General features: G+C 66.7%; 104 protein-coding genes, 2 tRNA genes, 2 pseudogenes and 1 riboswitch (1 of these 109 running past the window's edge). Of the genes and pseudogenes, 41 read left to right on the top strand and 67 right to left on the bottom strand.

The window, feature by feature from the left end; genetic code table 11:
* Both ABH920_RS12770 and ABH920_RS12775 read left to right on the top strand, forming a co-directional pair.
* Positions 1-3,268, top strand: the 3' portion of a protein-coding gene (locus ABH920_RS12770) for a DUF6531 domain-containing protein (RefSeq protein ID WP_370349141.1). The gene continues 1,265 nt to the left of window position 1, outside the view; only the last 3,268 of its 4,533 coding nucleotides appear in the window; the start codon falls outside the window, past its left edge; the stop codon is at positions 3,266-3,268.
* 55 nt (positions 3,269-3,323) lie between these two features.
* Positions 3,324-4,109, top strand: coding sequence for a hypothetical protein (locus ABH920_RS12775; protein ID WP_370349142.1), 786 nt, complete (start codon positions 3,324-3,326; stop codon positions 4,107-4,109).
* A gap of 250 nt (positions 4,110-4,359) precedes the next feature.
* On the opposite strand, the gene ABH920_RS12780 is transcribed toward ABH920_RS12775, so the two are convergent.
* The 3 genes from ABH920_RS12780 to ABH920_RS12790 all read right to left on the bottom strand — a co-directional run bounded on the left by ABH920_RS12780 (position 4,360) and on the right by ABH920_RS12790 (position 5,457).
* Positions 4,360-4,444: transfer RNA gene (locus ABH920_RS12780), tRNA-Ser, on the bottom strand.
* Positions 4,445-4,480: 36 nt separating this feature from the next.
* Positions 4,481-4,993, bottom strand: coding sequence for a tRNA adenosine(34) deaminase TadA (gene tadA / locus ABH920_RS12785; protein WP_370349143.1), 513 nt, complete (start codon positions 4,991-4,993; stop codon positions 4,481-4,483).
* A gap of 278 nt (positions 4,994-5,271) precedes the next feature.
* Positions 5,272-5,457 carry a hypothetical protein gene (locus ABH920_RS12790; RefSeq protein ID WP_370349144.1) on the bottom strand — a complete coding sequence of 62 codons (186 nt, stop codon included), beginning with the start codon at positions 5,455-5,457 and terminating at the stop codon, positions 5,272-5,274.
* Between the two features lie 153 nt (positions 5,458-5,610).
* Between ABH920_RS12790 and upp the strand changes: the two genes are divergently transcribed.
* A complete protein-coding gene (gene upp / locus ABH920_RS12795; protein WP_370349501.1) occupies positions 5,611-6,255 on the top strand; it encodes a uracil phosphoribosyltransferase in 645 nt (214 codons plus the stop codon).
* A gap of 109 nt (positions 6,256-6,364) precedes the next feature.
* On the opposite strand, the gene ABH920_RS12800 is transcribed toward upp, so the two are convergent.
* The 3 genes from ABH920_RS12800 to ABH920_RS12810 are packed head-to-tail and all read right to left on the bottom strand — an operon-like array spanning position 6,365 to position 9,263.
* A complete protein-coding gene (locus ABH920_RS12800; RefSeq protein ID WP_370349145.1) occupies positions 6,365-7,753 on the bottom strand; it encodes an NAD(P)(+) transhydrogenase (Re/Si-specific) subunit beta in 1,389 nt (462 codons plus the stop codon).
* Positions 7,750-8,148, bottom strand: a complete 399-nt coding sequence (locus ABH920_RS12805) for an NAD(P) transhydrogenase subunit alpha (RefSeq protein WP_370349146.1) — start codon at positions 8,146-8,148, stop codon at positions 7,750-7,752. Before ABH920_RS12805 ends, ABH920_RS12800 begins: the two co-directional genes overlap by 4 nt.
* On the bottom strand, positions 8,145-9,263 hold the full coding sequence (locus tag ABH920_RS12810) for an NAD(P) transhydrogenase subunit alpha (protein WP_370349147.1): 1,119 nt from the start codon (positions 9,261-9,263) through the stop codon (positions 8,145-8,147). The genes ABH920_RS12805 and ABH920_RS12810 overlap by 4 nt, the downstream gene beginning before the upstream one ends.
* Before the next feature lie 224 nt (positions 9,264-9,487).
* On the opposite strand from ABH920_RS12810, the gene ABH920_RS12815 reads away from it, so the two are divergent.
* From ABH920_RS12815 to ABH920_RS12835, 5 genes are all read left to right on the top strand, one after another.
* The gene (locus ABH920_RS12815) at positions 9,488-9,652 is read left to right on the top strand and encodes a hypothetical protein (protein WP_344665575.1); all 165 of its coding nucleotides are present in this window, start codon (positions 9,488-9,490) and stop codon (positions 9,650-9,652) included.
* 23 nt (positions 9,653-9,675) lie between these two features.
* Positions 9,676-10,467: a PH domain-containing protein gene (locus ABH920_RS12820; protein ID WP_370349148.1), complete on the top strand. Its 792-nt coding sequence runs from the start codon at positions 9,676-9,678 to the stop codon at positions 10,465-10,467.
* A gap of 213 nt (positions 10,468-10,680) precedes the next feature.
* Positions 10,681-10,881, top strand: a riboswitch (cyclic di-AMP (ydaO/yuaA leader).
* A 17-nt stretch (positions 10,882-10,898) separates the two neighbouring features.
* Positions 10,899-12,029: an NlpC/P60 family protein gene (locus tag ABH920_RS12825; protein WP_370349149.1), complete on the top strand. Its 1,131-nt coding sequence runs from the start codon at positions 10,899-10,901 to the stop codon at positions 12,027-12,029.
* Between the two features lie 420 nt (positions 12,030-12,449).
* Positions 12,450-12,575, top strand: a complete 126-nt coding sequence (locus tag ABH920_RS12830) for a DLW-39 family protein (protein ID WP_015797105.1) — start codon at positions 12,450-12,452, stop codon at positions 12,573-12,575.
* Between the two features lie 80 nt (positions 12,576-12,655).
* Positions 12,656-12,728: transfer RNA gene (locus tag ABH920_RS12835), tRNA-Ala, on the top strand.
* Positions 12,729-12,819: 91 nt separating this feature from the next.
* Here the strand turns inward: ABH920_RS12835 and ABH920_RS12840 are convergent.
* The 12 genes from ABH920_RS12840 to ABH920_RS12895 form a co-directional block, all read right to left on the bottom strand.
* Positions 12,820-14,046 (bottom strand): tyrosine-type recombinase/integrase, encoded by a 1,227-nt coding sequence (locus ABH920_RS12840; RefSeq protein ID WP_370349150.1) that lies wholly within the window; start codon positions 14,044-14,046, stop codon positions 12,820-12,822.
* The gene (locus tag ABH920_RS12845) at positions 14,046-14,255 is read right to left on the bottom strand and encodes an excisionase family DNA-binding protein (protein WP_370349151.1); all 210 of its coding nucleotides are present in this window, start codon (positions 14,253-14,255) and stop codon (positions 14,046-14,048) included. Before ABH920_RS12845 ends, ABH920_RS12840 begins: the two co-directional genes overlap by 1 nt.
* On the bottom strand, positions 14,252-15,709 hold the full coding sequence (locus ABH920_RS12850) for a replication initiator (RefSeq protein ID WP_370349502.1): 1,458 nt from the start codon (positions 15,707-15,709) through the stop codon (positions 14,252-14,254). The genes ABH920_RS12845 and ABH920_RS12850 overlap by 4 nt, the downstream gene beginning before the upstream one ends.
* Positions 15,710-15,733: 24 nt before the next feature.
* On the bottom strand, positions 15,734-15,886 hold the full coding sequence (locus ABH920_RS12855) for a hypothetical protein (RefSeq protein WP_370349152.1): 153 nt from the start codon (positions 15,884-15,886) through the stop codon (positions 15,734-15,736).
* Complete coding sequence (locus ABH920_RS12860; protein WP_370349153.1) at positions 15,883-17,382, bottom strand: FtsK/SpoIIIE domain-containing protein; 1,500 nt, start codon at positions 17,380-17,382, stop codon at positions 15,883-15,885. The genes ABH920_RS12855 and ABH920_RS12860 overlap by 4 nt, the downstream gene beginning before the upstream one ends.
* Complete coding sequence (locus tag ABH920_RS12865; RefSeq protein WP_370349154.1) at positions 17,382-17,657, bottom strand: hypothetical protein; 276 nt, start codon at positions 17,655-17,657, stop codon at positions 17,382-17,384. The genes ABH920_RS12860 and ABH920_RS12865 overlap by 1 nt, the downstream gene beginning before the upstream one ends.
* Positions 17,658-17,769: 112 nt before the next feature.
* Entirely contained in the window at positions 17,770-18,189 is a 420-nt protein-coding gene (locus ABH920_RS12870) for a plasmid replication, integration and excision activator (RefSeq protein ID WP_370349155.1), read from the bottom strand.
* Positions 18,190-18,348: 159 nt separating this feature from the next.
* Entirely contained in the window at positions 18,349-18,621 is a 273-nt protein-coding gene (locus ABH920_RS12875; protein ID WP_370349156.1) for a multiprotein-bridging factor 1 family protein, read from the bottom strand.
* 42 nt (positions 18,622-18,663) lie between these two features.
* The gene (locus ABH920_RS12880; protein ID WP_370349157.1) at positions 18,664-19,392 is read right to left on the bottom strand and encodes a GntR family transcriptional regulator; all 729 of its coding nucleotides are present in this window, start codon (positions 19,390-19,392) and stop codon (positions 18,664-18,666) included.
* A gap of 84 nt (positions 19,393-19,476) precedes the next feature.
* The gene (locus ABH920_RS12885; RefSeq protein WP_370349158.1) at positions 19,477-20,061 is read right to left on the bottom strand and encodes a helix-turn-helix transcriptional regulator; all 585 of its coding nucleotides are present in this window, start codon (positions 20,059-20,061) and stop codon (positions 19,477-19,479) included.
* Positions 20,062-20,331: 270 nt separating this feature from the next.
* Positions 20,332-20,613 carry a hypothetical protein gene (locus ABH920_RS12890; protein WP_370349159.1) on the bottom strand — a complete coding sequence of 94 codons (282 nt, stop codon included), beginning with the start codon at positions 20,611-20,613 and terminating at the stop codon, positions 20,332-20,334.
* A gap of 32 nt (positions 20,614-20,645) precedes the next feature.
* Entirely contained in the window at positions 20,646-20,858 is a 213-nt protein-coding gene (locus ABH920_RS12895; RefSeq protein WP_370349160.1) for a hypothetical protein, read from the bottom strand.
* Between the two features lie 92 nt (positions 20,859-20,950).
* Between ABH920_RS12895 and ABH920_RS12900 the strand changes: the two genes are divergently transcribed.
* Positions 20,951-22,174 (top strand): helix-turn-helix domain-containing protein, encoded by a 1,224-nt coding sequence (locus tag ABH920_RS12900; RefSeq protein ID WP_370349161.1) that lies wholly within the window; start codon positions 20,951-20,953, stop codon positions 22,172-22,174.
* 30 nt (positions 22,175-22,204) lie between these two features.
* A complete protein-coding gene (locus ABH920_RS12905) occupies positions 22,205-22,693 on the top strand; it encodes an NUDIX domain-containing protein (RefSeq protein ID WP_370349162.1) in 489 nt (162 codons plus the stop codon).
* Positions 22,694-23,998: 1,305 nt separating this feature from the next.
* On the opposite strand, the gene ABH920_RS12910 is transcribed toward ABH920_RS12905, so the two are convergent.
* The 5 genes and pseudogenes from ABH920_RS12910 to ABH920_RS12930 form a co-directional block, all read right to left on the bottom strand.
* On the bottom strand, positions 23,999-25,393 hold the full coding sequence (locus ABH920_RS12910; RefSeq protein WP_370349163.1) for a tyrosine-type recombinase/integrase: 1,395 nt from the start codon (positions 25,391-25,393) through the stop codon (positions 23,999-24,001).
* A gap of 74 nt (positions 25,394-25,467) precedes the next feature.
* Complete coding sequence (locus ABH920_RS12915; protein ID WP_370349164.1) at positions 25,468-25,773, bottom strand: helix-turn-helix transcriptional regulator; 306 nt, start codon at positions 25,771-25,773, stop codon at positions 25,468-25,470.
* Positions 25,774-25,854: 81 nt separating this feature from the next.
* Positions 25,855-26,094, bottom strand: coding sequence for a helix-turn-helix domain-containing protein (locus tag ABH920_RS12920; RefSeq protein WP_370349165.1), 240 nt, complete (start codon positions 26,092-26,094; stop codon positions 25,855-25,857).
* Between the two features lie 167 nt (positions 26,095-26,261).
* On the bottom strand, positions 26,262-26,900 hold the full coding sequence (locus ABH920_RS12925) for a class I SAM-dependent methyltransferase (protein WP_370349166.1): 639 nt from the start codon (positions 26,898-26,900) through the stop codon (positions 26,262-26,264).
* Positions 26,901-28,027: 1,127 nt separating this feature from the next.
* Positions 28,028-28,219, bottom strand: a pseudogene (locus ABH920_RS12930) (cold-shock protein); the annotation flags it as partial.
* Between the two features lie 470 nt (positions 28,220-28,689).
* Here ABH920_RS12930 and ABH920_RS12935 point away from each other — a divergent pair.
* The 10 genes from ABH920_RS12935 to ABH920_RS12980 all read left to right on the top strand — a co-directional run bounded on the left by ABH920_RS12935 (position 28,690) and on the right by ABH920_RS12980 (position 40,442).
* Positions 28,690-29,511 carry a hypothetical protein gene (locus ABH920_RS12935; RefSeq protein WP_370349167.1) on the top strand — a complete coding sequence of 274 codons (822 nt, stop codon included), beginning with the start codon at positions 28,690-28,692 and terminating at the stop codon, positions 29,509-29,511.
* 69 nt (positions 29,512-29,580) lie between these two features.
* Positions 29,581-30,060 carry a pilin gene (locus tag ABH920_RS12940; protein ID WP_370349168.1) on the top strand — a complete coding sequence of 160 codons (480 nt, stop codon included), beginning with the start codon at positions 29,581-29,583 and terminating at the stop codon, positions 30,058-30,060.
* Positions 30,057-31,730 (top strand): hypothetical protein, encoded by a 1,674-nt coding sequence (locus ABH920_RS12945; protein ID WP_370349169.1) that lies wholly within the window; start codon positions 30,057-30,059, stop codon positions 31,728-31,730. The genes ABH920_RS12940 and ABH920_RS12945 overlap by 4 nt, the downstream gene beginning before the upstream one ends.
* 6 nt (positions 31,731-31,736) lie before the next feature.
* Positions 31,737-32,618, top strand: a complete 882-nt coding sequence (locus tag ABH920_RS12950; protein ID WP_370349170.1) for a PrgI family protein — start codon at positions 31,737-31,739, stop codon at positions 32,616-32,618.
* 2 nt (positions 32,619-32,620) lie between these two features.
* Complete coding sequence (locus ABH920_RS12955; RefSeq protein ID WP_370349171.1) at positions 32,621-34,408, top strand: VirB4 family type IV secretion system protein; 1,788 nt, start codon at positions 32,621-32,623, stop codon at positions 34,406-34,408.
* Complete coding sequence (locus ABH920_RS12960) at positions 34,405-36,783, top strand: type IV secretory system conjugative DNA transfer family protein (protein ID WP_370349172.1); 2,379 nt, start codon at positions 34,405-34,407, stop codon at positions 36,781-36,783. Before ABH920_RS12955 ends, ABH920_RS12960 begins: the two co-directional genes overlap by 4 nt.
* Positions 36,780-37,643 (top strand): replication-relaxation family protein, encoded by an 864-nt coding sequence (locus ABH920_RS12965; RefSeq protein ID WP_370349173.1) that lies wholly within the window; start codon positions 36,780-36,782, stop codon positions 37,641-37,643. The genes ABH920_RS12960 and ABH920_RS12965 overlap by 4 nt, the downstream gene beginning before the upstream one ends.
* A gap of 61 nt (positions 37,644-37,704) precedes the next feature.
* A complete protein-coding gene (locus ABH920_RS12970) occupies positions 37,705-38,247 on the top strand; it encodes a C40 family peptidase (protein ID WP_370349174.1) in 543 nt (180 codons plus the stop codon).
* Between the two features lie 699 nt (positions 38,248-38,946).
* The gene (locus ABH920_RS12975) at positions 38,947-39,504 is read left to right on the top strand and encodes a hypothetical protein (protein WP_370349175.1); all 558 of its coding nucleotides are present in this window, start codon (positions 38,947-38,949) and stop codon (positions 39,502-39,504) included.
* A gap of 50 nt (positions 39,505-39,554) precedes the next feature.
* The gene (locus ABH920_RS12980; RefSeq protein WP_370349176.1) at positions 39,555-40,442 is read left to right on the top strand and encodes a hypothetical protein; all 888 of its coding nucleotides are present in this window, start codon (positions 39,555-39,557) and stop codon (positions 40,440-40,442) included.
* On the opposite strand, the gene ABH920_RS12985 is transcribed toward ABH920_RS12980, so the two are convergent.
* The 4 genes from ABH920_RS12985 to ABH920_RS13000 form a co-directional block, all read right to left on the bottom strand.
* Positions 40,439-41,044, bottom strand: coding sequence for a helix-turn-helix transcriptional regulator (locus ABH920_RS12985; RefSeq protein WP_370349177.1), 606 nt, complete (start codon positions 41,042-41,044; stop codon positions 40,439-40,441). The two genes, ABH920_RS12980 and ABH920_RS12985, sit on opposite strands and share 4 nt — an antisense overlap.
* 129 nt (positions 41,045-41,173) lie before the next feature.
* Complete coding sequence (locus ABH920_RS12990; protein ID WP_370349178.1) at positions 41,174-41,740, bottom strand: helix-turn-helix domain-containing protein; 567 nt, start codon at positions 41,738-41,740, stop codon at positions 41,174-41,176.
* Entirely contained in the window at positions 41,740-42,222 is a 483-nt protein-coding gene (locus ABH920_RS12995) for an ATP-binding protein (protein ID WP_370349179.1), read from the bottom strand. The genes ABH920_RS12990 and ABH920_RS12995 overlap by 1 nt, the downstream gene beginning before the upstream one ends.
* 3 nt (positions 42,223-42,225) lie before the next feature.
* Entirely contained in the window at positions 42,226-42,627 is a 402-nt protein-coding gene (locus ABH920_RS13000; protein WP_370349180.1) for a hypothetical protein, read from the bottom strand.
* Positions 42,628-43,272: 645 nt separating this feature from the next.
* On the opposite strand from ABH920_RS13000, the gene ABH920_RS13005 reads away from it, so the two are divergent.
* The 10 genes from ABH920_RS13005 to ABH920_RS13050 all read left to right on the top strand — a co-directional run bounded on the left by ABH920_RS13005 (position 43,273) and on the right by ABH920_RS13050 (position 51,569).
* The gene (locus ABH920_RS13005) at positions 43,273-44,256 is read left to right on the top strand and encodes a hypothetical protein (protein WP_370349181.1); all 984 of its coding nucleotides are present in this window, start codon (positions 43,273-43,275) and stop codon (positions 44,254-44,256) included.
* The gene (locus ABH920_RS13010; protein WP_370349182.1) at positions 44,253-44,801 is read left to right on the top strand and encodes a GNAT family N-acetyltransferase; all 549 of its coding nucleotides are present in this window, start codon (positions 44,253-44,255) and stop codon (positions 44,799-44,801) included. Before ABH920_RS13005 ends, ABH920_RS13010 begins: the two co-directional genes overlap by 4 nt.
* Before the next feature lie 452 nt (positions 44,802-45,253).
* On the top strand, positions 45,254-46,756 hold the full coding sequence (locus tag ABH920_RS13015; RefSeq protein ID WP_370349183.1) for a radical SAM protein: 1,503 nt from the start codon (positions 45,254-45,256) through the stop codon (positions 46,754-46,756).
* Complete coding sequence (locus ABH920_RS13020; protein ID WP_370349503.1) at positions 46,746-47,441, top strand: hypothetical protein; 696 nt, start codon at positions 46,746-46,748, stop codon at positions 47,439-47,441. Before ABH920_RS13015 ends, ABH920_RS13020 begins: the two co-directional genes overlap by 11 nt.
* Positions 47,438-48,286, top strand: a complete 849-nt coding sequence (locus ABH920_RS13025; RefSeq protein ID WP_370349184.1) for a hypothetical protein — start codon at positions 47,438-47,440, stop codon at positions 48,284-48,286. The genes ABH920_RS13020 and ABH920_RS13025 overlap by 4 nt, the downstream gene beginning before the upstream one ends.
* A 42-nt stretch (positions 48,287-48,328) precedes the next feature.
* On the top strand, positions 48,329-49,138 hold the full coding sequence (locus ABH920_RS13030) for a PfkB family carbohydrate kinase (protein WP_370349185.1): 810 nt from the start codon (positions 48,329-48,331) through the stop codon (positions 49,136-49,138).
* 30 nt (positions 49,139-49,168) lie between these two features.
* Entirely contained in the window at positions 49,169-50,113 is a 945-nt protein-coding gene (locus ABH920_RS13035; protein ID WP_370349186.1) for a nucleoside 2-deoxyribosyltransferase, read from the top strand.
* Positions 50,110-50,607 carry a hypothetical protein gene (locus ABH920_RS13040; RefSeq protein WP_370349187.1) on the top strand — a complete coding sequence of 166 codons (498 nt, stop codon included), beginning with the start codon at positions 50,110-50,112 and terminating at the stop codon, positions 50,605-50,607. The genes ABH920_RS13035 and ABH920_RS13040 overlap by 4 nt, the downstream gene beginning before the upstream one ends.
* Before the next feature lie 88 nt (positions 50,608-50,695).
* Positions 50,696-51,001 (top strand): MazG-like family protein, encoded by a 306-nt coding sequence (locus ABH920_RS13045; RefSeq protein ID WP_370349189.1) that lies wholly within the window; start codon positions 50,696-50,698, stop codon positions 50,999-51,001.
* Positions 51,002-51,155: 154 nt separating this feature from the next.
* Entirely contained in the window at positions 51,156-51,569 is a 414-nt protein-coding gene (locus ABH920_RS13050) for a hypothetical protein (RefSeq protein WP_370349190.1), read from the top strand.
* On the opposite strand, the pseudogene ABH920_RS13055 reads toward ABH920_RS13050, so the two are convergent.
* The 16 genes and pseudogenes from ABH920_RS13055 to ABH920_RS13130 form a co-directional block, all read right to left on the bottom strand.
* Positions 51,519-51,626: pseudogene (locus ABH920_RS13055) on the bottom strand (IS5/IS1182 family transposase); the annotation flags it as partial. The gene ABH920_RS13050 and the pseudogene ABH920_RS13055 overlap by 51 nt on opposite strands.
* A 107-nt stretch (positions 51,627-51,733) precedes the next feature.
* Positions 51,734-52,024 (bottom strand): hypothetical protein, encoded by a 291-nt coding sequence (locus tag ABH920_RS13060; RefSeq protein WP_370349517.1) that lies wholly within the window; start codon positions 52,022-52,024, stop codon positions 51,734-51,736.
* A 250-nt stretch (positions 52,025-52,274) separates the two neighbouring features.
* A complete protein-coding gene (locus ABH920_RS13065; RefSeq protein ID WP_370349191.1) occupies positions 52,275-53,156 on the bottom strand; it encodes a helix-turn-helix domain-containing protein in 882 nt (293 codons plus the stop codon).
* A 133-nt stretch (positions 53,157-53,289) separates the two neighbouring features.
* Positions 53,290-56,016 carry a BTAD domain-containing putative transcriptional regulator gene (locus ABH920_RS13070; RefSeq protein ID WP_370349192.1) on the bottom strand — a complete coding sequence of 909 codons (2,727 nt, stop codon included), beginning with the start codon at positions 56,014-56,016 and terminating at the stop codon, positions 53,290-53,292.
* Positions 56,013-56,441: a pilus assembly protein TadG-related protein gene (locus ABH920_RS13075; protein ID WP_370349193.1), complete on the bottom strand. Its 429-nt coding sequence runs from the start codon at positions 56,439-56,441 to the stop codon at positions 56,013-56,015. The genes ABH920_RS13070 and ABH920_RS13075 overlap by 4 nt, the downstream gene beginning before the upstream one ends.
* Positions 56,438-56,824, bottom strand: a complete 387-nt coding sequence (locus ABH920_RS13080; RefSeq protein WP_370349194.1) for a TadE/TadG family type IV pilus assembly protein — start codon at positions 56,822-56,824, stop codon at positions 56,438-56,440. Before ABH920_RS13080 ends, ABH920_RS13075 begins: the two co-directional genes overlap by 4 nt.
* Positions 56,825-56,858: 34 nt before the next feature.
* Positions 56,859-57,200: a TadE/TadG family type IV pilus assembly protein gene (locus ABH920_RS13085; RefSeq protein WP_370349195.1), complete on the bottom strand. Its 342-nt coding sequence runs from the start codon at positions 57,198-57,200 to the stop codon at positions 56,859-56,861.
* Positions 57,201-57,241: 41 nt separating this feature from the next.
* Positions 57,242-57,445 (bottom strand): hypothetical protein, encoded by a 204-nt coding sequence (locus ABH920_RS13090; RefSeq protein WP_370349196.1) that lies wholly within the window; start codon positions 57,443-57,445, stop codon positions 57,242-57,244.
* 19 nt (positions 57,446-57,464) lie between these two features.
* Positions 57,465-58,325: a type II secretion system F family protein gene (locus ABH920_RS13095; RefSeq protein WP_370349197.1), complete on the bottom strand. Its 861-nt coding sequence runs from the start codon at positions 58,323-58,325 to the stop codon at positions 57,465-57,467.
* Positions 58,316-59,191, bottom strand: coding sequence for a type II secretion system F family protein (locus ABH920_RS13100; protein WP_370349198.1), 876 nt, complete (start codon positions 59,189-59,191; stop codon positions 58,316-58,318). The genes ABH920_RS13095 and ABH920_RS13100 overlap by 10 nt, the downstream gene beginning before the upstream one ends.
* Positions 59,188-60,483: a CpaF family protein gene (locus tag ABH920_RS13105; RefSeq protein WP_370349199.1), complete on the bottom strand. Its 1,296-nt coding sequence runs from the start codon at positions 60,481-60,483 to the stop codon at positions 59,188-59,190. The genes ABH920_RS13100 and ABH920_RS13105 overlap by 4 nt, the downstream gene beginning before the upstream one ends.
* The gene (locus ABH920_RS13110) at positions 60,480-61,178 is read right to left on the bottom strand and encodes an SAF domain-containing protein (RefSeq protein WP_370349200.1); all 699 of its coding nucleotides are present in this window, start codon (positions 61,176-61,178) and stop codon (positions 60,480-60,482) included. Before ABH920_RS13110 ends, ABH920_RS13105 begins: the two co-directional genes overlap by 4 nt.
* A 39-nt stretch (positions 61,179-61,217) precedes the next feature.
* Entirely contained in the window at positions 61,218-61,706 is a 489-nt protein-coding gene (locus ABH920_RS13115) for a hypothetical protein (RefSeq protein ID WP_370349201.1), read from the bottom strand.
* Positions 61,707-62,047: 341 nt separating this feature from the next.
* Positions 62,048-62,638 carry a hypothetical protein gene (locus tag ABH920_RS13120; RefSeq protein WP_370349202.1) on the bottom strand — a complete coding sequence of 197 codons (591 nt, stop codon included), beginning with the start codon at positions 62,636-62,638 and terminating at the stop codon, positions 62,048-62,050.
* A 95-nt stretch (positions 62,639-62,733) separates the two neighbouring features.
* Positions 62,734-63,534: a GntR family transcriptional regulator gene (locus ABH920_RS13125; protein WP_370349203.1), complete on the bottom strand. Its 801-nt coding sequence runs from the start codon at positions 63,532-63,534 to the stop codon at positions 62,734-62,736.
* Positions 63,535-63,669: 135 nt separating this feature from the next.
* The gene (locus ABH920_RS13130; RefSeq protein ID WP_370349204.1) at positions 63,670-63,945 is read right to left on the bottom strand and encodes a DUF6879 family protein; all 276 of its coding nucleotides are present in this window, start codon (positions 63,943-63,945) and stop codon (positions 63,670-63,672) included.
* 219 nt (positions 63,946-64,164) lie between these two features.
* On the opposite strand from ABH920_RS13130, the gene ABH920_RS13135 reads away from it, so the two are divergent.
* From ABH920_RS13135 to ABH920_RS13145, 3 genes are all read left to right on the top strand, one after another.
* Positions 64,165-65,331, top strand: a complete 1,167-nt coding sequence (locus ABH920_RS13135; RefSeq protein ID WP_370349205.1) for an ABC-three component system protein — start codon at positions 64,165-64,167, stop codon at positions 65,329-65,331.
* Positions 65,328-65,825 carry an ABC-three component system middle component 2 gene (locus ABH920_RS13140; RefSeq protein ID WP_370349206.1) on the top strand — a complete coding sequence of 166 codons (498 nt, stop codon included), beginning with the start codon at positions 65,328-65,330 and terminating at the stop codon, positions 65,823-65,825. Before ABH920_RS13135 ends, ABH920_RS13140 begins: the two co-directional genes overlap by 4 nt.
* 65 nt (positions 65,826-65,890) lie before the next feature.
* Entirely contained in the window at positions 65,891-67,618 is a 1,728-nt protein-coding gene (locus ABH920_RS13145) for a hypothetical protein (protein WP_370349207.1), read from the top strand.
* Between the two features lie 165 nt (positions 67,619-67,783).
* Here ABH920_RS13145 and ABH920_RS13150 read toward each other — a convergent pair whose 3' ends face one another.
* The 5 genes from ABH920_RS13150 to ABH920_RS13170 form a co-directional block, all read right to left on the bottom strand.
* The gene (locus ABH920_RS13150; RefSeq protein WP_370349208.1) at positions 67,784-69,235 is read right to left on the bottom strand and encodes a hypothetical protein; all 1,452 of its coding nucleotides are present in this window, start codon (positions 69,233-69,235) and stop codon (positions 67,784-67,786) included.
* A gap of 13 nt (positions 69,236-69,248) precedes the next feature.
* Complete coding sequence (locus tag ABH920_RS13155) at positions 69,249-71,348, bottom strand: ATP-binding protein (RefSeq protein ID WP_370349209.1); 2,100 nt, start codon at positions 71,346-71,348, stop codon at positions 69,249-69,251.
* Between the two features lie 88 nt (positions 71,349-71,436).
* Positions 71,437-72,456 (bottom strand): DNA adenine methylase, encoded by a 1,020-nt coding sequence (locus tag ABH920_RS13160; protein WP_370349210.1) that lies wholly within the window; start codon positions 72,454-72,456, stop codon positions 71,437-71,439.
* A gap of 939 nt (positions 72,457-73,395) precedes the next feature.
* The gene (locus ABH920_RS13165) at positions 73,396-75,498 is read right to left on the bottom strand and encodes a tetratricopeptide repeat protein (protein WP_370349211.1); all 2,103 of its coding nucleotides are present in this window, start codon (positions 75,496-75,498) and stop codon (positions 73,396-73,398) included.
* A gap of 245 nt (positions 75,499-75,743) precedes the next feature.
* The gene (locus ABH920_RS13170; RefSeq protein WP_370349212.1) at positions 75,744-76,391 is read right to left on the bottom strand and encodes a hypothetical protein; all 648 of its coding nucleotides are present in this window, start codon (positions 76,389-76,391) and stop codon (positions 75,744-75,746) included.
* Between the two features lie 130 nt (positions 76,392-76,521).
* Here ABH920_RS13170 and ABH920_RS13175 point away from each other — a divergent pair, with 130 nt between their 5' ends.
* Together ABH920_RS13175 and ABH920_RS13180 are read left to right on the top strand one after the other, a co-directional pair.
* Complete coding sequence (locus ABH920_RS13175; protein WP_370349213.1) at positions 76,522-77,865, top strand: polymorphic toxin type 30 domain-containing protein; 1,344 nt, start codon at positions 76,522-76,524, stop codon at positions 77,863-77,865.
* A gap of 18 nt (positions 77,866-77,883) precedes the next feature.
* Positions 77,884-78,231, top strand: coding sequence for a hypothetical protein (locus ABH920_RS13180; RefSeq protein WP_370349214.1), 348 nt, complete (start codon positions 77,884-77,886; stop codon positions 78,229-78,231).
* 456 nt (positions 78,232-78,687) lie between these two features.
* Here ABH920_RS13180 and ABH920_RS13185 read toward each other — a convergent pair whose 3' ends face one another.
* Both ABH920_RS13185 and ABH920_RS13190 read right to left on the bottom strand, forming a co-directional pair.
* Positions 78,688-79,209 (bottom strand): hypothetical protein, encoded by a 522-nt coding sequence (locus ABH920_RS13185; protein ID WP_370349215.1) that lies wholly within the window; start codon positions 79,207-79,209, stop codon positions 78,688-78,690.
* Positions 79,210-79,214: 5 nt separating this feature from the next.
* On the bottom strand, positions 79,215-83,780 hold the full coding sequence (locus ABH920_RS13190) for an RHS repeat-associated core domain-containing protein (protein WP_370349216.1): 4,566 nt from the start codon (positions 83,778-83,780) through the stop codon (positions 79,215-79,217).
* A gap of 1,173 nt (positions 83,781-84,953) precedes the next feature.
* On the opposite strand from ABH920_RS13190, the gene ABH920_RS13195 reads away from it, so the two are divergent.
* Positions 84,954-85,640 carry a hypothetical protein gene (locus ABH920_RS13195; protein WP_370349217.1) on the top strand — a complete coding sequence of 229 codons (687 nt, stop codon included), beginning with the start codon at positions 84,954-84,956 and terminating at the stop codon, positions 85,638-85,640.
* Between the two features lie 36 nt (positions 85,641-85,676).
* Positions 85,677-86,345: a hypothetical protein gene (locus ABH920_RS13200; RefSeq protein ID WP_370349218.1), complete on the top strand. Its 669-nt coding sequence runs from the start codon at positions 85,677-85,679 to the stop codon at positions 86,343-86,345.
* A 58-nt stretch (positions 86,346-86,403) separates the two neighbouring features.
* On the opposite strand, the gene ABH920_RS13205 is transcribed toward ABH920_RS13200, so the two are convergent.
* Positions 86,404-87,489 (bottom strand): CU044_5270 family protein, encoded by a 1,086-nt coding sequence (locus ABH920_RS13205; protein ID WP_370349219.1) that lies wholly within the window; start codon positions 87,487-87,489, stop codon positions 86,404-86,406.
* Positions 87,486-88,055, bottom strand: coding sequence for an RNA polymerase sigma factor (locus ABH920_RS13210; RefSeq protein ID WP_370349220.1), 570 nt, complete (start codon positions 88,053-88,055; stop codon positions 87,486-87,488). Before ABH920_RS13210 ends, ABH920_RS13205 begins: the two co-directional genes overlap by 4 nt.
* Positions 88,056-88,507: 452 nt before the next feature.
* Here ABH920_RS13210 and ABH920_RS13215 point away from each other — a divergent pair, with 452 nt between their 5' ends.
* Entirely contained in the window at positions 88,508-93,040 is a 4,533-nt protein-coding gene (locus tag ABH920_RS13215) for a DUF6531 domain-containing protein (protein ID WP_370349221.1), read from the top strand.
* Positions 93,010-93,657, top strand: coding sequence for a hypothetical protein (locus ABH920_RS13220; RefSeq protein WP_370349222.1), 648 nt, complete (start codon positions 93,010-93,012; stop codon positions 93,655-93,657). The genes ABH920_RS13215 and ABH920_RS13220 overlap by 31 nt, the downstream gene beginning before the upstream one ends.
* A 157-nt stretch (positions 93,658-93,814) precedes the next feature.
* On the opposite strand, the gene ABH920_RS13225 is transcribed toward ABH920_RS13220, so the two are convergent.
* Positions 93,815-95,704, bottom strand: a complete 1,890-nt coding sequence (locus ABH920_RS13225) for a hypothetical protein (protein ID WP_370349223.1) — start codon at positions 95,702-95,704, stop codon at positions 93,815-93,817.
* Positions 95,705-95,934: 230 nt separating this feature from the next.
* Here ABH920_RS13225 and ABH920_RS13230 point away from each other — a divergent pair, with 230 nt between their 5' ends.
* Positions 95,935-96,657, top strand: coding sequence for a GntR family transcriptional regulator (locus tag ABH920_RS13230; RefSeq protein WP_370349224.1), 723 nt, complete (start codon positions 95,935-95,937; stop codon positions 96,655-96,657).
* A gap of 90 nt (positions 96,658-96,747) precedes the next feature.
* Here ABH920_RS13230 and ABH920_RS13235 read toward each other — a convergent pair whose 3' ends face one another.
* From ABH920_RS13235 to ABH920_RS13245, 3 genes are all read right to left on the bottom strand, one after another.
* On the bottom strand, positions 96,748-97,722 hold the full coding sequence (locus ABH920_RS13235; protein ID WP_370349225.1) for a hypothetical protein: 975 nt from the start codon (positions 97,720-97,722) through the stop codon (positions 96,748-96,750).
* A gap of 89 nt (positions 97,723-97,811) precedes the next feature.
* A complete protein-coding gene (locus tag ABH920_RS13240) occupies positions 97,812-98,999 on the bottom strand; it encodes an FAD-dependent oxidoreductase (protein ID WP_370349226.1) in 1,188 nt (395 codons plus the stop codon).
* Positions 98,996-99,691 (bottom strand): TetR/AcrR family transcriptional regulator, encoded by a 696-nt coding sequence (locus ABH920_RS13245; RefSeq protein ID WP_370349227.1) that lies wholly within the window; start codon positions 99,689-99,691, stop codon positions 98,996-98,998. Before ABH920_RS13245 ends, ABH920_RS13240 begins: the two co-directional genes overlap by 4 nt.
* Before the next feature lie 117 nt (positions 99,692-99,808).
* Between ABH920_RS13245 and ABH920_RS13250 the strand changes: the two genes are divergently transcribed.
* Positions 99,809-101,329 (top strand): MDR family MFS transporter, encoded by a 1,521-nt coding sequence (locus ABH920_RS13250; RefSeq protein WP_370349228.1) that lies wholly within the window; start codon positions 99,809-99,811, stop codon positions 101,327-101,329.
* 64 nt (positions 101,330-101,393) lie between these two features.
* On the opposite strand, the gene ABH920_RS13255 is transcribed toward ABH920_RS13250, so the two are convergent.
* The 11 genes from ABH920_RS13255 to ABH920_RS13305 form a co-directional block, all read right to left on the bottom strand.
* A complete protein-coding gene (locus tag ABH920_RS13255) occupies positions 101,394-102,686 on the bottom strand; it encodes a hypothetical protein (protein WP_370349229.1) in 1,293 nt (430 codons plus the stop codon).
* A 230-nt stretch (positions 102,687-102,916) separates the two neighbouring features.
* Positions 102,917-104,128, bottom strand: a complete 1,212-nt coding sequence (locus ABH920_RS13260; RefSeq protein WP_370349230.1) for a glycosyltransferase — start codon at positions 104,126-104,128, stop codon at positions 102,917-102,919.
* Positions 104,129-104,242: 114 nt separating this feature from the next.
* Positions 104,243-104,608: a hypothetical protein gene (locus ABH920_RS13265; RefSeq protein ID WP_370349231.1), complete on the bottom strand. Its 366-nt coding sequence runs from the start codon at positions 104,606-104,608 to the stop codon at positions 104,243-104,245.
* Positions 104,601-106,280, bottom strand: a complete 1,680-nt coding sequence (locus ABH920_RS13270; RefSeq protein ID WP_370349232.1) for a hypothetical protein — start codon at positions 106,278-106,280, stop codon at positions 104,601-104,603. Before ABH920_RS13270 ends, ABH920_RS13265 begins: the two co-directional genes overlap by 8 nt.
* A gap of 3 nt (positions 106,281-106,283) precedes the next feature.
* Positions 106,284-111,230 carry a hypothetical protein gene (locus ABH920_RS13275; protein ID WP_370349233.1) on the bottom strand — a complete coding sequence of 1,649 codons (4,947 nt, stop codon included), beginning with the start codon at positions 111,228-111,230 and terminating at the stop codon, positions 106,284-106,286.
* A 14-nt stretch (positions 111,231-111,244) separates the two neighbouring features.
* Positions 111,245-111,535 carry a hypothetical protein gene (locus ABH920_RS13280; protein ID WP_370349234.1) on the bottom strand — a complete coding sequence of 97 codons (291 nt, stop codon included), beginning with the start codon at positions 111,533-111,535 and terminating at the stop codon, positions 111,245-111,247.
* Complete coding sequence (locus ABH920_RS13285) at positions 111,532-111,999, bottom strand: YbaB/EbfC family nucleoid-associated protein (protein WP_370349235.1); 468 nt, start codon at positions 111,997-111,999, stop codon at positions 111,532-111,534. The genes ABH920_RS13280 and ABH920_RS13285 overlap by 4 nt, the downstream gene beginning before the upstream one ends.
* A 137-nt stretch (positions 112,000-112,136) precedes the next feature.
* A complete protein-coding gene (locus ABH920_RS13290) occupies positions 112,137-113,978 on the bottom strand; it encodes a hypothetical protein (protein ID WP_370349236.1) in 1,842 nt (613 codons plus the stop codon).
* Positions 113,975-114,463 carry a hypothetical protein gene (locus ABH920_RS13295; RefSeq protein WP_370349237.1) on the bottom strand — a complete coding sequence of 163 codons (489 nt, stop codon included), beginning with the start codon at positions 114,461-114,463 and terminating at the stop codon, positions 113,975-113,977. Before ABH920_RS13295 ends, ABH920_RS13290 begins: the two co-directional genes overlap by 4 nt.
* Positions 114,464-114,513: 50 nt before the next feature.
* The gene (locus tag ABH920_RS13300; RefSeq protein ID WP_194908022.1) at positions 114,514-114,816 is read right to left on the bottom strand and encodes a WXG100 family type VII secretion target; all 303 of its coding nucleotides are present in this window, start codon (positions 114,814-114,816) and stop codon (positions 114,514-114,516) included.
* Positions 114,817-114,897: 81 nt separating this feature from the next.
* Positions 114,898-115,230: a WXG100 family type VII secretion target gene (locus ABH920_RS13305; protein ID WP_370349238.1), complete on the bottom strand. Its 333-nt coding sequence runs from the start codon at positions 115,228-115,230 to the stop codon at positions 114,898-114,900.
* Between the last annotated feature and the right edge of the window lie 113 nt (positions 115,231-115,343).

Below are 115,343 nucleotides of genomic sequence, written 5' to 3' on the forward strand. Positions count from 1 at the left end.
CGAGATTCGCATCACCGACTCTTCGCTGGGCCATACCTACCACTATCCACTGGCGCACCATCGCGATGAGCAAGGCGAGATCAGAGACCTGACGGCGATTTCGGATCGCAATGGCAATCGTGTAGTGATCGCCAGGGACCAGAGCGGTACCCCGCAGGCCGTGACGTACGCCGATTACCGCGTCGCGGTCGACACAGTCGTCACAGGTGTGGGGAGCCGGATCACTGGTCTGCGCCTGCTCGGCGATGACCACGGAACGGGTGCGTCCCGCGACAGTATTGTGGGCGGCTCGCCCGGATCGACTGTCGTCCGGGCTTTCGACTACGACGTTCAAGGCCGGCTGACCGGTGTTGTCGACTCATCGGGCCTTCCGTTCCGCTACGAGTACAGCGGCGAGGACCGGATCACGGCCTGGACCGATCGGGTCGGGAACCGTTACGCCTACGAATACGACGCCCTGGGCCGCGTTGTGCGGACCGTCGGCGACGGCGGGTATCTGTCCGGCAGCTTCTCTTTTGACAGCGCAGCGCGGACCACTGTCTTCACCGACTCCTTCGGTGCGACCACGACCTATCACTATGACGAGTTCGGCCATGTCACGACGGTGATCGATGCTCTGGGCCACATCTCAAGTACCGAGTACGACCGCCACGGCCAGTTGCTCTCCACCACCGACCAGCTCGGTGCCGTGACGCGGCTGGAACGGGACGAACAGGGCCGGCCGGTCCGAGTGCTGCTGCCGGAGGATGGCGTCATCGACGTCGAATACGGCAGCCTGGGCCTTGCGACCCGTGTCGTCGGAGCCGATCGCGCCGTATGGCAGTACTCGTACGACGCGCGTGGCAACCTGATCGGGGTCTTGGATCCGACCGGGGCGGCCAGCCGCCACGAGTACGACGACGCAGGGCGGCTCATCGCGAGCGTGGATGCCGCGGGTGCCGTACTGCGCATGACCGTGGATGCCGCCGGCCTGCCCACTGTCCTCACTGGCGCCGACGGCCACGACACCCGAATCACCCGGGACGCGTTCGGCCGCGCAGTCGAGATAGCCGAACCGCTCGGCGTCCGTACCACGATGGTCTGGGACGTCGAGGGCCGAATGCTGGAGCGGCGCTGGGCCGACGGCAGCACCGAGCAGTGGTCCTACGACGCCGAAGGCAACCTGCGGCAGCATCGGGACGAGGCCGGCGGCGTCACGTCCAGCGAATACGGTGTCTTCGGTCTGTTGACCGCACGAACCACCCCGGACGGCGCGCGGCATGTCTTCTCCTATGACACTGAACTGCGCCTGGTCGGCGTCACCAACCCGGCCGGCGCGGTGTGGTCCTACCGCTTCGACGCTGCCGGCAGGCTGGTCGGCGAGCGCGACTTCAACAGCCGCGCGCTCAACTACGTCCTGGACCCGGCGGGTCGGCTGGCCGAGCGCCGGGTGGCCGGCGGCCCGGCCGTCGCCTTCGAGCGTGACCCGCTGGGCCGGGCTATGGTCCGGCGCTCTGGCGATGCGGTCACGACCTTCGCCTATGACGCGGTCGGACGCATTCTGAGCGCCGAGGGTCCCGGCTCTCGCCTGGACTACACGCGTGACGCTGTTGGTCGGATCCTCACCGAGACCGTCAATGGTCAAACATTGGTCAATGAGTACGATGCGCGAGGACTGCGAGTGGGCCGCGTCAGCCCGAGTGGCGTCGTTTCACGATGGGGCTTCGACGCATCCGGACACGTGACCTCGCTGCGCGGCAGCGCCGCGGCGCTGTCCTTCGTCTACGACGAGGCCGGCCGGGAAATCTCCCGGGGTCTCGGCGCCGACGCGGTGCTTTGCCAGTCGTACGACGTCACCGGCCGGGTCGTCGGCCAGCAGATCTGGGCTGGTATGACGTCGACCGGTGGGATCCGACCGGAGTCCCGGCGGGTCCAGGAACGCGCATACCGGTACCGGGCCGACGGCGCGGTGACTGCGATCACCGACCTCCTACGGGGAGACCGGGCCTTCGAGCTCGACCCGCTTGGCCGGGTGACCGCAGTCGACGGCGCGTCGTGGCACGAGGCGTATCAGTATGACGCGTACGGGAACCTCCTACAGTCCGAGGTGCCCGGCGACTCCTCCACGAACGGCGGCCGGGCCGGGACCGGCACGCTGATCAAGCGAGCCGGACGGACGACCTACGAGTATGACGACCAAGACCGGATCGTGCGGTGCTCACGCCGTACGTTGTCCGGCCAGGTGAAGCGCTGGAGCTACACGTGGGATCCGCAGGACCGTCTCGTGGAGGTCGCCACGCCGGACGGCGGCCGCTGGACCTACGACCACGATCCGCTGGGCCGCCGGATCGCCAAGCACCGCTTCGCCCCGGGCGGCGAGCGCGTCACCAGCGTTTGGTTCAGTTGGGACGGCACCCGGCTCGCTGAGCAGTCCGAGGTCGACGAGCACGGCCGCACCACCACTGTGACCTGGGACTACGAGCCGGGAACGGATCGGGTCGCCGGCCAGACCCGCCGAACCTGGGCCACCGACGCCCCGAGCGACGAGATCGACTCCGAGTTCCACGCCATCGTCACCGACCTGGTCGGCACGCCACAGGAATTGGTGGACGCCACCGGGGCGGTGGCGTGGCGGCAGATCGCGAGTGTGTGGGGCCAGGCAGTTACGGCACCGGGCTCGCGTACCGATTGCCCGCTGCGCTTCCCCGGCCAGTACCACGACCCGGAGACGGGGTGGAACTACAACTTCTTCCGGTACTACGACGCCGAGAACGCCCGGTACACGAGCCCAGACCCATTGGGCTTGGACGCGGCGCCGAACCACCACGGTTATGTGCGCAACCCGCTGGGCTGGAGCGACCCGCTCGGTCTGATCAGCTGTGACAAGGCCCGCGAGGCGTTCCAGAAGGCGCAGGACAGGGTCAACGACAAAGGCACCGCGCAGCGCAAGGCAGGCCCGCCGCCGAAGGGCTACCACGGGCACCTCCCGAAGGACGTCGAGGACGACATCCTGCGGAACCCCGACGCCGTTTACGCCTCCACCGGGACCGGGGACCGCGTCATCGTTCGGCAGGGTGACGACATCGTGGTACTGGACGGCAAGGGCGCCACCAGAGGACACATCCAGACCAGCTATGGACCGCGAGGGCCGTTGAACGATTCCGGCGCCAAGGCGTACCCAGGTAGCCTGCCAACCGATCCGGGCAAGCCGATCACCCACGACATGATCGTCAACGGGGGAATCCCGGACGGAGACGGTGGCTTCTTGGCACCGGCCGTCCAGGTGTAGCCATGGGAGCCGTCCACCTGTCCAGAATCACCGCCGGATCAGCAAGGATGGCTTCATGACCACCACGGATCCGATCGAGCTCGCCCCGGGGACATTCGCCCGTGTCGTCCCGGGCGAGCCTTTCGCCACGCAGCCGGCCTTGCGCCTGGACAGCCTGGCCATATACCTGCCGGCTGGGGATGATCAGCCCTCTGAGGCTCGACTAGCTGCGACGACCGGCAGTAGCGAGTGGCTTTGGAACGCCGCCGAATACTGGAGGTTCGACCGTGCCTCCTCGGAGTTGGTGCAGATCATTGCGGCTTTGCCCGCGGACAACACTCCAGGACCGGATCCTGAAGCCTGGGCGGAGGCGCCGACTGCCACCGGGACCATCGCGCTCGCCGTACCCGGGGACTTCGCCCGACCGGAAGGAACCACCCGCTGGATCGACCCGGCGGGGACCACGCTGATCCTCAGATACGAGCCGCTGGAGCCGACGCCTCGTTCGCCGGACCGACGACGCGTCCGTCTGGCCGAGGACTGCTTCCTGCTCATCGAGGACAATCGGGTGGCAGGCTGGCAGCTGGAACGTCCGGCCAGATTCATCACCGGGGACTCAGGCGGCGCACCGCTGCCAGGCACCGAGGTGGAGGCAGCACTCGGTGGGCTGTTCAGCGCCCTGATCACGTTCACCGACGACGCCCGGCTCGACGCCCTGGACAATGGCGACCTCACGGTGCGTGAAGAGCTGCGGGACCTGGACAAGCGGCTAGAGCCGTACTGTGCACGCCACGACTCCCGCGCACTCGAGATGCGAAGGCTGACCCGCCAGGTCCTGGAGGATTTTGGACCGCGGTCGTAGGTGCTCGCAGCGGTACACGTTGCGGCCCTACCCCGGCCAGCCTGTCCGCCTGCTGAGGTGTAAGCGATGTACATCTCGGAAAAGCGTGTGAGGTTGCGCTAGGACCCCAGGCCAGAGGTCTGTCCCGGCTGCATCTGAGGCGGCCGGTTGCATTCCTGGTTGCATTCCGATGGGGCCTGGATCCCCATGGATGGTCGGAATAGAACAGCCCCTGCTCTGCGTCACCGCAGCTCAGGGGCTGTCTTAGAAGCGGTGACGGTGGGATTTGAACCCACGGAGGCTTGCACCTCACACGCTTTCGAGGCGTGCTCCTTAGGCCGCTCGGACACGTCACCGTGGAACACCTTACCGGATGTCCGCCGGTGCTCCGGTCACTTTTGGCGGCGGCCTTCGAAGAAGCGGTCGAGTGCGTCTGCGCACTCCTGATCGAGGACTCCGGTGACCACTTCCGGGTTGTGGTTGAGGCGCGGGTCGCGGAGGACGTCGTACAGCGACCCCGCTGCGCCGGCCTTCGGGTCCCAGGCGCCGAAGACGACGCGGGTGAGGCGGGACAGCACGATCGCGCCCGCGCACATCGTGCATGGTTCGAGGGTGACCACGAGCGTGCAGTCCGTCAGCCGCCAGCTGGCTGGGCTCGCGGCCGGGTCGCTATGCGTTGCGCGCTCGTGGAGGGTGTGCGCCGCCGCGCGGATGGCGACGATCTCCGCGTGCCCGGTGGGGTCCCCTTCGGCTTCCCGCGTGTTGCGGCCGGTGGCGATGACGGTGCCGGTGGGGTCGAGGATGACCGCGCCGATGGGGACGTCGCCGGTGGCTTCGGCCGCGGTTGCCTCGGCCAGGGCCAGGCGCATCCAGGGTTCGTAGCGGCGCTGCGTGGGCGTCGTCATGGGTTCAGTCTGGCCGTTCGCCGGGGTCGTCGGTGGAGTGGGTGCATGGTAGTCGCGTGCATGTCAGCCCTGCATGTCAGCCTGCGTGCCGGCCCTGTCGCGTGTGCGTGTGCGTGTGATCGAAGCCACAGGCGATCAACCTCACAATAAAGCGCCGCCGTCCCCATCTCGGGAACCGGCGGCGCCGCAACCATTCAGCGTCATCGGGCTCAGGACTGCCCAACTGCCCAAGTGGCGTCCTGTAGCGGTACCTCTAGCCGAACCGGCCAGAAAATCCTCTAGTAAAAGAAAGTCCTCAACAGCTGCTGCTGCCTGAGCCGCGCCATCCGGGCCCGCCGCGGCGCCACGCGTTCGCGCAGGCGCTGGGCCTCGGCCAGGTCGGCGAGGAAGTCCTCGCGACGGCGTTTGCGGTCTCGTGCCTCCCGCGCCGGTGCGGGCTGCGGTTGCGGCTGGTCTGCGGGCATCTGCTCGTCACCGCCTTCCCGTAGCGCCGGTCCCCTTTTCCGGAAGCCGGCGGTTTGACCTTTTTGAGAGGTTACCTTGTCACCGTATGTGCTTGTCCAGTGCTTACCGGTGCAGCACCTCGGCTCGTCGGATACCGTTTGCCCATGCCCACCGTGTCCATTCATGTCGTCGACCACCCGCTTGTCGCTCACAAGCTCACCGTGCTGCGGGACGCGCGCACCGACACCCCCACTTTCCGCTCGCTCGCCGACGAGCTGGTGACGCTCCTGGCTTACGAGGCCACCCGCAACGCGCAGGTGGAGCCGACCACGGTGGTCACCCCCGTCGCCGAGGCGCGCGGGGTCACCTTCACCGGTCCGCGGCACCTCGTGGTGCCGGTCCTGCGGGCCGGCCTCGGCATGCTCGACGGCATGGTCCGCCTGCTCCCGACCGCCGAGGTCGGCTTCCTGGGCATGGTCCGGAACGAGGACACGCTGCAGGCCTCCACCTACGCCACCCGGCTGCCGGAGCACCTCGCCGGCCGCCAGTGCTACCTGCTGGACCCGATGCTGGCCACCGGCGGCACGCTCATCGCCGCCATCCGCCTGCTCGCCGACCGCGGCGCCGCCTCGGTCACCGCCGTCTGCCTGCTTGCCGCGCCCGAGGGCGTCGCCGCCGTGCAGGAGGCGCTGGCCGACCTGGACGTGCCCGTGGCGATCGTCACAGCGGCCATCGACGAGCGGCTCAACGAGAACGGCTACATCGTCCCGGGCCTCGGCGACGCCGGAGACCGCCTCTACGGGACCGTCTCGGCCTAGAACCGACCTGAGCGAGAAAACATCTGTGGGGCCGGAGAACCGGCCCCACAGTCGTCTCTGATGCCCGTGCAGACCCTCTGTCCGCACAGGCCCTCTGCCTTCACAGGCATCACTGCGCCTTGAGCGCCGCCAGCACCTTCGCCATGCTCTCCTTCGCGTCCCCGAACAGGAGCGAAGTGTTCTGCGCGTACAGCAGTTCGTTCTCGACTCCCGCGAACCCGGGACGCATCGACCGCTTGCAGAACACCACCTGCTGCGCGAGGTCCACGTCCAGGATCGGCATGCCCGAGATCGGCGAGCCGGTCGGCTGCCGGGCCGCCGGGTTCACCACGTCGTTCGCCCCGATCACCACGGCCACGTCCGCCGAGGCCAGCTCCGAGTTCGCCGCGTCCAGCTCCAGCAGCGACTCATAAGGCACGTTCGCCTCGGCCAGCAGCACGTTCATATGTCCCGGCATCCGTCCCGCGACCGGGTGGATCCCGTACGACACCTGCACCCCGCGCGACGTCAGCAAGTCCGCGACCTCGCGCACCGTGTGCTGCGCCTGCGCCACCGCTAGCCCGTAGCCCGGGACGATGACCACCTTGCGCGCGTACCCCAGCAGGATCGCGACGTCCTCCGGCGACGACGTCCGCACCGGCCGTGCCGCGCCGTCGCCGCTGGTCCCGGCACTGCTGGCGGTAGCCGTGAACGCCCCGAACAGCGTGCCGGTCAGCGGACGTCCCATCGCGGCGGCCATCATCCGGGTCAGCAGCGTCCCGGACGCCCCGACCAGCGTGCCCGCGATCACCAGCAGCGTGTTGCTCAGCACGTAGCCGCTCGCGGCGACCGTCAGACCGGTGAAGGCGTTCAGCAGCGAGATGACGATCGGCACGTCCGCCCCGCCCACCGGCAGCACGAACAGCACGCCGAAGGCCAGCGACAGCAGCGCCAGCAGCACCATCAGCGCGGTGCTCGGCCACGGCACGAGGAACACCGCGAACAGCACGCTCGCCGCCGCGACCCCGATGGTCACCCAGCGCCCGGCCGGCAGCACCACCGGCCGCGTCGTCATCAGCTCCTGCAGCTTGGCGAACGTGATCATCGATCCGGAGAACGAGACCCCGCCGACCAGGATGGTGAACGCGGTCGCCGCCAGATCGGCGGTGGCCGCGTGCTCGATCCCCTTGCCGGGCCGTAGGAACTCCACGGAGGCCACCAGCGCCGCCGCCCCGCCGCCGACGCCGTTGAACAGCGCGACCAGCTGCGGCATCGCGGTCATCCGCACCTGCCGCGCGGTCGGCAGGCCGATCGCGACGCCGACGACGATCGCGCCGATGATCAGACCCAAGTGCTGCAGGTGTGGCGTGGTCAGGGCGACGATCACGGCCAGCGCGGCGCCGCAGGACCCGATCAGCGTCCCCAGGCGTGCGGTGCGCGGCGCCGACAGTCCCTTGAGGGTGAGGATGAAGCAGATCCCTGCGATCAGGTACGCGGTGTCTCTCCAGGCGCTGCTCACTTGCCGCCCTCCCCGGGGGAGGCCGACGAAGCCGAGGGGCTTGAAGGACCCGAGGCAGCGGGAGAGGCCGGCGAGGCGTCCCGACCTCCGCCCCCGCCCCCGGGATCACCGGGAGCCCGCCGCGGTTTCGCGAACATCCCCAGCATCCGGTCGGTCACCGCGAACCCGCCGACCATGTTCACCGTCGCCATCACGATCGCCAGCAGCCCGATCACCAGCTGCAGGTTGTCGGTCGTGGACCCGGTGGCGATGATCGCGCCGACCAGGATCACGCCGTGGACCGCGTTGGCGCCGGACATCAGCGGGGTGTGCAGGATCGAGGAGACCTTGGAGATGACCTCGAAGCCGAGGAAGACGGCCAGCACGAAGACCGTCAACCACGCTGTGGAACTCATCTGAACTCACCCTTCAGCAGCACACAGCAGGCGGCGGCGATCTCGTCGGCGGCGATGTCCTCGGGAGTTGATAAAAGCACTCCGTCCTGGCAGATGGCCAGGATGAAAGCGGACATGTTCGCGCCGTAGAGCCGCGAGGCGTGCGCGGCGAGCTGGCTGGGGACGTTGCGGCCGCCGTGGACCAGCACACCCTGGTGCTGGACGTCCTCGCCGGGGCGCGAGACCTCGCAGTTGCCGCCGTTCGGGTTGTCCGCGGCCAGGTCGACGATCACCGAGCCGGGCCGCATCTTCTCCACCATCTCGGTGGTCACCAGCAGCGGGGCCGGACGGCCGGGGACCGCGGCGGTCGTGATCACGACGTCGGCGGCCGCCACGAACGGAGCCAGGGCTTTGCGTTGCCGGTCCGCCGCGTCGGCGGCCTGCTCGCTGGCGTAGCCGCCGCTGGAGGAGGTCTGACTTTCGATGTCCAGGGTGATCGACTTGGCACCCAGCGAGCGGATCTCCTCGGCCGCGGCGGCGCGCACGTCGTACGCCTCCACCACCGCGCCGAGCCGCTTGGCCGTCGCGATCGCCTGCAGGCCGGCCACGCCGGCGCCGAGGACCACGACCTTGGCCGGCGGCACGGTTCCGGCCGCGGTCATCAACAGCGGGAAGAAGCGGGGGAGCCGTTCGGCGGCGATCAGGGCGGCGCGGTAGCCGGCCACCATCGCCTGGGACGACAGCGCGTCCATCGACTGCGCGCGGGTGATGCGGGGCAGCAGCTCCAGGGCGAAGAAGCTGGCGTGCCGGTCCACCAGGACGCCGGCCGGGCCGCGGCCGTCCTTGGGGGAGGACAGGCCGATCACCGCGGTGCCGGGCTTGAGCTTGGCGGCGGTCTGCTGATCGAGTTGTCCGACAGCGGTTAAGAGATCGATGTTCGCCAGGATTTCTTCCGGGCTCTTCGCGATGATCGCGCCCGCCGCGCGGTAGGCGTCGTCGTCTTCGGCGGCCGCTTGGCCCGCGCCAGATTGGACGTACACACTGTGGCCGGCCGCGATCAGGCGTCCCGCGGACTCGGGAGTGAGCGCCACCCGGCGCTCGAACGGGGCGTTTTCGGTCAAGACACCGATCTGCATGCGATCAACCTAGCCGGGGAATGCTGCGTATGTGTGCCCCCTGACACAGAAGTCCACTGAGTCGTTATCGTCGGCCTTGCGGCTGGACGAGATCAAAACCCTTTGCCCCGGCTAGGCTTTGACACAGTGGGGAAGCTGTTAGGTAGGAGTGAACCGGGAACGCCTCGCATGATGCTGACTCCGGTCGCGCGGCACCTCGACCGTCCAGATGAAGGGGATCTGACGTGAAACTCAAGCCGGCCGTGCAGTGGGGCATCGTGCTCTTCTTGGTCTATTTCGTGGTCCAGAACCCGTCAGGCGCGGGCAACCTGGTCCAGGGTGCGTTGAACTGGGTGGCCAGCGTCGGCAAGACGCTCGGCGACACGTTCCACAACCTGGTCTCAAGCTGATCGACGCGAGACGGTAACCCGACGTGTCCGACTCATCGCCACCGCTGTACGGCCGGATGTTGCTCCGGCCCGAGCTCGAAGACCGCGCCAAACGGTTCCTCGTGCCGGGCGAGCGTCTGGTCATAGCGGTCCGACATCATCTGGCCGCGATCATCATCCCGGTGCTGGTCGCGGTCGCGGCGGCGGTCGCCGCCATGGGTATCGACATCTTCTCCACTCCGGACGCGGGCAAACTGCGGCTCGGGGCGTGGGCGGTCGCCGGTATCGCCTTCCTCTACACAGCCTGGAACGTCGCGGTGTGGAACCAGGACCTGCTGATCGTGACCAACAAGCGGATCCTGCACACCCACGGCGTGATCACCCGGTCCTTCGACGCGCTGCCGTTGGGCAAGGTCAACGACATGCGGGTGGAGCGGGACCTGCTGGGCCGGATCCTCGGCTACGGCCGGTTCAACGCCAAGGCCGTGGGCGACGCCCCGCTGGGCCGCCGCGGTCTGGACTACATATCGCACGTCGAGGAGACCTGGCTGGAAATCAGCAACCTGTTGTATGGCCCGGGCGCGAAGTCCGGTCCCAAGGAACCGCAGGAGGTGCGCCTGGTCGGCGCGGTCCTGCCGGACATGAACGGCGAACCGGTCGAGATCGTCATGCCTCCGGTGTCTGTGAAGAGTCCTGCGGATGACAACAAGGCACACCCCGTGAACGCCGCCATGCTCCCGGTGCGGGTGTTCCATGACAACAAGGGCGAGCGGGCGTTTGAGACGGACGTCACAACGTCGAGCAACAAACGTCGCAGGATTCGCTTTTTCCGCTAACCGGACATCTGTCCCTGCGGCCCAGGTCGCGCCCGAATTCGGCGCGCCTGGGCCTTTGGTTTCGTTTACAGCCGGTACTCGTCCCCGCCCGAAGGGTGGCCGGTATCTAAGCGTTCGCTGAACGAATCATGGACTTGTCGCTTGTTAGGCAGGCTGCCGGTGACTAACGTCCACAGGGCTTCGCCGCTCCCAACGGGCCAGCAGGTTCCGGGCGTCGAGGCACCGCCGAGTCCGCGTACCTTGCGGAGCCGGGGAACCAGGTTCGTGGGTGCGACCCGTGCGGCGACGCGGGGGTGGCGCCAGTGGGGTGAATCGGTCGGCGTGCACTCGCCGTCGTGTGTGCGCGTGCGACCGTAGGGCTACTTCTTCAGTCCGAATCCGTCAGCTAACCCGGTAGGCGGACAAGGAGGAGATGGAGCCCAGAAGCTCGCATGACTGTCAATGCCCGACATCGTCGTCCGCGTGCCCCGAAGTACACCAAGCTCGCGATCGGCGCGGCCGCGGCCGGGACCATGGTCCTGGTGCCCAGCGTCGCCAACGCCGACCCGCAGCCCACCATCGCCCAGGTGAACGACCAGCTGAACAAGCTCTACCAGCAGGCCGCCCACGCCGACGAGGCGTACAACACCGCGCAGGACGCGGAGGCCAAGCTCCAGCAGCAGGTCGACGGCATCAACCGCCAGATCAGCGCCGAGCAGGCGACCATGTCGCAGACCCAGACCCGCCTGGGCAGCCTGGCCGCCGCGCAGTACCGCAGCGGCGGCGTCGACCCCACCCTGCAGCTCCTGATGCAGTCCGACCCCTCCACGATGCTCAACATGTCGGCGACCGTGGGCCGGGTCCAGGCGGACAACGCCGGCACGCTGAGCCTGCTGGCGCAGCAGAAGGCGGACCTGGCGGCCAAGGCCAGGGAGGCGGCGGCCAAGATGGCGCTGCTGGACCAGCAGACCAAGTCCGCCGAGGCGACCAAGAAGGAGTTCGACGGCGACGTGGCCAAGGCCCAGGCGCTGCTGAACTCGCTCCAGGCCCAGCAGCGGGCCGAGCTGAAGGCCGAGCAGGACCGGCAGCAGGCCGCGGCCCTGGCGGCGGCCCAGGCGGCCTCGCAGCACTCGACCACGACGACGACGTCCTCGGGATCGGGATCGGGTTCCGGGTCGGGCACCACCACCAACGGCGGCGGCACCAAGCTGACGATCCCGTCGGTGTCCGGCCGCGCGGCCGCGGCGGTGGCGTTCGCCCAGGCGCAGCTCGGCAAGCCGTACATCTTCGGCGCGACGGGCCCGGGCGGCTACGACTGCTCGGGGCTGACGCAGGCGGCGTGGAAGGCGGCCGGGGTGGAGATCCCGCGAACCGCCACGGCGCAGATGCAGGGGCTCCCGGCGATTCCGGCTTCCTCGGCGCAGCCCGGTGACCTGGTGTTCTTTTATGGGAACAGCAGCTATGTGGACCACGTCGGGATGTACATCGGGAACGGGATGCTGATTCACGCGCCGCATCCGGGTGCCTCGGTGGAAGTTGTGGCCGTGAGCTCCATGCCGCTGGTTTCTTACGCGCGGCCGTAGGGGTTCGGTTTCGAACGTGTGACGGGTGGCTGGTAGTCGGTCTAGTGCCGGCGCCGGCCGGTCGCCACTCGGCCGTCATTTGACTCGTCCCGGGCTGTGTGGGCCCGGGACGTCAGCGGTGCCCGGTCGGCGCCGACCGGTGTCGCGTACTCCTCCCCACGCGACTCCGGCTGGGGCCCGCCGGGCGCCCGCGCGCCGGCATCCGGGCGCCTCCCGGGCGCCCTCAGGAGCGTCAACGCGCCACGCCGTGCCTGGTGGCCGCCCAGAAGCGGCCAGACCCTGGACAGGGCGCGTAGACATCCGTACCCGGGACGAGCGGAACAGCTCCGCATTTTTGCGTAGTACCGCTCACAGCTCCTATTGGGCCCCGCTGCTGTTAAGCTCGGGGGCACAGACGTCTACCAGAAGGGAGGTGGCCACGTGAAGAAACTGCTTCTGCTCGTAGTGGCTGCCATCGGCGGTCTGCTGGTCTACCGGCAGGTCCAGTCCGACAAGTCGGAGCAGGACCTCTGGACCGAGGCGACCGACCCGGTTCCTTCGGCCTGAGAACCGCTCATCCGGCTTCCTCGGCAGCTAGAGCCGGGGCACGGTCCGTCTCCCGGGTTCGGGAGGCGGACCGCTCTGACGGGGCCATGGCGCAATTGGTAGCGCACCTGCTTTGCAAGCAGGGGGTTGCGAGTTCGAGTCTCGTTGGCTCCACTGAACATATTTACGGTTAGAACCCTGGTCGGGCGTTGCGAGCCGGACCAGGGTTCTTCGTGTTACGGGGCCGTTCGGGGCGGTGTGCCCGTCACGTGCCCGATGGGCCGGAATCAGGGTCGGGTCGGTCCGTGCCCGTGTTCGGCCGGTCGGTACTGGCGTCGCGGCGACGGAGCTCGCGGCGTGCGCGTTCGCTCAAGGCGTCGGCGATGGTGTGCTGACGTTCCTCGGTGCTGTGGAGGTAGATCGACGCGGCCCGGTCGCTGTCGTGGCCGAGGCGTTGCTTGAGCTCGGCAAGGGTGGCGCCGGCCTCAGCTGCCCAGTTGTTACTCGTGTGCCGTAGATCATGGAAGTGGATGCTCGGGAGACCGACCGTCGCACGGGCAGCCCGCCACTTGTCACCGAAGTTGCTGCGGCGGAGCGGCTTGCCGGCCGTGGTCGCAAAGACGTAGCCGTCTGATCCGGGGTTGGAGCTCCAGCGGAGGTGTTCCAGCAGGTCAGGCAGGACCACGCTCGGCACGACGACCCGGCGCTTCCCGGCCCGGGACTTGGGCGGTCCGGTCTTGATCTCGCCATTGCTGAGTTCGAGGAGCTGTTCAGTGACCGCGATGACCGCGCCGACGACCTCAGCGTCAGCCGCGTCCGAGGACATGATCAGCTCGACCCGGTTGCGACGAAGGCCAGCCAGTTCGCCCCAGCGGAGACCGCAGAATGCCGCGAGTGTGACGAGGAGGCGATAGCGGAGCCCGACCGCGTCAGCCAGCGCGAAGACCTCTTGGACCTTGAGCACGGGACGCTCCGCTGACGACTCCTGGCCGGCCCCGCGGAGCCGACAGGGGTTGCGGCGGATCATGCCGTCTTCTACGGCGGTGTTGAGCACGGCTTTGAGGAGACGGTATGCCTTTGCCAAGGTCACCTCGGATACGCCAGCGTCCAGGCGATCTTTGCGCCAGCGTCGGACCTGAGCGTCTGTGATCTCCGAGACGGCTTTGCTGCCGAAGGTCGGCGCCAGGTGGCGGCGCAGCAGGTAGTCATAGGTGTTGACCGTGTTCGGACGAAGACCGGGACGCTCCTTGATCCAAGTCTCCGCGTAGGCGGTGAAGCCGACCTGGCCGGCTGTCGGGTCGATCCAGTCGCCGACGAGCATTTCAGCCTCCTTCTTCGTCAGCCAGTCGGCCGCTTCCGTCTTCGTGCGGAAGGTGTTCGGTGCGGGGCGGTCGACGCCATCCGGACCGGGGTAGCGCACTTGGAACCGGCCGGAGGGGAGTTGGCGGATGCGTCCGAAGCGACGACGACGGTTGCCCTTGCTCTCGGCCATTACGCGGCCCTCCTTCGGTTGGTGATCGGTGCGACGGTTCCGGCCTGGATGTAGGCCTCTATGACGGATTCGGGGACGCGGACATGGCGCCCCACGCGGATGTAAGTGATGCGTCGTTCGGCGATGAGGCGGCGGACGAAGCGCGGACCGGTGTTGAGTCGTTCGGCGGCCTGGTCAACTGTGAGGAGCCGGTCCTTGGTGCTGCTCATGCCGACCTCCCCGCGGTTGCCGAAACATCTGCCGAGGGTCTTGGGCCGTTGCGTGCCGTGTCGAGCTGAGCTCGCCAGGAGACGCGTTCGGCGATGCGGTGCATGAGGCGGACTGTCAGCGGCTTGAGACTCGCGTCATCGCGCGAGACGTACTCGAACGAGTAGCGGCCAGTCGCCGGCTTCTGGGGCTCGATGCCGAGGACTTCGGTCACCCAGTTCTTGCGGTCCGTCTTGTGATCGGTGAGCGTCTTCCCGGACCACTTGCGCGAGACGAGGACGCGACGGCCGCCGTAGCCCAGGTGGGTTGGCTTGTGGGCCTTGCCACGGCAGGCCCCGGGATGCAGGCTCGGACGTGCGTTCTTCGGCTGGACGCCGTAGCGCAGCCAGTTCGCGCACGTTGGCGAGCAGGGCTCGTAGCGAAGTGCTTCGACGAGGCGAGAGACGTGCTCTCGCTGATCGTCGGTGGCCGCTTCGTGGCACTGATCGACGTTCTTGGTTAGGTACTTGGCGAGGTAGCCGATTGCGCGGTTCGCGTCCTTGGTGCCAGCGAGGACGCCTTGCGCGTCGAATTGCCTTCCGAAGCGGGCAACGTGCGAAGGCTCGTCGTCCGGGCCGATCTCGTCGAGAGCTTGATCCCAGGTGGGCAGGATCTCGCCGGTCTCCGCATTGACGTAGGCGCCGATGCCTTCGTGCCACTCGGGCAGCTGGTCGACGTAGACCGGCTCATCGGTCGATGGCCACCACACTTGGTGGTAGGTCGCCGCGACGACTTCGCGGAGCTCGGCGCGAGAGATGGTGCCTCGAATCGCCATGTGGAGGTGTGGCGCCAACCGGCGCTGCGGTTCGACGGCCGCGAAGTACTGGACATCGAAGCCGACGAAGCGGCGGAGGTTTTGAACGAAGCGATCGACGAGCCGCGCGAAGTGGATCGCGTCGCGGGCAGCACGTTGGTAGTCGTATGCGCCCGGCTCAACGGGTGTCCCGTCCTTGGTGACGCGGCCGTAGCTGTCGAGCGTGAGCGTCAGGAACATGGACGGACGGAACTTCTTGCCACTCGTCCCTTCGTAGACCTTGCCGATGGTCCGTGCGCTCACGGGCCGCTTCGGCAGCTCCGATGCGTCCTGTCGACGCCGGGTGCTTCGGACACGTCGAGCCGCACGTTCGACACCGAGTCGGCCGCGGATGCCGGTCGCTGCTAACTCTGCGTTGATCTCGGAGATGGCCTCTTCCCACTCGGTCGCCTCCGAGTCGTCCGAGTCGTCGAGGGACTTCTGGGCTTGCGAGCGGAGCTGAACGAGGAGGCGCTGTTCCTCGGTCGCCGGATCGGGAGTGAAGTCAGGTTCCTGCTCCAAGTGCCAGCCGGTCCGGCACTGGTCGATGCGAAGTTGGCGCTTGGCCTCAGCGCACGGCGGGCAAACGCTCGAAAGCGTTGCGCCGCACGGTATGTCTATGATCTCTTCCTCGCCGGTCGCGAGGTCTTAGCGCCGCAGCGGGACGGGCCGGATGCAGACGCCATGCTGGATCGCCGACTCTTCCAGGACCTTGCGGGCCAGCGGCATCCGGGCACGTTCGGCACGGCTTCCCGTGATCCCGGACGGCGTCACTGGCTTGATGAGCTGTTCGGAAGTCACAGCTTGTCGACCTCCATCCCATCGAAGTCGCCAGACCATTGCGCAGGGATCGCGTCTTGAGCCCGTGGCTTGAACCGCTCGACCATGGCGGCGATGTCGCTGTCACCGTGGTAGGTCGCCCGGACTCGGACCGGCTCGCGGACGCCTGCCACGGTCACGAAGCCGACGCCGGCAAGCTCGGGGTCGATCAGGTCGCACGTGGCGCCCCGGTCCCTGGCGCCGTCGCCGAGCACCATGTCCACGTGGGATGCCTCAGTCACCCGGAGACAGATGCGGACCGGGAACAGGTCCCGGAACGGGAGCACGTCCTTGCGCGGGTCTTGCAGCGCGGCGACCACGTGGACCGCCGCCGCGCGGCCCTTGGACAGCAGTCGCGACAGTGCCGAGGCGATGCGCTGACGGATGGATCGGTCAGGGCAGTACGCCGTCAGGTCGGCCATTTCGTCGACGACCACCAGGACCAAGGGCTCATCGGGCGTCGGGATGTGCTGACGTGCGACGCCACGAAGCCGACGCGTCCGAACGTCCATCAGGTCGGCCGCGTCTTCGAGCATGGACGCCATGCCTTCGTACGAGTCCGCCTCGAACCGCTTGAACAGTGGTTCGCCGAAGGCGAGTTCCATCCCGCCTTTCGGGTCCAGGACCCAGGGCGCGACGTAGCCAGCTTGGATCGCCGGCCCAAGCGCACGCAACAGCGCCCAGACGACCGAGCCCTTGCCCGCCTCCGACGCGCCGGCTATCAGAACGTGCGTAGTGAGTCGCAGCGTCCAGGGCTGTCCGTCAGCGCAGACGCCGAGAGGTAGCGCAGACAGGTTCACCGGCATGCGGTCCACCGAGTGTGACTCGTCGTCGGTGTCGATCTGATCCGGCCTGACAGTCGCCGCCAATGGATCCGCGTGCACGAACTCCAGCGCAATCCGACGAGGCTTCACCGTCCTCACGCGACATGACAGCGCTCCGAAGGTGTGCGCCAGCGCCGGAGCCTGGTTCTCCCATTGCTCAGGGACCTGACCCGACACCATGTCGACGATCACGCGATCGACGAACCGAGTGGATCGGACCTGGCGCAGGCTCGGCACGTACTCCAAGTCGCCGTACAGGATGGCCAGGCCGCAGACCGCCATGGTCGCGTGCCAACGCCGTTCGTAGACGAACCACCGCCGCCACGCACTCACGACCGGGAATCGGATCGCGCGCTCAAAACTGGCCCAGTGGAGGACCGCCCACAGGCTCAGCGCCACCAGCACGCCGACCAGGAGCCAGCCGAACGCCGACGACCCGAGCGAGATGCGCAGACATGCGGCCAGGACCAGCAGCCCCGAGAGGATCGGGTGCTTCGCCGCCTTGCGGCCGACCAGACCGAAGAACCCGAAGAAGCGCCGGATCGCGAGCCACCAAACCGGCACCTCGAATACCGGCTCGCGGACGTAGACGCCGCCGACCTTGCGCGTCGCCTTGTCGGCCGAGGAAGCATCCCCGTGCACCGTGCGGAACATCAGGCGCACCGCCCCTCGGTCATCGCCCGCAGGTGCTCGACCTGCGCCCGCGCAGACTTCGCGACTTCCTGCCGTTCGGTGTTGTGCGGCTCCTCGGTCGCCAGCGCCTCGAAGATCTGTGCCTTGCGCTCGTGGAACGCGAGCAGCGCCGACGCCGGAGCGGTGCGCGCGTGGATCAGGTCGGTAGCTTCCTGGACCAGCTGACTGACCTGGGATATTTCGACCCGTGCCGTGATCGGCTCGGGGTTGTGCTGACGATCGCTCGTCGTGGCCATTAGCCTGGACTCCTCTTCTCGGATCGCACCCTGGAGAGACGTCAGGGGAGGCCGGGGCCTAATCCGGCCTCCCCTGTTATGTGGTGGCGCTGTACCTCAGAAGGGCTGTCGGTCAGCCCGCGTTCTTGGACCCGTTCACGGCGGCCGCCGGCTTCCCACCCGCGTTCGGCCCGCGCACCGCGGAGGCGTTGAACGAGTACGCCAACCGACCCTGACCGTTGACGTACGGCCGCACCCGCAGCCCCTCGAACTCCACCGGCCGGAACGGCGTCCCCGCCATCAGGTCCGGCAGCACCGGCTGATGGTCCGCCGCGATCTTGACCTTCACCGACCGGTCCGCCGCCCGCGCCTCGGGGTCCGCGTCGAGCACTTCGACCGCCCAGACCAACACGCCGGACTCCTTGTCCCGAGCCTGCACGGGATGCTCCCGCGTGGACTTGTCGAAGTCCCGCACCGGCTCCACCGCCACGGCGAACGCCCCATGCGGGAACACGTCGCCGAACTGGACCCGGATCGCACCCTGGATCGCCATCTCAGACCTCTCGTTTGCTTGTCGTGCTAAGTCTCATCTACTTAGCCCTACAAGTTTGACTATGCAGGTAACACAGAGGCCTGTCAAGGTGATTGGCTCTAGGCCGTCGACGCCGCTAAAAAGCCCAGGTCAGCGACGCGTAGCTATCGTTGGAATCGATCACGCGCCAAGGTCCGTGCCGGGCGGAGTGCTGGACCCATCGACGACCGACACGCTGCCGTTGAGGATCGCGGCGATGGTTCCAGGCTGCCATCCAAGGGCCTGTTCCATGTGCTCATACGCGGTAGGCGACGCTCCAGCGCGGCCTGAATCGACCCTGGCCACCGTGGACTCGGCCAGCTCCGCGTGCAGCGCAAACTGCCGTAGCGACCAACCCTTGGCCTTGCGTGCGGCGGCAACAGCTTCGCCCAGTCGCTTGAGATCTTCATCCATAACAGCATTCTGCGACGCACGGCGACTGACTGGAAGAAGCGCTCAGGCCAGCGGGTAGGTGTCTTCGAGCTCGTGCCGGTCGCCGGGAAGAACAAGTTCGGCGAGCTGGATTGGGCGGCCGGACGCTTCGAAAGCGGTCACCGTCAGCGCCAGCACGGGAGTCCGCTTCGACGGCAGCGCGAGAAGTTCCGCCTCCTCAGCAGATGGCAGCCGAGCAGCGATGCGTTCGGTGACGTGGTCATACCGGATCTTGTTGCGCGCTTCGACCAGCCGCCGAGGCCCTTCGATGAGCGCATCTTCCGAGCCCAGTCGCGTGCCGTGCGCGAGGTCGAGCGGGTAGTACGACGTGATCAGCTCGTCAGGTTCATCATCACGCACAACTAGGCGACGCCGTCGCAACACCGCCTCGTGCTTCTTGAGGTTCAGCAGAGCCGCGACTGTATCCGGAGCGATGACGTGCCCAACGTCGATCAGTCGGCTCCCGTTGCTCTCGTCTTGCTCTAGGACGCCGCGGCTCGGACGCAAACGTTGATCCGACGTGGCCGGCCGCCCTCGAACGAACCGGCCCTTGCCCTGCTGAGACTCGATCCAGCCATCACGGCCGAGGATCTGTAGAGCCCTGATGACGGTTGTCCGGGACATGTCCCACTCGTTGACCAGTTGTTCTTCGCTGGGCAGCATCGAGCCGGCCGGGTACGTGCCGTTCAGGATCCGCTCTTGCAGTCCCGCGACGACCTGCGCGTACTTCGGTGGCGCCGACTCGAAAGGCATTACTTACCGCCTTAACCCAACACAACTTGACCCATCAACATGACTTGACTCTTTGGGCAGCGTAGCGCCTGATGCGACGTGTTGCTACAACTGGGACGGGTGCCTCGTCGTCGAGTTCGGCTGCCACAGTGCGGGCATGGCGGGGCGTCCGACGCCGTAGGGACGCGGTCTCATGGTTGGTGTATTGATCGGTCGCAGGGCAATCGAGCACCCCAACCTCTGAGCCCACACGACGTGTGCGATGGGTCGCGGGGGCACGCGTACCAACTCCCACCGCTGGATTGAGTCGCGTGTGACGCCGATCAGTTCGCACAGTCTCCCCTGAGACATCCCCAAAGCTTGGCGACGATTTCTCAACGGCGAAGCCAAACAACGTCGATCGAAGATCTCTTGCGTCTCCCCGGGGCGCGGGCGTACCGGACCGTACCGCGCTTCGCCTTCCCAGCCGACGATCACCAGGCGCAGGCCCAGCTCACGACACCAGAGGATCAGGTGCTCCAGGGTCGGCTCGACTGCCCTTGTCTCCCACTCGGAGATAGCCCTCCCTCGGACCGGCAGACCTGCTGACAGCGCATTCTGGGAGATCCCGACTTCCACGCGTGCGTGCCGCAGCCCGCCTATGATTTGGGCGAAGACCCGCTCCGCCGCGTCGTCAATATGCAGCGGCATCGGCGCCCCTACCCCCACTCCCGGATTCCACTTTGTCTAGGTCCTCATCTGCACTGGCCGCAGTCAGGTCTGTCAGCGCGACCCATCGGAGAACACCGATGTCGACTGGGGTCCGCACCAGAGCCACCGGCGTGCAGCAGATGAGCAGTTCCGGGAGGTCTCCCTCGGGGAGCTCGCACTTGCGGGTGGCTGGCAAGACGACCTCGCTCAACATGGGTTCCGTCCTCACCCGCACGACCGTGCCGGGTTCGAAATCCAGGCTCTCGGCGCTCATTGCTCGCCGTCATCGCTAGCCGCGGTGCGGCGACGCGTTCCGCGGTACGGCTTGCGTTCAGTAAGCGCGGCTCGGACGAACGGCCGCACCAGTGACACCGGGGCCGATTCGGGTCGGCGATAGGAAGTTTCCGGTAACGAGAAATCAGCCGGCGGGTAGGCCGTCGAGCTCACTTCCTGAAAGGACTTCGCGCCCGCGTCGTATTCGAGCACGGTGATAGTCATCCCGATAGTGCCGGGGATCAGTCCGCGCTTTCTGTTGGTGGCCCAGATGGCCATTGCACGCATCCCTTCCGCGAGGGGCAGGCCGACTACGCCGCGCGACCGGTCCCCAAGCAGGGGCCGCACGGCTGCTGGTCGGAGATGTCAGCGGTGTCGTCGATGACCTCATGCACGATCGCCAGACGCGAGGTGACGTGCTTCCATCCGCGCCCGCGGCACGAGACGCACGGCAGGTCGATGCTCTCGGCTGTTTCCAGCGGTTCCTCGGTGTGCTCGTGTTCGATACGGGGCACTGACGACATGGTGTGAACGTAAGGTCACTGCTGAACTGGAACCCGGAAAAACCCCCCGGGGTCCGGCGGGGGAGTGCGGTGAGGCTAGGGCTATGCGAGGAATGACTGAGACCCTGAGCATCGGTGAGCGCGTCGCTTGGTATCGGCGGCGCCGTGGCATGTCGCAAGAGGTGTTGGCCGGCCTGGTCGGTCGGACCGCCGATTGGCTCGGACGGGTCGAGAACGGGAAGATCGATCTTGACCGGCTGTCGGTCATCAAGTCCCTGGCCGACGCCCTTGACGTGCAGATGGGCGACCTGTTGGCCGAGCCCTCATTGCTCGACTGGACCCAGGACGGCAAGGGCCGCACGGTATCCGCGCTGCGTGAAGCCCTGATGGACTACCGGCAGCTAACACCGCTGCTGAGCGGGGATGCGAACGGCTTCCGACCTGACCTTGAAGTTCTCAAGCAGGAGGTCGGCGAGGCATGGACGGCATTCCAGGAAGGGCGGTTCGCCCGCGCGGCTCATGTGGTGCCGTCCGTGCTTTCGCTGGCGCAGGCCGCCACGCGTTCGTACAGCGGAGATCAGCAGCTTCAGGCGTACGTGCTGCTCGGCATGGCGTATCAGAGCGCGGCGCAGGTGCTCACGAAGATCGGAGAGACCGAGCTTGCTTGGATCGCCGCTGACCGCGGGCTGACCGCCGCACAGGTGTCCGGTGATCCGATCATCATCGGATCGCTGTTCCGATCCGTGACGCACTGCCTGCTCTCCAACGGACGGTTCGACGCGGCAAAGCAGCTCACTGCGGACGCCGCTGGCTTCCTTCAGCCGCACGTGGCGGAAGCCTCGCCGGAGTTCCTGTCCATCTACGGCACTTTGTTCCTTGCCGGGTCCGTTGCCGCAGCTCGGTCCGACGACCGTGCGACCACCCGGACGTTCCTCGCCGAAGCCGAGGAGTCAGCCCGCCGGCTGGGCCAGGACGCTAACCACATGTGGACGGCGTTCGGTCCGACCAACGTCGCGATTCACCGCGTCGCCACGGCGATGGAGCTCGGCGACGTTCAGCTTGCGCTCGACCAAGGGCCGCAGCTCGACACGTCGCAGATGCCGACCGAGCGTCGTGTCCGGCACGCGCTCGAAGTTGCTCGCGCCTACGCTGCACGGAACCAGGTCGACGAGGCGCTGTCGTTGATACTGGACGCTGAGAGGCTTGCGCCTGAACAGGTTCGGTACCACTACATCCCGCGCCAACTGGTCACTTCGTGGGTTCGGCGCCAGCACGGCAAGCCGAGCCTTGCCCTGTCCGATCTCGCCCAACGGATTCACGTGATCGAGTCACGCTGACCTGTACGTGGCTCGGGCTAGAGTCGACTCATGACCGAGCCGAACCCAGCCGAGTCGTTTGCCAGTGCCCGCGTAGCCTCTGGAGTCCTCTTCTTCGACACCGAGGGCCGCATCCTGCTAGTCAGGCCGTCGTACAAACCCGGTTGGGACCTCCCGGGCGGGTACGTCGAGATCGGCGAGACTCCCGTACAGGGCGCAGTGCGCGAGGTCCAGGAGGAGCTAGGCATCAAGCCGCCCATCGGCGCACTCTTGGTCGCCGACTGGGCGCCAGCCACGGGCGAAGGTGACAAGCTTCTGTTCGTCTTCGACGGCGGGGAACTCGCTCCCGAGTACCGCGACCGCATCGAGCTCGAAGCTGCCGAAATCGCCGGCTACGCCTTCCACGATCCCGAGCTCGTCGACACGCTGCTGATCCCACGCCTCGCACGCCGCGTCAAAGCCGCCATCGAGGCCCGATCGCAGTCCGCCACCCTGTACCTGGAACACGGCGAGACGTACCGCGGCGCATTGCCGAATTGAGCTGTATCAGATCAAGGCGGCGCTACCGCGCCGCCGCCGGCCCGCCGCATCCCGGGCGTGCGGCCTGGCGGCCGGTCCCGGGCGCGGCGGCCGGCTCGGCACGGAGACCGCTTCTGGTCGCTCTTGGTCTGCCCGGCCGACGCTGGACCTGTTGGCGTGCCCCACCCGCGCGACCGCCCTGCGCTCCGCAAGAACGGGGAAGCGTGGTCGCCCTAGTCTGTGGTCACCTTGCTGTCCCCCAGCCGAGCGACCCCGTGCGAGCCGCGTATCCCTCGCCCGCGCGTGGTCGTCCCTCTGGGATACCGCAAATCGTCGATGGTCTTACGTAGGCCGTTCGGGACGCTCTAGACTCGTGGGTTTGTGACCGATCGACGAACAAGCCAATTGCCTGTGCTGCTTATCGCGGCGTTGATATGCGGCTCTATCAGCGCATGCGCGAGCCAAGCCACTGGAAGTTCCGGACCGAAACTTGCACCGCTTGCGCTTCCGAGCAGAAGCGGAGCCCCATTGCCTGTTAGCGACGCAGGTGAACGCTATGAAGCGATAATCACGCCTCACAACGAAGACATCAATGCCATAGGCTCCGCGGTCGAGGCGGGGCAGCCATGGTCAGTGGTACGTGCGCTCGTGGTCAAGGCCTTCCAGGACAACGACGCCGAAGCGAAGAACCTTGCGTCTACTGCCTGGCCGAGCGATGTTACCCCGTTTGTGGATGATCTTGTGCAGGATGATCTAGCCCAGCGGCAACGGTGGAGTGACGCGGCTAACGCTACAAATGAGCATGATTTTGACGCCCTTCTAGAGGCCGCCTACCACAGCCCAGATGGTGGGCAAGGCGCAGCCACACGGATACGCGAGTTGCTTGGGCTGGATGGGCCAGGCAATGCTCCAGCACTCACACCATCGGCAGCGAGTTAGGTATCAAGAAAGGCTGCTGATCGGCTGGTCGGTGAAGATCGATCTTCTCGTGCCCGCTGTGTGCCCGTACGGAGCTGATCTCATGGTCACTGGCGGACACTCACGGGCGCGACCGTGGCGGCGAGAAGGTCAGCGGCCAGCATGCTCGGCCGTTTGATCCCTATGGGCATAGTCAGGGCTTTGCAAGCAGGGGGTTAGGGGTTCGAGTCCCCTTGGCTCCACCCTCGAATGTATTTGTCAATACTCGAACAGCTGGTGACGGCCCTGACCCGCAGGTCAGGGCCGTTTTTCGCGGTCACGGTGTTCGAATGTCGGGTCCCATCGGGACCCGTCCAAGACCAGGGTTTAGCGGTGCTTCTGGTGTATTGGTGGTGGCGTTTTCAGCCTTCAGGCGTCGATATCGAGCTCCGGCTCAGTCCACTCCAGCGCCTCTTCGATGCGCCGTCGAGCGAGGTCTTCCTGACCGTCGATGCACTTGGCGTAGGTGCTGAGCAGCATCTCCACGCTATGGCCGGCCCACTCGGCGACCTGCGGCGCGGCGACGCCCGCATTGAGCCATGTGGACACGCAGGCGTGGCGTAGGTCATATGGGCGCTTGGCCAGCGGTGATTCGTACTGGGCCGGGCTCAGCACGGTGTCACGCGTCCGGGACCACACGTTGGCGAACGTCGCGTAGCGCAGCGGGCCACCGTCGGCGCGGACGAACAGGCGACCATCGCTGGCGGTGCCGAACTCATCAATGTGTGCGCGCAGGTGAAGGACTAGCTCTGGGCAGGCAGGCACAGTGCGGCTCTCGTTCTTCGCGCGGTGCTTGAGTGCCTTGCGTGGGCTTTCCTCGCCTTCGTCTGTCCAGATCGGTGCGGCATAGGGTGCCGCACCAGAGAGGCACAACGTGCCCCACGCGCCCTTTCTCTTCGGAAGGGTGCAGTCCTGAAGCCGCAGGGCGAGAGCTTCGCTGGGACGCAGACCGGCGTAGTACATGGCTGCGAAGAAGCTCACCAAGCGAGGGCCAGTGGTTCCCTGACCACGAACTCCGTTGATAAGTGCGCGGGCCTGAGGCGGATTGACGACGACACGCCGGTCGACCGTTGTGACCTTGCGGGGCGGCGTCGTGTGGATCTTCTCCATGGGATCGGCAGTCAGCCGACCGAGCTCAATGCCGTACTTGATCGCCCCGGACAACCCCTTCATCTTGTTGCGGTAGGTGTCTGGTGCGAACGGCTTGCCTTCGTGGCTGGTCGTGGTGCTGTTGTAGGCAACACGGGCGATCTTGGGATCAGCCAGCGCGGACAAGGGGAGCGAGTGTCTCTCAATCCAGGCGATTGCATCGGCATGGTCGGCACTCGGTTGCCCGGCTGTGCGGGCGGTCTTGTTGAACGCCCAGCTGCTCAGCGCGCGGAAGCTGACGCTGTACTCTGGTGCGCCCTCCTCGCGGTCGACCAAGGCCAGTGTGGTCGTTGCCAACGCGCCGGCGAGGGTTCGCCGCGATCCCGGCTGGAGGGCTGGCCACTTCATGTCCATGAACTCCATTGCGTGCGTATAGAAGCTCACTCCGGTGAGGCGATGGCGCATCTCGGGCTCGGGCAGCCCGGTCTCGTCGTCGAACGGTTCGCCGCGTCGTTGAGCCGCTACGAACTCCGCCCGGCGGCTCTCGGCGAGTGCTTTGACGGCGAAGGTCTGAGGGAAGTCCCTGCCTGCCACACTCCATCTGAGCGTGTAGGTGGTCTTCTTCTTGTTCCTGTTGGTCCTGATGCCCCAGACCCGGACGTCGTGGCTGAGCAAATGGATCTCCTCGCTGTGGTGAGAGGACCGGCCCTCCGGGGTCCGGTAGGGCCGGTCTCGGGGGTCGGGCCGAGCTATCGAGTCGTGTCCTCGCAGGCGGCGATGAACGCCGTCAGAGCGGAACGCCGGATGCGGACGGTTCCGTTGGGCAGGCGAAGGCTCGCCGGCCCCTTGCGATGAGCACGCCAGCGGTAGAAGGTGGCTCGGGCGATGCCGAGTTCTTCGCAGACTTCGATGATGCTGAGGAGTTCGTCGCGCGGCGCCGAACGAGCCCTTACGGCTCGAGACGGAGCCTGCAGGGTCGAGACTTCAGCCGGCGGCAGAAGCTCGGAACCGCGGATTGGCCGGGACTTCTGGGCGGATTCATCGGACGGTGCCATCACGATCCTCCAAATACTTGGCGACTGCCGGGCGGTGGCTGGTGTTGGATTGGCTCCCCAGAGGCTGTCTGCGGAACTGGATCATGCAGACTCGGCCTTGACGGCTGCGGCCTCGAAATCAGCGAGAGCCGTGATCGGAACTCGGATGGCGCCGCCCTTGGTGCCGAAGCGGTATGCCGTGAGCTTCCCGGCGTCGATCGCCCTGTAGACCGTTGCTCGATTGAGCCCGTACATTTCGGCGACCTCGCCGACCGACAAGACGCGCCGACCCACGGCAGATACCTGCGTGTGGGCGACAGAGCTTTCCTGCTCGTTTGTCATCTGCGCTCCTGGATTCTTGGCTGTTGCGATGTACTTCGGCCCTGGTAGCGGTCTGCGAACCAGGGCTCCTCACTGCCGTGGGCAGTTGATGGACGGGTCAGCTCAACCCGAAATCCCGTGTCTCATTTGTCAACTACTTGACACTATGGATGATGGTGACGCTCCAGCTATGCGTCATTGGTGGGCGACACGGCTCGTAGGACGACGATTTCCTCATTTCGAGTGAGCCTGCAACGCATCTGACACTGGCCACGGTCGGGAACGGGCACGACCACCACTTCGAACTCCGATCGGGCGCCGACTTCGCTAAGCAGCTCGGCGAGGTCTCGACAGAAGGGCTGGCGGATCTCCGCTCGAACCACGACGTGCCCGCCTTCGCGCACCAACTGGCGAGCGGCGCCGAGTGCATCCGAGAGGCGCTGCACGACGCCGGCCACCTCCACGCGCCCGTGAACGCCGAGGACTCCAGCGCGCGAGAGGTCTACAAACACCAGCGATGCTCGATGCAACGAGTCGGAACCCACGAGCTGAGGTACGTCAGCCAACTCGCCCACGACGACGGCAGCAAAGCCCGGTCCTCCGTGAACCGTGGCTTGGACAACGGCTTCCCGCGCCTCACGCGCGAGCCTCGAATTGCGCTCGATCCCGATCGCGAGGCGGTCTGCGTGGATCGCTTCGACCAGTGCTCGGCCAGATCCACAGCCGAGATCGACGACGAGTTCGCCTGGCTCCGTGTAGCGGGCGATGGCCAACGCAGCGACGGTGCGTTGAGGTGCCTCGTGTTTCTGGCTGATGGCGAGATTCAACCTGAGTGCCTCGTTTCGGACTGACGATCCGGGAAACTCGTGCTGATCCGGATCTGTGGTTTGTGTCAGTCCCGAAAGCGTGCTTTTCGCTAGCTAGGGGTCGCCGCCGAATGGGTGAATCGTCACGTTAGGGCGTCATGGACGAGCAAAAGGGGGCTGAGCCGTCAGGGGAAACCTGAGCTCGGGGCCGTTTTAGCTTTTTGGCCGGCCAACCTTTCTGCCGCCTGCAGGCTGCCATGGAGCTGAGGCCCCTCGTACGTGATGGCGGTAGTGGTTTCGCGGGCGGAGCCACGGCGAATCAGTAGTTTCTGCTGACAGACTGCGACGAATCCAGAACGACGGCGTCAACGCTCGATTGCAGCTTGAGGGTTCAGCTCCGAGACGACGCCGTCCTGGTACGTCTGAAGCATCTCAATGATCGTCTCCGGCCTCACGAGTAGCGGATTGCGTTGCAGGTAGAGCATCTCGTCGAACGTGAGATTGCGTACGATCGGGACGCCCCTCCGCTTGATGATCAGGAGAGAGCCGACCTGTATGAGTGCCTCGGTCTGATCCTTGATGGATTCCAGGGTTTTTGCCACGGCCTCTGCTTGGATCGCGTTGACATCGGCCTGTGGCTTATCCAGCAAACCCAGCTCGAGCGCTCGTTCTGCGCGACGAAGTCTGTCCTTCACCTCACGCGACGTGATCATCTCTTTGGAGCGGGCCAGCTTGAGTCTTAGCCACGATCCAATGATCGGCCGTCCTGCTGCCTCTTCGACAAAACCGAAGCACTCCAGTAGGCGCTGGACGGCCTCTTCGACTGCGGTCCCGTCTTGGCCTTCGCCGAGATAGATCGACACAGGAAGGAACCGCTGGCCAGCCTCTGTTTCCGTTGCCGCGCCATATTCTCGGGCGGCAAACACGACGGGTCCGCTGACGGATTTCGCCACTGCGTACCTCTGTGCATCCATGAGGTCATCCCACGCCGCAGAACGCGCTTCCTGGCTTTCTTGTTCGGCCCTTTCGGCTGGGGACTCTTCTGATCGCCCGTCACCGGCAGCCGCGGCTCCCCATGATGTTCCTCCTGTCCACGCGTGGTAGCCACTGCCGGGCCCTGCCGTGCGGCTCCCGCCTTCAGTAAGCGGCCGAACCATGTCGGCCTGAGGTCCCTTCGTTCCCTGCGTAATCTCAAACTCGACCCGCTGGCCCTCCTCGAGGGTTCGGTATCCGTCCATCTGGATCGCGCTGTAGTGGAGGTACACATCGCTACCACCATCGACGGCTATGAACCCGTAGCCCTTCTCGGCGTTGAACCACTTAACAGTGCCTTGCGCCACGGCGTTCTCCCAACCCGAACAGCGGAACTACCGCTGCTAGACACCCGTACCGCAAAACACTGTTTCACTCAGGGAGGGACGGCACAACACGGTGAGCTGGCCTATGGACACCTTGAAGAATCTCCGCACCGCAAGAGGACTTGGCAGCTCGATATCTGCTGAGCGACCCGTCCTGGCTGCCAGCGCCAGCTGGGTGAAGTACGCCTGCTTCTGACGAAGTTCGTCCGAGTGAACCATCAACGCATCGATAAATGTGAGGCTGACTGCCCGTGCTCCTCGGCTTTATGTTGCCACCTTGACCGTTGCTTGATGCCCGATAGCGCACTTCTCAGGTGTCCAGCCTTCATCAAAACTACAGGTCAACAGCTATTTCTGACCTGAGGTGGCGAGGCATCGAGCCTAGGCGGTCGCTTGATCAGAGCTTGTGGGCTGACGCGCCCCATGAGCGGCGGAATCAATCCGCCTACCTCATGGAGGTGCCCGTCATGGGCCGCGCTACTAATTTCTGCCCGTCTCCACTCGACCTCGCCGCCGATGCATTCCGCGCACTGTGCGATAGCCCCGCCGCGCCCGTCCTCGACATCACTGATCTCGCCACCGATCTGCCGCCCGGCGTTTTCCCCTTCGATGAGCTTCAGCGGCTGCTGCTCGCTGGCGCTTCGCAGGCGGTGCGTGACGCGGTGTGGGCCGAGGTGGTGCGCAAAGCACGCCGTGACGAGTCCTGGCAGCTCGCCGCAGTCGGCATGGCGCTGCCCGCGATCCGGAGCGTGGCCGGCTCCCTCGCGCGTGGCTTCGACGGCGATGTCGAAGAGCTGGACGCTGAGATCCTCGCCGGGTTCCTGGCTCACCTGGCTGTCGTGGACATCGAGACGCCGGGCATCATCACAAAGATCCGCTGGGCTGCCTACCGTGCCGGCCACGCGGTCGTGGTCAAGCATCGTCGAGCTGCTGAGCGCGAAGAGGAGATCTCAGAGGAGGTTGTCCTCTCTGGCCCGGCGGGTCACCCCGACCTTGTGCTCATGCGCGCCGTGTCTGCGGGCGCCATTTCGGAATCGGATGCCGAACTCATCTCGGCGACGCGGCTCGATGGCCTCGACATGGAGGTCTACGCCGATCAGCTCGGCGTCTCCTACAACGCGGTGAAGATCCGTCGGCAGCGCGCGGAGGCGCGGCTGGTCGCCTTCATCACAGGTGCTCAGCGCCCAAGCGCCCATGATGCACGCGTCCGCGCTATCCGGCCTGGTCAGCGGCCCGTGGTAGGCCGATCGGCTGAACTCCTGGCCGCTGCCTGACCCCTGGACGCAGGTCCGCGCCGCTTTCGGCTCCGACGGCAATCCACCAACGCCCAGGAGATCAGAACCATGACCCGCTTCATTCGCAACGCCGCCGCCCTGTCGGCCGGGGTGCTCGCTGCAGCCGCGATCGGCATGGCGCCAGCCTCGGCCGACGCCACCCAGCCATCGGTCCCAACGACGATCACCATTCCGACCGATGCGACCGAAATCCCGCCGGAGGTCATGCCCTTCTTCAGCCCGACCGGCATGGCTGGCCTGTCGCCAGACGACCCGGCGGCGCCGGTCGCGGTCCTCGCGGACCAGCTGCGGGCGGTCGCGACCTTGCCTCAGGTGATGAACAACGTCCGGGACTGGATCATCGGGCTGTTGTCGGGCCTGGCGACGCTGTTCGTCACCGTCGGTGGCCTGCGCTATCTGATGGCCGGCGGCAACGAGGGCGAGGTGATGAAGGCCAAGGGGGCGCTGAAGTCGGCGGCCTATGGCTACGCCCTCGCCGCGCTCGCGCCGGTCCTGGTCAACATCCTCAAGTCGATGGTCGGCGCGTGACCGATCGGCAGATGCCGCGGTGGGTCGCGGTGCTCTCGTTGGTGGCCTCGGCGGTCGTGTTGGTGGTCTGCACGCTCGTAGGTTCCGCCCGCGCGGACGTCACCGCGAGCGGATCGGCCGTGCCTGCGATCGCTCGCGGCGCTGGGGTTGTTGCAACGGCCCCAGCGCCCGCTCCGCCCCCGGCTCCGTCGCCAGCGCCGGGCATCTACGGCCCGCTGATCGGCGGCGGGTCGATGGCTCCGCCGCCAGCCCCGGGACCTGTCAGCTCCAAGAGCGCGGACCCGTCCTGGTGGGACATCCCGGGCCAGATCGAGAAAGCCATCGATACCTGGCTCGGCAACCTCGTGAAGTCCGCGCTCAACCCGGTGCTCCCGTTCGTCGCGACGTCGCTGCTGTCGAGCCCGAACCTGAGCAGCGGTCGTATCGCGAGTATCTGGACTTCGGTCCTGATCCTCTCGAACACGCTCTACGTGCTCTTCATCCTGGCCGGCGGCATCCTCGTCATGACGCACGGAACTCTTCAGACGCGGCACGAGCTCAAGGAGATCGCGCCCCGGCTGGTCATCGGGATGATCGCCTCGAACGCGTCGCTGTGGCTGATCTGCCAGTCCGTTTCCCTGGGCAACGCGCTCGTCGCGGCACTGATGAGCGGGAACCTCTCGTCCGAGGCCATCGGGTCCAGGCTGACAAGCCTCATCGTCTACAGCATCTTCCTCCCCGGCGGTGCCGGGGAGGTGTTCCTTGTCATCATCGGCGGCGCCATCGCAGTGTTGGGCGTCGCGCTGGTCGTGACGGATCTGGTGCGCGCGACGGTGCTGATGGTACTGACGGCTGGCGCTCCGCTCGCGCTCGCCTGTCATGCCCATCCGCAGACCGAGGGACTGGCCAAGCTGTGGTGGCGGGCCATCCTGGGGTGCCTGGCGACGCAGGTCCTTCAGGCGTTGGTCCTGATCGTCTGCCTCCAGGTCTTCTTCGACCCGCAGGCGGACGACGTTCTTGGCCTCCCGACGCGCGGCGGCCTCACTGACCTGCTGATCTGCCTGGTCATGTTCTTCATGCTGATCAAGATCCCGGTCTGGGCGAGCCGAGTCGTTCTCCAGCGCGGGGCGCTCGGTCAGACCCGGATGACGAGCCTGGCGCGCAACTACCTGCAATATCGGGCTTTCGGCGCGGTCACGAGCCGCTTCGACGTCGGTCGTCGCGGGCCTCGTCCGGGCGGCGGCGCCGGACCGCTCCCGCCTCCGCCGACTTCCTCAGGTGGTCCCGGGCCTGGCCCTCGGCCATGCACGGGGCCGGGACACGGCAAGTTCGGTCCGCTGCCGCCCCTGCCCGGAGAACCGCGGGGCGCGAACTTCTCATCGCAGCCCGCGGCCGGCCCGCGCGAACCCGTAGCCGCCCGCCAGTCCGCCGGCGAGCCAGCCGGCAGCACACGGGCTCAACCGACACCACCTCGGCCTCCCATCAACCCCACAAAACCCTCGCTGCCAAACGCCGCTCGACCGCCCACGCCGCCGCGAGCAGCAGCACATCTCCGGGACAGTCCTGCTGACGCAGTTCCTCAGCCTTCTTCGGGCCCGGTGGCCAAGCGCCTGAAGCCGTCGGTTCCGCCTCGCGCGCCGCGACCCACAAATGCCCACAAACCCCAGCTCAGACCCCTCAGCGAAAGGTGACGCCTCATGTCGGATGCTCCCGCCGGATACGGCGCGGTCCGTATCCCTGCCGACGTCAGTCGCCCGGACCGCGTACTCGGGCCGGCAACGGCCCGTCAGGTCGCGGTGGTCGCCGGCTCCGCGGCAGGGCTCTGGTGCGCATGGCTCGGTGTGCGCGCCTGGGTCTCCCCGCTCGCCTTCCTGATCCCGGCCGTGTTCGTTCTGGTGATCGTCGGCGTTGCCGTCTCCACCGAGCGCGACGGTTTGACCATCGATCGGCTCCTGGCCGCCGCTCTCCGGCAGATGCGGGCACCTCGGCGCCAAGTGATGGCGCCCGAAGGCGTGGTCCCGCCCCCGGCGTTCCTGGCTGAGGCGCTGGGCAAGTCACCGCGTCCGCCGGCGCCGCTGTCGTTGCCCATCGCGGACCTCGACGATGCTGGCGTGATTGACCTTGGCGCGGACGGCGCGGCGTTGATGGCCGCTGCCGGCACGGTCAACTTCGGGCTGCGCACCGCCGACGAGCAAGACGTCCTCCTCGGCGGGTTCGCGCGCTGGCTCAACTCCCTCAGCGGACCGACGCAGATCACGTCTACGAACGCTCCGGCCGACGTGAGCGGCTTCGTTGGAACCCTCCGGGACCAGGCGGCCAGTCTCCCGCACCCTGCACTCGGTCAGGCCGCGCAGGAGCATGCCGAGTTCCTTGACGGTCTCGGCGCGACCCGCGTTCTGCTGACCCGGAGCATCCACCTCGCGATGCGCGAGCCAGGCAGGGCAGCGGCCCAGCGTGCCGTCCGCCGTGCCGAGGACGCCGTCAGCCATCTCGCTGCCTGCGAGATCCGTGTCTCGCCACTCGGCCACGACGCCGCCTCCGCCGATCTCCGCGCACTGCTCGACCCCTCAGGAGCCTGATCATGTCCTCGTTCACCGCAGCCCTCAACGTGCTGCCCATCTGGGCTACCCGACCGCCGGCCCAGACCCGCAACGTCTTGGGCCTCGGCCCGTCGAGCCTCGACGTGGGCACCCACACCCTCAAAGTCGGCGACACGTTCGCCGCGACGTTCGCGGTCGCCGACTACCCGGCCGAGGTCGCCGCGGGCTGGCTCGAACCGCTGCTGAGCTTCCCCGCGCGAATCAGCGTCGCTGTTCACATCGAGCCCGTACCCAGCCCCATCGCCGCGGACCGCCTGCGCAAGCAGCGCGCCCGGCTGGAGTCCGGCCGCCGGCACGCGGCCTCGCGCGGCCACCTCGACGACCCCGCCACCGAGGCTGCCGCTGCTGACGCGCGCGAACTCGCCTACCGCGTCGCGTGCGGCGAGGGAAAGTTGTTCGGCGTCGGGATCTATCTGACGATCCACGCCAACAGCGCCGATGAACTCGCTGAACTCACAGCTCAGGTCCGCTCGCTCGCGGAGGGGATGCTGCTGCGCCTGGTGCCGGCGACGTTCCGGACGGTCCAGGGTTGGTGCTCGACGCTGCCCCTGGGCCTCGATCTGCTGAAGATCCGGCGGACGTTCGACACCGAGGCGCTGGCGACGCTGTTCCCGTTCACGTCCGGCGACCTGCCGCTACCGCAGAACTCGACGTCGGCGGTGCTGCTCGGCGTCAACGCAACCGATTCGGGCTTGGTGATGTGGGACCGCTGGGCGGCGCCGAATCACAACTCGGTGGTCCTGGCCCAGTCCGGGGCCGGCAAGTCCTACCTCGCCAAACTCGACGTCCTCCGCAACCTCTACCAGGGCGTTGAGGTCATGGTCATCGACCCTGAACAGGAGTACGTCCGGCTCGCGCACGCGGTCGGCGGAACGGTCGTCAGCCTCGGGGCACCTGGTGTCCGGATCAATCCCTTCGACCTGCCAGCCACCGGCGACCGCTCCGACGCCATCCGCCGCCGAGCCCTGTTCGGCCACACCGTAGTAGCCGTACTCCTCGGCCGAGACCTAACCGCCGGCCAGCACGCCGCGCTGGACTCGGCGATCCTCAACGCCTACGAGCGAGCAGGGATCACCGCCGATCCCCGGACTCACCGCCAGCCCGCCCCGACCCTGCGAGACGTCGTCGAACTACTCGGCGCCTCCGATGCGCCAGACGCCGCAGCACTCGCAGCAGAGCTGACCCCGCACACCTCCGGATCGTTCTCCGGTCTCTTCGATGGCCCGACCGCGCACGCTGCCGGTGGCCACCTCGCTGTCTTCGCACTGCGCGAGCTCCCCGATGAGCTCAAACCGATCGGCACGCTCCTCACCCTGGACTTGATGTGGCGCCGGGTATCCGACCCGGCGAACCGGCGACGCCGCCTGGTGGTCGTCGACGAAGCCTGGTGGCTGATGAAGGAGCCGGCGGGAGCGCGGTTCCTGTTCCGGATGGCCAAGGCGTCGCGGAAGTGCTGGGCCGGGCTGTCGGTAGTCACGCAGGACGCCGCGGACCTGCTCTCGACCGAACTCGGTATGGCCGTGGTGTCGAACGCCGCGAGCGCGGTGCTGCTGCGTCAGGCCCCGCAGTCCATCGACCAGATCACGCACGCATTCCGGCTCTCAGCAGGCGAGCGTGCGTTCCTGCTCTCTGCCGGCCGTGGCCAAGGCCTGGTCATGCAGGGCAACGCGCGGGCGGCCTTCTCCTCTGTCGCCTCGGCTCGTGAGGACGAACTCTGCACAACCGATCCCGCTCAGCTGGCTCGGCTCGATGAGGAGTGGCGCGCATGAGCGGGCCGAACTCATCCTTCCTCGGCCGGTGGCTGCTGCACCCAACCGAGCTCTTCGCCGGCGCGCTGGCGTCGGCCGAGCAGTTCATCCACGACTGGTGGCTCACTGGTGTCCCCGTCCTGGCCACAGCTTCGTGCTCCACCCTCGCGTGCTGGCACCTCAAGCAGGTGAGGCGTCATCGGGCAGTGACGGCCACCGCGGCGCGGTACGTCGTCCTCAAACTGCCGCCCGAAGTCGAGTCGGGATGCGCCGAGGCGTTCTGGACTCACATTCACGCGCTGCTCCGCCCAAAGTGGCGGCAGGCCCTGGACAGGCAGCCTCATCTCGCCTTCGAGTTCCTGTGGACCAGCGAAGGCCTCAGTCTCGGCATCTGGGTGCCGGCTCCGGTCTCCGCTGGCGTCGTGGCCACCGCCGCTGAGGCCGCGTGGCCGGGCGTCCACACGCAGATCGTCTCGCCGGCTCCGGTCCCGATTGCTGCCGGGGCCTCGATGTGCGGCCGTCTTCGGCTGGCCAAGCCTGCCTACCTGCCGCTGAAGGTCAAGCACACGTCCGATCCGCTCCGTCCGCTGCTGCAAGCCGGCCGAAAGCTGCGGCCCTCGGAAAGTGCGTGCGTCCAGATCCTCGCGCGACCCGCCACCGGCCGGCAGGTACGTCGGCTGCAATTCCAGCTCAACCGGTTCCGCACGCGAACACTTCGCGAGCTGGGCCCGGTAACCCCGTTCAGCACGCTCCTCGAAGAGTGGGCACCGAACGCAAGCCCGCGATCGGGACGGGCTGATCCCGCACACGCCGCAGCACTCCGATCAGCAGTCACGAAGACGATCGGACCGCTGTGGGCGGTGGAGATCCGATACGCCGCAGGCACCGAATCGACCAGGCCCGATGCAGACAAGCGGACCCGCACCATCGCCGAGAGCCTGACCTCTGCATTCGGTGTCTTCGCCGAACGGAACTCTTGGGCCCGTCACCGGCTGGCCGGACCGGCATCCGCGCTCGCGCCGCGCCGGATGGGCCGAGGCGATCTGCTCACCGTCGCCGAGCTGGCGGGCATCGCGCATCTCCCGCTGGACGCCGGCGCCGTCGGCGTACCTCGCGCTGGCGCCCGCTCGATCGCACCGCCTCCGGAGATCCCCGCGCTGTCCTACGGCCACAAAGTCCTCGGCGACGCGGACACCTCGCCGATCCGGCCGGTCGGCGTCGCGGTCCCGGACACCCGCCAGCACTTCCACATCATGGGCGCGACCAACTCCGGCAAGTCGACGCTGATGGCGCGCATGATCCTCGACGATGTGGCAGCCCGCCGGGGCGTGCTCGTCCTGGACCCGAAGGGCGATTTGGTCGGCGACCTACTGGACCGGCTCCCGGTATCGGCGGCTGACCGCCTGGTGCTCATCGATCCGACGGACTCCGGGCCGCGCCCTTGTCTCAACGTCCTGGCGCAGGGCGACCCAGAGCTGACGGTGGACAACCTCGTGGGCATCTTCCGGCGGCTGTTCGCGTCCTCCTGGGGTCCGCGCACCGACGACGTCCTGCGGGCGGCATGTCTGACCTTGCTCGCCACGGCGCGGGACCAGCCGCCGACGCTCGCGGACGTCTCGCAGCTGCTGAGCGACAAGGTCTTCCGCGCCGCGCGGACCGCCGGCCTCGCCGACGGCGGTCACAGGATGCTGGATCACTTCTGGACGGGCTTCGCTGACCTGTCGGTCCAGTCGCAGGCCGCCATCACCGCGCCGCTCCAGAACAAGCTCCGCGCGTTCCTGCTCCGCCGGTTCGTGGCCGACGTCATCGCCCGGCCGCGCTCGACGATCGACCTCGGCCGGGTCCTGGACGGCGGGATCTGCCTGGTCAGACTCCCCAAAGGCGTCGTCGGTGACGACACGATGCGCCTACTCGGCTCGTTCATTCTCGCCGCCGCGTGGCAGGCGACGACCGCTCGCGCGGGCCGTCCGGAGCAGGCACGCCGGGACGCCGCAATCTACCTCGACGAAGCCCACAACTTCCTGAACCTGCCCTACAGCTTGGAGGACATGTTGGCCGAAGCCCGCGCCTACCGGGTCTCGTTCACCCTCGCCCACCAGAACCTCGCCCAGCTCCCGACGGACCTGGCCGACGGCATCTCGGCGAACGCCCGGAACAAGGTCTTCTTCACCTGCTCGCCGCAGGACGCGCGGAGCCTCGCCGCGCACACCGGCCCGCTGCTCGGCGAGCACGATCTGGCCCACCTCGACGCCTTTCAAGCCGCGGCTCGGCTGACGGCGAAGAGCGCGCACGTCCGGGCCTTCACGATGCGGACTCGACCGGCGCCCCCAGCGATCCCTGGGCGTGCTGACGCGATTCGCGCTGCCGTCCACGCTGCTGCGCGGGGCGGCTCGTGACCAGCCGGACGCCGACCCGGCCTTTCTCCGTCGCCACCCGGGCCGGCGACCGGCTAACGGAGCGAGACGCCGAGGTGCTGCGGTTGCTGGCCGAGCACCTGGTGCTCACCGTCGGGCAGCTCGCGGTGGCTCTGTTCCCCGACGCGCGGAAGTGCCGGGGCCGCGTGGCGGTGCTGCGGGCGCTCGGGCTGGTCGAGACCTTCCGACCTCCGCTCCAGCGCGGATCGTCACAGGCTCACTGCGTCGCCACGGCCCGAACCCTCGAACTGCTCACTGCCGATGTCGGCGGCTCTCGGCTACGGCGCCGATCGACGCATGACGCGACTGCCATCGCACTACGCCCGGACCTCGGGCACCTGCGAGGCGTCAACGAGGTGTTCTGCCAGCTACTCGGCCACGCCCGGCAAACTCCCGGGGCTGCACTCGAAACCTGGCGCTCTGAACGTGCCACTGCTCGGGCGCTCGGCACACGACTGCGACCGGACGGCTTCGGCCGGTGGCGGCAGGACGACGCCTGGTGCGAGTTCTTCCTCGAATACGACACCGGCACCGAACCGCACGCCCGGCTCCTCGCCAAGCTCACCGGGTACGCCGACCTCGCGGAGTCCGCGGGCGTCTCGTGTCCGGTCCTGTTCTGGCTGCCGAACGCGCACCGCGAAAGCCACCTTCACCGGCTCCTCGCCGACCACCCGCCATGCGTTCCCGTCGCCACGACGCACGGCGATCCATCCCGGACCCACCCCGCCGGCCCGATCTGGCGCCCGGCGTGGTCGCCCACCGTACGGCTTCCCCTCGTGTCCCTCGGCGCCTCGGCAGCCCGCCGCCTCGATGTCCCGCAGAGCTCGCACATCCTGCTCTAGATCGGAGAACGCCATTTCGACGCTCACGAAGACAGCAGTCGGCTGCTCGACCCTCTTCCTGATGTTCGTCGTCCTCGTCAGCGCCGCTGCGGCCTCCGTCGCCTCGGCCGCCCTCAATCCACTCACCGCCGTATGGAACGAAGCCGCTTCCGCACCGCCTCCCGATCGCCGATTCAGCCCTGACCAGCAAGTCGGCATCATCGCCGCTGCCGAGCAAGAAGCCCCGACCCCGGCCGCTGCCGCCGCGATCGCCTTCGCCTCGCGGCAACTCGGGCTCCCGTACGTCTGGGGCGGCAACGGCCCGGCCAAAGGCGATGCGGGCTACGACTGCTCAGGCCTGACCATGGCGGCCTACGCGAGTGCCGGAATCAATATTCCCCGCACCGCCACAGACCAGTATCGGCGTGGGCCGGCCGTCCCCCTTGCCGCACTGAAGCCTGGAGATCTTGTTTTCTACGGCAATAACGATTTCGCCCATCATGTGGGAATCTTCGTTGGCGCCGGGGTCATTCTCAACGCCCCAAAAACGGGTGCGATGATTCGGCTCGACCCGCTGGCTGCGGGTGACCTCTTCGCCGCGACTCGACCGAGCGCAGACCACTAGGTCGTTGCGGAGTGCGGTCCGGGTACCGCTCCGGGGGCCGTTGCCTGACCCCCTCAAAGCAGAGCCAAGGTGTCATCAAACAGCAGGTCGAAGCTCATTTGATGGCCGGTTCCAAGACCCGACGATCGTCCATCTGACGATCATGACCATCGCCGCCGGAACCTCCGCACGGCCGCGCCCAACCGTCGCCCGACAAGGGCGGAGAAGAGGCAGCCAAGAGAGTGGAAGGCAATCCGAATCGCGTATCTGGTGTCAAATATTGGAGGCGAATAACGCAGACTCCAAACGGGTGAATATTGAACCGTTGCAACTTGCCGCAGGCGAGAATCAGGGCCAGAATATAAACAAGTAGAAATCGCTGCACGACAGTTGATCGGCGATCTCACGAAGAATTCGAGGAATCCCCTCGGATAGGCACCTGGCCTCAAAACCCTGGTGGACGCGGTTGCACCCGCGTCCACCAGGAACAGGACCGCAAGTTCACCCGTCCGACTCTCTAAATCATGACTGGAGTACCCATGGACCCTGCTCCGATTCTCCCGGATCTCCGGACCGCGCGTCGCACGCCACGCGCGACAGGGCCGCTCGCCGTCTCGTAGGCGCGGCCGCTGCGCAGCCGACGCTGCGCGTCCATCTCCCCCTCCGCAGGCACCTGCCCTGGTCAAGGCTGCCTGCGTTCGATCCCGAATGGAGCCACCCATGTCCGTTGCCTTCTGCGCCGCATGGATCAACGAAGTCACCCTCGCACTCCCCATCGACTGGACACGCGACGTTCCCGCCGAGAACGCCGACGGAAACACCATCTACCTCTCCACAAGCTGGACCAGCCCGCACTCAAAGGTCACGCTGACCGCCACGGTGTCCAGCACGGGCCACAGTTCGGCCGACATCTGCTGTAGCGGCTGGAGCGTCGAAGCCGAGAATCTGTCCCCGACCGCCCTCGCGGCAGCAATCGACGCGGCCACCAGGTACGGCACCCAGCCGGACGCCCCAGACCTGAGTGCCGCCTTCGTCGGAGTCTCACTCACCTATCACGACTGGCAGAGCGCGACGTACGCCAACGAACCGGTCGAGATGCGCCGCTGGATCAGCCCCGACGGCAACCGCATGTTCGACTTCATCCGTCGCAGCAAATCCGGGACATCAGTCTTCGTCGTCCACCGCATCAACGCCGGCCATCCAGCCGTCGAGGCAGCGATCACCGCAGACGGGTTCACTCCCGCCGCTGTCCTGCTCAGCCTCGCCATGTCGGACTGAGCGTGCCGTTCTCCTCAACCCCCACCCCTGCGCGAGAAACGGCACTGCACTTGAATCCCCACCGCACCACGTCGGCCGCCGACAGCTGGAACGTCGGCGCTCTCGTCTCGTTGACTCTCCTGACTTCGGCCGTCGCGTCCATCGTCGTCATCGGGTTCCTCGGCTCGTATGGCCCGCTGCGTGACGCCTTCCTCGCGATCCATCAGAGTCCCGCCGCCGCCTCGCGCGACCCGTGGGCCGTCGACGGACTCATCGCGGTCGCCACCGCCGCCGCGATCTGGTTGAAGAACAGGCAGGTAGCGCACATCTACGCGGTCACTGTCGGCGGCGTCGCCACCGCTGCCTCGCTGCTGTTGAACTTCCTGCACGGCTGCGGCGTCATCCGTCCCGGCGGCCAGACCGACGGTCCCCTTCACCCCCTCCTCGTCCTCATCATCACCTCACTCCCCGTCGGCGCGATCGGCTTCGGATCCCACCTCCTGATCGCTTGCGTCCGGAACTTCCGGGCCCGGGTCCCGCATACCGGCGACGAGTCCAGGACGGCCCACATCGAACAGCGGGACCGGAGTGAGGATCCGAAGGCTCTGGGGTTCCGTCCTGCCGACCACGCACCGGACCGCTCTCTACCCAGTTCGCGATTTCGCATCGCCGCACTCGTCCCGGACGGACCACGCGCGTACCGGTCCCCGGACCAGTCCCGTACCGCCGGCATGGCCGAACTAGACCCGGCCCTAGTCGAACTGGGACGCAAAGCCCTGGCAGGACTGGCAGAGGACGGCGTCCCACCCACCCGCGACACCCTCCGCGCACGAATGGGAGTCGGGAACGGCAAGGCATCAGCGGTCTGGACCTACCTGCGTGCTGTCGGAGGACCAGAGCATGCGGACGGGACCTCGGACCGGACCGCACCGATCCACTCGGACGAGCTCGCCCCTTAACCCCGTGCGCGGTACGGGACCGTACCTTGAGGACGGTCCCGTACCGCTACCTGACAAGGATGGCTATCAGGTCGCCATTCTTCGGTCAACGCCCGGATCGTCTCGCGCAACACCAAGTCCTTGGGCCACAGTGCAATGGAGCATCCCAACTTCTGCGCCCAAACGATCTGCGCAACCGATCGCGGAGGAATAACGGACAGCTCCCAATACGAAATCGCTGATCCGCTGACGCCAACAAGCCGACCAAAAGTCTTTTGATTCAGCTTCAAAGCCTGGCGACGACGTTTTAGTGGTCCAGCGAGTCGCCGCAGCTCGAAAGAATCCCCTGTTTCACCCGGAAGCAACCACAGGGGTTCGGGTAACAGCACCTTGCCATCCGGGCCGACGACCACCAGGCACCGATCAAGCCCACCCGACCAGCGCGTCAGGTGCACCAAGGTGGGATCCAACCGCAGGTTCTCCCACTCGGAGATCGTCCCACCACGAACCCCGACCCTGGATGACAGCGCCGTTTGGGAGATCCTGGCATCCCGACGAAGAGCCCTTAGCTCGCCAATAACCTGCATGAAGGCATGCTTCGCCGCTTCATCAACTTGCAGCATCACTAGCAGCCTTGTTCGTGATGCCGGACTCCATCCAGGCCCTCCACATGCAGCACACAAATCCCGCTTGTGTAGAGCCATGATAGAGCACTTAATCGAGAACCCGGAAATTGTTGCCGTTCTCAGTCCTCATTTAGCGCCCTCATGTGGGCTATAGTCCAGCCATCCCGGCAACCTGGAGCCGGGGCGTCGTAGTCGCGGGATGCCGTCGGCGATGGGCCGGAGGTCCAGCGAGTAGCCGAGTTGCCGGGCCCAGACGACGTGCGCGATCGGTCGCGGGGGTACGCGGACCAGTTCCCAACGCTGGATGGAGTCGCGGCTGACGCCGACCAGCTCGCCGAGCTGCCCCTGAGCCATCCCCAACGCCAGGCGGCGGTTCCGCAAGGGGACAGCAAGCTGGCGCCGCTCAAAGGACTCCCACTCCTCGCCGGGCCGCTGGCGCAGCGGACCATTGCGCACTTCCCCGTCCCGGCCAATGACCACCAGCCGGCGGTCGAGCTCGCGGGACCATTGGATCAGATGCCCCAGAGTCGGCTCTACCGCCCCGGTCTCCCATTCGGAGATGGCCCTGCCCCGGACCGGAAGCCCCGCCGACAGCGCGTTCTGGGAGATCCCGACCCCCAGACGTGCAGTCCGCAAACCTTTGATGATCCGCGCGAGGGCTCGTTCCGCACCGGCGTCGATGTGCAGCGCCATCAACGCTTCCAGTCGTCCGTCGTCATGCCGACCTTTCGTTTGGCTCTGAACTGGCGGGAGAGATCGGCGGCCGGGCCCTGGGGTCGGGGTATCGCCGGGACCTCGTCGAATGTGATCTCGGCCCAGACCGACCGGGCCGTAGCGTCGCCGTCCACGCCCCAGGAAGCGGAAAGCATGGCGACGATGGCCAGGCCGCGCCCGGCCTCGTCCTGCTCACCCGGGACACGCAACGCGGGCGTGGAGGGCCCGCCCTGGTCGTCGACGCGCACCACGCAGCGGTTCGCGAACCGAGTCAGCCGTACGACGAACTCCCCTTCAGGCTCGCCGCTGGCGGTGTGTTTGATGGCGTTGCCGGCCAACTCGTCGGCGACCAGCGCCACGGTGTACGCCGCGTCGCAGTCCCCGAGCACCGCGCAGGCGAAGCGACGGACTTCGGCCAGGCACTCGGGCCGGCCGGCGAACTCCTTGTGCCAGATGTCCACGGCTCACCCACCCCCTTTGGGCGGCCGGGTGTTCCACCGGCAGCGGATCAGCGTCTCGGTGTGCTCGGCGACCTGGAGCGCGGCCTTGGCCGGACTACTTCCGGTCTCGTGCATGACCAGGCACGCCAGTGCGGTCTGCAGACCCCGGTGGTAGCCGTGCCACTCACTCTGATCGCGCCGCGCCTCATCCCCGATCTGGAAGTACTCGCCGGCGTCGAAGGTCAACGTCGCCGCTAGCCCGAGGACCGCCAGGTAGCTGCTGGAATGGCCCGCGGCGAGCAGTCGGCGCTGGAACTCCGCCTCTGCCGGCGTCGCAGCGATGCCGAACATCGCCGGCACCCGGCCGACCACCCGGCCGTCTCTGTGCTCGGCCAGAAAGGCCCTGATGTCCTCCAGCCGCCTCATGCCGGACCCGCCAGCTGCGTCGGCACTTCGAAGCCGCACGGCGCGGCTCCAGCCCGAACTGACAGTTCGGGCTTCCTGGCTATGCAGGCGAGGACACAGGCGGGCTCGTCCACGCTGTTGGGCCATGGTTGAACGTGCGCGGGCTCGGTGGCCTCGCGCACCACACGCCGCCGGGAGTTAGCCGCGACAGTGGGCTGTATCTGGGTATCCACGGGTCCCTCGTTACGGAATCGGAGCTGTTCGGGCAGATGTGAGGTGCGCCCGGACCAGTGAACGTCCGACCCGATATCGACGAACAGGAAAACGCGGTTCGTTTGTGGTCTCGGCGAATCGGAAAACTTGACGATTCCTTTACCCAGCAGCAAGCGCTCCTGGTCATCACGGCGATACGTTGCGTACATGTCGGGGAACCGAGCTCTACGCCAGAAGGCGGCTGACCTGGGGTTCACTCATGACGAACTGGCGCGGCGGGTGAACCTTCAAATCCAGGAGCTCACCGGAAAACCGGGAACAGTATCAGAGCGCACCGTCCACAACTGGCTGGCCGGCGCTACTCGGTGGCCCCCTGCCAAAATGCGGTTAGCGTTAGGTGCAGTATTCGGATGTGCCCCTGAACATCTCGGATTCCACCCGCCGGATGGTGTCGTGAAGCGACGCGAGTTCCTCGCCGCCACGGCCAGCACCACCGTGGCCGTTGCCGGACCGACACAGCGACGGATCGGGGTCGGGGACGTCCAACGTCTCCAGACCAAATTTGCCGACGTCATCGCCCGCGACCACCTCCACGGCGGCCGAAAAGGCATCGAGACGGACGCTCTGGCCCTGGCGGAGAAGGCCATGGCACTTCAGCAAGTTGGCAGCGCGAGTCAACGGGTGCGTGGTCTGCTGTACGCCACTGCCGCAGCGTTCACCTCCAGTGCCATGTGGGCTGCGATCGACGGGCGCCGCTTCGACGCCGCCCAAGACCACCACCGGCGCGCCTCCAGCCTCGCGGCGATGTCCGGGGATCCGACTATCGCCTTCCGCATCTGGTCGCACGCCGGCAGCCTGTATCGGCATATGGGCCTCGTCATTGACGCACAGGCTGCCAACGACGTCGCCCGCAGGCTAAGCATCACCCGCTGCGACCCGTTGTTCGCTTCCCTCGGCCATGCCCGGCACGCCGCGATCCTAGGCCTGACTGGCGACGCGAACGCGGTGCGGCGCGCCATTGACCAAGCGCAGGGAGCGCTAGATCAGGCTGACCCGGCCGCCGACCGGCCCACGTGGATCACCAACCACTACGACCAGGCCGAGCTTGACTCACTTGCCTTGGCTGCACACCTTGCCCTCGGCTCGTTCGAAGAAGCCGAGGCCCGTGCTCACCGCAGTCTGGCCGTACTGCGCCCGCACATGAAGCGCAGCAGGGGAATCACCACCGCTCGGTTGGCGAGAGCCCAACTCGGTCAAGGCGACATCGACCAAGCCGTTCACACCGCGATGTCCGTACCGAAAGATCAAGCCGCCCACCCTCGTGTGGCCGGCATGCTTGGCAGCTTCGGCCGGAGTGTGCACGAACTCGCAGGTGCCGACAGCAACGCTCGAACGTGGGACCAGTGGGTCAACGACACCCGGAGGAACAGCACATGAGCACCGGCGACATCGAGCTGCGCCGATTCAACGACTTGGCACCAGCACGTCAGGCGCTGATCGACGTATACGCCGACGTCCGGGCGCCCCTACTTCACCTGCCGAACTACCGCGTCGAGGTATTCGCCGAACGCCTTGACCGCCACGCTCACGAAGCCGGCTGGGAGGCCGTCCTCGGCTACGACAACGGCGAGGCAGTGGGCTACGCCTACGCCAACACCCTGAGCGCCGATGACCGCTGGTGGTCTCGCATGATCGAACCACTGCCCGAGGGGTACACCGCCGTGCCGACGATGGCGGTCAAGGAGATCGGCGTCCGCACACCGTGGCGCGGCATCGGAGTCGCCCGCCGCATCCACGACGAATTGCTCGCATGGCGTTCCGAAGAACGCGCAACCCTGCTGGTCAATCCGCTCGCGGGCGACGGCAAGGTCGAACGGCTCTACGCGACCTGGGGCTACACCGTCTTCAACAGCCAGCAACCTAGCCCGGAATCCCCCAAGCTCGTAGCGATGATCCGACCTCGGACCCTTCAGGCTCTGTGACTTGTCCAGCCCCAACAACTCCCTCAGAAGGAACAGGATGTGTGTACCGCAGTAACCGGCGTTGCGACGGCGATCCGCGAGCAGCTCGAATGGGCACGGAGGTGATAGGGATCAGTTGCATCGACCGCATGGCCGACTCGACATTCGCCAAGGGTTTCGCCGTGCCGACTGAGATCCGAGTGACCGAAGTCCTTCCTGTTAGTGCGCTTCGACTCCCACCCCGGGCGAGGTGATCCAACTACGAATTGCCCCTCGGCCCGAGCGGCTGTTGCGCATCGAGGTCACTGACATGTGGTCGCCAGCGACGACGTGGATGGGCGGGGCTGTTTCTGATCCGCTCGGTCGCAGTCGGCTCGGCCGGCGCCGATCTCCAGAGGCAAGGCGCTATAGGTCCACCTCGAAGACGTCGCGAGACGATAGGAGATGCGACGAAGATGACGAGTACAACGGCTGTGATCCTGGACTGCTTCACCGTCGAGCCCTCCGGCCTGGGCGTTCCGCCCTACCTGTCGAGCTACGTCCGTGACGCCTACTCGGCACTGCGCCGGGCATTGCCCGAGGCGGACGTCCGCTATGTGACGATCGACGACGTCCGCTGGCACCTCAACAGCGGCCAGCCGCATGTTCCCGCGCCGGCCTCGGACCCGCTGACCTACGCTGCTACCGCGAACCGGGAGACGGCGCTGAAGCTGTTGCACGACGCCGCCATAGTCGTGGTGGTTGGTGGGGACAAGGTGCCCTCGGTGCATCTACACGCGGTCAATGGCTCCCTGCCGGAGATCGCCAGGGCATTGGCCTGTACCCGCGGCAAGACGATGCTGTTGGGGCCGCTATCGGCCTACGCCGTCTCCGAGCCGGCCGAGTTCGCCGGACTCTTCGATGCGGTCCACACTCACACCCTGACCTCGGAGACTTTGGATCGCAGCACGTTCGCCGCAGCCGACTATGCAGCGCAGCGGGCTGACCGTGAATCCTATGTAGGCCTGGTCGAGCAGCTGAGCTGGGAACCGATCGCCGAGATCGAGCTCTACCGCGGCTGCACCCGCCGCCGCTTCTGCGACTTCTGCAACGAGCCGGTCAAGGCTGCGAACGTCGCCTTCCGCACCGTCGAGGATGTCCTTCACGAGATCGGACTCCTGGCGCGTGCCGGGGTGCGCAATTTCCGTCTGGGAATGCAGACCTGCTTCTTCTCCTACCAGAACCGGGATGAGAAACAGATCGAGGCTCTGCTGGCCGGAGTCCGTGAAACCGTTCCGGACCTGGAAGTACTCCACATCGACAATGCCGACCCGCTCGCCGTTGCTTCGCCAGCCGGCGGTCGGATCGCGACGCTGGTCGCGAAGTACTGCACCGAGGGCAACTGCGCCCCGATGGGCATCGAGTCCTTCGACCCGGACGTCATCGAGCGCAACACCCTGACCTGTACGGGGGAGATCCTGCTGCGGGCTGTGGAGAACGTGAATACCGCTGGCGCCGCACGAGGGCCCGGTGGGCTGCCCATGCTGCTTCCTGGCCTGAACCTCATCTACGGACTGCCGGGGGAGACTCACGGCACCCATCTGGCGAACCTGACGTGGCTCAGCAGAATTCTGGCGGCCGGGCTGATGTGTCACCGCACCAACGTCCGCCAGGCCCGCGCCTATCCCGGCACCCCGCTGGCCGCGCTTGGCGAAATGGAGCCACCGCCGTCGGCGGCGCACTTCAACACCTGGAAGGCGGACCTGGACGCGGTTTGGGACCTGCCGATGAAGCAGCGCGTCTACCCGACCGGGCTGGAAGTTCCGGGACTCCACGCCTTCTTCGTCAACGACGCTGGCACGTGGTTCCGTCGGCTCGGCTCCTACTCCATCCAGATCGTCGAGCCAGGCAGTACCGTCGCTCTCTACACGAAGGCGGACCTGCAAGTGACCGGGCACGCACCGCGGTGGGTCTACGGTGAACGCCATGGGCTGTGACAGCACCCTGCGCCTGTTGCGAGCCGAGCGCGCACGCCTCAATGGCCTGAAGCACGTAGGCGTGTTGGTTCCGTGGGCGAACACGATCGTAGAGACCGAACTGCCGCGGCTGGCCGCCGATCGCCTGGTATTCCACTATGCCCGCCTGGTCCCGGCAGGTAGATCGACAGCGCTGGACGAAACGTTCCTCGACGGCCTGCGCGGGGCCGTCCCAGACGCGTTGTCGTCCCTTTCCCGAATCCAGCTGGCTGGCGCGCTGCTGGCTTGCACGTCGGCCGGGTTCACCGCCGAGGACTCCACAGCTGGCACGACGTCCGCGTTCGCGGCGATCTTGCAGGCCCTCCAGCGGCTGAAGGTTCGCCGCATTGCGCTAGCAGCGCCGTATCCGCACGCCACTGCCGTCACCGAAGCCGCGGCGTTCGCCTCCGCCGGAATCACCGTCACCGGCCTGGCCAGCCTTGGCCAAGCCGACGACTACGATCAGATTGCCGCAGGTACCAGCAGGGCTCTCATCGACCGCCTCAGCGCCACAGAGCTTGCGGATGCCTCTGCGCTGGTGCTGTCCTGCACCAACTGGCCCACCCTTGACCTGGTAGCCGACCTGGAGTTCACGCTCGGGATGCCGGTGATCTCGTCCAACCTGGCCCTCGCGATCACCGCCTGCACGATTGGAGACCAGCCGTGACCGTCAAGCCGAAACAGCCGCGCAAACGGGTCGCGAAGCCGACGGCGTTCAGCCCGAAGTTCGCTGACAGTCTCTTTGACCGGGTAAGCCGGATCGCTTCGCTGCCTCAGGTCAAGCAGGCAGTAGAAGCCAACCACGACGCCAATCGTTGGTGGCCGCTGACGATCACGGACCCGAGGATGCGGATGCTGGCCGCCGGCTGGTCGACGCGGATCAGCAACTCCATGGTCTCTTCCTACGCCGCGGTGCTCGCCGAAGCCGATGCACTCGGCTTCGACAAGCTCACTGCGCTGGAAGACGAGGAACTTGCCAAGATCGTCCACCCGCTGGGACTTCGCGACAGCCGCATCGCCTACCTGCGTTCCTTAGACAAGTTCGTCGGTAGACTCGCCGACGATGGAACAGCTGTCGATCAGCTCGGCTCGGACGAGCTGATTTCCCGGATCGCCGCCGAAGTTGACCAGGCGTCCTTCAAGGTCGGGCAGTGCGCCGCGCTCTATGTCGGCGGCTACCACTGCGGTGTCATCCCTGTCGACTCTGGCATGGTCGACAAGCTCGCCCCGTTCTTCGGGATCACGCTGCCCTCGGGGTCGGCTGCTCACGAGACCATGCGGAACCTGCTCCAACAGGGCGTGACCGCCCGGACCGATGACTATCGGCAGCTGATCGTCGATCTTGACTATGCGGTTACCATCGCTCCCGGCGTTGTGCCGACCTGGTGGACGCACCTGGTGCTCATCTACTTCAAGCGCTCCTACCTGAACCGGTCGCATCCGGATCTCTGCACTAAGCGGCCTGGCTGTTCGGCGGTCGTTGCCTGCCAGCACGCCGCCGCCGTGCCCTGACCTTCGCACTTGCCATACAACGCAGTGGGGGATCGCTCTGCCATGCCCAGACTTGATGTGATCGGCAATATCTCCATTGACCACACTCGCTACCCCGATGGTCGCACCATACGACTGATCGGCGGCGCTGCGCTGCATACCGCCGCTGCGGCACACCGAGCTGGCTTGCCGGCCGCGCCGGTCTCTGTCGTCGGCACAGATCTGGCCCACCTGCCTGACGATCCGCGCCTGACCGCGCTGGACTGGAGCGGCATCACGGTCGTCGATGGCCGGTCCGCCCAGTTCACCATCGAATACGACACGCTCGGATGCGTCAGTTCCCTGGCAGCCGAATACGGGGTCGCTGACGGCTTGACCAGGCACGGTCTGGCATGGATAGACGCTCACACGGCCGACGCGGTCCACGTCTGCTGCCGCCGGCCTCTGGACGCCGCCCCGGTCTTGGCGGCCCTGGCCGAGGCTGGCTGGCGGTTCAGTCTCGATTTCTTCGTCTCGAGCGCAAAGCAGATGATCGACCAGGCTGCGCCGTTCTTGCCCGAGGCTGTCGCGGTGTTCGTCAACGCCGCCGAACATGCCCTGCTGACCGATGTGGTTCCATCCCGACAGCTGCGGCTGGTCGTGGTGAGCGACGGTGCCAGACCCGTCCGGCTGCTGCGCCGGGGACGGCTCGCGGCGCAGGCCAGGCCTCCCCAGACCACTGCCGTTGAAGTGACCGGCGCTGGTGACACTCTGGCCGGAACCTTCCTTGCCGCTGTTGCAGCCGGAGCGAGCGACGGTGTCGCGCTCCGTCAGGCAGTAGCTGCCGCGACTGACCACGTCGGCGCCCCGGCCCTTGCTCTTGAAGACCGTTGACCGTGCACGTCAGCAGAAGGGACTCACCCGATGCTCTACGTAGCGCACCGCCTGTTCGCTGCCCATGACCGAGCTTTAGGCGCACAGACCGCACGCATCCTGGGAGAGACGGCCGGCGACGACAATGTGTTCCTGCCGTTCTGCGACACCGACGAAGAGGACTTGGTCGCCGACATCAAAGGACTCCGCCTGTTCGAGCTGGACTCGGCCCGGTTGAGGTACCTGTCGGGAATGCTGGCCCTGCTGCACGGGCCCAGCCTGGACGACGGCGTCTGCATGGAGATCGGATTCGCCGCCGCCCTCGGCGTGCCGGTGGTCGCGTTGACGACCGACTTCATCACCTATGCAGCCACGCCCGACGGGCCCAGTTGGTCGTTCCCGGACCCGCTGATCGACTTTCTAGCAGCTGATGTGATCAGCGCCCGCACGCTTGGAGCAGCACCCGAGGGGCGGTCCGGACGCTTCGCCGATTTTGAACACCGCAACCGCGCCCAGCTCGTTGAAGCCGTGCACCTTGCATGCCAGCGGCTGCTGGAACTCACCCGACCCGCTCAGGTCAACGATCAAAAGCCGGCACGGGAGCAGCGGCTTGCCTTCGTCGAGCCCTCGCCCTATGGCGCTCGGGCCGATGGGGACGAGATCGGCGCCAAGCTCCATGAGCTCGGCTACCAGGTCGTCACTGCCAACCGCTTGTCCGTCAACGACCGGCTCGACGGCGCTGCGGCGGACTGGGCTACTGCAATTTCTGCGGACCTGCTGGTCGTGGATGTGTCCGGTCCCGAAGCCCCGCCCGGGGCTGCCGCGATGATCGGTGCGGCTGTGGCGAGAGGCCGTACCGTCCTGGCCTACAACCCGGCCCCGGCCTGGACCTTCGCCCACGGGCGGGAACCGAACTGGCGCAACCTGATGATCCAGTACGGGGTCAGTGGCATGTTCGCCACGTCCGCCGAGATCAAAGACCTGGTCCGCGAGTGAACGTCGACGAGCTGGCTGCCTACCGCGTTGTGGCCCTGGACGGCTGCGACGGCACCGGCAAGACGTCTCTGGCCAACCTGCTAGCCACCAACCACGGATTTACCATCGTTCATTCTCCGCGTACTCCTGACCAGGTCGATTTGGCAGCCCGCTACCGCAGTCTGATCAGCGGTGACGGACGGTTGGTCATGGACCGGTGCTTCATCAGTGAACTGGTCTACGGCCCCATTCACCGTGGACGTAGCCGGCTGGCATTGGAAGACGCCCTCGACCTGGCCGAAGCAGTGACCGCGCATAGCGGAGTGATGGTCCACCTGACTGCTCCGCCGCAGGTCATACAGCATCGGCTACTCGAGCGTGACGGGCCGCCGCTGACTCCCATCGAGGAGATCACCGAACTGGTCGACGCATACGGACGGCTGTTCGACACTGTCGGTGCCCGTGTTCAAGTCGTCAGAATCGATACCGCACAGGTCACAGAACCGTTCCGGTGACACGTTTTTCATTTCGGCCCGGCGTCACTTCTGCCCCGCTAAGCTCACGCGCGACTGGAACGACGTCGACACGAGCCGTGGAGCAGCCTTGGACATCCGTGACGCCCAGAAGCGAGCCTGGGATAACAAGGTAGCCAAAGGCTTCAACACCAGTGACGTCGCACTTGAGTTCGGGCTGCTCACGGCTGAAGTGGGCGAGGCCTTCACCGCCTGGCGCAAGCGCAAACCAGACTTCGGCGAAGAGCTCGCGGACATCGCGCTGTACGTCATGGCGCTGGCTGAGATGAATGGAATCGACCTCGATGAAGAGATCGATTCAAAGATCCACAAGAACGCGAAACGTGTCTACATCAAAGACGAGCACGGCACCCCTCACCGCGTCGTCGAGGGCTGAGCGGTCATTTCAGCGGCCGATCCTCGGCCGTCAGAGCGTGTTTTCGAACATTTGACCTGCGGTGATATCGGGTGACGGTGAAGCGAACGTTCGCGCCTGCGTCGCCGTGACGGAGATGAGAACGCTCGGGTTCCGCGTCTGCGATGATCAAGCCATGGCCGACCTGACCGATCTCGCGCGGGAGTTGTGTCCCGGTCCTGGTGAAGCCGGGCATCAGTTACCCGTGCCGTTGCGCGACTTCATCGAGACGCTGACGTTCGCGGATGTCGATGAGATTCGGGCGATGGTCGACGAGTTCGTGATCAACGTCGGCCCGCTGCCGGTATGGGCCCGTAACCTGGCCTATCGACTCGCGTGTCTGCAGCGACCTGACAATGCCGCGTTGCTGCGCGAAGCCAGCATCGATCTGTGGATGCACGGCCCGGACTGGGACAGTATCGCCGGGGAACTGGGTCGTCGCGCTGACACGATCGATGGCGGAGCGGCGACTGGAGTGGTTTCAGGCGGCGGCGCCGGCCAGCCGTCGGGTCATCAGCCGAATGGCGGCCCAAGTGATGAGGGCTTCTGATACTTCGGGGAAGCGTTCGTAGTCGCAGGCGTTGCGGCGTGTGTTCAAGGTCCACGCGTTGCCGACAACCGCGCACTCAAAACGCCTACTTGACGTGGAAGTCCGGACGCCTCGCGTCGTGTCTGGCCCCCGGTGTGCCCGTGCTCGTTGGCGGGGCGTCGGTATCAGAGGATGCCGCACCAGGCGTTGATCCAGGCCTTCCATGAGCCGTCGCTCTGCTGCGCGGCCGATCCCGAGCTGAGGATGGGCGAGCAGCCGAGGTCCGAGGCGTTTTGGGCGGCGTCCAGGTGGGCCGCGGACGCGGTGGCGCCGGTGCCCCAGAATTCCCTGATGGTGGCGGCGCTCACTCCGCCGCCGGCCGGGGACGCAGCCTGCGCCGACGCCGGGGCGCCGGTGAGTGTCACGGCGGTGATGAGGGTTGCTGCGACTACAAGGGTGTTCCTCAGCTTGATCACGGGCACCTCCGGCAGATGGGGACAAATCCCTGGCAGCATCGCATTGGTCGAGCCTGTATGCCAGGGCTCTGATTCAAATTCTCGGCGGAGTGGTTCGGGGCGCGGGTGGCTCCGGCGCGGTCAGTCTGGGTGTATCAAGATTCACGCGCAGGTCATGTGCGTCTCGTGGCGCTCGGGCCCGCGTCAGGTGAATACGCGAGAACCCCGCAACGCCAGCGCCGTGACCAGCTATTTCAGGATGCTATACGGGCTACGCGGCAACCGTTGCGAGGCGCAGCTGGGCTCGGACACGTTCGAAACCAGCACGCCCAACGGGCTGGAACCCGACCTGGCCTCGCTGGCTGTCGGTACTCGTGCAGTCCCGGCACAAGCCAGCCGTTCGCAGGGGAGCACCGCAGTCGGCGCATTCGTGCCACTCGACGCGCGGCCCGCGCGGTGGCACCTCGGTCGGCATCTTAGCCACGAGCCGATGCCGCAGGAGCGCAGCCGCCTGGTGTACGTGTCCGGGGAGCCCAGCAGTCAGCGCGGTGGTCACGTGGCCCGGCGTCATGCCCTTGGCCAGCCAGGCATCGACGAGCGGCGCTAGGCTCGCTGCCTCGCTCGCAGCGAGGTGAAGCCGTGGCTCGTCTCGTCCGAGACGAGCGAGAAGAGAGATCGATCGTGAAGACGCTTCTCCCTCCCGCCCCGCCGATTCACCGCTTGCGGGGGGCTCGTTGGTGCCTTCACCGGGAGGAAGGGAATCTTTGACCCCTGACTCTTTGGTTTTGGTTCCTGACCCTCCGCCGCCTGGTTGACCGGTTCCCGGAGCGATGGTCGCCGGTTCCACCTGCGCTGATGCTCCGTCGCGGTCCGCGAAGACTTCTACGCGGGTCCGGATCCGGCCCTCGTCATCGCGAGACTTGATGCGGGTCAGGTACCCGCCAGACTCCAGCTCGTGAAGTGCCCGCGATACGGTGCCACGGCCCTCGACTGACTTGTTCGCTAGCGTCTTCACGTCCTCGCGGGCGCCGTCAGGGAGCGAAAGCATGTACGCCAGCAGGCCACGGGCCGCGAATGAGAGCGCGTGATCACGCGCCGTCGCGTTCGGAAGCTTCGTAAAATACCCGGTTTGCCGGGTACCATGGATACGCATTGGGAGCGTCAACTCCTTGTGCCACGCCCCGGGGTGTTACCAGCACCGCCGGGGTCTTTGTGTTGTTTTGTCGCTTACACCGTAGCTTCGCAGGCTACGCAGATTCAAGCATGCGACACGGATGGACTATCGGTCAGTGCTGTCGGAGCGGTTCGCCCCGAGTAAGGCGTTCGAACAGGTCCAGAGACTCCTGATCGACCGCATCGTCGAGGTCCTCCATATGGACGCTGAGTAACTCGAACGTGCGGCGTACAGCGGTGAGGTCGCCTTTCTCCGCCTGGGCACGCATCAGACGCTGGTACGTCTCAATGTTGTAGCGGTCGACGTCGATCGCGTTCTCGAGCAAGTGGATCGCGTAGCCGAGATCGGCCGCCTCGACGAGATGTGCCAGCCGGTGATAGGCGTCGAGGGCACGGCGCCGCTGCTGTTCGCGCACCGGTTCAACCCAATCAGCTTCGATGATCGGCAGAACCGGACCTCGGTAGAGACGGATGGCCTCGGTCAGGTACTCGACCTGATCGGCCGGCGCCGCCTTGTTCGCTGATGCCAGGAGCCGCGTAAAGAGATCGAGATCGGAGGTGATCGTCGCGGCCTCGAAGCGAAGCCGTTCGGTGCGTGGGTCGTCGTCGATGAATGCAGCATCGGACAGTTCCGGCGCTGCTGCACGTAGAGCGCGGCGGATCTCCGAGAGCTCGGTCGAGAACTTGTGCCGCGTCTTGGTGGTGACCTCTAGGGCGAAGATCTCCTGGAGCAGGTATTCGCGAGGGGCGCCGGCGGGATTCACTCCGAGATACGCCAGTAGCGTTCGGAGCCGTGGACGGAAGCGGCCGCTGATGTCGCAGCCGTTGACGACGACGCCAAGACCGTCGAAGACCTCGATGCGTACCGGCGGCTCCGGATGTCCAAACGGCTCACTGACGTTCGCCGACGTTGCCGTTCGCGGGCCTGGCACGATTCCTTCGTCTGCTGCACGACCCACCGGCTGCGACGTCGTTGGCATGCCTTCGGACAGAACGCCAAGTGCTTCCTCGGCGGTCTCCATCGACATATGGAAGGCGCGAGTTCCGTCCAGAGGTGACGCCGTCTGGTTTCGCTCGGCCCGTGTCTCGCCGTCTGCACTTACGTTGACGCTCGGTACGCCCGCCAGTTGCCCCATGACCATGGCGTGGACGTCGAGGCCGCGGCCGGCTTCGATGACATCGGTGAGACGGACGTCGTCGGAGGCATCTGGCGGCAGCGTGATGAGCAGGAGCGGCTGCATGAGGTGATCCGGCTTGAAGCGTCGGACATCCGCCGCGTTACGTAGTCCAAGCTTCCGGAGCTGACCTCGACGTTCGCCGATCTCATCCTCGACTTCGTCCAGAGCGGCAGGCAGATCAGCCACGGTCTTGATACGTGGAACATCTAGGGGCCCGATACTCCCGAAGACACGCTCGACGACGGCCATCGTGGTGACGACTCGGGTCGCGGTACCGCAGTCCGGCACGCCTTCGGCAGCGGATGCCGCGATCATGAGTGCCCGGAGGGCTGCGTCGGCGCCCTCGCCGCCAAGTGCGAGCGCATCAGCCGCAGCCTCCTCGGCGACGAACGGCACCGAGCTGCCGTCGGCAGCGGTCCCCCACGCAAGCTCGACAGGTGCTTCCAGCGTCTTCCGCGTCCTGATTACTTCTTGCTCGGCAGAAGCCCTCAAGACTGGCAGTCCGAACCCGTCGTTCGAATGCTCGACTGGAGCAGGTGGTTCCTCCACGACCCAGTCGGCGAGGTAGGGATCCTCCTCGTCCTGGACGTAGCCCTGGTCAGGAGGCGCCACTGTGAGGAGATGCGCACGTTCTAGATCAGCCCCCGAACCACCGGCGCTGCTCGGCAAGTCATCCAGAGGAATCGGAAACTGAGCACGGCCACGAGTCCGGCGACGTAGCCGCCCGGCAGCCAGTGCCGCCGCGATGCCTGCTGCAAGACCGATGCCGACGTATACGTCGGTGCCGATGCCGACGGCCACACGGTCACGCGGGGTCGTGCGGGACCGCTGAACGGGAGAGGCCGGTACTGCGGGATGGCCTCTGTCGTGCGAAAACTGCTGTGCGGTTGCCGGAGCCGGCAGCGTTGGCTCCGGATCGTGCGGCTTAGGAGCAACAGCCTGCAGTGACGGAAGCGGAACATACGCCGGGCTCACGATCGAGGCGACGGACGCCGGCAGCGTCAGTCGCCATCCCGGAAGGATGACGTCAGGGTTCGTCAGAACGAGCCCGTCAGGCTGGGGAACGCCGACGTTCTCCTGATACACCTCTGGCCATCGGTTGGCGTTACCGAGGTATCGCCCCGCGATGTCCCACAGAGTCTCACCTTGCTCGACCACGTGAGCACGCTTTGCAGTGCCGCCGCTCGCCGTCGGCGTCGCGCCCGGGTCGGCAACCCCGACAGCTGCGGGGCGGGGGCTGGCCGATGCCACATTCGACACTGAAGCCGCGGCGATCGCACCGCGCGGAACCAACACCGTCACCAGCAGCGCCGTAAGCAGAACCTGTACCGCGCCTCCGCCGATGAGGCTCCGAGTGCGACCGATCTGCAGCCGGCCACCGTGCCGCACCTGGATGGCAGTTCGCACCGCGCCTGGCAACTGCGCCGCGACCTGGACGGTGAAGATCGCCCAACAGGCCCACAGCACGTAGGCGAGAACGACGACAGCAGCGTGATCGTCGAACTGGCCGCTCCGCAGCCACCAAACGATCCGCGACACCGACGGCGTCTTGGCCGGAATCGGGCTCCCGACGTACGCAAGCAGGACGTACGGCAGCCCCAGGACACCGCCGAGCAAGGCGGTGCCGGCCGCAGCGGACCGGAGGACTCGGTTCGTGGTCACGGCGTGCTCCCGGGGGGATTCGCGATCGACGTGGCCGGAGCCGCAGTGGCGGTCCCGGCGATGCTGAAGCTCTTGAAGCCGATCAGCCGCAGCAACTCGGTGCGCTGTTGGAGCTTGACGGTGACCGTCACCAGGTTCGCGCTGGCGCTGACGGCCCCGCCCTCGCCGGCTCCGGCAAGATACGAGCGAGCCGCTGCCTGGGCGCGTGCCGGATCCAGCGAGGGTCGGCCGCCTTGGCGAAGCTGAACGGGGTCGAGCGCGCCGGCGCCCGCTCGTGCCGCTTCCTCCGCGACCGCAAGCGCATGGACCCGAGCGTTTATGGCCAAACCGAGGTCCAGGACGAATCCGGCAACCAGGAGCAACGCCGGGACGATGACGACGACGAACGCGGTTGCGCTTCCGTCATCACGGCGCAGGTCGATCATGTGATTCCCCGGTATTGATCGATTGGACTTGCCGCGTGGGAGGCCACGCCCACCACACCCGGCAGCCCGAGTCCTGTGAGCCCGCTCATCAAGGCTGCGCACCGCACGGCCACCCGGACAGCGCCGCCCGGTCGAAAGTCGGTGATGTCGACGCTCACCGTGTAGGTGCTGCAGTTCAGTCCGCCGCGGCCCAGATCTCCTGCAACCGCACTGTGCGCAGCGTTCTGTGCCTCGTGCGATGAGCGGGCCAGCGACGCGGCTCGGGCTGCGTCCTGGGCGGCGGAGTCGACGCGGAGCCGGGTTTCGACGAGCCGCCCGCAGAGGACCACGAACAGGAGCACGCTGATCAGTACCGGGATGGCGAAGACCGTCTGGACGGTCACGCTGCCGTCGTCCGTGTGCCACGTACGTCGCACGTCAGCCTGCCGTCGTCAAGCGCTCAACCGGGCCGGCGGCGGCGACGTTGACTGGAAGGTTCAGGAACGGCAGCACCTGCTGGGCCTGGCCATGGATCCTCACGCGGGCACGCTGCGCGTCGCGGACTACGTCGACAGTCGAATTCAGGACCAGGTGGCGCCCGGCCGCGGTCAGGAGCGCCTGGGCCTGCTCGCGACCGGCAGCCGCACTGCCTTCACTTACGCGAGCGGTTTGAAGTGCCTGGGCCGCGATTGCCTGGGCGGTGTGTGTCGCGTGCAGCCACACACCGAACTGGACCACGGCCACGACGCACAGAATCAGCAGCGGCGTCATGAGCGTCATCTCGGCCGCTGCTGATCCCTCGTCGCTTCGCCGCCGTGGCTTCACTGCGCTGTGATCTGGTTCGCGACCTTCCCGGCCTCGGCCGCAATCGCATGGCCGAAGATCTTGCCCACGAGCACCGCGAGGACGACGAAGATCCCGATCATGATTACGTTGTCGGCGATCCCGCTGCCCCGGTCTTCGTGAGCGAGCATGACCAAGCGGCCCCGTGCCTTGTCGGCCAGCCTGCGAATCTTGGTGATCATGTGTTTTCTCCCGTGGTGTTTAGTGCTGGTGCAGCGCTGACAGCGCACTGGCCATGGCCGGATAGCCGATGAGAACGAGGAAGCCGGTCATCAGCAGGGCGATCGGGACGGTCATGCGTTCGGTCGTGGCTGCCGCCTCGGCTTCCTCGTCGGCGAGGATCTTGGAGCGGATCGCTTCGGCCTTCGCAGCGAGTGATGTGCGGATCTTCGCGCCTTCCGACCCGGCTAGTTGCAGTGAAGCCGCCAGGTCAGTGATCTCTGCTAGTCCAAGAGTCGTTCCGAGCTCGGCGAAGACCTGGTGAATCGGCACGCGGGAGAGGAAGGCGACGTCCAGCGCGTGGCGAAGCCGTTCGAACGCTGGGGAGTCGCCGATCTCCGATGCTCCGCTGAGGGCCTGCTCTACTCCGGTGCCTGCTGCGAGGGCGTTGACGGTGACGTCCAGGAACACCGACAGGTCGGCGAGAGCATCCGCGCGGGCCTCAGCGGCCTTGGCCGTGACCTCAGCGTCAACGAGATACCAGAAGACCGCGGCGGCGGTGATCGACATGAAGCCCGTGAACGGCAGCGAAAAGCCGAGGCCCGCTTGAAGAAGCCAGGACAGCAGGAAGCCCGCGAGGGTCGCCGCCGTCTGAGTCGCTAGGTGGACCTCGGGGACGCGGTCCAAGACCACCAGATCTCGTCGGATCGATGCACGCGGTAACCCCAGGACGATCAGCTTCCGGGCGAGTGGTCGGCCCATCCGGGCGAGCCATTCGCCGTCCGCGTACATGGTGTCGTCGGCGAATTCGTGTGTCGCCGGGGCTGCTGCCGGCAGTCGAAAGGCCAGCCATCCAACCATCAGTCCTGCGCCGAACAGCGCGCCAGCCAGCATCACCACCATGACGGGGTCTCCTGTACCTGGTCGATGCGGGTCAGCAGGCGTCTCCTGGTTCGCGGCTTGGCCATACGCCAGAGCCAGGCGTAGCCCGCAGCGAATAGTGCGAGACCGCAGGCAAGAACGAGCTGCCCGCTCGCGGATCCGTACGGGGACAGGAAGGACCGGTCCAGCACGAAGAGCCCAGCGAGCATGCCGGCTGTCACGCACGTGACGATGCGGACGCTCGTCCGGACCTGCACGCGCGCGGCCTGTGCGCGCTTGCGCTGCGCCGCGTGCGTACGGGCTGTAGCGGCCAGCGAACCGAGCAGGCCGGCCAGATCCTGTGCGCTGTTCCGAATCGCGTGAACCAGGCAGACCACGACGATGTCCGCCGTCGGGTCGTGGAGTTCGTCCGCGAAAGCCGCCAGCGCGACGGCGAGGTCTTGCTGATCCTCAATCCGGCGAGCCAGCCCGCGGGCCTCTACAGAGATCGCTTCCGGCGCGGCAGCGCAGGATGAGCGAACGGCTTGTCCGATGCCTGCCGCTGCCGACAAGGTGTCGCGCAACATCTCGGTGAAGGTCGCCACCGCCTCGGTACGGGCCAGTTCCCGAGCCGTCGACCGATCGGGCCCGAGCAGGGCAGGAAGCCACCACGTCGCGAGGCCGCCGGCCAGAGCCGCCACCGGCCAGCCTGTGATCAGACCAGTAGCCACGCCGGCGCCGATGCATGCGGCCAGCTTCCGAGAACGGCCCCTCAGCTCGGCGAGCATGAACCGTCGACCGAGCCTGAACCGCCGGGTTGCAGGCTCGCCGCGGAACGCCGCGACCCCACAGGCCAAGCCGAGGCCGATCGTGGTACCGCAGAGCATTCCGATCGCGCCGACGTTCATCGGGGCCTCCGGAACGTCGCCGGGTCGTAGCCCGCGGCCGCCAGCTGGGCCAGCCGCGCAGGTGGAGTCGCCGGAACCGCACGACGGTCCGGACCAGGGCGGAAGATCTCGTTCGCGACCACCATCGCGCCATCGGCGCCGGTGATTTCCAGAACCGACGACACCACGCGGGTGCCGTCTGGGGCCTGGTCCAACTGAACGACCAGGTGCAGCGCGTTCGCCACGAGCAAGTTCGTCGACGGCAGATCAAGCCGCTCCGGAGCCTGCGCCGCGTACGCGGCCAGCTTGGCGAACACGCCCCTCGACGTCGAGGCGTGCAGCGTGGCCATGGAACCGTCGTTGCCCTGCGACATCGCGTTGCACATAGGGATGACCTCAGCACCGCGGATCTCACCGACGATGACCCGGTCCGGCGACATACGCAGGCCGGCGCGGACGAGTTCAGCTTGGGAGATCGCTCCGCGGCCTTCGGAGTTCGCCTCGCGGGCCTGCATCGGGACGACGTCCCAGTGTCGGTCCGGGTCGGTGTCCAGGCCGAGCTCGAGTGCGTCCTCGATAGTGACGAGCCGTTCGGTCGGGTCCATCTCGGAGGCGAGCGCTCGGAGCATGGTGGTCTTGCCCGCACCCGTGCCGCCAGCGATAAGGATATTGAGCTTCGCGCGTACAGCGGCCGCGAGGAACGCCGCAAGACCGGCATCCACGGTGCTCAGAGCGATCAGATCCGACAGAGTCGCCTTCGGGTAGCGATGCCTGCGGACACTGATACTGGGCCTCTTCGTCACCGCCATGACCGCGAACAGCCGGGATCCGTCGGGGAGCTGGAGCGAGAGCATCGGGGCGCCCCGGTCGAACCGTCGCTCCTCGTGGCCGACGCGCGCGGCGGCCGTGCGGATCAAGTCGATCAGATCCACGTCGCTGTCCGCGATCGGGAACGCTCCGCGCTCCCGCCTGCCATCAGCGAAGCGGAGAAAGACCTGGTCGTGACCTGTGGCGTTGATGTTCTCGACGTCCGGCATATCGAGATAGGGCTGGAGGCCACCCATCGCGCACAGCGCATCCGTGACGGACTTCTCCAACGTCGCGGCCTCATCCGCGAACGCGGGGCCGTTGGGCTGTCCCATCGCGGAAAGGCGGATCCGGACTTCCGCCGCGATCAGCTCTTCAGCCAGCTCGCGACGTCGAGCGGAGGGAATTACGGCACCAGTTCGGTCCTGCTCTGCGCGCACAGTTAGAGAGAGCCTGCGGGCCACCACCGCGGTCACCTCGGCCACCGATCCCAGCGACGCCGTCACGGCTGACCCACCTGGTTCGGAGACACTTCCACCACCGACAGCGAAGGCGCCTGTGTAACCTTCGGGGCTGCCTGCGCATCGACGAGCAGCGTGGCCACGGTGGTGCCGACAGAGTCCGCGGATCCCACAGACGTGACCACCGCATTGGATGCGAGAGCGACCGGCGCGGATGAAGCCGACGTCACCGCAGCCACATCAGGACCAGGCCAGACGTTCACGCGGTCCCCGACGCCAAGCCGTGGTGGGAAAGTCCCGGCCTTCAAAGCCACACCGATCACGGCCTGGCCGGCAGGCGGGAAGTCAGCTGTCCCGACCATGTGAGTCGTCAGCAGAGTGCCGGTCGAGAGAGGCATCGCCGCGACGTGGCCGACGACTTCCGACTCATTGATCGAGGGCACCAGACCCAGATCCGACGCCGCGCCGACCTTCACAACTTGAACGTCGTCCGCCGTAACGACCTGGCCGGCAGCGATCGGCTGCGCGACGGCCAGGACCGGGGCGCGACCGCTGATCTGCCACGACGCGACGGTGAAGACCACGGCGCCGGTGACGACCAACGCGACCGACGTCACGGCGTACGGAATCCGAACTCGGCCGGCAAGTCGCGCACGTACCGTCACCGGATCGGCATCCGGACCGGTCGGCGACGACGTGCTACGAGCTGCGTCCTGAGTTGGGAACGCGATTTTGGACAAGGCAGAACCCCAGAAGAGATGCGAGAAGATGAGATCGCGTCAGCGAACTGACGTGACAAGGGCTTGTGACTCGGCGACGCGGACCGCTATCGACGACGTCGTAGTCAGGTCAGGGAGCGTGCCGCTCTGCCCGCCTCCGACCCAGGTCACATGCCATGCCTCCGTGACGCGTACCGTGAACTCGCCGCCCGGCTCGGCATCCGAGGCACGCCGGTATAGATATCCACAATCTGGGGATACGGAAGCGGCGGGCGTCGAGTCGGTGAACGGAGTTCCCGGGCCGGTGCAGGTCACGACAGATCCGTCGCCCATGTCCCACGTCAGGCTCTCCGGCGTGGCGGTCGCCGACACCTGAAGCCCGGGTACGTTCGCGGTCGCCGACAGGGAGTGCCAGTCGCGAGCGGCGGTCCACAGGAACATGGGGAAGTTCACCCACTGCGGGGCGCCATCACGAGGGCTCGTGCTCATCGCCGGCGCCGAGAGATGGATCTCCTTCACCGCCTCCTGCGCGACATCCCTTGGCGACATCGCAGGCTTCGGCACCCAGGTCTCAAGGTCGTTCTTCGGGATGGGAGTAAGGTTCTGCTGGTCGGCGCTGTCTTTGCACCGCCACTGGTACCAGGAGCCGCTTACTCCACCAGGACTTCCACTCGGCCGCTCGCCATTGGATGGGTCAGAAACCAACCGGCAGTCGTGGGCGGGTACGCCGCCCCGAGAGTTGGCAGGTTTGGGCGGCGTCTCAGCTTGACGTGCAGATACATAGACAGTCTGCCCTGCTTCGCTGACCCCACCCCAGCTGCGGTCCGACGTTGAATCGCCGTCCTGATGGGTGGTGGCAGCGGCCAGGAGCAGCAGCAGCGCCGCGCCAATCATCGGCAGGAACCAGGCTGGTAGATGTGCAGTTCGTCTACTTTCCAGCTTCCCTCAACCGCGACCAGATGAGCCGTCACGTGCTGCAGCCTTGTGTCAGCGTCCGGAGTCCCGACGAGCGATCCATCCGACGCGCTGTATTTGAGGTACTTCGTGGCGTCGACGCAGTCGTCGATGAAGGCGGTTGCCGGCTGAGACTGGAGATCCAGGTGTGAAACCGCCGGAGCGAACTGAAGCGGACCCTTTCCGATGGTCCCCTCCCGACGGGCTCGCTGGACATCTGCCGTGATGAGTTTCAATGCCTGGCCCGTGGCATGATTCGAAAGTTTCGTGCCCTGATCGGCCGGGTTGAACGCAGCCATGTTCCAGTCACCCATGAAGCTGAAGTAGGTCGAGAGGACGTCCTTTTGGGCTTTTGCGTCCGAGCTTGTCGAAGAGCTCGATGAGGGAGACGCTGTGGCTGGCGCAGGATTGGCCTTCTCGACCGATCGAGGCTTGACGGTCCGCACGCTCGGCCCACCGCATGCCGTCAAAGCGATGGCGGACAGCAGCACGCCAGCACCGACACGGCAGGGCGACTTTGCGGGCACGTTCTCTACTCCCGATAGACAGGCGAGCTCGGGTCATCGATGCCGAGCCAGTCCATGTTTCATATCAGGCATATGAGATAAAAATGGATGCCCGCTTATGCCGCACAGAAGAGTTTCACCCATTCGAGTGACTTTGGAATCTCGGAGCTTCTGCAAACGAATACGGCGAGGGCCGCGATCAGTGACGTGCCACCGACTACCTTCTTGTCCTCGATCAGCCCTGGAAGCTCAGACAACCCGATCCAGTCCGGCACACATTCGTTACGAAGGTCCGTCCTGATGGGCGTCTTGGCGGCAGCCCAGGCGGTGAACAACTCCTCGCGCGCATCGGCGATGTCAGCCCACGGCTGATAGCCCATCAAGTGTCGGAGTTTCTTCGGACGGACGCCGGTCAGCGCTCTTGTGCTGCGCGCTGCTGCCACTGCCAGATCTTCGCCGTCCTTGACGATGCCGCTCGGAAGCTCCCACGAGCCGGATCCCCATGCCCGCTGTCGCCAGACCATGAGCAGGCGATCGTCGGCGTCGAGGACTGCTGTCAGCACCGTTGTTGGCGACCGCAGGATGTAGGTCTGTCTCTGCTGGCCGTTGGAATAGCTGAGTTCTCGCCGCTCGAGGTCGAAAGTCGGGCCTTGTAGGACGACCTCCGAGGAATCCACTTTGAATCGCCGGACGGGCGGGTCAGCTCGACAAGAGTCGCAGACGATGTACCGCTGGTCGTGGTCGGTTCGGACGCTGCCATCTGCGATCAACCTCCCGATTGCGAGCCGCACCGTATTCCGACCGACACCAAGCCGCTTGACGAGGGCTCTCTCGGACGGCAGCTGCTGGCCGGGCAAGAGGGAGCCGTCGGTGATCCAACCTCGTAGGTTCTCTTCAACTTGCGCAACTGTATCCATTACTGACTTTCCCCACTATTGTCCAGATTACTACATAAGGAGCATAACGGGCGATTGGCGTCGATCGACCTACCGTGGCGCCTCAAGCAACGCAGGTGAGCGCCGACGTAGTCGGCAACTGGGCGACTTGGCTGATCAGATGACGAACTCGCCATGTGGAATAGCGAGTCCCCAAACGGCCTCGAACGCATCGGCACACAGCTTCGCCCTCGCAGGATCTTCCGTGTATTGAGGCTTCGCGAGATCTCCATCCCCATTGAACAAGCTGAACCGGACGCCTCGGGCGTCGATCAACCAGAAGTCGCTCCCCGGCAACGCGAGATCCGAAGCCAGTCGCCTCGGCAGCCAGCACACTTCCTCGCCGGCCGCGAGGTTGACGGAGATCCCCACGTGCGCGGGGGGGATCACCACGGCCCAGTCGGGTATGCCGCCGCGCCCTGGGAACAGCCTCGCGCATGCGAGGGTTAGCTGTTGCGTCAGCTGACAGGACTTCCGTGCGAGGCTCAGCTACCTTGGTGTCGCATAGCTACGCGTTGCCAGCAGTGGTGCGTCTCACTCCCCGGCGGCGAAGCGCAGGCTGGAGCCTTCTGTCGCGTGGGAGTGAAGTGATATGACTACAAAGAGTCTGTGATGCGCGACGGCGTAGTTGTGTGTGGGGGGAAAATGGGCGACGCGGCCGAACCGGTAGGTGCCACAGCCGGGCCGGTCTTTGTGGGCATCCCCGAGCCGAAGACCGCGTCGATGGTGTTGCTCGCGCCGCCGATGAAAAGTGCACCATCGCTGACACCCCAACAGCACCTGTACTTCTACTCCGACCAAGACTGGGAGGAGTTCACGCTCGAGTGGGTGCGCGCCCTGAGTGACCCATACGTCCTGGTGACACGAATGGGCGGTGCGGGCGATCGTGGTGCCGATGTAGCAGCATGCCTGACGGATGAGGGAACAAACGGCGACTGGCACTGCTACCAGTGTAAACACTACGAGGCTGCTCTACAGCCAGCTGATGTCTGGCCTGAGATCATGAAGATCTTGGTTGCCAAAGTGCATGGAACATACGCCCTGCCTACTCGCTATGTATTCGTGGCACCAAAGATCGGGCCGACGCTCGTGCGCTTGCTAGCGAACCCAGCGAGCCTGAAGGCCAACTTCTTCAAGGCCTGGGCGAAAGCAGACTCGCCAGTTGGGTCCGCGCTACGCGCGGAGGATCGTGCGGCTGTCGAAGCCTTGGCACAGGTAACAGACTTCTCCATGTTCAAAGCCGTTGACATGGAATGGATTTTGAAACTCCATGCAGACACACCACATCATTCGCGACGCTTTCCGGCGCCTCTCAGCCCACGACCCGCAATCGAATTACCTCCCCAGGAAGAGGCTGCACACGAGGCAGTTTACATTCAGAAGCTGTTAGCGGCCTACAACGAAAAGTACGGTTTGGCCCTCGTAGCGCTCAATGACGCACGGGAGCACTTGAAAACCAAAGGTCACCTAAAGAGGCAACGTGAAGCCTTTTACAGTGCTGAATCGCTGAGAGTGTTCGCACGCGACAGCGTCCCGCTAGAGACATTCTCCGCAATCGAGTCGGATCTGTACGACGCCGTCGTTGAAGTCGAGGAGCGCGACTACAGCCATGGCTTTGAACGCCTTGATGCCGTGCTTGAAGCAGCGGTGAACCATCAACCTAACACGGGAAACATTCTCTATCCAGTCATCACCGTCTCGGACAGAAAAGGTCTGTGCCATCACCTGGCTAATGACGGTAGACTGACGTGGTGCAAAGGTGACGAGGACGTGTCATGAACCCTCTCAATAGTCCTATCGAGGTCGGCATCCGGGCGCTGGTCTTGCTGTCCGAATGCTTTCCTCGTCCGTTGGATGTAGCGCAACTCGTATACCTCGATCATGCGGTCCTCCACAGCGGAGACCTGGACGGCGGACCATCGAGCCTGCATCCAGATCTGCCGATTGGCCCCGGAGAGTTAGGCATGCGACGTCGGTCAATGGAACAAGGGCTACTCGTACTCCTGCGTGCCGGCCTTGCCGTGATGGCTACAAGTGACGAGGGATTTGCGTACCAAGCCACTGAAGAATCTTCAAGCTTCCTGAACCTCCTAGAGGCTCCTTATGTAGGCTCGCTTAAACAGCGCGCTGCATGGTTGATGACGGTATACCTGCGGGAAATGACAGACGTGCGGCAAGGGATGCGTCAGATTACAGAGCGCTGGGTGAATGGTTTAGATGCGGGAGCGCGACTCGGAGGAGAGGACGGCGAGCAGTGCGTCCACTTACGTTGATCCATATTACCTGTATCGGACCCGACAAGCATCCCGCATCCGTAGCATTCCATGATCGTCTGACGGTGATCTACGGAGCTTCAGAAACCGGCAAGTCATTCATGGTTGAAGCGATTGACTACATGCTCGGCGCAAGGGACCTCAAGTCAATCCAGGAGGCAGATGGGTACACAGCCGCACTGCTCGGTTTACGTCTACCCGACGGTGAAATAATTACACTATATCGCGAATTTGGATCCAGTAAGGTTCTCACGCATAACGGCGATCATCGGGACCTTCCAGCCACTGCGCCCGAAGCTATTCTGTCCACCAGGCATGACTCGCGCTCAAACCAGAACCTATCGCGATACCTTCTCAAGATCATCGGCGCCGATGGCCGTATGGTGCTCAAGAACTCTCGGCGTCAGATTCGCTCGCTAAGCTTTCGGGATCTCGCACATTTGTGCATCATCAATGAGAGTCAGATGGCGAGCCCGCGACCTGTAGTGCTGACATCCGGTCAGAAGACCTTGGAAACTGCAGAGAAATCAGTATTCAAGTACCTGCTGACAGGGCAGGATGACTCGGCCCATGTCGGTGCCAGTGACGAGGTAGAGACGCGAGTTGGAAAAGGCAAGATTGAACTGCTTGACCACCTAATCCGTGAGGCCACCGATAGCCTCGTGCTTGGTGAAGAGGTTACTCCGCTGAACGCGCAGCTGTCGTTCGTTGAGAACGCCATGGCCAGCGTTTCTGCTGATGTAAGTATTTTGGTATCGCAGCGTTCCCAGGTCGCTTCCGATGCACGCGAAACTCAAGAACTCGCTTCTAGTAACCGCATGCAAGCGACTGAGATCCAGACGCTCGTAAACCGATTTGGACTGCTCTGCCAGCAGTACGAGTCGGATCTGGCTCGTCTAGAGATGGTTGGGGAAGCCGGCAACCTCCTCGGCTACTTCCGTACGGGAACTTGTGTCTTCTGCGGCGCAGCGCCCGAACACCAACGTCCGGGCCACCATGCCGCTGAGACCACCGCGTTGAAGGAGGCAGTCACTGCAGAAATTCGCAAGACCGCGGATCTGCGTGCTGATTTGCTCACGACGATCGACGATCTGAACGCTCAACTTGCCGGGCTGGAGGTCGCCAACGACGAGCTGCACGCTCAAGCATCTTCACTAGAGAGTCGCTTGGCCGATTTGGACAGGCGCTTGGCCCCACTGCATACGGACACGACCGAGTTGCTCAGTGTACGAAGTCAGATCTTGACGGACCTAGCGGTTTTCGCGCAGATCCAGCGCATGGAGGATGCCAAGGCCGCACTCGTGAGTGCTCCGACCGCACCACCGACAAGGCTAGGCGGCCTCCCGACCACCGATGTCGCCGAGTTCGAACAGCTTGTCCAGCAGATACTGCAATCCTGGCAGGTCCCGGGCGACAAGCACGTCGCTTACGACGAGCCCAGTGCTGAAGTTAGCGTTGGCGGCAGACCGCGGAGCGCTCGTGGGAAGGGTATGCGTTCGATCATCCACGCGGCCTTCTCGACTGCGCTAGTCCAGTACGCTGCGCAGCGAGCCCTCGTCCATCCAGGGTTTGTCGTACTTGACTCTCCAGTCCTAACCTACCGTGAGCCCCGTGAGACGGACGTCCAACTGACGCATAACGTCGTAGAACGCTTCTACAGGGGACTAATACACGATGTACCTGCACAGGTTGTTGTCGTGGAGAACGGCGATCCGCCCAACCTCGATGGCGATGCATTGGTCTACGCCTTCCGGACACCCGGGTCCGACCGCGTCGGATTCTTCCCTGGCTAGGATCTCCATCGGGGGAACCAGCAGTCGGAGCATGCACGCGATCGTGGCTTGAGAACCGGTGCGTTCGGACACCCGTTGGAAATACCCGACAGGATTGGAGCTCGACCGGTGTTGGTGCGGGAGCATACGACGGCGAGTACTGATTCTGCCTGCAACGACTCTGCTTTATCGGCCACCGGGGCGACGGGGAGCCTTGAGACGGCTCAGGCTGATGCTGTCCTCAGGCATACCGAGACCGCGCTGGGCTAGCAGCGTCAGCACGCTTTGGCCGGTCCCCAGCGGCAACGATGATGCCGAATGCGCGAGTGCGACTGGTATGACGGCATTTGGATACAACCGAGTCTGAAGCTGATCCAGGACATCGAGAGTCGCACGAAGCGTTGGGTACGAATTCAGTGAATCAGAAGGGCCGGGGATCGCATCGCCATTGGCCTGGAACCGCGGCTTCTCGTAAGGCACACCTCCGGGTACGCGAGGCACTGTGATCACGAGCACGTCACCGGTGGACGTCTTGAAAATAAACCTGCGCCCGTAGAATTCGTCTCTACCGTAGTGATGGTCTTCGTCGTGATTGACGATGTACTTGTTGATGTACGGAACGTCGAGAGCCATGACGTATCCATTTGGAATATGGTCCGCAATTGCTTGAGCGTGATCAACAAACTCGCCAGTCTTTTCGATTCCCACAAGCAGTGGTACCGCCAAATTGAGGGACTCAAGGGTAGCACAGAGCTGTGACCAGTACTCGAGGAAGCGCGACTTCAGCGGCGCCGTCGGCCCGTACACGGCGAGCGGTCCGTCAGTGATAAACAACCCTTGTCCGAGATTCTGAGGTTGCGCCCTGAAGAATCCGTCGATATATGCGACGAGCAGGAGGCGCTCAGCGAGGTTCATCGAGACATTGAGAGGCCGTATATTTTCACCGTCCTCCGAGAACTCCTCGTAGGCCCTCAGGACATCGGTAGTATAGAGAGCGGCGGAGCAGAGAGGTTCAGTACACGTCCCGCCTTTTAGGTCAACGGTTTGCTGCGGCGTTCCGGACGAACCACAGGTAGGACACTTGCTCAGACGAACAGACGATGCGGGTCGTCCGGGTCCGCCATGAATCGTCATTAGCGCATCGCTTAGGGTGAACGGGGAACCAAAATCTGAGATGCTCGACTCCGAGTACGCCCGATCGAGTTCGGCACGCCAGGATTCCTTACCCTTCATCCCAGGCAGATGAACGTTAGATCCCGGGAGAACAGCGTTGACCGTTTGAGTGATCTGCGATCGCTCCAGCTCTCGAGCATTAACGAGCCCCGTCCTGCTCGCGCCGAGGAACTGCGCGATGCTGACATAGACCCCAGCAATCTGTAGGTAGCCCACGCGAATCGATGGGAACCCAACGCGCGCTACATCTTCCTGGTTGGACCCATCGAACGCGATTGTAAACGTAGTCTCCGGCCGCTGGTCGCGCGGAATATCATCGACCGCGACGAGCCGGCTTGTGATATGAGCCGGCTCATCAACGTCGATGGCGGGTGTAATCCAACGTGACATCGCGGCGATAATTGCCGGGCTCATGGCGATTGGCACATGGCCAATCCGCGAGGCGCGTTCGGCGTCGTAAGGCACTGCCGTCTCCCAACTAGCTCTGCGGCGGAACCTCAATGGGCGGAAGCTTCGCGGCATCCCGCGCGCGGTTGATCATTGCGTGGTCAAACTTGGCGATCTGTGTTGGAACGATATACTTTCCAGAGAACGTCTTCATCCGAGCGTACCCGCGGTCCTCTACCTTCCTGAGCGACTGCGCGAAGACCCCGAAGTCGTAGTAGTGCGACAGTTCACGCGTTTCGTTGTCGGAGTTCAGGTGTGCCACAATCCAGTTCGATGTGTTCGACAGAATTCTGCGATCGATGCTGGTTACCTCTTGTGTGGCATAGATAAGGCCCATACTGTACTTTGCCGCTTCTTTCGCAAGCCTGACCCAGGGGTCATCCCGCACGGTAGACTTCCCGGCTTGGGCTCGGTCGAACAGATTATGCGCCTCTTCGACAACGATCTGAATGGGCACGGCAGTCTCGTTCTTGCGAAAGCGCGCATTGGCCTTCGAGATGAGTCGGAAGACGAGGCGTTCGGACAACATCTTGGTGACCTCTTCGGATCCGATCGAGAGATCGATGATGACCATTCGCCCAGCCACCAGATCTTCCCACACTCGATCAGCTAGGTCACCCTTGCTCTGAGGGTCATGATAGTCGCTAAGAGTTTTTATCCTGTTCAGTACTGTGGTTCCGATTGTCGCATCGAACACGGTCCGAATGGATGTGAAGGGATCGCACCTCTGCCACGTCGATACGTCAACCGTCGCAATACCTCGCTCGGTGTCGGCAATGCGTTCGGAGATCCATGCGACGAGGGATCTTGCGGCAGCCGGCGAGCTGACGGCACACAACCCTCTCTGCGCATCCACGACTTGTACGAGGTTGGGTCTTTCCTGCTCAAACGCCTCGCGCAACGCTTTGGCCATCTTGAAGACCTGGCGAAAGCCCGTCTTTGGTGCACCAAAGTTCGCCTTCGCTAGAGTGGCGTAGAAGGCAAGCTGGCCTCGTTGCGCATCCGCAAGGACGCTGCGATATTCTTCCTCGCCGGCCTTGCCGACCGGATAGTCATCGCGGCTAGGGTCTAATATGCGTGCCGTTTTGAAGGCGTTTGCGTACGCTGTGTTTTGGTCAGCGAGGGCTCCGATGAGCAGTTCCCATACAAGAGGAAGCTCATCCGTTTCGAAGAAGTTTACCGCGAGCGGAAACTCCTGCGGGTCTCCTGCATCAGGAAGCATCTTATAGATGTGGACCAGATCTGAGCCGATCCCCAACAAGCGCAGGCCGGTTCTGTCTTGATCGTTGACGTTCGCGTACTCACCCTGCGGGTCAAAGATAAGCTGCCCTATTGGTTGTCCCGTTTTTGCTGCATGCTCGAAGACGGCAGTGCACAAGGTCTTATTAGTATTCGACTTTCCCACTCGTGTCATGCCGAGTACGGCAGTCTTTCTGGAGATGAAGTCGGTGACCCGAACCCTTACAGGAACCGAATCCATCTTGGCATCGGTCGATCTGCGCTTTGTCGAAGAGAATCGGACAACACCTAGCTGGATCATGTCGGGAGTGAGGTTCTTCTCAACCTCCTCCTCGGTCCGTTCAGGATATGAGGCGATCCGGGAGAGTGCTTCGGGGGAGGGGACGTAGACAAAGTAGCGAGCCCCCGAGTAGACGTTGTCGATGTCGCCACCCCACTGTACGTAGGGCTTGCGCGCAACCGTCTCACCATAAAACGTACCCAGTACCTCGCAGTCGAATGCTGACATCTCTATTTGGCTTGATGTCAGATTATCGATGACAGCCTCAGGTCGTTCCTGACGAACATCCGCGGTGCGGATGGCAGCGAGCCTGGTGGCGACGATTTCAGCCTCGTTGGGAAGGGGAGCTGTGCCTCGAACGCGCAGGAGGATGACTTCGTCTTCGTCCAGGGGCGCGTTGGTCTCCTTGGTAGGAACCGTCGCCGCGGCAAGGAGGAAGCCATTACGGGGGATGCCGCCTGCTTCGCGCTTGATGAAGTCGTCTGTGATGACGATCGCGCTGTCGTAGTCCAGGTGGTAAACCCCACCGAGCCGCTTAGCGCCATCGAGAAGCCCGACTAGCGGATTGCTACCGGCCATCGCAGCCTGCGCCATGCCTGAGAGCGCGCTCATTCCCACCCCACGTAGTCGCCTGGTTCTGGCGCGTGAGCCAGACCTCTGTTACTTCTACCACTGATCGCCGGCAGGTACAGCAGTTCGATCAGAGTCGGGGTTCGTCGTTGGCGGAGTCGTCGCCGTCAACGATCATGCGATAGCGGTCAGATTCGGGGATGGTCTTCAGGTTGGTGACAAGTAGTTCATCTCGTACTGTCCGCTTCTCGGACCCAGCTGCCGTATAGCGATGCGATACGTGTAGAACAGCTTGATCGTGACTAGGACCGTAGAGTTCACGGACGCTCGCCGTGTCGTCGTATGACAACAGCCACCGATACGTGAGCTCCTTAAGCGCCTTCGCGAGCTGCGTGTGTTCGTCGCTTTTGAACGACCAGTCGTAGAGAAACGGTGCCTTTTCGACGTACGGCGGGTCGAAGTAAAAGATGATCTCGTCCTCTTCGAGCTCGCCGTAGCGGTCTCCCACTCGTGTCAGCGATTCCCGCCAGTCGCACTCCCAGACGTCCAGCAAGCGTCCGGTTGCAGCGAGATCCGCAATCCCCTTTATCCGTCGCTCAAGTCCATCGAAACCGAAGCGGCAGTCGATCTTGTAGTCGGACTCCTGTGCTCTTCCGCCGATTGGGCCGGCCTGTCCGTGTAAGATCCCTGAGAAAGTCGTGCGATTCAGGAAGAGACACTTGAGCGCACGGTCGCGCGCGGTGCTCGGTTCGGTTGCTCGCCAGCGGTCCCACTCGGCCACAGTGATAGTGAGCTCGCGCATGGCTGTGACTAGCCAGGCCGAATCGAATGCTGCAGTCTGCCAGAAGGCGGCGACCAACGGGTCTACATCCGCCAGGATTCCATGTTCAACTGCTCCAGATCCCAGGAGCCGTAGGGTTGTTGTCGCTCCCCCGCAGAAGGGCTCAACCAACAGCTTCGGTGGCGGAATGTTTCCTGCGATGAGCGTTTCGATCACCGGAACCAGTTGTCGCTTGGCTCCCGGGTAACGCAGCGGACTAATCACAGAGAAGCCGAACAACTTCGTATCGCTTAGTGAGGCTGGATTCTGCAGGACCGCGCCAGCAGGCCAGGCGTGATCGCGCAGCGGCGCCGGCTGAGCATCAGCCATGAACACTCCTCCTGAGGCACTTGACGCTCAAAGTGGTACTGAGCTGCGGTTATGCAAGTGGTCCGTGCCCATCGGTGGTGGCCGGTACGCCGCAACTGTAACGGACGGTTGCGATCTCCTGCTGGTCAGTCGGGGTACTGCATGCTGGGTAGCTCTGTCGACCGCCAGCATGTCCTCCTTTGCTCGGATGGCTCCCTGCCCATGCGAGCCGAAGGCAAACATGTGTTCTTACGATGCAGGGCAGTTGCGCCGGGCAGAACTCAGGTCGTCGACTGAGCCTCGATGCTGTTGGGCCTCAGTCGTCACGACGTCGACGGATCGAATCGCCGGCAGGAAGAGCCCTGGTATGTGTCGCAAAGGTCTTGGTAGGGGCGGGCCCCAGGATGCCAGACAGGCTAGTCGATGCGCTGGCGCTCCCATGCAAAGGCGCTTCCACGCTGATGGATAGGGTGCAGTAGGTCCTCGAAGTTGGCGCGGTGATGCTCGCCGGGTAGTGCCTCCTTCGCGGCTAGCCCGTCTCGGTGTCGGTGGTGCATGGGTGGGGCCAGGCGCAGGTCAGGCCCTACTTTGGGGTAGGTGGCGTGGAACCCGCGAGGTCTCTGCCCATCGCCGCTGATCGGCAGCCGCAGTTGCTAGACGCCTGGTCGTGGACTGTTTTGAGGTGCCGGGGAAGGAATGCCAGCGGTTGTCAGGTGGCTCCAGACGGGCTTACCCCGAAGCTGTGGTGTGTGTGGTGGCGTTTCCGGTGTCTCCCTGTCCTGATTTCATGTGCTGGAGAGTTCGGGCGGCCTCCGTGACTGCGGCTGGCGTGCTCGGCGGCGACCGCACTCGTATTGGTCGACTCGCGGAAGACCCGGGTAAGCCCAGGTCGTGTCGAAGGCCATGGCGGGCTGTACAGAGCGGAAGTATGCCGTGTCCTGGCGGGAAATCCACGACCGCTCAAGCCTGAAGGTGCGTGTGTACGTCGTCTGCTCGTGGGCTACCAAGCTGCTCGAATATCTCCATCGCCTGCAGCCAGTGCTCCCTGGCGCCCTGGAAATTGCCTGCGTGGTGCAGGTTTCGGCCCAGGCCATCGAGTGCTTCGGCCCGCAGCCTCGGATATCCGAGACGACGGGCGATATCCAACGCCTTGCAGTGTTGAACGGCAGCCAAGTCGAGTCGGTCGAGCGCTAGATATACGTCGCCAAGTCCACAAAGCACCCAGCCCTCACGGGCGTGGTCGCCGACCTTGCGGAAGATCTCTCTGGCCTTCTGATGGCAGTCGAGCGCCTCATCCAGATGTCCCAGCTCTTGGTGCATCAGGCCCAGCCTGTACAGGGCGATGGCTTCGGACCAGGGATCAGCGAGTTCTCGGGAGACCTCAAGTGCCCGGCGGTGAGAGTCGGCGGCATCATCGAATCGCTTCGCGCTTTGGTAAGCCTCGCCGTTGACGTGCAATGCCAGCAACTCCCCGAATCGATCTCGGTTTTGCCCGGCGATGTCGAGGGCTGCCTCCGCGGTCTCGACAGCCTCCTCCGGCCGATGTAGCTCACGCAGCACCCCGACTAGGCTGCACAACGTGTACTGCTCGGCCCGGCGGTCCCCCAAAACCCGTGCGGCAGATAAGGCACTCTCGCATGCAGCGAGCCAATCGGTGCAGCGGCCGGCATAGTCGAACAGGCCGTTGAGAGCGGCGGGTAGCTGCCAGGCCAGGGCGTGTAGGCCTTCTTCCGCGGCGCAGCGGCTGGCGGCAGTAAGGTTCGCATACTCGCGTTCGAACCATTCCATCGCGGTGAGTGCCGTATCGAAAGTCGGTAGGTAGCGGGGGGCCGGGACCGAGTCGGTCGAGGCTCGCATACGAATCATCACGGTACGGTCAGCGGCATCGGCCGCGTGGAGATAGAAGCCGAGCAGCCGGCTTAGCGCGTCGGCTCGGTTGGCTTGGGCGTCTTCGCGTTCGGCTTGTTCCAGCCCGTAGGCGCGCAGTAGGTCGTGCAACTCATAGCGATCCGGCGACGCTGGTTCGATCAGATGCACATCTGCCAGGGCTTCCAGGCCCTCATGGACTCCGTCTGTTGATGATCCGACCAGGGCGGCTGCTGCATAGACGTCAATTTCTATACCTGGGTGCAGCCCCAGACTCCGGAACAGCCGAGCTTGGCCGGAAGGCAGTGCGTGATAGGACCAGGCAAACACCGCTCGGACTGCTGTCGCCTCATCCCCGGTCATGCTTAGCGTATCCAGGCGCCGCCTCTGATCCAGCAGCGCGCCCCGCAGATTTGCCAGAGGCGTGCGGGGACGGGCGATCGCACGTGCGCCGGCGATCCGCAAAGCCAGGGGCAGCCGGGCGCAGGCGTGGACGATGTCGGACAACGCCTGCGGCTCGGCGTCGGCGCGTTGATCTCCGACGATGCCCCTCAACATGACTACCGCTTCGTCGAACGGCAGCAGATCGAGGCTGATCCGTGTCGCACCTTGGGCGACGATCAGCCCGGTCATGGTCGACCGGCTGGTGATCAGGGCTAGGCAGCCGGCTCCGGCCGGCAGCAGCAGTCGTATCTGCTCCGGACTGCTCGCGTTGTCCAGCACCACGAGCACTCGTCGCGCATCCAGCAGTGAGCGGTAGAGCCCTGCCTGCTCGTCCAACGCTGCGGGGATCCGTCCCGGTGGGACGCCGAGGGCACGCAGGAACCCGTCAAGCACCTCGCTGGCTGCTGCGGGCTGGCCCGGGCCATAGCCGCGCAAGTTCGCATACAACGTTCCGTCGGGGAAACGGTGGCGCACCTGGTGCGCCCAATGAATTGCCAGCGTGGTCTTGCCGATCCCTGCGGCGCCCTCGATCGCAGAGATCACCACAGCGCCGGGCCGGCCTACCGCCACGTCACTGGCTTCAGTCGGTATCAGGGCGTCCAAGGCGAGTAGGTCGGTCGTGCGCCCTGTAAAGTCACGAATCCCCGCTGGCAGTTGGCGCGGGATCGGCAAAGAAGCGCCTTCCGACTGGTGGAAATGGATCCCCCCGCTGACGTCGCGAGCCTGCACCACGTCCGAGGCGGTGCCTGACATCTCCGTGTGGGTTCCCCTGCGATGCGGCGGACGATGGTGTCCGTCGCTGTTTGCTTCCCGTCTCGCAGACATCGCCACCCCCTGGCCGACCCTGCACCACCTACCGCCACCATTCCCGGGCGAAGTTCATTGCAACCAGCACAGCAGTGCTTCAGCCTAGGACTGGCACGCCAGCGGTTTGTCTGCGAACCCGGGGGTCAGGCCGGGTACCCGCCTGCTTTGTCAGGTGTCGCGGTGAGCCTGCCCTATTCAGACGCTGACCAGCTAAGTTGCCCCACCGCCTGATCGAAGTCCGTGATTGTCTGATCCATGTTGAACCCGTTGATGGCCTGCACGCTCAGGTCGATCGAGAGCCATCGCGGATCGTTCGGCACCGCGATTACGTACTCGATGCGCTTGCGGGTCGGCGGCAAGAGTCTGTCATCCGCATCCAGGCCGTCGTCGGCTGCGCTGTGATCGATCCGAACCGCCACGGAGCCTGCGATCACACCTGTGCGCGCACCAGCAGAGCCGTGCGCCACCCGTGCGACGACTTCGACCGGATCGGGCACGACCGGCGCCGGGATCACGACTTCGGCGGTTAGCACAGCGGCGCCTGGCAGCGCAGCACCACCGCGCCTGGGCGTGGGTACCAGCAGTTCGATCCCTCGCTTCGAGCGAGCTGCAGCGATCTGTGCCGCGAACTGGGCTGTAAGGAGGGTTCTGAGCTGCTCGGCCGCAACGGTGGGGATCCCGTCGAAGACCACGTCCAGGAAGGCCTTGACGTCCGCCTCAGCATGTTCATCCAAGCGGATTCGGTACCAGTCTTCCCCCAGAGCGAGACGGTAGGTAATCGGTTCGCGCTCAGGGGTTACGTGATCCATGAGCGCTTTTGTACACTCATCCACCGTCACGCGTCGAGGTAAAACAGAACTCTGCTGCAGGGCGTCGGCAGGTACGCGGGGGAACCGGGGGTTGGCTCTAGTGGTGCGTCCAAGCGGGTGGGACGTGTTGGGCTTGGATGGGGATCCGACACCAGGTGTGGTGGAATCGGTACAGGCCCTGGCAAAGGAATTCGGGGACTTCTCGCACGATGTCGAGCGTGCTTGGTCGTCGCTGAACTCGTTCGGTGGCGACGCCACCGCACTGTCATGGGTGGGGCAGACCGCAGACGCCTTCAAAGCCGCTTTCGGTCCCCTGCCGGGGCGCTTGCAAAAGCTGTACGTTTCCTATGGTGAGGCCTCCGATGCCTTGTCTGCGTACTGGACCAAGATGCAGGCCGCGCAGAACAAGGCCGACGCCGCACTCCGCCAAGGCCAAGATGCCGAGGCTGACGTCAGCCGTGCCACCGGCGTTGCGAACAACGCGGCGGCGGACCTGAAGACCGCACAGTCCGGCACCGACCCGAAAGCCGCCACAGACGCCCAAACCACTCACGACCACGCCCAGAAGGCACTGGCCGACGCCAAAGGCCGGTTGGCGACCCTCGCGGCTCAGGCCCGGCAAGCTCACGATGATCTCGACGCGGCCGGCAAGGAATGCGCCAAGGCACTGCACCACGCCCAGTCCGACGGCATCCACAACAAGCACTGGTGGCAGCACGTCGGTGAAGCCCTGTCCGACATCGGCGGCAAGATTGCCGAATGGTCCGGCGAGGTCGGCCAGATTGCCGCCATCCTCGCCCCCGTCCTCAACGGCATCGCCATCCTCACCGTCGAGGTGCCCGGATTGGACGTAGTCACCGCCAGCCTCGCCGGCGCCGACGACCTCATCGCGGAGACAGCCCCCGAAGTCACCGCGGCCGGACTCGCCATCAAGGCCACCGGCGACGGACTCCAAGGCCACTGGGACGACCTCGCTCACGACGCGGCGTACCTCGGCGCCTCTCGCCTAGGCGGCAAGGGCGGCGGGAGCGACGAGGAAGGGCTCCCGCCGGGAGTGATGGCGGCCCAGGACGAGAGCAGCGCCGCAGAGGCCGCCGCCAATAATCCGATTCCACGGGCTCCCGGCGGCGGGTTTGACTTGAACGGCCGCGATCCGAGCGAGCTCGTCCCGCCCTACGCACGGCAGCGTCCCTGGACGCCCGCAGCACCAGGTCAAGGCGCTGAAGAAGGCACCGAATGGGTGTGGAAGGAACGCGACGCAGACGGCAATGAGGTCGGCCCGACGATCCGTCTCCGCATCCACAGTGCGGACCCGACCGCACCTGCTGGCTCGAACGCCGCGAACGGCCCGATTTTTCGTGTCCAGCACGGGGCGAAGTATCAGGATGCCGACGGCAACCTGTATCCGCAGGGAATCCACAACCCGGACAGCCCGAACTACAGTGAGGATGCGATCAACGACACCCACATACCCTGGCCGTTGATTCTCACGTTGCCTTGGTGACCATAGGAGGAGTGCGTAATGCCAGCTGACCCGGAACGCCTCGCCGGCCGGCTCACCTTGTTGCGCAGCAAGGATGCGGAGGAGCGTATCGACGCAGCGGAACAGCTTGCGGGATGGTGGCGTCATCTTGACCACGATCAGGTGACGATGGCAGCTCGCAGTCTTGCGGCAGCCGTTGCGGCGGAGTCGGACAACGCAGCGACCGAAGCCGAGCTTCACGCGCTCGTCGAACTCGCTAACGCGCGTTCGTACACCCGTGATGACCTTGCTGTTCTCGCGGGGCGCAGCAGGACGTCCCTCAGCGTCGACGATCAAGAGTACGCAGAGATTCTTGAGGAGACATTCGGTCCCCTATTCGGAAATTGACGGCTACAGTCGCGCTGTGTGGGCATCGCAAACCAGGTCTGGGAGCGGCGGAGCGTTCACAAACATCGACTGGCGTATTCGGTACCAGGCTGTTGCGCCACGCATCAGCGTCGGTGGTGCATGGGTGGTGGCATATGCATGGATCGGTGCTATCGAATCGATCCGCCGCAGGTCAGAGCTAAAGTATGTCAGTATCTTGTGAATCCCCTTGGCTCCACCATACGATCTGACTAACGCTTAGTCGCAGGTCAGAGGCTTTTCCCCATCCACGGTGAGAATCCCGCAGGGCCCACCGTGTCGTCGCCAGTCAACGTTCGTGCCGCTCGCAGGCCTGGTTACGGCCATGTTGCGCGGTGCTGGAAGAGCGACGGCACCAGCCTGAACCCGATGCCGCCTGGCAGATCCGGTCGGTGAGTCGAGTCCGACCTCCCGGACGGGACCGCCGTGGCCCCGGCCTCAGAGTCCCATCCGGTCGATTTCGGCCAGTACTGCGTCGTAGTACGTGGTCGTGCTTGTCAGCACGCTCAGGAAGAAGTCGGCGACGCCTGTCTCCTCGTCCATCGGGAAGTCGTCGTCGCCGGCCGGGTCGCGTGAGAAGCCCAGTGAGAGGCCTGGGACCAGGGGGAAGAGGAACTCGCGGTCGTGGATGCGGTGGCCGGCGTCGGCGATGCGGTCCAGGATCTCGTCGGCGCGGGTGGCGAAGATGTCGATGCCTTGCCAGGTGACGGTGATCTCCTCCGGGCCGGGGCGGGGGCGGAAGATGTTGACCGAGGTCAGGGTCTTGCCGTCCTCCAGGTTCAGGGTGATGTCGACTTGGGGGTGTGCGATGTCGACCGTCATGTGGGCCCATTCCTGGGCCACGCCCTCGTCGTTCACCGTGACCTCGCCTAGGGCGGCGGCTGCCTGCTTGACTTCCTCGGCCGGCATGCCGAAGTGGAAGCCGGTGATGCCTGTCGGCGGGTCGAGTTCGATGAGCATGGCCTTCATTTTAGGAGACACGTCCTGATCTTCCAGCCGTTCGAGGTCAGCATCTTCTGCAGCCGGTCGTTGTTTGGCAGGTCGGCGACCATCTCGGCGATCGCCCCGTCGTACTTGGTCCCGAACTGGCTGCGGATTTTGCCGATGTCCATCGCCATCGCGACGTCCCACTTGCCCTGCTTGATCAGCCAGCCCTGCTTCGCGCGCCAGGCCACGGACTTCGCGCCCGAGCCGGTGCTGATGAACGCCTTGTGGTCGGCCAGGTCCATGCGGATCGAAGGCCCGTACTTCCAGGGCAGCGAGTCCGTGATGCCGAGTTTGATCCAGGCGTCCTTCGCCGGGATGTGGTTGCGCTCGAAGGTGCCCACGGGTGTGCCCGGCGGGTTGGACGGCCGCATGTCGTTGTAGTTGCCGCCGTCCTTGTTCCACTGGGGCCCCTTCGTCGACGCCAGACCCAGCGGGTCGGTCCACGCCGTCGGGTTCGCCACGTACGCGTAGGGGTTCGGCGATGGCTCCAGGCCTAGTGGATCGCCCGACAGGTACCGTCCCGTCTCCGGGTCGTAGTACCGCGCGTAGTTGTAGTCCAAGCCGGTCTCGTCGTCGTGGTACTGCCCGGGGAAGCCGAGCGGGCAGCGCTCCGGCATGTCCGTCAGGGTCCTGCGTCCCCACAGGTCGGTGGGGGATACGGGCAGCACGCGGCCTGCGGCGTCGACCAGCTCCGACGGTGCGCCGACGAGGTCCGCCACGACCGCGAAGAACTGCCGGTCCAGCTCCCCGGAGTCCTGGTCGGCCTCGGGTATCCGCTCCGCGTCGGGGGCGGTACGCCGACCGTACGATTCGGTCTGCGCGACCACCTGCCAGGTCCCCGGCTCCCAGTCCCACGTGACTGTCCTGGTCCGGCCGTCGGTCCCGGTCGACGACTGCTCGGCGAGCTGCGTGTCGTCCCAGGCGAATCGCACCTCCTCGGCCACCGTGCGACCGTCGGCGCCCAAACGCTGCTTGGCGATGCGCCGGCCCAGCGGGTCGTATCGGTACGCCCACACCGTGCCGTCGGGCAGGGTCACGCGGGCGAGCCGGTCCTCCGCGTCCCACTCGTACCGGCGTTCCCGGCGCTGCCCCGACAGAGTCCTGGTGCGGACGAGTGTGACGCGCCCACGCTCGTCGTACTCGTAACTGCGGCGCCCCGCCGACCGCACCAGCATCCCGCTGTAGGCGCGGTCGCCGCCGACCGGATCGTCGGCCACAGCGCTGTTGTCCGAGCGCGTGATGTTGCCGAGTCCGTCGTAGGCGTAGGTCTGCGTCCAGTTCCGAGCCTCGACCCGCGTGACCCGGCCGCCGGGACTCAGTTCGAACCGCCGGTCGCCGTGCAGCAGGTCGGTGACGGTTTCCAGGGTGCTGTCGCTGCGGTACCCGTAGGTACGCCGTTGCGCGGTCCGCTGCGCGTCAGGCCGGTCGCCGGGCCCGGACGCGGCCAGCAGCTGGCCGGTCAGCCGATCGGAGACGTCCCAGCTCTGCGTGAGCGAGAGCGCGCCCAGCTGACGATCGACTTCACGTCCCGCCGCGTCGTACGCGAACCGGACCGACCCAGCGGTCGACTCCAGCTGGACCGGCAGCCCGCCCTGATCGTAGGTCCAGGTCGAGACGAGTCCGCCGGGTGTCGTGCGACGCGTCCGACGGCCCGCCGCGTCGTACTCGCTGCTGACGGTCCGGCCGTCGACCGTCTCGGCCAGCACCCGGCCGACCGGATCGCGGGCGTATTCGATGACGGCGTCCGGTCCGGTGATCCGCATCGGCAGGTCCGCGATCGCGCCGTACTCGATCGTTGTCCGTCCGTCCGCGGTCTCCCACGCGGCCAAGGCGGCGTTCGGCGTGTACGCGAAGCGCGTCTCCATGCCGCCGGCGGTCTTCGCGACGAGTTGCCCGGCGGCGTCGTGGCGGTAGGTCAGGCGGCGGCCGTCGAAGTCGGTCTCCGCGACCAGCCGCCCGGCCGGATCGTGCTCGTAGGACCACACGCGGCCGTCCGGCCCGGTCACCGAGGTCAGGCGGAGCTCGGTGTCGTAGCCGAACTCGTGACGCTCGCCGTCGGGCAGGGTGCGGGCGCGCATCAGGCCGAACGGCCCGAACTCGAAGCGGCTGACCGCTCCGGTGGCGTCGCGCTCGGCGACGAGGCGGCCCTCGGCGTCGTACTCCCAGGCCTCGGTGGCACCGTCCGGCAGCAGGCGGGCCTCCAGACGGCCGTCGAGTCCGCGCCGCATCTCGGAGCGTCGTCCCAGCGGGCCGATCGCTGCCGTCATCGCGCCGAAGGCGTCGCGCTCGATGCGGCTGCTGCGGCCCAGCGGGTCGACTGCCTCGACGATCAGCCCGGCGGCGTCGTTGACGAAGCGGTGCGCAGCGCCGGCCGCGTCCCAGGCGCCGACGCAATGGCCGTGCTCGTCGTACTCGAAACGGGACACGGCGCCGGTCGCGTCGGCCGACGCCAGGAGGTTGCCGCGCTCGTCGAAGGTATAGAGCGAGCGGACCGTATCGCCCTCGCGGACGGAGGTCAGCTGCCGCAGCTCGTTATACCCGAACTCGGCGACACTGCCGTCCGGGCTGGTCAGGCGAGCGATGTCGCCGTACTCGTCGAGCAGGAAAGAGGTGGTGCGGCCGAGTTCGTCGGTCCGTGCCACCAGGTGCCCGAACCGGTCGTACTCCATGGCCACAACGCCGCCGAGAGCGTCTACGACGCGGGCGATGTGGCCGTGCTCGTCGTAGTGGAACTCGGTGACGTGGCCCAGGCTGTCGGTCACGCGTGTGACGCGGGTTTCGAGGTCGTACTGGAAAGTGGCTGAGAGGTAGCCGCCGAGGCCGACACCGCGCGCGACGCGGCTGTCCGCGCCGTATTCGTAGGCGTAGCGGTAGCCGACGCGGTCGGTCCAGGACGTCAGCCGGTCCTGGTCGTCGTAGTCATAGACATACGGCTGGCCGCTCGCGTCGGTGACGGCGGCCAGGAGTCCGCGGTGGTCGTACGCGAACGTCCGAAGGATGCTCGAACCCTGGCCGTCGAGGAGCCGGATCCCGGACAGTCGCGGGCCGTCAGCCGCCGCGACGGTGTCGATCGCGAGCCGGTAGCCCGGCAGGGTCACCGCGGTCGGCGTGCCGTCCACGGTCCGGTGGACGACGATCCGGTTGCCGTTGCGGTCCGAGATCGCCGTCAGGTCCCTGATCTGTGCATCGTCCACGCTGTGGTGCACGACGGCGAAGTGGCGCGTCCGACCGGTCGCGGGGTCGCAGACGCGGATCTCGTCGGTGTCGCGCTCCCACACCAGCGGCCAGCGCAGGCCCTCGGCCGGGAGGACCGGGCTGTCGCCGTCCGGCAGCGGGTAGTGCAGCGTCTGGGCGTCGTCGCCGACGAAATGGATTCCGGCGGCGTTGATCGATATGCGCTGATCCAGGGTCGAGGACCAGCCGGGGCCGAACAAGCGGCCGTACTCGTAGTCGGACGCGTAGGACCGGTTGAGCTCGAGGCTGAGGACGCCGGGCAGCCCGAGATCGAGCTCGCTCATGATCATCTGGCCGGAGACGACGTCGACCGGGTCGCCCTTGGAGAAGCAGCCGATGTTGCCTTCGGCCTTCTGCCCGAATTTCTCCAGCAGCTTGCCCCCGAACTTGTCCATCAGCTTGCCGCCGACCTTTTCGATCGCCTTCCCGCCCAGGAAGGTCAGACCGAGCATGCCGGCGCCCATCAGCGCATCGCCCCAGTGGCCTTGCATGGCGTCGCCGGCGATTTGGAGGCCGGTGCCGGCTAGGGCGATGAGGTTGTCGGCTTCGGCCAGGGCGGCGGTGATGACGTCGACGCCGGGTATCCAGGAGGTGGCCAGGGCCAGGACGTCCAGGATCGGGGCGAGGTCGTTGGCGATCTCGGCGATTTTGCCGCCCCACTCGGCCAGGTCCGCGCCGAGGTGTTCCCACCAGTGTTTGTTGTGGATGCCGTCGGATTGGGCGTGGCCGAGGGCGCGGGCGCAGGCCAGGGCGGCGGTGATGCGGTCGTGGAAGGCGTCGTTGGCCTGTTTGGTCAACGCGGCCATCGTGGCTTTGGCGTTGGTCAGGTTGGTCTGCGCGGTGTCGTGCGCGGTTTGGGCGTCGGTGACCGCCTGCGGGTTGGGGCTGGCGGCGTGGTTCTGCTGCGCCGTCTTCAAATCGGCCGCCGCGCTGTTGGCGTTGGTGGTGGCGCGCTGCAGGTCCGCGTTCGCGTCCTGAGCCTGCCGCAGCGCGGCATCAGCCTTGGACTGGGCTGCCTGCAACGCCGGCGCGTACGCGGACAGTGCGTCGGAGGCCTCGCTGTAGGACGTATACAGCTTCTGCAAACGCCCCGGCAACGGACCGAAATTGGATTTGAACGCATCGGCGGTCTGACCCACCCACTGCAACGCAGTGGTGTCGCTACCGAACGAGTTCAAACTCCGATACGCCGCCTCGACATCATGCGCGAAGTCCCCGAACTCCTTCGCCAAAGCCTGCACCGACTCCACCACGCCCGGCGCCGGATCTCCATCCAGACCCAAGATGTCCCAGCCAGTAGGACGTGCCATCCCCCGAACCCTCCCCGTGTTCGCACAACAGCCAGTGCGACAGTCGATCGCGTGTAGCTAAGCAGCAGGCGCCGAGTCTACAAAGCCCTTCACGCCACTCGTAACCCCAAGTGCTAGCTGGCTACGGACAGTGTTCCTGCGGCTTGCGACGTGGTCGATCCGGTCGGATGGTTCCGTCCTAAGCCAGGGAAAGTAAATGTCAGTATCCTGGTCCATCGCCTGCGCACCGTCCTCGATCACTGGCCTGATCTCCTGCCGGTACACCCCTCGGTGACCCGTGACCCGCCCGTGTGCCCGACCAGGCGCGCGATCTGCTCGACGGTCATGACGTTGGCCGAGAGCACCGAGACGAACGTGTGACGCATGTCGCGCGGCGCCCAGTCGGTACCGAGGTCGGCTGGCTTCGTGACTTTCGCTAGTTGCTCAACCGGTTCCTTCGGGCAAAGCGGCATGACGACGCAACCGCCGTTCAGTCATTCCGGATTGACCCTTCGCTGATGGAGGGGTTAGAGGACTTGCGCTTTTGCCTGCATAAGCCGCCGCACATGTGCCAGCCGCGACCCTTGTCAGTCTGTCCAGGCCGGCTCGGCGAACCCGTCCGGTCATACCGGTGGATGGTTCCGGCGGAACATCGCCTTGGTGAACTCAACTTTCCCGCCGACGCTTGTTTGCGAAATTAGGCATCCCCGTTGAACGCCGCCTCGGCGAATCGGGGTGGACTCCGGTGGACGTCCACGGACGGGTACGCATCAAAACGCCATGATGGCGCCGGATTGCGGCCCCGCGTCGGCAGCGCCTACCGCCACCGGTGTAGCGCTCGGTGAGATACGCGAGGACCTCCTGGTCCTCCTTGTCGATCAGCCAGGCGCAGGGATGGTTGGCGACGTCACCGTGGTGGAGCGCGCCCATGGTCTCGGCGAGTTGCTGCGTGGCGGCTTCATGGAGGCAGTCCAGGCGGGGGTGGCCCGGCCGGGCCGAAGAGATCCCGGATGAAGAATTTTCCAAGGTGGAATCATAATCTGTTCTCTTCACCGAACGTGCTGTGAACTGCTTCGTATGGCATCGAGATAAGTCAACCTGTTTCTTTATATAAGGACGCTCAATCTCAGATGAGGTTATCAGCGTTCTGATTCACACTAACCTCCTGACTCTAGTCACTACACGGGAGGCTTGATGAAAAAACCGGGGATACGTGCCGCGATCGTGGCCGTACTCATGCTCGTCACGGGAGTCGGCACCGCGGGTTATGCGTCCGCGGCATCGGCGAGCCAGTCGTCCTGGGTGCAGCGGGACGGCCGGGTCGAGGTCCGGCAGCTGTCGACGTCGGCCGCCGCCGACCTGCAGCGGCAGATCGACGACACGCTGCGCACCACCACGGGCGGCGTGCAGGTCAGTGCCAACGAGATTGCCTACCAAGGCGGGAACGTGGTGTTGTCGCTGCCGCTGCCCGGTCAGCGCACTGCGCCGGCGAGCAGCAAGGCGGCTCTGGCGTTGACCGAACCCGCCGCGTCGTCGGCGGCCGGCGCCGTGGTGCCCTATGACGCGTACGGCTGCCCGGCCGGCGCGTCCGACAACCGGTGGTACTGCTTCTATCAGGACGCGAACTTCGGCGGTTGGCGGTTGCAGTGGAACTACCAGCACTGCGACGTCCAACACGGGGACTATCTCGACTTCGTGAACTACAACTTCGCAGCTGAGACCTCGTCGTGGGTCAACACCGGGACGCTCTACGTCTTCACGTTCGACGCGGGCTGGTACCCGCTGTGGACGGAGAACCCGGCGCAACAGCCGGGCTACACCGCCTCGTCCTACGTCGGCAACGAGGAGAACGACCGGGCCTTCTACGCCGAGGCCTGCTGACACAGCCAGGGTTTTCACTAAACCGGGGAGACACAGATGAAGTTCCGTACCACCCGTACCGTCTTCGGCGCCGCCGCGGTGGCCGTGCTGGCCTGGACCGGCAGCGTTACCACCGCCTCGGCTGCCACGCAGCCCGCCCAGTCCTCGTGGGCCCAGCGGGACAGCCGTACCGAGGTCCGGCAGCTGTCGGCGTCGGCGGCCACCGACCTGCAGCAGCAGATCGACCAGACGCTGCGCACCACCAAGGGTGGCGTGCAGGTCAGCGCCAACGAGATTGCCTACAAGGGGAGCGGGGCCTTGTTGTCCCTGCCTCTGCCAGGTCAACGTACGGCGCCTGAGAACAGCCAAGCTGCGCTGGCGCTGTTCGCTCCCTCGGCCGCCAAGGCCACGCCGAACATCACTGTGTACTACTGGGGGTGCCCGCAGGGCGACAGCGCCGACAACCAGTGGTACTGCTTCTATCAGGACGCGAACATGGGTGGCCGCCGGTTGCAGTGGAACCTGCAGCACTGCGGTACCGACTACGAGGGCATCTTCGCCAACTACGGGTTCACTGCCCAGGCCTCGTCGTGGGTCAACACCGGTCCGCTGTACGTCTGGGCCCAGGTCGGCAGCAGCACGCTGTGGGTGGAGAACCCCGACGAGTACAACAAGTACGTCGGTGACGAGGACAACGACCTCGCGACCGGCTTCACCTCCTGCTAGGCGCGCATGGATCGGGCGTGGCCGCCGGTGCCCAGGCACCGGCGGCCACGCCGCGTCCTCAGCCCGTCGTGTCGGTACGGTCGGCACTTTGGTAGAGGTCGTAGCCGATGACTGACGGGATCGGCACGTTCAGCTTGCCCGCCGTTTGTGTGAGGGTCTGTTCGAAGCCGAGTACCGCTCCGTTGGTCGGGTCGATCAGGAGCGTGTAGCGCGTCGGGAGTCCGTTGCTGGCGCTGTCGACGGCGAATGCGTGAGCCGGTCGGCCTGCGCGGTCTGTGGTCGTCCCCAGGTCGATCAGGCCGGGGATCGTGCCGAGCACGCGCAGGACGGCGGCTCGCTCGGCGGGGTTCAGCACCTGCTCGGTGACCAGGTCGGTGATCGCGACCATGGTCTCCTGCGGGCCGGCAGCGGCCGGGTGTCCCTGCTGGAGCCATGCGGTCAGTGCGGTCGGGTCCTGGGGCGGTCTGCCGTTCCATATCCTGACCACGGACGTCAGCACGGTGGGCGGCTGGTTTTTGCCGGGCGAGCCGGCGTCCTTCCACGCCTGTTCCTGCGCGTGGTAGCTGAATACCGGTGCCACGAACGTGCGGATCATCTTCCCGGACCCGTCCGCGGCCAGCCACTGCTCGGTCTGCTGAGGCACGACCGCCGAGCGGACCTGGTTGCCGTCGATGCGCGTGAACAGGCTCCATTGCTGGTAGCGGAGGTGGTCGTAGCGCCCTTGGCCGGTGGTGTCGGGCAGCGCTGCCGTCCGGTCGGCGATGGCGGCCAGCTGGTTTTTGGCGTCGGAGATGTCCCTCACTCCTGAGTAGGCAAGCGCGGCCGGTGTCGCGGTCGCAGCGTGGGTGGTGCCGGCGCCGACGCCGAAGGTGGCGACCGCCGTCACCGCGGCGGCGGTCAGCGTGCCGGCCATCGACAGCGCCGTGCGGCGCGACAGTTGGTGCCTGCGCTCGGTGGCTGGGCCGTCCAGATGTGTCAGATCTGTCAGATCTGTCAGATGCGCCAGATGCGTCGGAGCCCGGTAGGTTCCGTCGAGGATGGAATCAGGGTCGGTGTGGGCCGCCGCCTGGGACCCGGCCGGCAGCGTCCGGGCCGGATCCAGGGCCGCAAGCGCTTCGCGGGCCTGTGCGAAGGTGGGTTTCATCGTCCTCCAGCTCCCTTTGTCAGGTCGGGTTCCAGGTAGGCGGCCGGCTGGAGCAGCGGCTCAACCGGGGCCTCGGAAAGGTGGCGGGCGAGCCGCCGGCGGGCCCGGTGCAGCCGTACGCGTGCGGTCGTCGCGCTGCAGCCGACGACTACGGCGGCCTCGGTGACGCTGAGCCGCTCCCACTCGGTGAGCAGTATCAGCTCACGATCAGCCTCCGAGAGCAGCGTCAACGCGTCGGCGACCTGCAGCACACTGCACACCTGGTCGGCGAGGTCGGGATCGGCGATCACCGCCTGCTCGGCGGACTTCGCGATCAGCGCCTCCCATCGCGCCCTGCCGCGCCGGTCGTTGGCGATGACGCGCCGCGCGGTGCCGTACAGCCACGGCAGCGGTTCCTCCGGCAACTGGTCGAAGCGGCGCCACGCGGTCAGGAACGTCGTGGCCACGACGTCGGCGACGTCGTCGGGCGGCACTCGGCGTGACGCATATCTGGCCACGTGCTCGTAGTGCTGTTGATATACATGCGTGAAGCGTTTATGTGGGTCTTGAGCCGGATCCCTGGGCATGCGAACCTCCCACCCTGTTCTATTTCCGGCTCAGCCACCCGCGTTACACCCCTCGCGGATTCCTCGAAACCCGAGCTGCTCAACGGTCCCAAGCGCTACACCTCATCAAACGCCGTGGTGGAGCCTTGTTGCGGCCCCGTGTCGGCAGCGTCGACGAACCACTGGCGTACCGCTGACACGCAAGAGCTCACTGGTTCATTCCAGGCGGTGCCCCGACGGCTCGGGCGGTACCAGTATCGAGCAAGGCGGGGGCACGGTCCGTGGTCCTCGCGGAAGGCTTCTCCTGTGGCAGTTTCGGGAGCAGCTGTTTCTCAACGTCGGCCCCGAGAACGGAGGGTAGTCGACGCAGGCTAAAGGGTTACGGGGGCTGCGGCCGCTTTTGTAGACTCGTCGGTCGTTGCGTGACGCAGCTTTGCCTGTGGTCGAGGCCGCGAGAACGGGGGGCTTTACTGATGGTGCGTCCAACTGGTTGGGACATTCTGGGCCTGGATGGGGATCCGACGCCCGGCGTGGTGGAGTCGGTGCAGGCCCTGGCCAAGGAGTTCGGCGATTTCGCGCACGACGTCGAGTCGGCGTATCGAAGTCTGAACTCCTTCGGTTCCGACACCGCGGCGTTGCAGTGGGTCGGCCAGACCGCGGACGCCTTCAAGTCCAACTATGGTCCTCTGCCGGGCCGTCTGCAGAAGCTGTACACCTCCTATAGCGAGGCCTCTGACGCGTTGACTGCGTACGCGCCCAAGCTCCAGGCGGCGCAGTCGAAGGCTGACTCGGCGTTGCGCCAGGCTCAGGACGCGAACACGGATCTTCAGCGGGCCACCACCAGTGCCAACACCGCTGCGGCTGACTTGAAGACGGCGCAGCAGAACCATGCCGCCGTCCCCAATCCGCAGGCGGTCACCGATGCGCAGACTGCGCATGACACGGCGCAGACGAACCTGAACAATGCCAAGAGCCGTATGGCCGCGTTGACTGCTCAAGCTCACCAGGCCTACGACGACCGCATCGCCGCTGCGAAGGACTGCGCCAGGGCGATCGGCCACGCCCAGTCCGACGGCATCCACAACAAGCACTGGTGGGAGCACATCGGTGCGGACCTGGCGGACTGGGGCGGGAAGATCGCCGACATCGCGGGCGACCTGGCGCCGTTCCTGGACGTCCTCGCCTTGGCCACCTCATGGATCCCCGGTGTCGACGTCATCACCGCCGGCTTGGCCGAGGCCGACAACCTGATCGCGTTGGTGGGCACAGGCTTGGAGGTCGTCGGCGACGGTATGCAGGGCCACTGGGGCGACGCCCTGATGGGCGTTGGGATGCTCGGTGCCCAGTACCTCGGCGGCAAGGCGCTGGAGAAGTTCGGCGGGCCGTTGTTGGAGAAGTTCGCGGCGCGCGGCAACAAGTTGGCCTGCGAGGGTGGTGACCCGGTCGACGTGGTGTCCGGGAGCGTGATCGCGTACGAGACGGACGCGGCCTTTCCCGGAGTGCTGCGGCTGGTGTTCCGTCGCTCCTACTCTTCGGCCTACCGCACTGGACGTCTGCTGGGCTCTGGATGGTCTTCGACTCTGGACCAGCGGCTCGCGGTCACGGCGGCCGGCATCCACTTCACCGGTGATGACGCCCAATTGTTGGCCTATCCCGTTCCGGAACCCGGCCAAACCGTATTGCCGCGTGAGGGAGCGCGCTGGCCGCTGGAATGGGACCGCGCCACCGACGAGATCCGGATCAGCGACCCGTGGCTTGGCTGTACGTGGCACTTCGGGGTCGTCCACCATCGCACCGAGGAAGGTCAGATTCGCGATGTCACCGCGATGACCGACCGGAACGGTAACCGGATCGACTATCTGCGCGACACGTACGGCACGCCGGTTGAAGTCCAGCACTCGGGCGGCTACCGCGTCGGGGTGGACACGGTGGTCACCGGCAGCGGACCGCGCATCGCAGGGCTGCGGCTCGTGGACGAGTCCGCCGACGGCGGTGGCGTCAGGCTCACCGCGTACACGTACGACGGCCGCGGCCGACTGACCGGGGTCGTCAACTCCTCCGAGCAGTCCTCCACCTACGAGTACGACGACGAAGATCGCATGACGGCCTCCGTCGATCGCCTCGGGTTCCGGTACGAATACGAGTACGACGACTACGGTCGCGCCGTACGCGGTACCGGGACCGACGGTTTCCTGTCGGCTGTCTTCACGTACGACCAGCAAGAGAACACGACCATCGTGACCGACTCGCTCGGGTACCCGTCGACGTTCCAGTACGACGAGAACGGGCACGTCCTGGCCTATACCGATCCGCTGGGCAACAGGTTCGGGACCGAATACGACCGCTACGGCCGCATCCTTTCTCGGACCGACCCGCTGGGCAACCGCACGATCTTTGAGTACGACGGCCACGGCGACCCGGTGCGGATGACCGGCCCGGACGGCGCTGTCACGTCCATCGAATTCAACGCCTTCCATCAGGTCGCCTCCATCCGTACCGCCGAAGGGCCGACGTGGTTCCGGCGGTACGACGACCGGGGAAACCTGGTCGAGGTGGTCGAGCCGTCTGGAGCCGTGACGCGCGCCGAATACGGGACCAACGGCGGGATCGTGCGAGGCGTCGACCCGATGGGCTCGGTGGTGGGCTACGAGTGCGACGCGGCTGGGCTGCCGGTGGCCGTGACCGACCCGCTCGGGGGCCGCACTGCTGCTGTGCGGGACAGCTTCGGGCGCGTCGTCGCGGTGACGGATGCGGCCGGTGCGACGACGCGGTTCCAGTGGACGGTCGAGGGTCTGCTCGCCCTGCAGGTCGATCCGGACGGGTCTCGGACCGCATGGTCGCATGACGCGGAAGGAAACCTGACCGGGACGGTCGACGCGTTGGGCGCGGCGTCCACGGTCGAGGTCGGGCCGTTCGGCCGGGCCAAGGCACAGACCGGGCCGGACGGGACGCGACGCGAGTTCGTTCACGACACCGAGCTCAACGTGCTGTCGGTCACCACCGGTGGCGGGGTCTGGCGGTATGCCTACGATCCCGCCGGCCGATTGGTGGGCGAGTCCGACTTCGCCGGCCGGGATCTGGCCTATCGCTACGACCCGGCCGGACGCATGGTCGCGCGCAGGACCGGGCTCGGGGAATGGGTCGGCTTCGAATACGACCTCGCCGGCCAGCTGCTGCTGCGTCGGACACCTGAAGGCGACTACCGCTACTCGTATGACGCCGAGGGTCGGCTGATCGGCATCGCCGGCGACGACAGTCAGGTCGGCTACACCTGGGATCCTTCGGGCCGGCTGATGGCCGAGACTGTCGACGGCCGTACGACGGCTTTCGAATACGACCTGTCCGGACGCCGCGTGCGACGGATCACGCCGAGCGGTGCGGTTTCGGAGTGGTCCTATGACGCGGCGGGCCTGCCCGCGTCGCTGCGGGCCGGGTCGGCGACACTCACGTTCGGCTTCGACGTCGCAGGCCGCGAGGTCGAGCGGCTGCTGCCCGGGGCGAGTCTGAGCCGGGAGTTCGACACCGCGGGACGTCCGGCGCAGCAGCTCTTGCAGTCGGGCGCGGGCGCGGACCGGCGCACGACGTTGGAGCGCCGGTGGTCGCGGCGCGCCGATGGGGTGCCGACCGAGGTTCGCGACAGTCTGCGCGGGACCCGGTACTACGAGACCGATCCAGTGGGCCGCGTCACCGCCGTCACGGCGCAGGGCTGGCGGGAGACCTACGCCTACGACGAATTCGGCAATGTGGCCGCCGAGACGCTCCAGCAGGATCGGGAGCCCGGCGTCACCGAGCTGCCACGTCAGACCGATCGCACCCGGACCCGCCAGGCCCGACGCACCACCTACGAATACGACGACGCCGGGCGGGTGGTCCGTACGGTGCGCCGGACCCTTGACGGCCGCAGGCTCGTGCGCGAGTTCGCGTGGAACAGCGAAGACCGCCTGATACGAGCCGTGACCCCGGACGGCACCACCTGGCACTACGGCTATGACCCCGTCGGGCGCCGGACCTCAAAGGCCCGGGTGGGCGGCGACGGCACGGTCGGCGAACGCACCGTGTTCGTGTGGGAAGGCCCGATGACGGCCGAGCAGCACACCTATGCTCCGGACGGCTCGGTGGTCGTCGTGACCTGGGACTACGACCCCGGGAGCGTGCGGCCCGCGGCCCAGCGCCGCCGCGAGCTGGCTGTGGGAGCCGATCCGGCCTCGGCCGAGGAGACCTTCCACGCCGTCGTCACCGACCTCGCGGGCACCCCGACCGAGCTGGTGGCCGACGACGGCGGGATCGCCTGGTACACCACCACAGACCTGTGGGGCCGCGCCATCGCGGTGTCCGACGGTCACGGCGTGGACTGCCCGCTCCGGTTCCCCGGGCAGTATCACGACGCCGAAACCGGTCTGAACTACAACCTGCACCGGTACTACGACCCCGAGTCGGGCGCCTATCTCACCCCCGACCCGTTGGGCCTCGAAGCCGGTCCGAACGACCACGCCTACGTTCCGAACCCGCTCATCGACACGGACCCGTTCGGGCTGATGTGCAACAAGGCCCTGCTGAAGTGGGCTGAGGAGGCGAACGGCAAGGCCGAGGACTATCACGCGATCACCAATACGAAGGACACGGACTGGTTCTTCCGCAACGGAACCACCGCGGTCGTCAAGGCTCGTTTCCCCGACGGGAACGGCGGCTGGGTCGTGAAGAACGTCGTGGCACAGAGCGGCGAGGCGATGGACCTGCGAGTCGTGTCGGCCGCCTTCAAGAACGGCGACATCCCGGTGCCGGACAACGTGCCGGGGCTTACCCACGCGGAGCACAACGCCTTGCACTTCATCAACCAGGCAGGCGGTGTCCCGGTGGCCGGGGGGTCGTCGCGCAATGTGTGCAAGACTGTCTGTGGGCCGTTCGTGCGCGCCACGAATGGGCTGGTCATGGGCCCTGTGCGGCCCGGTTTCGGTGAGAAGGTGAGGACGTTCTTTTGGCCCGGTTCGATGTCACCGCCTTTCTAGCCGAAGGGGCCAGGCGCGCCGCGGAGATCGACGCCCTCCAGGGGCGTATCGACGCCGCCCTCACCGACTTCACGGCCAGGGCGTCCGGCGACCAGGCCGCGCTGTTCGCCGCCGCGTGCGCCGAACGGGCCGCCGGCATCCTGCTGTGGAAGGCTGCGGCTGAAGGCCGGCAGCAAGAAGCCGACGCCTACACCCGTGCCTTGGAGCAGGCGTGGGGCGAAACCGCGGCGGGGGAAAGGGTCACCTCCAGCGACTTCGATCGGATGTTCGAGCTGGCGCAGCACGACGTTCCGGTCCGGAAAGACCCGCTCGTCAAGGCTGCCGGCTTCGCCGAGTGTGCGGCGCTGGCGCTGCGGTCGGCTCTGCTCCTGGGCGAGACCGGCGACGTGTCCGAAGTTCGGGCGGTGTCGTCGTCTTTGTGGAAGGACGCCTCGCTTCTGGCGAAGCGTACCGAGGCGGCCGACCTGGAGCCTGAGGAGATCAGCCGGCAGATCGCCGATATGGCGACACTCCTGGAAGACGGGGCGACTGCCGAGGTGAAGGCGGCGCTGCGGGAGGAGTCCCGGCGGATTGGCCGGCAGTGGCTCGACCTCGCTTCTGGTTACGCTGAGTCCTGATTCCCGTGCGGTGTCGCCGCGCAGCAGGACTTGCACCCGCGGGACGTCCGTCCCGCGGGCTTTGCTGCGGTGAGCTGACCGTAGAGCACGTCCAGCCGGGGCCGGGGTGCCGGACTGCGCGACGACTCCGATGCCGCTGGCGCACGGCACCCCGCCATCACGAATGCGTGGCCGGCACTGTGATCGCGTCGATGTCCGGGGCTGCCGCGCTCGCGTTCGTGAGGGTGATCGTGTTCGTGCCGGCGGCCAGTATCAGGGCGACCGTCTGGTTCCCCGGCGTTGAGAAGGAGCCGGTGGTTCCGAAGGTGACGGTCTGCGGCGGCCCGTCGTTGACGCTGATCGAGGCGTTGCGGGTCGATGAGCCGTCGGTGAACGCCACCACGATCTGATACGTGCCGGCGCCGTCGGGGGCGACGACGCCGTTGAACCGCAGCGTGCCGGTTCCGGTGCTCTGCTTTCCGATGTGGCCGACGCGGGCGCCGGCGGAGCAGGCGCTGCACGTGATGACGCTTGCGGGTGCGGTGATGGTGTTCGCCGTGGACTCGGCTTGGTACAGCGTCGGGCCGGTGGTTGTGCCGGTCACGGTCAGCGTGAACGTCGTGGTGTGGGTGGCCGAGGGTGCTGTGGCGGTGATCGTGATCGGGTACGTGCCGGCTGGGGTGCTCGTGGCGGTGGTGATGGTCAGCGTTGAGGAGTTGCCCGCAGTGGTCGACGACGGCGCGAACGTCGCCGTCGTGCCGCTCGGCAGGCCTGAGGCGCTCAGCGTCACCGGCTCCGCGGTGCCGGATGCGAGTGTGGTGCTGACCGTGGTTGTCGAGGTCGAGCCTGCGGTGGCCGTTGTCGACGCCGGGCTCGCGCTCAGTGTGAAGTCGTTGCCGACCGAGCTCGACGGCAGCAGGTAGAACGGATCGGTCGCGGTGGCCGCCAGCAGGTACCACGAGGTGGCGCCGGTGTGGGGTGCCGCGTAGTAGTAGTCGGAGTCGCAGTCGGAGAGCTTGTCGTGCGAGGCGGCGACGATGCCCTTTCCGTTGTTGTGCAGCGCTGTGGTCTGCGCGAGTTGGATCGTGTTCAGGTAGTTCTGGGCCTTCGTCGCGTCGCCGCTGGCATTGCGGATCGCCAGTGCGTCGGCCAGGTGCGCGGTGCCCTCGAACCAGACCTTGGACTTGTCGCAGGCTCCGAAGCTGACGCCGCTGAAGGTGCCGTCGGTCGCCGCCAGGTTGGTCACGTCCCAGTCGATCGAGGCGCTGCGGGTGGGGTCCTTGAAGGCCAGGTACGTCCAGGTGTTGACGTCCTCCGGCAGGAAGCCCTTGTTCAGGGTGATGCCGTCGGGGTTGGTGCCGACCCAGTACTTGCTGTTCGTGCTGTCCCACATCGCGGCGACGAACGACTTGGCGTGCGCCGCACGCGTGGTCCAGGTGCTGTCGCCGGTTTCGGTGGCCAGCATCGTGAACAGTGCGTAGACGTCGAGGTTGTGCTCGGTCGATTTCCAGGTCAGCTTGCCGCTGGAGTCGTAGCCGCCGGTGTATCCGCCGGGGCCGTTGGTGGCGTTGGCGTTCGTCTGGATCCAGGTCGCGACGCTGGTCGCGCCGGTGAGGTAGGAGGCGTCGGCGGTCCTGGCGTAGAGCTGGACCAGGGCCTGGCCGACCCAGGCCATGTTGCCGACGTCGCTGGTGTCGTCGGTGGCGCTGACCTTGCTCGGCGAGGTCAGCGGGGTCGGGGCGTAGGCGGCGCGGATGCGGCCGTCCTTCGACTTGTCGTTCGCCTGCACGTAGAGCAGGGCGTTGCCGATCACCTTCGCGCGGGCCAGGTCGTCGGCGGTGCCGCGGGTCAGCAGGGCGTCGATGACGAGCGCGTCGTCGTAGGTGACGGAGTCGGTGAAGGAGCCCATCGCCGAGTCCGGGACGAAGCTCTGCACCAACCGGGTCGTGCTGCCCGTGGCGTACTTGTCCATCATCTGGTCGAGGAAGAGGTAGCCGTTCGCCGTGCTGGTCGGCGTGATGGACGCCGGCCTGATGGACGCCGGCGTGGCGGCGGCTGTGGTCGCCATCGCTGTTCCGAGAGCGACGGCGGCCGCGGCTGTGATCCCCAGCCCCCTGATTCCGTTCTTCACTGACGTCACGTCCTTCTCATCGGATGCGGCTCGCGTCGTCGGTCATTCTTGAGCTGACAAAAGGTCAAGTCAAGAGTCTTTACTAGAATCTCCGGTCGGCAGGCGATGACGGCAGGTGGTAGCGCTCGATCATGGCGCCGTCCGCGCTGAGGCCTTACCCTTTGTCAATGCGATCGGCCGTCAAGCGAACCCGCGCCCGCGAGGCGATCCTCACGATGGTGGCCGCCGCCGGCGCCGGCGACGCGCTGCCGTCGGAGCACGAGCTCTGCGAAACCCTCGGCGTCTCCCGGCCGACGCTGCGCGCCGCCGTCGACGAACTCGTCGACGAGGGCGTCCTGATCCGCCGCCCGGGCCGGGGCACCTTCACCGCGCCCTCGAAGGTCGCGCAGCCGCTGGCCCCGACCGCGGGCGTGGCGAACTCGTTCCGGGTGCCGCTGTCCGAAGGCGTGTGGGAGAGCCGCACGCTCGGCTTCGAGCGGGCCAGCGCCGACGCCCGGCTGGCCCGTGCGCTCGGCGTCTCTCCGAGCGAGCTGCTGGTGAAGGTCGAGCGGCTGCGGATCGTCAACGGAGCGCCGCTGGCGATCGAGCGGATCCACGTGCCGGACAAGTACGTGCCCGGCATCACCGGCGACGACTTCCAGCGTGGCTCGTTCTACCAGCTGCTGCACTCCCGGTACGGCATCACGATGGCGCGCGCCGCGCAGTCGATCGAGGCCACGGTCACCGACGAGCACGAATCAGGGCACTTGGAGGTGCCGCCGTACAGCCCGGCGCTGCTGTTCGACGTGACGACGCGGGACTCGCGGGACGTGATCATCGAGTACACGCGCGCGGTGTATCGCGGGGACCGCTATCGGATCGATTCCGACTTGGTGTTGGCTCCGGGGTGAGGTCGCTCCGGGCTGAGGCAGGTGTTCGGGAGCACCGGGCGGAGATCGGTGTCCGCGAGCGCCGACTGAGTTCGGTGTCCGCGAGTGCGGTCAGCCGTTCCAGCCCTCGTAATTCTCGAACTCGTAGAAGTCCATGTTCGCGATCTCCAAATTGGCGGCCAGCGATCCGGCGCCGGCCAGCGGGATGCGGATCGACTGGCCGGGGGTGTCGTAGAGGTCGACGACCAGCAGCCGGTGGACCGGATCGGCGAGCGTCCGCGCGTCCGCGAGCGCGACCATCGTCGTGTGCTGGTCGTTGCGGCCCACGGTCGGGACGAGCGCCGGCACCTGGCCGGGCTGCAGCGACTCGAACGCGGGGTCGTCGACGACGCGGGCGCTGAGGCCCAGTCCGGCCGATCCGGTGTCGCCGAAGTCGACCTGCGTGTCGTTGTCCTCGTCGAGGTCGCCGAGCGCGGACAGCAGGCTGTTCCAGCCCTCGTGGTTCTCGAAGTCGGTGCGCACCAGCAGCGTCAGCGGATAGCCGGGCAGCGGTGGGAACGAGGTCCGGACGACGCCGGTCGGGGTGGGATTCGTCGGCTCGCCCGCGTCGCCGAGGTACGTGCCGCACAGGTCCATGCCGCGGATCAGCTCGTCGAAGCTGATCGTGCCGTCGTGGAGCCCGGTGAGGACGCGCACGAGCTCCGCCGTCGGGACGCGCACGCCGCGCCCCGGAACCTCGCGCAGGTCGATGAGCATCAGGTTGTCGTTGCCGTACACCGCGGAGATGTCCGCCTGCGCGATGACCGGGGCGTCGAAACCCGGCGGGAGCAGGGCGGGGAAGTCGCCGCCGTGCAGGTAGTCCCAGTCGGGGTTCGCGGTCAGGCGCAGTCGGAGGTTGTCGTCGCCCCCGCGCTTGTCGTCGCCCTTGCCCTCGGCATCGTCGCCGAGTACCAGCAGGTCTCCGTCACGGCGCCCGCCGACGGTCTGCAGGATCGCGTCCCACAGCGGAGTCCCGTCGTCTTCGTAGCAGGTGTTCACGAGCAGCACCTCGCCGGGCGCCGGGAGCGGGAGCATCGGGAACGGCATGGGGCGTCTCCATTTCAGCCGGGCATGCGGAGCTGTGTCAGAACCACGCGATTGTGTCGCATGGCTCTGACACAGATGCATATCCGGTCTCAGCCGGACTGCCCCGCAGGCAACGGCGTCGTCCATTCGAGCTGGTGGGCCAACTCCGCGTCGGTGAGCGCCGGTGGCCGCTCGTTCGCGTTGGGGCCGGTGCCAGTGCCGGCCCCCGGCTTCGGCGGCGTGCGGCTCGCGGTCAGGGCGGCGCTGGCGGCGATGTTGTTCTCGACGCGGGGGCGGCGGAGGAGATCGAAGGTTGCGAGAGCCGCTGACGTGCTTGGGGAGTCGCGGAGGGCCTTGGCCAGGACGACGGCGTCCTCCAAGGCCATGGAGGCGCCTTGGCCGGTTGCGGGGGAGGCGGCGTGGGCGGCGTCGCCGATGATCACGGCTCGTGGCGTGTTCCAGCGCAGGCCGAGGGGCAGGTCGAGGGCGTTGGTGACCATGAGCTGATCGGTGGTGGCGGCGACGATGGCGGCGGCCGGGGTGCTGTCGGGGCGGAGGAGCGGGACGAGGTGGTCGCGCCACTCGACCGGGGTGGTGGTGGCCATCTCTTCCGCGGTGGCCTGAGGGCCGGAAACCCTAGCGAACCAAAAGGTTTCTCCGCTCGGCGAGCAGGCGTACCCGAAGGCGGCGTTGCTGCCGCGGATCATGGTGATGGCTTCGGCGTGCTTCTGTTGGGCGGCGGAGGCGTCAGTGGTGTAGCCGTAGAAGACCCGCTGACCCGCGTAGCGCGGTGCGGCCGGGCTGATCAGCGAGCGCACCGTCGAGTTCAGGCCGTCCGCTCCGATGAGGAGATCGCCGGTGGCGCTCTGCCCGTCGGTGAACGTCGCGGTGACGCCCGCCGGGTCCTCTGTCAGGGAGCTGAGCCGCGCGCCGTGCCGGATCGGGATGCCCCGGCGCCGTACTTCCGCCTGAAGCCCTGCGTAGAGATCCGTCCGACGCAAGCAGCGGTAGCGCGCCAAGGGCTCGTCCGGTGAGCCGAGTGGCGCGTCGGCGAGTTCCGTGCCCGAAGCGTCGATGAGGCGCAGGCGCGTCAGAGGGAAGCCGAGTTCGGCGACCGCGGACGCCGCGCCGATCTGTCCCAGCGCGCGCATCCCGTTGCTCGCCAACGTCAGGAAGGCGCCGAGGTCCTCGCCGTTGTCGGGGTGCGCCTCGTAGACCGTGGGCTCGAAGCCCGCCTGGTGCAGGGTCAGCGCGGCGGCTGTGCCGGCGATGCCGCCGCCGATGATCAGGATTCTCACTTACTCGGCTCGCTCTTCCCCGATGTGAGTCCGACCAGCGGCATGAACAGGTCGTCCACGATCTCGACGACCCGCTCCACCGGGATCGGCTTGTACGTCATCAGCATCTCGTGCCGCATCAGGTCGAAGGGCATGGCCAGGACCGCCGGGGGGACCGCGGCCAGGTCGATCTCGCCGCGCTCCTCGGCGCGCGCGAGGATCTGCTGGGACCAGCGGGAGTTGTCCGAGGTCAGGCGTTCCCTGATGTCGGCGGGGGTCATGCCGGCGCTGGCCATCAGGCCCGCGAAGGTGGCGCCGACGATGGCGACGAAGCCGACCCGGGAGACGCTGACGCCGGTGAGGAAGGCGATCATGTCGTCGCGCAGGCTGCCGGTGTCGGGGACCTCGACGGGGTGCGTCGTGCCGTAGTGCCGGATGGCGGCCAGGACCAGGTCGTCCTTGTTGGGCCAGCGGCGGTAGAGCACCGCGACGCCGGTCTTGGCGCGGGCCGCGATCGACTCCATGGTCAGGCGGGCGAAGCCGGCGTCGACCAGCTCCTGCCAGGCGGCGTCCAGGATGGCGGCCTCGAGTTCCTCGCCGCGGCGGCGCTGGCGGGGCTGCTGCGCCTGGTGCGCCTGCTGGTTCTGGTGCGCCTGCTGTGCCTGCTGGTTCGTCTCGTGCGTCCGGTCGGTCGCGTGCGCCTGGTCGGTCACGGTTCTCAGCTTAGCGAAGCGCGAAAATAAGAGTGGCTTCCATTTCTTATCGAGTCCGGCTACTCTCGCTAAGAGAGGTTTCCGTCTCTTAAGTGGAGCGGAAGTGAGGGGACAGCCATGTCAGAGACAGCAAGGACAGCGACGAAGCCCGCAGGCGGGGGCGGGGACGCGGACGGGAAACTGGATCCGGCGGTCGTCAAGACCGCGCTGATCCTCATCGTCGGTGCGATGGCCGTCATCTTCGACACCACGATCGTCAGCGTCGCCCTGCACACGCTCTCGGCGAAGCTCGACGCCTCGGTCTCGACCATCCAGTGGGTGGCGACCGGCTATCTCCTGGCGCTCGGGATCGCGGTGCCGCTGAGCACGTGGGGACTTCAGCGCTTCGGCGGCAAGCGGGTGTGGATGTTCTCCCTGGCCGTGTTCCTCGTCGGCTCGGTCGGGGCCAGCCTGGCGTGGAACGTCGAGGCGCTGATCGGCTGGCGGGTCGTGCAGGGACTCGGCGGCGGCCTCATGCTCCCGCTGATGACGACGCTGATCTTCCAGTCGGCCGGCGGGAAGTCGCTCGGGCGGCTCGTCACCTACGTCGCCCTGCCCGCGCTGCTCGGGCCGATCCTCGGTCCGGTAATCGGCGGCGCGATCCTGACGCACCTGTCGTGGCGCTACATGTTCTGGGTGAACGTGCCGTTTTGCCTGATCGGCATGTTCCTCGCCTGGCGCTACCTGAAGATCGACGACGCGCCCGCGCCGGGGTCGGGAGGTTCGGGCGCCGCCGGGAGCAAGGCGAAGCTGGACCTGCCCGGGCTCCTGCTCCTCGCGCCGGGGACCTCGATCGTGCTGCTGGGCCTGGCCAACGCGGGTACCGGCTCCGGCTTCGGCCAGACCGACGTGATCCTCCCGCTCATCGAGGGCGGCGCGCTGCTGGCCGCGTTCGTCGGGTACGCGCTGCGCGCCAGCCGTCCGCTCGTCGAGATCCGGCTGCTCGCCAGGCGGTCGGTCGCCTCGTCGTCGGCGGTGTTGTTCTTCTCCGGCTTCTCGCTGTACGGAGCCATGCTCCTGATGCCGCTGTACTACCAGGACGTGCGTGGCGCCTCGGCGCTGTCCGCGGGCATCCTGCTGGTGCCGCAGGGGGTCGGCACGATCCTGTCGCGCATCGTCACCGGCGGCGCCATCGACCGGCTCGGCACGCGGGTCCTGGCGCTGAGCGGCTTCGCCATCGTGGCCGTCGCGACCGTCCCGTTCGCGCTGGCCGGGCCGCACACGGCCGAATGGCAGCTCGCCGGCTGGATGGTGTTGCGCGGGTTCGGGCTCGGGGCCGTGACGATGCCGGTGATGGTCGCCGGGTACGTCGGGCTGGAGAAGCACCAGATCCCGCATTCCAGTGTGCTGACCCGGACCGCGCAGCAGATCGGCGGCTCGTTCGGGACGGCGGTGCTGGCGGTGATCCTGCAGAGCGGCATCGCGGCGCATCCGCGGACGCCGGTGACCGCGTTCCACTCGGCGTTCTGGTGGTCGGTGGGGTTCTCCGCGGTCGCGGTGCTGCTGTCGCTGACGCTGCCCGGTGCGCAGCGGGCGCCTGTGGCGGACCCGGGGACGGCTTCCGCGGAACGCTTGGCCTCGGCGTCTGTGGAGGGGTAAGGAGCTTGAGACGTGGAACGGCCCCGTCGCTGTTGCGACGGGGCCGTTCGGCGCGCGGTGCGGTCTACGGGAACGGGATGGTGACCCAGTAGATCGGGTTGGTGGTCGTGCCCCGGTTGCAGGCGACGGTCGGGGTGGCGCCATTGTCGAGGCCGTTGGTTCCGCTGAGCGTGCAGACGAGTTCGGCCGCGTGGCCGCCGGCGGTGACGACGTTGACGTAGAGGTGGTCGTGCTGGATGGCTTCCGAGACGTCGACGACGTGGTCGGCGGTCGTGCCCGGGTAGCCGATGCCGAGGAGCCCGGTGCTCAGAGACTGGGCGGGGCCGCGGAGGCTGTTGTCGATCAGGCGGTAGTTCAGGGCATTGCCGCTGAGGGTGACCTGCTCGGCGAACTCGTCGCTGTGGAAGGCGATGTCGATGTCCGGGCCGGCGGGGCCGGTCGGGCCGGTCGCTCCGGCAGGGCCGGCGGGACCGGCGGGGCCGGCTGCTCCGGCAGGACCTGCGGGGCCGGCAGGACCGACAGCGCCGGCAGGACCGGCAGGACCTGCGGGGCCGGCAGGGCCTGCAGACCCGGTCGCGCCGGGGGTGCCCGCAGGGCCTGCGGGACCGGCGGGACCGACAGCGCCAGCCGGCCCGGCGGGGCCTGCAGAGCCGGTCGCGCCGGGGGTACCGGCAGGGCCGGCGGGTCCGGCAGGACCGGCAGGGCCTGCCGTGCCCGGAGTTCCAGGAACACCCTGAGGCCCGGCGGGACCAGCCGGGCCCGCAGAACCGGTCGCGCCGGCAGGACCGGCCGGTCCGGCAGTGCCCGTGTCACCCTTCATCCCGGTGGCGCCAGTGGCGCCAGCCGGACCGGCGGGCCCCCGCAGCCCCATCGGCCCACGAGCCCCCTTCGGCCCGCGCGGACCGGTGGGCCCCTGCTTCCCGACGCACTCGCACTTCTCGTGCGGCTTGTGGTGGCACGGCATGTGCGCCACGCGGTGGTGGTGTGCGGGCTCGAAGTGCCGACGGGGCACGTACACGTGCGGCGGCTGCGGAGGAGGCAACGGCATTCCGTCGGCTTTCGGCGTGAACGCGTGCTGGATCGCCGCCTGCTGGATCGCCGCCTGGTGCAGCGCCGGGTGTACGGCCGCGCTGAGCGTCGTCCGGTCCGAGACCCGAGCCGCGACCCGAGCCGCCGGCGGCGCCGAGAACGCGGCGGCGCTGAGCGGTTTGGCCGCGTCGACCGGTGCGGCGGCGGCGAGCGGCGCGGTGCTCGCCGCGGCCTCCGTGCGGGCGCGGTGGTCGTGCGCCGTGCCGTGCTGAACGCCGACGACCGTCAGCGTCGCGCCGGCGAGCACCGTCAGGCCGGTAGTCACCATGACGCACTTCTGGAGCGTCCCCACCGACCTTTGAGATTCTTGCGGCATGCTGGAGTAGCCCTTTCCCGAGTGAATCTGAAGAATGGCGACTGGCCTCAGACCTCTGGTTGCCCGAAGCTTGATCGCACCGAAACGGCATCGCCGTCTTCCTCACTCGCTCGGCCGATCCGTCGAGGTCAGACCACGCTCAGCGGGTGATCGGGCCGCGACAGCACACCGCATTCCTCATATCAACGACGAGATTCGACGAGCCGCCGCACCGACATCTCGCGATTGGCGACCGTCTGCTCCCGGTGGAGGTCCGGCAGCTCCGGCATCTCCAGCAGCATGTCGCAGGCCCGCACCGAGCCCCGGAAGTCGTCGACCCAGTACGCGCTGATGGAGAGCTCGAACAGCAGCCCCCACCGGTACACCCACGGCCGCACGAACAACACGTCGTCCGGTTGTGGCTCACCGATCCCGGCGCTGGCGAATGAATAAGCAGCCTGATACTGCCCGCGCAGCCTCAGCCGCGATGCGAGCTCGTACAACGCCTCCAGCCGCCGCGGCCGGTACTCCCAGGCCTGGACGAAGGCGTCCATCGCGGCCGGCCAGTCGCCGGCGTCCGCCGTCAGCTCCCCGATCTGCAGCAGCGAGAAGTAGACCTCCTCGGCCCAGCCGCCCATCTCCACCCGCCGGCGGTACAAGGCGATCGCCGCTCCGCGCTCGCCGAGATCGCGCCGCGTCTGCGCGAGGTAGAACACCGTGCGGGTGTTGCCCGGATCCCGTTCGAGGTCCGCGGACAACAGGCGGATGTCGCGCTCGAACTTGTCGGCGCGCGAGCCGCCGTCGGCGAAGTGGTCGACCACCAGCTCGTCGAGGTGGAGTTCGTGGAGCTCCCGGTCGGCGCGGTCGGTGGTGAGGTATTCGTGGGTGGAGCCGACGTAGCGCCACGGCAGGCTGCCGCGGACCAGCCGCTTGTTGCGGTACTCCTGGTTGCCGAGGTGCCGGATCATGTACGAGTCCGCGGTCAGCGGCGGGAGCTCGCCGTGCCGACGCAGGACCATGTCGGCGTCGACGAGCAGCAGGTAGTCGCCCTTGCCCCGGGCGTGTTCCAGGTTCAGCGAGCGGTTGTGGCCGAAGTCGCGCCACGGGTCCTCGTGCAGTTCGCCGGGGACGTCCGCCAGCGCCGCGCGGATCAGGTCCTGGGTACCGTCGGTCGATCCGGTGTCGGAGACGACCCAGTAGTCGACCAGTCCGCGCACCGAGGCCAGGCAGCGTTCGATGACCGCGGCCTCGTTCTTCACGATCATGCACAGGCAGATCGACGCGCGCCCGGTGAGGCGGAACGCCGCCGCCGTGTCGGCCAGGCCTCGTTCCTCGGGGGTCGCCGCCCCGTCCACGTCGTCGGGCCTGGGCCCCGGCAGGATCGACGGCAACTGCGCGGGTGTCGGCTGGCTCACGGCGGCGTCCCTTCAGGCGGGCGGTATGTCCGTTACGCGCACATACCGTAGCGCTCCGCCATCCGGGAAATGCGCAGGATGGCTCCTCCCCGCGTGCCGGGGCGTGTCGCGGAATCAGGAACGGAACGACGCGTACAACGCGTCCAGAGCCTCGTCCATCGCGGCCTTGTCGGGCGTCGCGCACCGGTAGTTCAGCCCTCTGATCCACATCAGCAGATCGTCCTCGGGCGCCAGGCCGTGGACCCGGACGTAGTACGCGAGCCCGTCGCTCCACACCCACGTGCCGTCGGTCCGGAACGAGGCGCCGACCACTTTGCCGCGCGAGGGATCGAGCTTGTCCGGACTCAGGGCCGTGGTCATCAGGATCGGCGCGCCGGCGGCCAGGAACGCGGCGACGCGCTCGCGTTCGGCGTCCTCGAGAATCGGGCCGATGATGCCGCTGTCCACCGGGACTCGGGCGATGTGAACCTGCTCAGGCATCGGCGACGTCCGCTCCTCGTTCCATCCGCCGCAGGTGCGCGAGCAGATCCGGATGCGGCGCGAGCTGGTACTCGGCCAGGTAGTACGCGGCCGACGCGCGCCAGATCCACTCCCCGTCGGTGCGGTACTCCTGCGGGACGACCCGGCCGTGGTCCGGATCGATCACGTCCTCGGCCGCCGCGAGGCTCGACACCACGGCGTTCCCGGACATCATCCGCGCGGCCAGGCGGTCGCATTCGGCCGGGTCGGGCAGCCGCACGTGGTCGGCGCCGAAGCGCGGCACGCCGTCGTCGTCCGCGAAGTCGTAGACGCCGGTGCTCCGGATGCCGCCGGTGTGCGGCGACTCCTCCAGCGTGGCGATCCACAGCGGGTCGGCGTCCTTCAGCGCGGCCAGGTGGAACTCCGACAGCGCCTCGCCGCTCCAGAACACCTCGATCTGCGCGGGTCCGGCCGGGGCCTGCGCCAGCTGCGCGTCGAAGGCGACGTCCCAGGCGGCCAGCCCGGGATCGACCTCGATCAGGAACACCGGGATCACGGCCGCGCCGCTGCCCCGCCAGGCCCGCCAGACCTGCAGCACGCCCGGCTGCGAGGCCATCATCAGCACCAGCGTCGGACCGGCGTCCAGGCCCTGGTCCGGAGCCGGGCAGAGGTCGAAGGCGGCCGCCGGTTTCGGGGTGCCGGCGATGCTGACCGGGACCCGGTCCAGCGCCGACAGATCCAGTCCCGGTTCCTCGATCTGCCCGGGGATCTCCCGCAGCAGCGCGACTTCCGCCGGGGTCAGCGCGAAGCCCGACTCGGCCAGGACCGAGACCAGGCCGACGGAGAACGCCGCCAACTCGCCCTCGGCCAGCGACTGCCGCAGCCCGGCCAGCCGCTCGGCGGGCAGGTCCGCGGCCAGCCGCAGCAGCAGCCGGTGCAGCCGGGTCATCGTGGCCCAGACCTCGCCGGACCACTGGAACCACTCGGTGACGCGGGCGGCCCGCTCGCGGTCGACGGCCGCGCCGAACACCGACGCGCCCCGTTCCGGCAGCTCGGGCCGGGCCCACAGCCGCAGCGACGCGGCCAGCGCAGCCCGCTGATATCCGGTCTGCGGGTCGCCGGTCCAGTACGCCTCGATCTGCGGGGCTCCCTCGCCTCGCGTCTGAAGCGCGCGCCCCGCCTCGGCCGCCAGCCGCCACGCCTCGGCGCCGGACGCGAGGTCCAGGAGATACACGCGCCGGTCGCCGTGGCCGGTCCCGGATCTCGTCGACCGGCGGACCGCCACGACCTTCGGGTCGCGGAACACCGAGGCGACCATCGCCCGGTCGAGGTCGTCGGCGATCGCGGGCGGCCCGGTCCGGAAGGCCACGGAAGGCGGCAGTTGTTCGGCGGCGTCGGAGATCCGGAGCTCAGGCGGCAGACCGGGCCGGCGGCCGGGAGCGGCCGGGAGCGCGGCGAGCGTCTCGGCCTCCTGTGGTGTCAAGCTGACCCCGAGCGTCATCGCGGTGGTGACGACGACCTCGGCGAGTCCGACGAGGTCCTCCTGCGCGAGCCACTCCCGGGCCTGCGTGATCAGCGGATCGGGCAGCCGTCCGGCCAGGCCCGAGAGCAGCCGGTGGACGCGGGCCAGCGTCCGCCACCGCTCGGCGGCCGTGCTCCCGATCGCGCTGTCCGCGGGTTCCTGCTCGGTCATGGATCAGCCCTCCTCCATGACGATGATCTCGCATCCGTCGGGCAGACCGGGCACTCGCGCCAGGATCGCGGCGATCCGCTCGGGATCGGTGACCCGGTGGGTCCGGGCGCCGGGCGGGAACACGTACTCGCGGGTGCCCCGGTAGACGGTGAACGGCGACAGGTCGCGGGCGTTCTTGCCGGTGAGCTCGTACAGCACCAGGGTCGGCGTCCCGCTGCCGGGATTGGTCTCCATGAAGTGGACCGCCGTGGCCAGGTCCGGGCTGAGGCTGAACACCTGCCGGGTGGTGGCCTGGTCGCCGTAGCGTCCCCGGCTCAGCAGGTTGACCTTGTCGCCGCGGAACACCAGCATCGGGTGCTCCGGGCTGCCCATCGCCGGGAGCTGGTGCAGCGCCTCCATGAACATGTCGGTGTGGACGCGGATCTCGTCGAACAGCGCGGGCAGCCGTTCGTTCACCTGCTCCTTGATGCCGGCCCAGGCGTAGGCGCGTTCGTCGGACGCGCCGTCGATCCATTGCCGGGCTTCGGGAGTCAGCGGGGAGTTCTTGTTCAGCGGCTCGGGGCCGGTGTGCACGATCGGCCGCAGGGAGATCGGCAGCCGGCCCGGGTTCTCCCCCTTGGCGAGGGCCGACAGGTAGCGTTCGACGGAGACTCGCGCGGTGTGTCCGAACTCGGTGCGCATGAGCCGGTCCGCAATCGACTCCGGCAGCGATCCGGTGAACGAGTCCACGGTCAGCGCGTGGTTGATGGCCGTGTGGCTGTGCGTGGTGTAGACGGCCAGCGCGGTCAGATGGGCCTCGGACAGCCCGGCGACGGCCGCGCGCACGGCCTCGGGGTCGTTCGGGTCGATGCCGTTGCGCTCGGCCCAGGCGTGCAGCGTGTACTCCGGGATGTGCGCGGACGGCGGCGTGTGCTCCGGGATCTGGCCGGCCGGCGGCTCGCCGTCGGTGATGTGGCCGTCGGACAGCTGCTGCCAGATCTCGTGGACCAGTTCGTTCAGCTCCGGCTCGTCGGCGCGGTTGTGCCGGGCTTCGGTGAAGCCCTGCGGGTCCGTGGCCAGGTGCTGGTAGTGCGTCTGGTGCGGCAGCGGGACGTCCGGGGCCGGCCCGGACTCGCCGTGCCAGTCCAGGACCCGCCGGTAGAACTCCACCGGGTCCACGCGATCGGCGATCCGACCGCCGGCCAGCGGTCCGCTCCGGGCGATCTGCGCGCCGAGCGCCATCTCGTAGAGCGAGTGGTCCCGGCCGGGCAGCATCCAGGCCATCAGGCCCTTGAGGAACTGGTCGCGCTGTGCCGGATCCAGGCCCAGCAGCTCGGCCGAGGTGAGCATCTTGGTGGTGGTCAGGGAGATGCCGTCGGCCGTGGGCAGGCCGGCTTCCTCGGTCGCGTCGGTCCAGGCGCTCTTGGTGTCGTGGACCGTGACGCCCTCGCGCCAGGGCAGCTTGGCGTTCGGGTCGTCGACCGGCAGATCCATGTGCTGCTGCACGAAATCCCGGGACAGCCGGCCGAGCGGCGCCCCGAGATCCGCGTAGTCCTGCGCGGTGCGTGCCAACGTCTCCTGCTCGGTGTCCGGGCGGTCGTTGCGGCCCTTCTGGCTCCGGATCGTGGCCGCCTGGTTCTTGATCCAGTGGTCGGAGCCGCGGATCACGTTGCCGGTGGCCACCGGGTCGCGGTCGAAGCGGTGGCCGCCGGCTCCGAGGATCTTCTCTCCCAGCGGTCCGGCTTCGAAGGCTCCGAGCGCGCGCCGCAGCGGGCTGTTGAGCTGGCGGTAGCGGGCTCGCAGGCTCTCGATGTTCACGCCCGCGTCCTGGAGCCGGTTCCAGTCCCCGGCGTCGGCGACCCGGATGACGGCGTTCTTGAAGACCTCCGGGCGGTCGTAGTTCATGTAGAAGGCGTTGTAGAGGGCTGTCATGGTCTCCCGGACATCGCCCTGCTCCAGGATCGTGTCGACGGAGACGTGCGTGCCGACGTTGCCCGCGTTGCCTGCCTTGTCGCTGAGGAAGACGCTGTCGATCCGGTGCTCGAAGGCGGCTTGGGACTCGTCCGGCAGCTTGTCGTTGAGCGTGCGCAGCGCCGTGCGCAGGTCTCGCAGAGCACTGCGAGCCTGGTCCAGGACCGCGGGGTCCTTGAAGTCGAAGGCGCCCAGCTTCTGTTCGAAGCCGGTGGATTCCTGGAGCGAGCCTTCGCGGTCGATGCGCCGGAGCTGTTTGAAGCCCCAGGGCGCCGGCTGTTTGTCCCCGGCCAGCTGGAGGACGTCGCCGGTCGGGTCGAAGTGCGCCGAGGGCGGCCGGAGCGGGTCGCCGGGCGGCAGGTCGCGGGTCTCGACGCGGCCGTCGGAGGTCGGGTGCGCGAGCTTCCAGGTGCCGTCGCCGGCCAGGTGTCCGGTGCCGGTGCCGTCGTCGACCAGGTCCGGGCGCTGGCCGTGCGGGCTGTCGACCTGGTGGGCGGTGGCGACGACGGTGCCGCGGTGGTCGATCCAGACCGGTGCGTCGGCGGCGATGACGTCGTGCCCCGATACCCGGGCCAGCTCGGCCGCGCCATCCGCGGCCTCGCAGCCGTAGAGCCGGATCGGGACGTCCTTCGGGACGTTCGCGAGGTGGTCGGCGAGCTCGGAGAACGGCAGGTGCATGCCGCCGACGACGATGCCGTCCGCGTCGGAGTGGGCGAAGATCGTGAAGGCGCCGGCGCGGGGGTCCGCGGAGGCAGCCATCCGGCGCAGGATGTCGCCGTTGGTGTCGAGAGTGCTCACGACGAGGCCGGATTCTGTGGTGTCCAGCCGGACTTGAGTGCTGTGCTCGCCGTCGGTGACGGTCACCAGTTGGTGATCGCCTTCGCCGGTGACCGAGGCGATGTGCGCGGGACGGTCGGGGAGGCCGAAGGGGTCGCCGGGACTTCCGTCGCCGCGACCGCCGCCACCGGAATCCGAGCGCCCGCCACCGTTTCCGGTGTGACTGCTGCCGAGCGCCGTGAACGTTGCGGCATGCACGGCGCCGACGCCGACCAGTTCGCGCTGTTGTGCCGCGGTCCCACTGAGTTGGGATTCGAATCGTTGGGCTTGATCGCTGAGCGCCTGTGCCGCCTGCTGGTGTTCGGCGGCGTACTGCTGCTGGTAACGCTCCAGGTCGTTCTGGCCGTGGAAGGTCCCGTCCTGCGTGATGTCGCCGGGCACCGCTGTGGGATCACTGGAAACGGCCGGGTCCTCCTGGCCGATCCCGCTCGCGGCGCGGGTGTGCGCGGCGGCCATGTCGCCGGGCGCGCCTTGCGGGCGCAGGAAGTCGTTGAGCGGCTGGACGCCCTGGAACGAGCCGTCCGCGTTGAACGCGGCCTGGTGGCCCGGCGGGATCGGGTTGTCGCCGGGGTAGGTGTAGACCTCCCGCAACTGCCCGGTGTCGTAGTTGTAGACCGCGGCCTCGTTGGTGCCCAGTGGACGGTTGAAGCCCTGCGGCACGGTCTGCCCGTCCCCGGAGACCACGACCACCGGGTCCTTGCCCTGCTGGAAGACGTGCGAGGCGCCGGGATCGACGGGGCGCATCGTCGGGTCGTAGACCGGCGCGGAGTCCGGAGCAGAGTCCGGAGCAGAGCCGGGCGTCGGGGCGTTGCGGACCGCCGTCCCCTGATACTGACCGTTGGAGTCGTAGAGCTCTGATGTCCCCGCGTGCAGCGGGCCCTTGCCGCCGCCGTGCGACACGACGCCGGTCGGCTCGTACGCGCCGCCGCCCTCCGAGGGCGCGTAGGTGACGCTGCCGGTCGGGCTGCCGCCGCGGTCGAGCGTCTGCGCGCGCACCGCCTGGTAGTCCGTCGTGGCGCCGCTCTTGTCGCTGACGGTCAGGGTCCCGGTGTCGCCGTCGAAGCTGCCGCGTCCGAGGCGGGTCGGCGGCTGGGAGGGGTCCGGTCCGGTCCGGTAGACGGTCAGGCCGTTCGCGCCGTTCGGATCGATCGCGCCGCCGTAGCGGTGCACCAGCAGGTTGTCGCCGCCGGTGGTGTCGATCGTCATGCGCGGGGCGGTGATCTGGTCCTTCGCGAGGTCCTTGGCGCCATGGATCCCGCTCTGGAACATGCCCTGCAGGAAGGACTTCTGCCAGTTCGCGAACGGGCCCTGCTCGCCGGCGGCCCAGTTCTTGGCGCCGAGGTCCTGGATCCCCTGGTCCGCGTAGTAGGTCGCCGCGTTGCCGCCGACCATCGACGCGCCGCCGTAGACCATGCCGGCGCCCTTGCGGACGAACGGGTTGTTGGTGAAGGAGTTGTCGAGCAGAGGCTTGGCGAAGGCCGGCATGGCCAGGTCGAACCGCTTGGCGAACTGGCCGCCGAGGCCCGGCAGCGCGAACAGGCCGCCGAGCAGGATGCCGTGCTCGAAGTCGTGCAGCAGCAGCGAGCCGTCGTAGTCGCCCCAGCTCCGGTGGCCCTCCACCATCTGGACCGTCTCGGAGATCAGGTCCGGCAGCAAGGTGAAGGCCAGCGCTTCTATCAGGCCCTTGATGAGCATGCGCAGCGCGCTCTGCGCCGCCCAGCGCTCGGCGGCGACCTGGATCGCGACCAGCGGGGTGTCCAGGCCGAAGGTCGCGGCGATCTCCGCCAGCGCTTCGAGGATCTGGATGTAGAGGATGACCGCGACGACGTTCTCGGAGATCTTCGTCGCCTCGATCTGCAGGGCGGCGGCGTCGGCGTAGTTGGCCATCGCGGCGCACTGGCCGGCCAGCTGCTCCAGGATGCCGTTGCCCTGGACGTACTTCGACCAGTAGTTGTTGAACTCGTCGCAGGACACGGAGGTGATCGCGGAGTTGACCTTCGAGACCACGTCGTTGCCGTAGCCGGCGGCGTTCAGCAGCGAGCCGCACGCCTCCTGCCAGGCCTCACCGCAGCGGCGCAGGGCGTCCTCGTCGCCCTGCGGCCAGGACAGCCCCAGCATCTCCTGGGCCCAGCCCCAGGGTGGGACGAACTGCGGGACGGACATGGCCTGGCCCCTCCCTAAGCCTTCTCTACACTTTGGTAGCTCTTGGCCCAGCTGGCGGTGGCGTCGGCCATCGCGGACACCCCGCCGTCCACCGCGTCCATCTGCTCCAGCGCCTTCATCGCCGGTTCGACGTAGGTCTTGGCGATCTGGGCGCCGGCCTCGTCATTGCCCCAGCAGGCGCCCTCGGCGTTGAGCTTGGCCAGCAGCGTGGTCTGCACGGCGCGCACCTGGTCGGCGACCGCTGCGAACTCGGCGCCGTTGGTCTGGACCTCGCTGGGGACGACGGTGAATCCTCCGCCGGTCACAGGTTCCCCTCCTTGAGCCGGTCGAGCCATTCGCCGAGGTCCAGGCCCTGGTTCGGGGCCGAGGACGGCAGCCGCGAGGGCCGCGGCGGCTGCGCGTCGCCGCGCAGGTACGCCTCGACGTCGAAGTCGCGGCCGAGTACGGACTTCATCAGGTCGCCGACCTTCTCCCCGGCGTCGCGGTGCGCTCGTTCGCAGAGCTCGACGATCTCCTGGGCGAGCTCGGTCGGGCCGAGTTTGCGGTACGCGCGCGGGTCGATCTCCAGGGTGCGCAGGTCGCCGTGCGGGCCGACGGTCACCCGGATGTCGTCCTCGGGGGTGCGGGCCCGGCCCTCGATGGCGGCGCTGCGCTGCTTGAAGTCCGTGACCCGGGCCTTGACGTCGTCGGCCTCGTCGAGCAGCTGGGAATACAGGGCCTTGAGTTGCGCGACTGATTGCGCGGTAGCGAACGTCGGTAACTCGCTCACGGTGCCTGCCTTCCGCCAAGTGGTCGAGCCGAGCCCGGCGCCGCTGCCTTGCGACGTCTTGGTGGACGTCGCCAGGCAGCGGGTGCGCCGTCGGCGTTTCTGTTTCCGGGCCCAGGGTGTCCCAGGCTCGGTGCCGTTTAGGGCTCGCTTCCGATGACCGGCGGGGCGGCCGAACCCTCGGCCAGACCCCACAGGTCCTCCTCCTCGGGAAGCCAGGACTTGCGGTTGCGATCCCCGTTTCCGCCGTTCATCCCCATCGGGGCCATCGGCGGCATCATCGGCATGCGGCCGGCCGAGCCGGCCTCGGCCATCGCCGCCTGTTCGCCGAGTGCGCCCTGCGCGGCCGCGGTTTCTCCGGCGGCCAGCGGTGCGCCGGAGGCCGTGGTGCCCAGGCCGAGTCCGCCGTTGGCGCCCGCGGTCGGTGCGCCGCCGCCGTAGCCGCCGGCGCCCAGCGCTCCGAGGCCGCCGACACCACCGAGGCCTCCGAGTCCGCCGCCGGTCCCGGCCAGGCCGGTGGCCGCGCCGCCGGGGCCGAGACTGCCGGCGCCGAGACCTCCGAGGCCGCCGGTTCCGCCGCCGGGCAGGCCCGAGGTCACCGTCGGGAGCTGGTTCGGATTGAAGCCGGCGGTCTGCGTGGAGGTGTAGCCGCCCGGCGTGGTGACCGGATTCGGGAGCCCGGTCGGTGTCGGGAAGCCGCCGTTCGTGCCGCCGGGCGGATTCGGCAGACCGCCGTTGCCGCCGGGCAGGCCGCCGTTGCCTCCGGGGACGCCGCCGTTGCCCGGGCCCGGCAGGCCGGTAGCCGGCGGGTTCGGCGTCGGCAGGTGGTAGGGCGGAGGCGTGGGGGTCGTCAGGCCGGTCGGCGTCTTCGGCACCGGGGGCTGCTTGAGGCCGGTGGCGCCCGGGCTGCCGATCTTGCCGCCGGTACCGAGGCCTCCGGTCCCCAGGCCGCCGGCGCCCAGGCCACCGGTTCCGAGGCCGCCCTTCCCGCCCGGGCCGGTCCCGTCACCCGTCGGCGGCTTCAGGGCCTTGGCGGGCTGCGGGAGCGGCGGGAACTGGGACCGGGCGTCGGTGAAGTGCTGCCCGGTGATGGTCATCAGGTCCTGCAGATGCGTGCCGTACTGCTGCCAGAAGTGGTGCTGGAAGTACCCGGCCGTGAAGACGCTCGGGTCCTTCTCGGTCACCATGTTGTTGCCGTCGGCCGAGTCGAAGACCGTGATCTTCTGGACCTGCGGGTAGGTGTCGTTCGGGTTGTAGGAGCACCAGACCAGGCCCGAGTAGCCGTAGTCGCCGGAGCCGTTCTGGTCTGGCGCGTACAGGTCGAAGGTGCTGGCTATGTACGGGTTCGACGGGTCAGCGTGCATGTTCTGCGCCGGGACGTAGATCATGGCACTGACGCTCATCGGCCCGGACTGGTCCGAGTAGCTGGTGTACTGCTCGCTCTGCTGGGTCTGCACCCAGACGCAGTTGGCCGGCAGCCAGGTCGAGACGATCGTCGCCATGGCGTTCGGCACCACCGCCTTGCTGCCCGAGCTCGGCGTGCCCCAGGCGTCGAAGATCGGCTGGAAGGCGGCCTTGCTCTTGCCCAGGTTGCCGGCCAGCCCCGAGAGCACGCCCTGGATCTTCGGCATGGTCTGCGCGATCTGGTCCCCGTAGGCGGCGGTCGCCGTGGCCTTGGTGCCGTAGTCGCTGGCCGCGGCACCGGTCCACTTCAGGTCGCCGGTGTTGGCGCTGATCAGGCCGGCCATCGAGGTCGGCGTCGCCGGATCGCTGACCGTCTGCTGCAGGACGCCGGCGTTGATCTTCCAGTTCTGCGCCACGGTGGTGAGCTGGCCGATGTAGTCGTCGATCGGGGTGGACTTGCCGTTGGGGCGGAAGATCGCCTCGATCTGCTGGTTGGCCAGTGCGGCGTTGGCCGCCGACGGGGCGGTGGTGGTCGAGCGGCTCGTGCTGTAGCTGGGACCCGGGTCGGGGCGGCTCACTGGGTGCCTCCCGTTTGGGTCGTCGTGGTGCCGGTCGTTCCGGTTGTCCCAGTCGTTCCGGTGGTTCCGGTCGTGCCGGTCGTCGTCCCGGTCGGGTCGGCCAGCGCCTGGTTGAGCCGGTCGTTGACGACGCTCGCGCCGGCCTTCTCCAGATCCGCCGCGCTCTGGTAGTTGGCCGTCGTCCACTGCGCGACGTCGGACAGCGCGGTCACGTGCGTGACCAGCAGCTGCATGCCCGCGTTCGGCTGCGGGCCGACCAGCTGGTCGAGCACCGACGTGTAGTAGTCCCCGAACGTACCGGCGTCGGGGAACGCCACACCGCTGGCGAACTGCAACGGTGTGCTGCAGTCCTTCTGCAGCGAGCTCAGCGACGTGATGACCGCGGGCAGGCCGCTACCGGCCCCCGCCCCCGGCCCCCCGCCGGCCAGCCTCTGCAGTGCGGTGAATTCCGCGGTGATGTCACCGTCGGGGCTGCCGCCGGTCACCTTTCCACCTCACTTCCGGCTCCGTTTGTCGACGTGTGGGACCCGCCGGCCTACTGACCGCCCCACAGGGAGATGTTCTGGGCCTCGATCTCCTGGTAGAGCTCCTGCGTCTGGTTGCCGTGGCTCTGCACTTCGCTGAGGATCGTGCTCATCCGCTCGAACTGGCCGTTCCACTTGCGGTGCACGTCGTCGTAGCCCAGCTTCGCGATGCCGTTCCAGAGCTCTGTGTTGCTCTGCAGGGTGGTCGTCAGGTCCTCGATCAGCTGCCGGCCCGCGGTGTTGATGGCGGTCAGCTCGGTGACGAAGTCCGAGATCGTCGCGTACTGGATGTTCATGAAGTCCGGGTTGCCCACGGTGTTCCCCGCCTTTCGGATGGAATGGAAGAAGCCTGCCTACCGGGAGCCGGAGAACCTGCCTCGGCCCCGCGGTTTTAGTCAGCTCTGGCCGCCGAGAAGACTCGACAGGCGCTTCACACCCGCGGTCTCATTCTCGATGCTGACCGCGTAGTTCCGCTGGTTGGCACCCATGTTGTGCAGGATGTTCTCCAGATCGCGGACCATGGACTGGTACTCGTTGTGGAACTCCAGCATGACCTCGCGCATCAGATCCGCCCCCTGCGACTGCCAACCCCCGTGGGTGGCGTCCCGGGCCGCGTCCAGGCGGCTCGCCAGGTTCTGCAGATTGTCGATCGCGTCCTGGATGGCGGTCTGCCCGGACTGCATCCCATGGAGATCCGCTCCGACCAGGCCGCTCGCACCGTCGCTCATGTCGCCTCCTCGATTACGAACCAGACCGGCGCTCGCCGTTCCATTTCCCTCAACACCATACGAGGCCACAGGCGTCTGAGTCGCCCTGCAGGAGGTTGATATTCGTGGGGCGA

The organism is Catenulispora sp. EB89, from assembly GCF_041261445.1.
Taxonomy (GTDB): domain Bacteria; phylum Actinomycetota; class Actinomycetes; order Streptomycetales; family Catenulisporaceae; genus Catenulispora.

Excerpts from the sequence above, each read along its gene's own strand:
- ABH920_RS12900 (WP_370349161.1), top strand. The coding sequence starts at position 20,951 with ATGACTGAGACCCTGAGCATCGGTGAGCGCGTCGCTTGGTATCGGCGG.
- ABH920_RS12990 (WP_370349178.1), bottom strand. The coding sequence starts at position 41,740 with ATGGCGCTGCACATCGACGCCGGTGCGGAACGAGCCCTCGCGCGGATC.
- ABH920_RS12950 (WP_370349170.1), top strand. The coding sequence starts at position 31,737 with ATGTCGGATGCTCCCGCCGGATACGGCGCGGTCCGTATCCCTGCCGAC.
- ABH920_RS12940 (WP_370349168.1), top strand. The coding sequence starts at position 29,581 with ATGACCCGCTTCATTCGCAACGCCGCCGCCCTGTCGGCCGGGGTGCTC.
- ABH920_RS13195 (WP_370349217.1), top strand. The coding sequence starts at position 84,954 with ATGAAAAAACCGGGGATACGTGCCGCGATCGTGGCCGTACTCATGCTC.
- tadA (WP_370349143.1), bottom strand. The coding sequence starts at position 4,993 with ATGACGACGCCCACGCAGCGCCGCTACGAACCCTGGATGCGCCTGGCC.
- ABH920_RS13125 (WP_370349203.1), bottom strand. The coding sequence starts at position 63,534 with ATGGATACAGTTGCGCAAGTTGAAGAGAACCTACGAGGTTGGATCACC.
- ABH920_RS12895 (WP_370349160.1), bottom strand. The coding sequence starts at position 20,858 with ATGTCGTCAGTGCCCCGTATCGAACACGAGCACACCGAGGAACCGCTG.
- ABH920_RS13225 (WP_370349223.1), bottom strand. The coding sequence starts at position 95,704 with ATGGCGACCACAGCCGCCGCCACGCCGGCGTCCATCAGGCCGGCGTCC.
- ABH920_RS12825 (WP_370349149.1), top strand. The coding sequence starts at position 10,899 with ATGACTGTCAATGCCCGACATCGTCGTCCGCGTGCCCCGAAGTACACC.
- ABH920_RS12805 (WP_370349146.1), bottom strand. The coding sequence starts at position 8,148 with ATGAGTTCCACAGCGTGGTTGACGGTCTTCGTGCTGGCCGTCTTCCTC.
- ABH920_RS12790 (WP_370349144.1), bottom strand. The coding sequence starts at position 5,457 with ATGCCCGCAGACCAGCCGCAACCGCAGCCCGCACCGGCGCGGGAGGCA.
- ABH920_RS13255 (WP_370349229.1), bottom strand. The coding sequence starts at position 102,686 with ATGGTGACTACCGGCCTGACGGTGCTCGCCGGCGCGACGCTGACGGTC.
- ABH920_RS13095 (WP_370349197.1), bottom strand. The coding sequence starts at position 58,325 with ATGGTGGTGATGCTGGCTGGCGCGCTGTTCGGCGCAGGACTGATGGTT.
- ABH920_RS12840 (WP_370349150.1), bottom strand. The coding sequence starts at position 14,046 with ATGGCCGAGAGCAAGGGCAACCGTCGTCGTCGCTTCGGACGCATCCGC.
- ABH920_RS13250 (WP_370349228.1), top strand. The coding sequence starts at position 99,809 with ATGTCAGAGACAGCAAGGACAGCGACGAAGCCCGCAGGCGGGGGCGGG.
- ABH920_RS12970 (WP_370349174.1), top strand. The coding sequence starts at position 37,705 with ATGTTCGTCGTCCTCGTCAGCGCCGCTGCGGCCTCCGTCGCCTCGGCC.
- ABH920_RS13035 (WP_370349186.1), top strand. The coding sequence starts at position 49,169 with ATGCTCTACGTAGCGCACCGCCTGTTCGCTGCCCATGACCGAGCTTTA.
- ABH920_RS12860 (WP_370349153.1), bottom strand. The coding sequence starts at position 17,382 with ATGTTCCGCACGGTGCACGGGGATGCTTCCTCGGCCGACAAGGCGACG.
- ABH920_RS12975 (WP_370349175.1), top strand. The coding sequence starts at position 38,947 with ATGTCCGTTGCCTTCTGCGCCGCATGGATCAACGAAGTCACCCTCGCA.
- ABH920_RS13090 (WP_370349196.1), bottom strand. The coding sequence starts at position 57,445 with ATGATCACCAAGATTCGCAGGCTGGCCGACAAGGCACGGGGCCGCTTG.
- ABH920_RS13265 (WP_370349231.1), bottom strand. The coding sequence starts at position 104,608 with ATGCCTGAGCAGGTTCACATCGCCCGAGTCCCGGTGGACAGCGGCATC.
- ABH920_RS13030 (WP_370349185.1), top strand. The coding sequence starts at position 48,329 with ATGCCCAGACTTGATGTGATCGGCAATATCTCCATTGACCACACTCGC.
- ABH920_RS13075 (WP_370349193.1), bottom strand. The coding sequence starts at position 56,441 with ATGATCGACCTGCGCCGTGATGACGGAAGCGCAACCGCGTTCGTCGTC.
- ABH920_RS13235 (WP_370349225.1), bottom strand. The coding sequence starts at position 97,722 with ATGCCGTTCCCGATGCTCCCGCTCCCGGCGCCCGGCGAGGTGCTGCTC.
- ABH920_RS13065 (WP_370349191.1), bottom strand. The coding sequence starts at position 53,156 with ATGCGTATCCATGGTACCCGGCAAACCGGGTATTTTACGAAGCTTCCG.
- ABH920_RS12960 (WP_370349172.1), top strand. The coding sequence starts at position 34,405 with ATGAGCGGGCCGAACTCATCCTTCCTCGGCCGGTGGCTGCTGCACCCA.
- ABH920_RS12890 (WP_370349159.1), bottom strand. The coding sequence starts at position 20,613 with ATGGCCATCTGGGCCACCAACAGAAAGCGCGGACTGATCCCCGGCACT.
- ABH920_RS12955 (WP_370349171.1), top strand. The coding sequence starts at position 32,621 with ATGTCCTCGTTCACCGCAGCCCTCAACGTGCTGCCCATCTGGGCTACC.
- ABH920_RS12865 (WP_370349154.1), bottom strand. The coding sequence starts at position 17,657 with ATGGCCACGACGAGCGATCGTCAGCACAACCCCGAGCCGATCACGGCA.
- ABH920_RS12870 (WP_370349155.1), bottom strand. The coding sequence starts at position 18,189 with ATGGCGATCCAGGGTGCGATCCGGGTCCAGTTCGGCGACGTGTTCCCG.
- ABH920_RS12880 (WP_370349157.1), bottom strand. The coding sequence starts at position 19,392 with ATGCCTTTCGAGTCGGCGCCACCGAAGTACGCGCAGGTCGTCGCGGGA.
- ABH920_RS13020 (WP_370349503.1), top strand. The coding sequence starts at position 46,746 with ATGGGCTGTGACAGCACCCTGCGCCTGTTGCGAGCCGAGCGCGCACGC.
- ABH920_RS13085 (WP_370349195.1), bottom strand. The coding sequence starts at position 57,200 with ATGACGCTCATGACGCCGCTGCTGATTCTGTGCGTCGTGGCCGTGGTC.
- ABH920_RS12810 (WP_370349147.1), bottom strand. The coding sequence starts at position 9,263 with ATGCAGATCGGTGTCTTGACCGAAAACGCCCCGTTCGAGCGCCGGGTG.
- ABH920_RS13115 (WP_370349201.1), bottom strand. The coding sequence starts at position 61,706 with ATGTCGCCAAGGGATGTCGCGCAGGAGGCGGTGAAGGAGATCCATCTC.
- ABH920_RS13180 (WP_370349214.1), top strand. The coding sequence starts at position 77,884 with ATGCCAGCTGACCCGGAACGCCTCGCCGGCCGGCTCACCTTGTTGCGC.
- ABH920_RS13270 (WP_370349232.1), bottom strand. The coding sequence starts at position 106,280 with ATGACCGAGCAGGAACCCGCGGACAGCGCGATCGGGAGCACGGCCGCC.
- ABH920_RS12985 (WP_370349177.1), bottom strand. The coding sequence starts at position 41,044 with ATGCTGCAAGTTGATGAAGCGGCGAAGCATGCCTTCATGCAGGTTATT.
- ABH920_RS13140 (WP_370349206.1), top strand. The coding sequence starts at position 65,328 with ATGAACCCTCTCAATAGTCCTATCGAGGTCGGCATCCGGGCGCTGGTC.
- ABH920_RS13305 (WP_370349238.1), bottom strand. The coding sequence starts at position 115,230 with ATGAGCGACGGTGCGAGCGGCCTGGTCGGAGCGGATCTCCATGGGATG.
- ABH920_RS12915 (WP_370349164.1), bottom strand. The coding sequence starts at position 25,773 with ATGGCACCGTCCGATGAATCCGCCCAGAAGTCCCGGCCAATCCGCGGT.
- ABH920_RS13200 (WP_370349218.1), top strand. The coding sequence starts at position 85,677 with ATGAAGTTCCGTACCACCCGTACCGTCTTCGGCGCCGCCGCGGTGGCC.
- ABH920_RS13190 (WP_370349216.1), bottom strand. The coding sequence starts at position 83,780 with ATGGCACGTCCTACTGGCTGGGACATCTTGGGTCTGGATGGAGATCCG.
- ABH920_RS13185 (WP_370349215.1), bottom strand. The coding sequence starts at position 79,209 with ATGCTCATCGAACTCGACCCGCCGACAGGCATCACCGGCTTCCACTTC.
- ABH920_RS13050 (WP_370349190.1), top strand. The coding sequence starts at position 51,156 with ATGGCCGACCTGACCGATCTCGCGCGGGAGTTGTGTCCCGGTCCTGGT.
- ABH920_RS12905 (WP_370349162.1), top strand. The coding sequence starts at position 22,205 with ATGACCGAGCCGAACCCAGCCGAGTCGTTTGCCAGTGCCCGCGTAGCC.
- ABH920_RS12775 (WP_370349142.1), top strand. The coding sequence starts at position 3,324 with ATGACCACCACGGATCCGATCGAGCTCGCCCCGGGGACATTCGCCCGT.
- ABH920_RS12920 (WP_370349165.1), bottom strand. The coding sequence starts at position 26,094 with ATGACAAACGAGCAGGAAAGCTCTGTCGCCCACACGCAGGTATCTGCC.
- ABH920_RS13000 (WP_370349180.1), bottom strand. The coding sequence starts at position 42,627 with ATGAGGCGGCTGGAGGACATCAGGGCCTTTCTGGCCGAGCACAGAGAC.
- ABH920_RS13275 (WP_370349233.1), bottom strand. The coding sequence starts at position 111,230 with ATGTCCGTCCCGCAGTTCGTCCCACCCTGGGGCTGGGCCCAGGAGATG.
- ABH920_RS13215 (WP_370349221.1), top strand. The coding sequence starts at position 88,508 with ATGGTGCGTCCAACTGGTTGGGACATTCTGGGCCTGGATGGGGATCCG.
- ABH920_RS13230 (WP_370349224.1), top strand. The coding sequence starts at position 95,935 with ATGCGATCGGCCGTCAAGCGAACCCGCGCCCGCGAGGCGATCCTCACG.
- ABH920_RS13155 (WP_370349209.1), bottom strand. The coding sequence starts at position 71,348 with ATGAGCGCGCTCTCAGGCATGGCGCAGGCTGCGATGGCCGGTAGCAAT.
- ABH920_RS13010 (WP_370349182.1), top strand. The coding sequence starts at position 44,253 with ATGAGCACCGGCGACATCGAGCTGCGCCGATTCAACGACTTGGCACCA.
- ABH920_RS13160 (WP_370349210.1), bottom strand. The coding sequence starts at position 72,456 with ATGGCTGATGCTCAGCCGGCGCCGCTGCGCGATCACGCCTGGCCTGCT.
- ABH920_RS13135 (WP_370349205.1), top strand. The coding sequence starts at position 64,165 with ATGCGCGACGGCGTAGTTGTGTGTGGGGGGAAAATGGGCGACGCGGCC.
- ABH920_RS12935 (WP_370349167.1), top strand. The coding sequence starts at position 28,690 with ATGGAGGTGCCCGTCATGGGCCGCGCTACTAATTTCTGCCCGTCTCCA.
- ABH920_RS12875 (WP_370349156.1), bottom strand. The coding sequence starts at position 18,621 with ATGGATGAAGATCTCAAGCGACTGGGCGAAGCTGTTGCCGCCGCACGC.
- ABH920_RS13210 (WP_370349220.1), bottom strand. The coding sequence starts at position 88,055 with ATGCCCAGGGATCCGGCTCAAGACCCACATAAACGCTTCACGCATGTA.
- ABH920_RS12885 (WP_370349158.1), bottom strand. The coding sequence starts at position 20,061 with ATGCCGCTGCATATTGACGACGCGGCGGAGCGGGTCTTCGCCCAAATC.
- ABH920_RS13100 (WP_370349198.1), bottom strand. The coding sequence starts at position 59,191 with ATGAACGTCGGCGCGATCGGAATGCTCTGCGGTACCACGATCGGCCTC.
- ABH920_RS13165 (WP_370349211.1), bottom strand. The coding sequence starts at position 75,498 with ATGTCAGGCACCGCCTCGGACGTGGTGCAGGCTCGCGACGTCAGCGGG.
- ABH920_RS12845 (WP_370349151.1), bottom strand. The coding sequence starts at position 14,255 with ATGAGCAGCACCAAGGACCGGCTCCTCACAGTTGACCAGGCCGCCGAA.
- ABH920_RS13205 (WP_370349219.1), bottom strand. The coding sequence starts at position 87,489 with ATGAAACCCACCTTCGCACAGGCCCGCGAAGCGCTTGCGGCCCTGGAT.